We start from the raw sequence: 115343 nt of genomic DNA on the forward strand, positions 1-115343 counted from the left end.
GAAGCCCTGTAAGGGGTGGAGCTGACCGGTACTAATAGGCCGAGGGCTTGTCCTCAGTTGCTCGCGTCCACTGTGTTAGTTCTGAAGCAACGAACTCCCTTGCCGGTTGAGTTCGTGAACTTCATAGAGTTTCGGTGGTCATAGCGTTAGGGAAACGCCCGGTTACATTCCGAACCCGGAAGCTAAGCCTTTCAGCGCCGATGGTACTGCAGGGGGGACCCTGTGGGAGAGTAGGACACCGCCGAACACCTGCCCTTTTAGCTCAGTCGGTAGAGCGTCTCCATGGTAAGGAGAAGGTCAACGGTTCGATTCCGTTAAAGGGCTCCAAAGAAAAGGCCCCCGCCTCGTGGCGGGGGCCTTTTTGCGTTCCTGGAACAGGGGCGTGCGGAAGGCGCCTCCCCCGGAGGGAAGGCGCCGTGCCATCAGCGGTCGTCCGGCTCGCGCAGGCGCATCGCCAGGATGGCCATGTCGTCGGAGGCCGGGGCCTGGGCGAAGCGTTCCACCGCGCGCAGCACCCGGGCCGCGACCGCGCCGGCCGTCAGGCCCGTACACGTCTTGAGGACGTCGGCCAGGCCGTCGTCGCCCAGCATGCGGGAGCCCTCGCGGCGCTCCGTCACGCCGTCCGTGACGCACAGGAGGACGTCGCCCGGGTCGAGCGTCACCGTCTCCTCGTACAGCTCCAGGTCGTCCATGACGCCCAGGAGCGGCTGCGGTTCGGCCGCGGGGCGGACCGTGCCGTCCGGGCTGAGGCGCAGGGGCAGCGGGTGGCCGGCGCAGACGACCTTGAGGATCGCGGAGCCGTCCTCCTGCGGGCGCATCTCGCCGTAGAGGAGGGTCAGGAAGCGGCTGCGGGCGCCCTCGTCGAGGATCGCCGCGTTCAGGCGCTCCAGGACGGCCGGGCCGCCCAGGCCCTCGCGGGCCAGGAGGCGCAGGGCGTGACGGGCCAGGCCGGTGACGGCGGCCGCCTCCGGCCCCGTACCGCAGACGTCGCCGATGGCGAACCCGTACGCGCCGTCGCTGATCGGGAAGAGGTCGTAGAAGTCGCCGCCGACCTCGTTGCCCTCGCCGGCCGCGCGGTAGATGACGTCGACCTCGACGCCCGGGATCTCGGGGAGGCCGGGCGGCAGGAGGCTGCGCTGGAGGGACTGGCTGATCGCCACGCGCTCCGAGTAGAGCCGGGCGTTGTCCAGGGCCAGGGCGGCCCGGCGGGACAGGTCCTCGGCGAGCTCCAGGATCTCCTGGCGGAAGTGGTCCTCGGACGGCCTGCCGAGCGTCAACATGCCGATGACCCGGTTGCGGGCCACCAGGGGCAGGACGACCGTCTCGCCGGCGACCGTGCTCGCCGTGGCCAGCGTGGTGTCGATGCCCGGCGAGAGCGGGCTCGACGGGTGGTCGAGGGCGTGGACCGAGGCGTTGAGCGCGGCCCGGCGGGCGGCGTCGCCCGGCGCGGTCCAGACCCGGGCGCCGGGCGTCGGCACCGGGTCGGGCGGCGTGATCGAGGAGAGCAGTTCCTTGAGGCCGTCGATGCGGTCCTCGTCCTCGTGGAGCACGTACGAGAGGTACGGGTCGGAGGACTGGTCGGCGATCGTGTAGACCGCGCACCAGGTCGCGAGGGTGGGGACCGTCATCTGGGCCATCAGGGCCAGGGTCTGGTCGCGGTCGAGGGTGCCGGCCAGGAGGTCGGAGGCCTCGACGAGGAAGCTGAGGGAGCCGCGGCGCAGGCGCTCCAGCTCGCCGAGGCGGGCGGACTCCACGGCCAGGGCGATGCGGTCGGCGGCGAACTGGAGGCGGAGGGCCTCCTCGTTCGAGTAGCGGTTCGCGGCCTCGGCGGCCACGCCCAGGGAGCCGGTGAGGCGGCCCTCGACCTTGAGGGGGACGGTGACCACCGAGCGCATGCCGGTGTCCTCCAGGAGCGGCACGGCTCCGGGGACGGCGGCCAGGTCCTCGTGGACGGCGGGCATCCGGGCGGAGCCGTACCGGCTGGCGCCGGTTTCGACGGGCACGCGCGCGAAGCGCTGGCGGGCGGCCGGGAGCCCGGTGGTGGCCCGCACCTCGAGCTCCGTCTCGTCGTCCGTGGCGAGGAGGAGGAAGGCGGCGTCGCCCTCGAGCATGTCGCGGGCGCGCTCGACCGTGCGCTGGAGCAGGCCGTCGAGGTCGTCGGGGGCCGGGGAGCCGATGAAGACCTCGAACGGGTCGGTGGCGCGGTTCTCGGCGCCCGGCTCGGCCGCGGGACGCTGCGGGGTCTGGAGGACCGCCCGCTCGTGCTCGCGGACCAGGAGGCAGACCGTGGAGGGCTCGCCCTGGGAGTCGCGGACCCGGAGGTGCGCGGCGTAGACGGGGACGACCCGGCCGTCGGCGCAGCGGATGCCGTAGCTGCCCTCCCAGCGGGAGAGGCGCAGGGCCTCGGCGAGACCGGTGCCGATGCCGGGGGTGTGGGGCCAGGCGGCGAGGTCCCCCAGGGGCTTGCCGGTGACCTGCTCGGAGCCGTACCCGAAGAGTTCCCCGGCGTCCTCGTTCCAGGCGGTGATCGCGCCGTTCCGGTCGATCTGGACGACGGCGACGCGGACGCGGCTGTCGGCGACCGGGAGGAGGGCGTCGGGCAGGACCGGACCGGCCGAGCGGGTGCCGACGGGGCGCTGGGGGAGGTCGAGGTGGAACCAGACGTGCTTGCGCGTGGGGGAGTAGTCGACGCCCCAGCGGTGGGCGAGGGCGGCGCAGAGCAGCAGGCCGCGGCCGTTCTCGCGGTCGGGGGAGACGAGGGTGCGGCCGCTCTGGACCGGGATCTCGCGCTCGGGGTAGCGGTCGGAGACCTCGACGCGGATGCTGTCGTCGGAGCGCAGGCAGAGCACGTCGGCGGCGGTGCCGGCGTGCACGACGGCGTTCGTGACGAGCTCGCTGGTGAGGACGACGGCGTCGTCCACCAGTTCGGGGTGTCCCCAGCCCTGGAGGGTGTCCCGTACGAAGGCCCGTGCGGCCGCGACGGACCGCCCGACGGGCTCGAAGCTGGCAGTCGCCCGCGCGGTGATCACAGCACTCCTCGTACGCGTCTCGACGCCCGGCTCTGCCATGCTCGGTCTGTCCTTCCCACTGCCCGGTGGTCGTGCGCGCACCACACCGTCCCCGCCGGGCGGACCGGGGCGGCTGGACAGCCGGATGCCAGGTTACTTACCTTCGCTGTCCGAGCGGATGCCGGTCACCGCTGATTCCGTCCCTCGGGGGTAGGGACGCCGTCGAAGCTGCCGAACTGTTATCGCCTGGTTCGGTCACGGTGAAACACTGGGCAGGCTACCGGCAGAGCCGGAGCGGTACGGTCGACCCCTTTCGGGAGGGACACGGTGGAGTCTGGCACGGCGGCGCGACGCGGCGGAGGCAGCGGTACGCGCACGAGGGGCGGGCGTTCCCGTGGGGGGACGGTCCAGGTGGACGCGGCGGCGCTGGAGCGGTTGCTCTCCGCGCTCGTGTCCATGCGGGACGGGAACTTCCGCAGGCGGCTCACGGTGTCCGGCGACGGGGTCATGGCGGAGATCTCCGCCGTGTTCAACGAGGTCGCGGACCGGCAGCTGCACGTGACCGGGGAGCTGTCGCGGGTCCGGCGGGTCGTCGGGCGCGAGGGCAAGCTGTCCGAGCGCCTGGAGTCCGGGGCCAGCGAGGGGGCCTGGGCGGCGGCGATCGAGGCCGCGAACGCGCTCGTCGACGACCTGGCCCGGCCGGTGTCCGAGGTGGGACGGGTGCTCTCGGCGGTGGCCGAGGGCGACCTGGAGCAGCGGATGGACCTGCGGTCGGAGGGCGCCGACGGAGCGGTCCGGCCGCTGCGGGGCGAGTTCCTGAAGGTCGCGCGCACCGCCAACAACCTCGTCGACCAGCTGTCGGTGTTCGCCTCCGAGGTGACCAGGGTCGCCGTCGAGGTGGGGACCGAGGGCAAGCTGGGCGGTCAGGCGCAGGTGCGCGGGGTGTCCGGTTCGTGGAAGGACCTCACGGACTCGGTCAACACCATGGCCAACCGGCTGACGGCCCAGGTGCGTGACATCGCTCTCGTCACGACGGCGGTCGCCGACGGCGACCTGTCGCAGAAGGTCACGGCGAACGTGGCCGGCGAGATGCTGGAGCTGAAGAACACCGTCAACCGGATGGTGGACCAGCTGTCGTCGTTCTCGTCCGAGGTGACCCGGGTCGCGCGCGAGGTGGGCACCGAGGGCGAGCTGGGCGGCCAGGCCGAGGTGGCCGGGGTCGCCGGCGTGTGGAAGGACCTCACCGACTCCGTCAACACGATGGCGGGCAACCTCACCAATCAGGTGAGGGGCATCGCCGAGGTGACGACCGCCGTCGCCAACGGCGACCTGTCGCAGAAGGTCCGGGTCTCGGCGCGCGGCGAGATCGCGCAGCTCGCGGACACGATCAACCAGATGACCGAGACGCTGCGGACCTTCGCCGACGAGGTGACCCGCGTCTCGGGCGAGGTCGGCGCGCAGGGCCTGCTCGGCGGACAGGCACAGGTGCCGGGGGCGGCGGGCACCTGGAAGGACCTCACGGACTCCGTCAACACGGTCTTCCGGAACATCACCACGCAGGTCCGCGACATCGCGCAGGTGACGACGGCGGTGGCCAACGGCGACCTGTCGCAGAAGGTCACGGTGGACGTGGCCGGGGAGATGCTGGAGCTGAAGAACACCGTCAACACGATGGTCGACCAGCTCTCCGCCTTCGGCTCCGAGGTGACCCGGGTGGCCCGGGAGGTCGGCGTCGAGGGCCTGCTCGGCGGCCAGGCCGAGGTGCCGGGCGCGGCGGGCACCTGGAAGGACCTCACCGACTCGGTGAACACGGCCTTCCGCAACCTGACCGGTCAGGTGCGCGACATCGCGCAGGTGACGACGGCGGTGGCCAACGGCGACCTGTCGCAGAAGGTCACGGTGGACGTGGCCGGGGAGATGCTGGAGCTGAAGAACACCGTCAACACGATGGTGTCGCAGCTGTCGTCCTTCGCGGACCAGGTGACCCGGATGGCCCGGGACGTGGGCACCGAGGGCCGGCTCGGCGGCCAGGCGCGCGTGGACGGCGTCTCGGGACGCTGGCGGGAGCTCACCGACTCGGTGAACTTCATGGCCGGCAACCTGACCTCCCAGGTGCGGCAGATCGCGCAGGTGACGACGGCCGTGGCGCGCGGCGACCTGTCGCAGAAGATCGACGTGGACGCGCGCGGCGAGATCCTGGAGCTGAAGAACACCATCAACACGATGGTCGACCAGCTCTCCGCGTTCGCGGACCAGGTGACCCGGGTGGCCCGCGAGGTGGGCACCGACGGGCGCCTGGGCGGTCAGGCGCAGGTGCCCGGCGTGGCCGGCGTGTGGCGCGACCTGACCGACTCGGTGAACGGCATGGCCGGCAACCTCACCACCCAGGTCCGCAACATCGCCCAGGTCGCCACGGCGGTCGCGCGCGGCGACCTGTCGCAGAAGATCGACGTCGACGCGCGCGGCGAGATCCTGGAGCTGAAGAACACCCTCAACACGATGGTGGACCAGCTGTCGAACTTCGCCGAGCAGGTGACCCGGGTGGCCCGTGAGGTGGGCACCGAGGGCATCCTCGGCGGCCAGGCCGAGGTGCAGGGCGTCTCGGGCACCTGGAAGGACCTCACCCAGTCGGTGAACGGCATGGCGAACAACCTCACCATCCAGGTGCGGAACATCGCCGAGGTCACCACCGCGGTCGCCATGGGCGACCTGTCGAAGAAGATCACGGTCGACGCCCGGGGCGAGATCCTGGAGCTGGTGACGACCGTCAACACGATGGTCGACCAGCTGTCGAACTTCGCGGACGAGGTCACGCGCGTGGCCCGCGAGGTGGGCACGGAGGGCATCCTCGGCGGCCAGGCACGCGTGCGCGGGGTCACCGGCACCTGGAAGGACCTCAGCGACAACGTCAACCTGATGGCCAACAACCTGACCAGTCAGGTGCGGAACATCTCCCGGGTCTCGGCGGCCGTCGCCAACGGCGACCTGACCAAGAAGGTGACGGTCGAGGCGCGCGGCGAGGTCGCCGAACTCGCCGAGACCGTCAACACGATGGTGACGACCCTGTCGTCGTTCGCGGACGAGGTCACGCGCGTGGCGCGCGAGGTGGGCACGGAGGGCGAGCTGGGCGGTCAGGCCCGGGTGCCGGGCGTCTCCGGCACCTGGAAGGACCTGACCGAGTCGGTGAACTCGATGGCCGACAACCTGACCGGTCAGGTGCGGCAGATCGCCGCCGTCACCACCGCCATCGCCAAGGGCGACCTCACCAAGAAGATCGACATCGACGCGCGCGGCGAGATCCAGGAGCTGAAGAACACCATCAACACGATGGTCGACCAGCTGTCGAACTTCGCCGAGGAGGTCACCCGGGTCGCGCGCGAGGTGGGCACCGACGGGCAGCTCGGCGGTCAGGCCCGGGTCCGGGACGTGGAGGGCACCTGGAGCGACCTCACCGACTCGGTGAACGAGATGGCCGGGAACCTCACCCGGCAGGTGCGGGCCATCGCCGCCGTCGCCACCGCGGTGACCCGCGGCGACCTGAACGTCAAGATCGACGGCGTGGACGCGGCCGGCGAGATCCAGGCGCTCCAGGACAACATCAACACGATGATCGCCAACCTGCGCGACACCACCCTCGCCAACGACGAGCAGGACTGGCTCAAGAGCAACCTGGCCCGCATCTCCGGCCTCATGCAGGGCCGCCGGGACCTCGACGACGTCGCCTCGCTCATCATGAGCGAGCTGACCCCGGTCGTCTCGGCCCAGCACGGCGCCTTCTTCGTGGCGATGCCGACCGGCTCCGCCCACGGCGACGCCGAGCTGGTCGGCGAGGGCGACGGCGCGTACGAGCTGCGGATGCGCGGCAGTTACGGATACTCGCCCGGCTCCATGCCGACCTCGTTCCGTCCCGGCGAGACCCTCATCGGGACGGCGGCCGAGGAGAAGCGGACCATCCAGCTCAACGCGCCGCCCGGCTACCTGAAGATCTCCTCCGGGCTCGGCGAGGCCTCGCCCGCGCACGTGATCGTCCTCCCGGTCCTCTTCGAGGGGAAGGTCCTCGGCGTGATCGAGCTGGCCTCCTTCCAGCCGTTCACCCAGATCCAGCGGGACTTCCTCAACCAGATCGCCGAGCTGATCGCCACCACCGTCAACACGATCAGCGTCAACACCAAGACCGAGGTGCTCCTCCAGCAGTCGCAGGAACTCACCGAGCAGCTCAAGGAGCGCTCGGCCGAGCTGGAGCACCGGCAGAAGGAACTCCAGGGCTCCAACCTGGAGCTGGAGGAGAAGGCCGAGCTGCTCGCCCGGCAGAACCGCGACATCGAGGTGAAGAACACCGAGATCGAGGAGGCCCGGCAGGTCCTGGAGGAGCGGGCCGAACAGCTCGCGGTCTCCATGCGGTACAAGTCCGAGTTCCTGGCGAACATGTCGCACGAGCTGCGCACCCCGCTCAACTCGCTGCTGATCCTGGCCAAGTTGCTCGCGGACAACGCCGAGACGAACCTGACGCCGAAGCAGGTCGAGTTCGCCGAGACCATCCACGGCGCCGGTTCGGACCTGCTCCAGCTGATCAACGACATCCTGGACCTGTCGAAGGTCGAGGCGGGCAAGATGGACGTCTCGCCGACCCGGATCGCGCTCGTGCAGCTCGTCGACTACGTGGAGGCGACCTTCCGGCCCCTCACGGCGGAGAAAGGGCTCGACTTCTCGGTGCGGGTCTCGCCGGAGCTGCCGGCCACGCTCCACACCGACGAGCAGCGCCTGCTCCAGGTGCTGCGCAACCTCCTGTCCAACGCGGTGAAGTTCACCGACACGGGCGCGGTGGAGCTGGTGATCCGGCCGGCCGGCACGGACGTGCCGCAGTCGATCCGCGAACAGCTCCTGGAGGCCGGTTCGCTGCGCGACCCGGAGGCCGACCTGATCGCCTTCTCGGTCACCGACACCGGGATCGGGATCGCGGCGAGCAAGATGCGGGTCATCTTCGAGGCCTTCAAGCAGGCCGACGGCACGACCAGCCGGAAGTACGGCGGCACGGGCCTGGGGCTCTCGATCAGCCGGGAGATCGCGCGGCTGCTCGGCGGCGAGATCTTCGCCGCGAGCGAGCCGGGCCGCGGCTCGACGTTCACCCTGTACCTGCCGCTGAACCCGACCGAACTGCCCGCGCCGGGCTACGGCCAGGGCGCGCAGGACGGCGAGGACCCGCAGCAGGGCGCGGAGGAGGGGGCGGCCGGGGCCGTCCACCCGTTCCCGCACTTCCCGCCGGTGCCCGTGCGGACGGAGGCGCGCTCCGGGGCCGGGGCGCTGTTCCGGCACCGCCGGAAGGCGGCGGCGGAGGCGACCGGGGCGCGGAGCGCGGTGCCGGAGCAGACCGGTCAGCAGCCCGTTCCGGAGCGGGAGGAGCAGGAGCCGGCGCCGCGGCGCACCTTCGGCTTCTCCGGCGAGAAGGTCCTCATCGTCGACGACGACATCCGCAACGTCTTCGCGCTCACCAGCGTCCTGGAGCAGCACGGGCTCGCGGTGCTGTACGCGGAGAACGGGCGGGAGGGCATCGAGGTCCTGGAGCAGCACGACGACGCCGCGGTCGTCCTGATGGACATCATGATGCCGGAGATGGACGGGTACGCGACGACGACCGCGATCCGCCGGATGCCGCAGTTCGCCGGCCTTCCGATCATCGCCCTGACGGCGAAGGCGATGAAGGGCGACCGGGAGAAGGCGATCGAGTCGGGCGCCTCGGACTACGTGACCAAGCCGGTCGACCCCGACCACCTGCTGTCCGTCATGGAGCAGTGGATGCGGGGCGAGTGACCCGGGCCGGGGCCGCGCGGCCCCGGCCCCGCGCCGGCGGGTCCCGGAAAGATCTCCGGCGGACTGTCGCCAGGGGCGTGTGAGAGGTCGGGATACGGGGAACCTTCTGGTCTCCCACCGCGTTTTTCCTACGTGCACAGTGACATCGCGGTGACAGGGTGTGGCGACGGGCGGGGTGCGGCTACGATGACCGGCACAAGGACGGACGGCGTTAGGGAGTCGTCTTCTGGGGCGGCGCCCGGCGCCTCCCCCGGTTCGGGGGACCGGGCGGAGCCGTTGCCGGGACGAGGAGGACGGGGCATGGTGCAGAAGGCCAAGATCCTCCTGGTCGATGACCGGCCGGAGAATCTGCTGGCGCTGGAGGCCATTCTCTCCGCGCTCGATCAGACGCTGGTGCGGGCATCGTCCGGGGAGGAAGCGCTCAAGGCGCTGTTGACGGACGACTTCGCGGTCATCCTGCTCGACGTCCAGATGCCGGGCATGGACGGTTTCGAGACCGCCGCCCACATCAAGCGGCGCGAGCGGACCCGGGACATCCCGATCATCTTCCTCACCGCCATCAACCACGGCCCCCACCACACCTTCCGGGGGTACGCGGCGGGGGCGGTCGACTACATCTCCAAGCCCTTCGACCCGTGGGTGCTGCGCGCCAAGGTCTCCGTCTTCGTCGAGCTCTACATGAAGAACTGCAAGCTGCGCGAGCAGGCCGCCCTGCTCCGGCTCCAGTTGGAGGGCGGCGGCGAGAGCGGTCACGGCAAGGAGTCCGCCGGTCTGCTCGCCGAACTCTCCGCCCGCCTCGCGGCCGTCGAGGAGCAGGCGGAGGCGCTGTCGAAGCAGCTCGACGACGACTCGGCCGACGCGGCGGCCGTCGCCACCGCCGCGCATCTGGAGCGCAAGCTCACCGGTCTCCGGCGGGCCCTGGACGCCCTGGAGCCGGGCGCCGGCGCCGCGCCGAGCCTGCCCGGCCAGAGCTGACGCGACGTCAGGAAGCGCCCCGGACCGCCTCGGTCCGGGGCGCTTCGCCGTGATGCGGCGTCAGCATCGTGCCTCCGCGCGGACGACACGAACGGGTGAGGCGGACAGCCGGTTCCCACACGGGTAACCTCGGCATCATGGCTTCACGTACGTCCGGCAAGACCCAGGGCACGGCGGGCACCGCAAAGCCGCGCGCCGGCCGTACGGCGGGCGCCGCGAAGAAGGCGGCCCCCGCGAAGTCCCCCGCCAAACCGGCCGCGAAGAACGCCCCGGCGAAGAGGGCCCCGGGCAAGAAGGCCGTGCCCGCCAAGCGCGCGCCCGCGCGGAGGCCCGCAGCGAAGAAGGCCCCGCCCCGCCCCGCGCCGTCCCCGACCGGAGGCGTCTACCGGCTGGTGCGCGGCGCCTGGCTCGGACTCGCCCACGCGGTCGGGGCGGTCTTCCGGGGCATAGGACGCGGCGCCAAGGGACTCGACCCCGTCCACCGCAAGGACGGCCTCGCGCTGCTCCTCCTCGGCCTCGCGCTGATCGTCGCCGTGGGCACCTGGTCCAATCTGCGCGGCCCGGTCGGCGACCTCGTCGAGCTCCTGGTCACCGGGGCCTTCGGACGGCTCGACCTCCTGGTGCCGCTCCTCGTCGGCGGGATGGGCGTGCGCCTGATCCTCTATCCGGAGCGGCCCGAGGCCAACGGCCGGATCGTCATCGGCCTCTCCGCCCTCGCCCTCGGCGTCCTGGGACAGGTGCACATCGCGTGCGGCTCGCCCGGCCGCGGCGACGGCGCCGACGCGGTGCAGGACGCGGGCGGCCTCATCGGCTGGGCCGCCTCCCAGCCCCTCGTCTTCATGATGGGCGAGGTCCTCGCCGTACCGATGCTGGTGCTGCTCACCGTCTTCGGCCTGCTCGTCGTCACCGCCACCCCGGTCAACGCGATCCCGCAGCGCCTGCGCGCCCTCGGCGTCAGGCTCGGCGTCGTGGAACCGCCGTACGACCCGGCGGAGGCCGCGGAGTACGCGCGCGAGGAGTACGACGAGGAGTGGCGGGACGCGGAGCCGAGGCCCGCGCGGCCCGTCCGCCGGCGCGCCCCCGGCCCGGTGGAGCCGTACGACGTGGACCGGGCCGGGGCGGAGGCGTCGGAGCGGCGCGGCCGCCCGGCGCGCCGCCCCTCCCGGCGGACCGGCTCCGAGGCCGGCCTCGACCCGGTGGACGTCGCCGCGGCGGCGGCCGCGGCGCTGGACGGCGCGGTCCTGAACGGCATGCCCCCGTCCCCGATCGTCGCCGACCTGACCAAGGACGTCACCGCCGAGCGGAACGCCGCCGTGGCCGCCTCCGCCGCCGGGGCCCCGGAGAGGGCGACCGCGCCCGTGCCGCCCGCCCGGGGCGAGGACGCGCGCGGCGGAGGCGTACCCGATCTGACCAAGCCCGCGCCCGAGCCGACGGATCTGCCGTCGCGGGCCGAGCAGCTCCAGCTGTCCGGTGACATCACGTACGCGCTGCCGTCGATGGACCTGCTCGAGCGCGGCGGGCCGGGCAAGACGCGCAGCGCGGCGAACGACGCCGTGGTGGCGGCGCTGTCGAACGTGTTCGACGAGTTCAAGGTCGACGCGGCGGTCACCGGCTTCACGCGGGGGCCGACGGTCACGCGGTACGAGGTCGAGCTCGGGCCCGCGGTGAAGGTGGAGAAGATCACGGCCCTGGCGAAGAACATCGCCTACGCGGTGGCCTCCCCGGACGTGCGGATCATCTCGCCGATCCCCGGCAAGTCCGCGGTCGGCATCGAGATCCCCAACAGCGACCGCGAGATGGTCAACCTCGGGGACGTGCTGCGGCTGGCGGACGCGGCCGGGGACGACCATCCGATGCTGGTCGCGCTCGGCAAGGACGTCGAGGGCGGCTACGTGATGGCCAACCTGGCGAAGATGCCGCACATCCTGGTCGCCGGCGCCACCGGCTCCGGCAAGTCCTCGTGCATCAACTGCCTGATCACCTCGGTGATGATAAGGGCGACCCCCGAGGACGTGCGGATGGTGTTGGTCGACCCCAAGCGGGTCGAGCTGACCGCGTACGAGGGCATCCCGCACCTGATCACCCCGATCATCACCAACCCCAAGAAGGCCGCCGAGGCCCTGCAGTGGGTGGTGCGCGAGATGGACCTGCGCTACGACGACCTGGCGGCCTTCGGCTTCCGGCACATCGACGACTTCAACGAGGCCATCCGGGCCGGCAAGGTCAAGCTGCCCGAGGGCAGCGAGCGCGAGCTCAACCCCTACCCGTACCTGCTGGTGATCGTCGACGAGCTGGCCGACCTGATGATGGTCGCGCCCCGGGACGTCGAGGACGCGATCGTGCGCATCACCCAGTTGGCCCGCGCCGCCGGTATCCATCTGGTCCTGGCCACCCAGCGCCCGTCGGTGGACGTGGTGACCGGTCTGATCAAGGCGAACGTGCCCTCCCGGCTCGCCTTCGCCACCTCCTCGCTCGCCGACAGCCGGGTCATCCTCGACCAGCCCGGCGCCGAGAAGCTGATCGGCAAGGGCGACGGGCTGTTCCTGCCGATGGGCGCCAACAAGCCCGTCCGCATGCAGGGCGCCTTCGTCACCGAGCACGAGGTCGCCACCGTCGTGCAGCACTGCAAGGACCAGATGACGCCCGTCTTCCGGGACGACGTCACCGTGGGCACCAAGCAGAAGAAGGAGATCGACGAGGAGATCGGCGACGACCTCGACCTGCTGTGCCAGGCCGCCGAGCTGGTCGTCTCCACCCAGTTCGGCTCCACCTCCATGCTCCAGCGCAAGCTGCGCGTCGGCTTCGCCAAGGCCGGCCGGCTGATGGACCTGATGGAGTCGCGCAACATCGTCGGACCCAGCGAGGGCTCCAAGGCCCGCGACGTCCTCGTCAAACCCGACGAACTCGACGGCGTCCTCGCCGTCATCCGCGGTGAGTCGGAGGAGTAGGGCCCGTCCGGTGGACCGGGGCCGGACAGGCCCCGGGCGGGGGCCGGGTCCGCGATCCGCGCGGGCTCCGGCGCGGGGCCGGGTGTGGGCGCCGGAAGGCGGGGTACCCGTTCGAGATCCGGCCGAGACTCACTCGTAAGAAATGGGTGAGCAACCGTTTCCCCTGGCCGTACGTCAAGTTGGACGGAGGGACAGAAGGATGTCCCAGCCTCATGGCGTACAAACAGCACCCGCCCGGTTGCCCCACCCTTTCGTACCACCCATAGACTGAACGTCCAGCAGGTGGCTACACGCTCGAAAGGCGCTCTCGTGTCCATCGGCAACTCCCCCGAAGACGACCGGACCTTCCCGGCAGACGACCGGGAACCGATCGGTCGTGTCCTCCAGCAGGCCCGTATCGCCGCCGGTCTCACCGTCGAAGAGGTCAGTGCCTCCACCCGTGTCCGGACCCCGATCGTGCACGCGATCGAGGAGGACGACTTCTCGCGCTGTGGCGGCGACGTCTACGCCCGCGGCCACATCCGCACCCTCGCGCGCGCCGTCGGTCTCGACCCGGCTCCGCTGATCGAGCAGTTCGACGCCGACCACGGCGGCCGCCCCGCACCCACCCCCGCCGCCCCGCTGTTCGAGGCGGAACGCATCCGCCCCGAGCCGCGCCGGCCCAACTGGACCGCCGCGATGGTCGCGGCCATCGTCGCCGTCGTCGGGTTCGTCGGCTTCACGATGTTCGACGAGAACGACGCCCCGAAGGGGACCACCGCGGCCGACGGCGGCCCGGCGCCCGCCCCGGAGCAGGCGACCTCCGCCGCCAAGCCGAAGCCGGTCAAGCCCGTCGCGCCCAAGCCCACCGAGAGCGCGATCGCCGCGGTCCCGCAGGACAAGGTCACGGTCAAGCTCTCCGCCACCGACGGCAAGAGCTGGATCTCGGCCAAGGCCCACGACGGCAAGATCCTCTTCGACGGGCTGCTCATGGAGGGCGAGTCCAAGACCTTCCAGGACGACGAGCGCGTCGACCTGGTACTCGGCAACGCCGGCGCCATCGAGCTCTACGTCAACGGCAAGAAGGTCGCCGACACGTTCGAATCCGGCCAGGTCGAGCGGCTCACGTACACCAAGGGTGACCCCCAGGCCGGCTGAGCCGGTCCGGTCGCCGCCGTGATGTGACCTCCGTCGCGCGGGTGAACCCTGCGCGACGGGGGAACGGCCGGGACGAAGTAGTCTTGAGTCCATGCCCGAACGCCGTACCGTCGCCCTTGTCACTCTTGGCTGCGCCCGTAACGAGGTGGACTCGGAGGAGCTCGCAGGCCGCTTGGCAGCGGACGGCTGGGAGCTCGTCGAGAACGCCGAGCAAGCGGACGTCGCCGTCGTCAACACCTGCGGATTCGTCGAGGCCGCCAAGAAGGACTCCGTCGACGCCCTGCTCGAAGCCAATGACCTGAAGGACCACGGCCGGACCCAGGCCGTCGTCGCCGTCGGCTGCATGGCCGAGCGGTACGGCAAGGAGCTCGCCGAAGCCCTCCCGGAGGCCGACGGCGTCCTCGGCTTCGACGACTACGCCGACATCTCCAACCGCCTCCAGACCATCCTCAGCGGTGGCAGCGTCGAGGCCCACACCCCCCGCGACCGGCGCAAGCTGCTGCCGCTCTCGCCCGTGGAGCGCCAGGAGGCCGCGGCCGCCGTGGCCCTGCCGGGACACGGCGACGGCGCCGAGGTCCCCGCCGACGTCCCGGCCGACCTGCCCGAGGGCCTCGCGCCCGCCTCCGGTCCGCGCGCGCCGCTCCGCCGCCGCCTGGACGCCAGCCCCGTGGCCTCCGTGAAGCTCGCCTCCGGCTGCGACCGCCGCTGCACCTTCTGCGCCATCCCCTCCTTCCGCGGCTCCTTCGTCTCGCGCCGCCCCTCGGACGTGCTGAACGAGACCCGCTGGCTCGCTGAGCAGGGCGTGAAGGAGATCATGCTGGTCTCCGAGAACAACACCTCCTACGGCAAGGACCTCGGCGACATCCGCCTCCTGGAGGGCCTGCTGCCCGAGCTGGCGGCCGTGGACGGCATCGAGCGCGTCCGTGTCAGCTACCTCCAGCCCGCCGAGATGCGCCCTGGCCTGATCGACGTCCTCACCTCCACCGAGAAGGTCGCCCCGTACTTCGACCTGTCCTTCCAGCACAGCGCCCCCGACGTGCTGCGGTCCATGCGCCGCTTCGGCGACACCGACCGCTTCCTGGAGCTCCTGGAGACCATCCGCTCCAAGGCCCCCACCGCCGGCGCCCGCTCCAACTTCATCGTCGGCTTCCCCGGCGAGACCGAGGCGGACTTCGCCGAGCTGGAACGCTTCGTCACCCACGCGCGCCTCGACGCCATCGGCGTCTTCGGCTACTCCGACGAGGACGGCACCGAGGCCGCCACGTACGAGCACAAGCTCGACCAGGAGGTCGTCGACAAGCGGCTCGCCCACCTCTCCCGGCTCGCCGAGGAGCTCACCGCGCAGCGCGCGGAGGAGCGGATCGGCGAGACCCTGGAGGTACTGGTCGAGACCCTGGACGAGGAGGACGGCTGGATCGGCCGCGCCGCCCACCAGGCCCCCGAGACCGACGGGCAGGTGGTCCTCGTCACGGCCGACGGCACGGACCCCGACCTGGCCCCGGGCCGTATGGTCAGGGCGAAGGTCGTCGGGACGGAGGGCGTCGACCTGGTGGCCGAGTGTCTTTTCGAGGAGGCGGGCAGATGACCGGAGTCCCGGCATCCGCGACGGGCGGGACCGGTAGGCCGACGCCCCGCGGCAAGCTGGGGGCGGTGGCCGTCGACCAGGCCAGCCTGTGGAACATCGCGAACATCCTCACCATGATCCGGCTGGCGCTCGTGCCCGCCTTCGTGGTGCTGCTGCTCCAGGACGGCGGGCACGATCCCGCGTGGCGGGCCTGGGCCTGGGCGGCGTTCGCGGTGGCCATGATCACGGACGTCTTCGACGGGCACCTCGCCCGTACGTACAACCTGGTCACCGACTTCGGGAAGATCGCCGACCCGATCGCGGACAAGGCGATCATGGCGGCCGGCCTGGTCTCCCTGTCCGCGCTCGGGGACCTCCCCTGGTGGGTGACCGCGGTCATCCTGGCCCGGGAGCTGGGGATCACCCTGATGCGGTTCTGGGTCATCCGGCACGGGGTCATCCCCGCCAGCCGCGGCGGCAAGATGAAGACCCTGGCCCAGGGCACGGCCGTGGGCATGTACGTGCTGATGCTCACCGGGCCGCTGGCCACCTTCCGCTTCTGGGTGATGACGGTGGCCGTCGTGCTGACGGTCGTCACCGGCCTCGACTACGTGCGCCAGGCCGCCGTGCTGCGGCGCCGGGGCATCGCCGCCGAGCGGGCCGCCGCCGAGCGCTCGGCGGCGGCGGCACGATGACCGAGGCCGCCCGGGTGCTCGCGCTGCTCGCCGAGCGGGGCCAGACACTGGCCGTCGCGGAGTCGCTCACGGGCGGCCTGGTGGCCGCCGAGCTCACCGGGGTCCCCGGCGCGTCCGCCTCCTTCCGGGGCTCCGTCACCGCCTACGCCACCGCCCTCAAGCACGAGCTCCTCGGTGTCGACGCGGCCCTGCTCGCGGAGCGCGGCGCGGTCGATCCCGAGGTCGCGTCGCAGATGGCGGCCGGTGTGCGGGTCCGGCTCGGCGCCGACTGGGGCATCGCGACGACCGGGGTCGCGGGCCCGGAACCGCAGGACGGGCAGCCGGTCGGAACGGTCTACGTGGCGGTCGCGGGCCCGGCCCGGGAGGCGGCCCGGACGGGCGCTCCAGGATTTCCGGAGGGGGCTCCGGCAGGATCCTCGGAGGGGTCTCCGACGAGGACCGCGGGGGAGTCTCCTGAAGCGCCTCCCACGAGGTCCCCGGAAGGGTCCCCGGCGGGTTCTCCCACGGGGTTCCCTGAGGGGGCTCGGGCAGGTTCTCCCACGAGGTCCCCGGGGGAGTCTCCGGCAGGGTCTCCCGTGGGGAAAGTGGTCCCGTTGAGGTTGAACGGCGGTCGTGGGGAAATCCGTAGGGAGAGCGTACGGATCGTGCTCGAACTGCTCTGCGGGGAACTCTCGGGAAATGTGCGGGCACAGGATACGGAACAGAACGGGGGGAATGGATGTTTGCAGCCCTGAGTGAACACGACATCGCTCCCCGCACGGCCGCGGCGCGAGGCGGTACGGTGGGGCGTGAAGGATGCGGCTACGCGGTCCGAGGAGGGAGCCACCGATGATTCTGCTCCGTCGCCTGCTGGGTGACGTGCTGCGTCGGCAGCGCCAGCGCCAGGGCCGTACTCTGCGCGAAGTCTCCTCGTCCGCCCGAGTCTCGCTCGGCTATCTCTCCGAGGTGGAGCGGGGGCAGAAGGAGGCTTCCTCCGAGCTGCTCTCCGCGATCTGCGACGCGTTGGACGTACGGATGTCCGAGCTCATGCGCGAAGTGAGCGACGAGCTGTCGCTGGCCGAACTGGCCGAGTCGGCAGCAGCGAGCGAACAGGTGCCGGCACCGGTTCGTCCGATGCTCAATTCGGTGTCGGTGACGTCGGTGGCGGGTGTGTCCACCGAGCGGGTGACCATCAAGGCGCCCGCGGAAGCGGTCGACGTCGTCGCCGCCTGAACCGAAACGAGGGCGAAGCCCCGGTCCGTGTCCCGCGAGGGACGCCGACCGGGGCTTCGCCCTTTCCGGGATTTCTTTGGGCCGGTTTGTTTGAGATGCCGGGTTCCGGTGAGGCGTGCCATGGTGGGGAAACGTTCGACTGGTTGGAGATTCCGCATGTCTGTCGTGAAGAGCACGCTGTCCGAGACCGACCTCAAGACCGTCGGCAACGCGCTCCAGGGAGCCCTGGTCGACCTGGTGGACCTCTCCCTGGTGGCCAAGCAGGTGCACTGGAACGTCGTCGGACCGCGCTTCCGCTCCGTCCACCTCCAGCTCGACGAAGTGGTCACCACGGCCCGGACGCACTCCGACACCGTGGCCGAGCGGGCCTCCGCCCTGGGCGTCAACCCGGACGGGCGAGCGGCGACCGTCGCGTCTTCGAGCGCGATCGCGACCGTGCCGGAGGGCTGGATCAAGGACGAGGAGGCGGTACGGATCCTCGTCGCCGCCCTCGGCGCCGTCACCACCCGGATGCGGGAGCGGATCGACGCGACCGGTGACCCCGACCCGGTCACCCAGGACATCCTGATCGCCCTGACGGGCGAGCTCGAGAAGCACGCGTGGATGTTCCAGGCGGAGAGCGTCTGAGGCGGCGGGGCGTGCTGATACGCACGGCGCGCGCCGGGGCGGGCCCCGGTGCGCCCTCCCGCAGAGTGATCCTGTCGGTCTAGCGTCGACCGCAGGAGGCGGCCATGGTACGGCGACGGTTTCCGCCGGCAACGTTCGCGCTGGTCGCGGTCGGGCTGGTGGCCGGGGGGCTCTGGTGGTGGGCCGTGCTGCGCCTGCTGCTCGTCCCGGGCGAGACCGGGCCGGTCGAGGGAGTGATCGCGGCGGGCGGCTGGGGCCTGAGCCTGCTGCCCGTGCACGTGGCCGCCTCGTCGGGACCGCCGGGCGCGCTCGCCCGGCGGATCGGCAGGACGCCGTGGCGCCGGCGGTGGGGCGCCGGCTCCGGTCCGACGTGACGGAGCGGGAAACGACGTGGGCCGTGGCCGCCGGGCGTATCGGCGGGCCGCGGCCGACGGGGGTATCAGCGGTGATCAGATCGACGGGCTCGTGCCGGTTTCCTCCCGGCGCGGGCCCTTCTGGCATTCCGGGCACCAGTACGTGACCCGGTCCCCGAGCTCCGCCTTGCGGATCCGGGCACCGCAGCGCAGGCAGGGGCGACCAGCGCGACCGTAGACGTGGAGCGGGGTGCCGGGGCGGCGCACGGTGGTGACCCGTTGGTCCGGGTGGTCCTTGTTGAGGTCGAGCAGGCGGTGGGCGGTCGCCACCAGACGGGCGGGGACGCCCGGCTCCAGCTCCCCCACGGGGAGCCAGGGGGTGACGGCGGCGAGGAACGCCAGCTCCGACTTGTAGACGTTGCCGATGCCGGCCAGGTTCCGCTGGTCGAGGAGGGCCTCCCCGAGCGTCCTCGCCGGATCGGCCGTCAGCCTGCGCACGGCCTCCTCCGGGTCCCAGCCGGGGCCGAGCAGGTCCGGCCCGAGATGGCCCACCACCCGCGACTCCTCGTCGGTCCTGAGGAGCTCCACGATCGGGAGCCGGTAGCCGTACGCGGTGGACTCCGCGTTCCCCAGGACGGCCCGGATCTGGTGCTCGGGGCCGCCGCGGGGCCGCTCCCCGGTGGCGTACACCCGCCAGGCGCCGTCCATCCGCAGATGGGAGTGGAGGGTGAGCCCGCCCTCGATCCGGGCGAGCAGGTGCTTGCCGCGCGGAGTGACGTCGAGGAGCGCGCGGCCGGTGAGGTCGGCGGTGGCGAACCGGGGCACCCGCAGGTCCGAACGGGTCAGCACCCGCCCGGCGAGCGCGGCGTGCAGACGGCGGGCCACCTGCCAGACGGTGTCTCCTTCGGGCACGGTCCTCCTCGGGTCACGGTCTTTCGGAACGGCGCTGGGACGGGGGGCGCCGGGCGGCCGGGTCCTTTCCGGCCTCCTTCCGGGCTTCTTCCCGGACGCGCGGCGGCCAAGGCCTGTCCGTCGCGGCTCGGGACCGGGCCGCGACGCCCGGCACGGCCAGCCCCGGCCCCGATCCGCCGGACACGCCCCGGGGAGGGCCTCGCCGATCATGCCGGGCTCGCGGTGTCCGGCGCCTGATCCGGCCCGATCGACAAGACGCCCCCTAGGGCGTGTGTCGAAAGTCCCGCCTGCCCGGCGGTGTCCGGCACGCACTCCCCCGTAGCCCTGCGGGCACGGGGGCACCCCCGGCCGCGTTGTCGGGATCGCCCGGTACCACCAGTGTCGGGGCGACCCTCCGCCTTGCGATCGCACGCACCGGACACCGCCGGGCCTGCCCTCCGGGCAGACGGCGCTACTTTCGACACACCCCCTAGGCGCGCAGCCGCAGGCCTCTGGGAGTGGCCAGGAAACCCGCCGCCTCCAGGGGGCGGGCCAGCGGGGAGGTCAGGGCCGGGACGCCGTTGAGCCGCTCCACCGTGACCGTGCCCAGGACGCCCGCGCGGGCGGACGCGGCCAGGGCCTCGGCCGCCGCCGTCAGGGCCGGGTCGTCCGGGTCGGTGGGCCAGGACAGGAGCGTCTTGCCGCCGCGCTCCACGTAGAGCGTCAGCTCGCCGTCGACCAGGACCACCATCGCGCCCGCCTTGCGTCCCGGCTTGTGCCCGGCGCCGGCCGGCGGCTCGGGCCAGGACAGGGCGGCCCCGTACGCGTTCGCCGGATCGGCCGCCGCCAGGACGAGGGCGCGCGGCCCGGACGCCGCCTCGACGCCCCGGTCGCGTGCGGTCGCCGCGGCCCGCAGCCGGTCCACCGCGCCGTCCATCGCGAACTGGGCCGCGCCGAGCCCCTCCACGACGTAGCCCCGGCGGGCCTGGCCGCTGTCCTCGAAGGCGGCCAGGATCCGGTACACGGCGGAGAAGCCGCCCTCCACGCCCTCGGCGGCCACCGCGCCCCGGGTGACCACGCCGTGCCGGTCGAGCAGGGTGCGGGCCAGGGCGTGCGCCCGGTGCGTCGGCTCCGGTTCCGGCGGCGGCAGCAGCGACCAGCGGCCGGATACCGTGGGCGGGCCCGTGCGGGACACCGGCCGGGCGGACGCGGTCAGGGTGCCGTACCGGCCGCGGGGGACCGTGCGGCGCGCGCGGTGCGCGGTGGAACCGGCCGTGCGGCCCGAGCCGAGCAGCGCCCGCAGCGGGGCGAGGGTGTCGTTGGTGAGCCGACCCGACCAGGCCAGGTCCCAGAGCGCGTCGGCGAGCTGCGGATCGGTGGCGTCCGGATGGGTGGTCGCCCGCACCTGGTCGGCGATCTGGCGGAAGAACAGGCCGTACCCGCCGGAGAGGACGGCGAGCACCGACTCGTGCAGCGCGGACAGCTCCAGCGGATGCGGCGGGGGCAGGAGCAGCGGGGCCGTGTCCGCGAGGTGGAGCGAGACCCAGCCGTCCTTGCCGGGCAGCGAACCCGCGCCCGCCCACACCACCTCGCCGGTGGTCGTCAGCTCGTCCAGCATCGCCGGGGAGTAGTCCCTGACCCGGGACGGCAGGACCAGCTTCTCCAGGGCCGAGGCCGGGACGGGCGCGCCCTGGAGCTGCTCGACCGCCCGCGCCAGGCCGTCGATGCCGCGCAGGCTGTTGCTCCCCAGGTGCTGCCACTGCGGCAGGAAGGTGGCCAGGGCCGCCGGGGGCACCGGCTCCAGCTCGTGGCGCAGGGCCGCGAGGGAGCGTCGGCGGAGCCGGCGCAGGACGGTGGCGTCGCACCACTCCTGGCCGATGCCGGAGGGGTGGAACTCGCCCTGGACGACCCGGCCGGACGCCGCGAGCCGCTGGAGGGCGCCGTCGGTGACGGCCGTGCCCAGGCCGAAGCGCTCGCCGGCCCGGGAGGAGGTGAACGGGCCGTGCGTGCGCGCGTACCGGGCGAGGAGGTCGCCCAGCGGGTCCTTGACCGGCTCGGTGAAGGCCTCGGGGACGCCGACCGGCAGGGCCGTGCCCAGCGCGTCCCTGAGCCGGCCCGCGTCCTCGATCGCCGCCCAGTGCTCCCGGCCCCCGATCCGCACCCGGATCGCGCGCCGCGCCGCCTCCAGCTCGCCCGCCCAGCCCGCCTCGGCGCCGCGCTCGGCCAGCTCGGCACCGGTGAGCGGACCCAGGACCCGCAGCAGGTCGGCGACGCCCTCCACGTCCTTGATCCGCCGGTCCTCCGTCAGCCACTGGAGCTCCCGCTCCAGCTCCGCCAGGACGTCCGCGTCGAGCAGCTCGCGCAGTTCCGCCCGGCCGAGCAGCTCCGCGAGCAGCCGGGAGTCCAGGGAGAGCGCGGCGGCCCGCCGCTCCGCGAGCGGTGAGTCGCCCTCGTACAGGAACTGCGCCACGTAGCCGAAGAGCAGCGAGCGGGCGAAGGGGGACGGCTCGGGGGTGGTGACCTCGACGAGGCGGACCCGGCGGGCCTCGATGTCGCCCATCAGCTCCGTCAGGCCGGGCAGGTCGAAGACGTCCTGGAGGCACTCGCGGACGGCCTCCAGGACGATGGGGAACGAGCCGAACTCGCTCGCCACCTGGAGGAGCTGGGACGCGCGCTGCCGCTGCTGCCACAGCGGGGTGCGCTTGCCCGGGTTCCGCTTCGGCAGCAGCAGGGCGCGGGCGGCGCACTCGCGGAAGCGGGAGGCGAACAGCGCGGAACCGCCCACCTGGTCGGTGACGATCTGCCCGATCTCGCCCTTGTCGAAGAGGGCGTCGGCCGCGCCGACGGGCGCCTTGTCCGCGTCGTACGCGGTGTCCGCGTGGCGGCCCGGGTCGACCGGCTCGTGGTCGAGCAGGTCCAGGCCCATGTCCAGGCCCATCAGGTCGGCGTCCGGCAGGCGCAGCACGATGCCGTCGTCCGCGTGCATCACCTGCGCGTCCATGCCGTACCGCTCGGCGAGCCGGGCACCGAGGGCCAGCGCCCACGGGGCGTGCACCTGCGCCCCGAACGGGGAGTGGATGACGACCCGCCAGTCCCCGAGCTCGTCCCGGAACCGCTCGACCAGGATCGTCCGGTCGTCCGGCACGTGGCCGCAGGCCTCGCGCTGCTCACCGAGGTACGCGAGGACGTTCCCGGCGGCCCACGCGTCGAGCCCGGCGGCGAGCAGCCGCAGCCGCGCGTCCTCGTCGGTGAGGGCGCCGATCTCGCGGAGGAACGCGCCCACCGCCCGGCCCAGTTCGAGCGGGCGGCCCAGCTGGTCGCCCTTCCAGAACGGCAGCCGGCCCGGCGCGCCGGGCGCGGGGGTGACGAGGACCCGGTCCCGGGTGATGTCCTCGATCCGCCACGAGGTGGTGCCGAGCGTGAACACGTCGCCCACCCGCGACTCGTACACCATCTCCTCGTCGAGCTCCCCGACCCGGCCCCCGCCCTTCTTGGGGTCCGAGCCCGCCAGGAAGACGCCGAACAGGCCCCGGTCGGGGATCGTGCCGCCCGAGGTGACGGCGAGCCGCTGCGCGCCCGGCCGGCCCGTGACCGTCCCGGCCACCCGGTCCCAGACCACGCGCGGGCGCAGCTCGGCGAAGGCGTCCGAAGGGTACCGGCCCGCCAGCATGTCGAGGACGCCCGTGAAGGCCGACTCGGGCAGCGAGGCGAACGGCGCCGCCCGGCGCACCACCGCGAGCAGGTCGTCCACCTGCCAGGTGTCGAGCGCGACCATCGCGACCAGCTGCTGCGCGAGCACGTCCAGCGGGTTGGCGGGGATCCGCAGGGACTCGATCGCGCCCGAGCGCATCCGCTCGGTGACCACGGCCGCCTGCACCAGGTCGCCCCGGTACTTGGGGAAGACCACGCCCGTCGACACCGCGCCGACCTGGTGGCCCGCGCGGCCCACCCGCTGGAGCCCGGAGGCCACAGAGGGCGGCGACTCGACCTGCACGACCAGGTCCACCGCACCCATGTCGATGCCCAGCTCCAGGCTGGAGGTGGCCACCACGGCGGGCAGCCGGCCCGCCTTCAGGTCCTCCTCGACCTGGGCGCGCTGCTCCTTCGACACCGAGCCGTGGTGGGCCCGGGCGAGCAGCGGCGGGGCGCCCTGCGCCGCCCCCGACTGGGCCATGACCTCGGCCGGGGGAGCCCCCTCGGGCAGGGGCTCGCCGGTCGCCCGCTCGTACGCGATCTCGTTGAGCCGGTTGCACAGGCGCTCGGCCAGGCGCCGGGAGTTGGCGAAGACGATCGTGGAGCGGTGGGACTGCACGAGGTCGGCGATCCGCTCCTCGACGTGCGGCCAGATCGACGGCCTGTCGCCGCCCTCCTCGCCCTCGGAGGCCGGGGAGCCGCCCAGCTCGCCCATGTCCTCGACGGGCACGACGACGGAGAGGTCGAACTCCTTGCCCGACGGCGGCTGCACGATCTCCACCGCGCGCCCCGGCGACAGGTACCGCGCCACCTCGTCGACCGGCCGGACCGTGGCGGAGAGGCCGATCCGGCGCGCGGGCCTCGGCAGCAGCTCGTCGAGCCGCTCCAGGGAGAGCGCCAGGTGCGCGCCCCGCTTCGTGCCCGCGACCGCGTGGACCTCGTCCAGGATGACCGTCTCCACGCCGGTGAGGGCCTCGCGGGCGGCGGAGGTCAGCATCAGGAACAGCGACTCGGGGGTGGTGATCAGGATGTCCGGCGGCTTGGTCGCGAGCGTCCGGCGCTCGGCGGCCGGGGTGTCGCCGGAGCGGATCCCGACCCGGACGTCGGGCTCGGGCAGCCCGAGCCGCACCGACTCCTGGCGGATGCCGGTCAGCGGGGAGCGCAGGTTCCGCTCGACGTCCACCGCGAGCGCCTTCAGCGGGGACACGTACAGCACGCGGCAGCGCTTCCCCGGCTCGGCGGGCGGGGGAGAGGACGCCAGGCGGTCCAGGGAGGCGAGGAAGGCCGCCAGCGTCTTGCCCGAACCGGTCGGGGCGACGACCAGCACGTCGGAGCCCGCCCCGATGGCGCTCCAGGCGCCCTCCTGGGCCGCCGTGGGCGCGTCGAAGGCCCCGGTGAACCAACCACGGGTCGCGGGGGAGAACGAGTCGAGCGCGGACCTGACCATGCCCCCCATCGTGCACCCGGGCACTGACAACCGCCGGGACCTGTGGAAAACCGCCCGGACGGCGCGGCGGCCCGTCACCCTCCGGTGTGCCCGGACCGCGGCGGCGGGCCCGGACGCCCCTGGCGCAGAATGGAGGCATGGCGAGCGGGGAACGGGCACGGTACTGGCAGTACCCCGAGCTGCCCGGGGTCGACCTGCTGCACGCCCACTACGTCCGCAAGGCCTTCGCCCGCCACACCCACGAGACCTTCGTCTTCGCCGCGATCACCGAAGGCGTCGAGGCCTTCCACCACCACGACGAACTGGTCCGCGCCGGGCCCGGGCAGATCGCCCTGGTCAACCCCGACACCCCGCACACCGGGCACGCGGGCGTACCCGAGGGCTGGACCTACCGCACGATCTACCCCGACGCGGAGATCGTCCGGTCGATCGCCGCCGACACCCTCGCCCTGCGCGGCTCGGTCGGCTTCACCTCGCCCGTCATCGACGACCCGTACGCCGCACGGCTCGTCGTCGGCGTCCACCGGGCCGCGGAGGAGGGCAACGCGCTCGCCGCCGACAGCCTGCTCCGGCTCGTCACGGCCCGGATGCTGCGCAGCCACGGCGGCCCGGTCGCCCCGCTCCCACCCCGCTCGGCGGGCGCCCGGAACGCGGCACGCGCGCGTGAGGTCCTGGAGGGCCGGATGACCGAGCCGCCGACCCTGGAGCGCCTCGCCGCCGAGCTGGACACCAGCCCCTTCGCCCTGCTCCGGGCCTTCCGCGACGCGTACGGGATGCCGCCGCACACCTGGCTCACCGACGCGCGCGTACGCCGGGCCCGGCGGCTGCTCGACACCGGCGTCCCTCCGGCGGAGGCGGCCGCCGTCGTCGGCTTCACCGACCAGTCGCACCTCAACCGGCACTTCACCCGCAGCGTGGGGGTGCCGCCGGGCGCTTACCAACGCGCGCGTGGAGGAGGGAAAGGGGTGGGGGCGGGCGGGGTCCCGGGGCTTCGCGGGGCCGGTTGATCAAGCTGGCCTGGTTGATTCGGTCGGTCCGGCTCGACCGGCTGATCCGGTCGACCCGGTCAACTTGGTCGGCCCGGTCAGCTCGGCCGATCCGGGCGATCCGGCCGACCCGGTCGGCCCGGTCAGCTCGGGCGATCCGGTCGATCCGGTCGAGCAGGTCGGCTCGGTCAGCTTGGGCGGCCTGGCCAGCCCGGTCGGCCCGGGCGGCCCGGTGCAAGAACGTACAAGACCCGAGGGGCCCGGCGGCCGTAGCGTCCTCGACGTGGCAGAACAGACAGCACCCCCCGTGACACCCGACGACGCCCCGGCCAAGCCCGACGCCGCCGTCGTCCGCGACGCCCTCGGCGTCGGCGTCGCCGTCGGGCTCTCCGGCTTCGCCTTCGGCGTGACCTCGGCGGGCTCCGGACTCGGCCTCCTCCAGACCTGCGTCCTCAGCCTGCTCGTCTTCACCGGCGCCTCGCAGTTCGCCCTCGTCGGCGCGCTCGCCGCGGGCGGCAACCCCTTCACGGCCGCCGCCGGAGCGTTCTTCCTGGGCACCCGCAACGCCTTCTACGGGCTGCGGCTCTCCCAGCTCCTCGCCCTGCCGAAGGCCGTCAGGCCCCTCGCGGCGCACTGGGTGATCGACGAGACCACGGCGGTCGCCCTCGCCCAGCCGTCCCGCCGGGCCGCCCGCATCGGCTTCACCGTCACCGGGATCACGCTGTACGTCCTGTGGAACGTCACCACGCTGCTCGGCGCGCTCGGCGCCGACGCGATCGGTGACACCGCGGCCTGGGGGCTCGACGCGGCCGGACCCGCCGTCTTCCTGGCCCTGCTCGCGCCCATGCTCACGTCCGCGACCGAGCGGGCCACCGCCGGTCTCGCCGTCCTGCTCGGCCTCGGCCTGCTGCCCGTGCTCCCCGCCGGGGTGCCCGTCCTCGCGGCGGCCCTCGCCGCGCCCGTGGTGCTCTGGGCGCGGGGCCGGCGCGCCGCGTCCACGGCCGGCCCCGCGACCGGCTCCACGACCCGACGAGAGAAGGACTCCCGATGAACGTCTGGATCGCGATCGCCCTCACCGTCGCCGGGTGCTACCTGGTCAAGCTCGTCGGCCTGCTCGTCCCCGCCGGAGCGCTGGAACGCCCGCTCGTCCAGCGGCTCGCGGCGCTGCTCCCGGTCGCCCTGCTGGCCGCGCTCACCGCGCAGCAGACGTTCAGCACGGGCGGCGCCCTCGTCCTGGACGCCCGCGCCGCCGGACTCGCCGCGGCCGCCGTCGCGCTCGTCCTGCGGGCGCCGTTCCTGGTCGTCGTGGGCGCGGCCGTCGCCGTCACGGCGGGGGTGCGGGCCCTGGGCTGGTGAGACCGGCCCGGAGGCCGTACGACCCATTCCGTCCCGTCAGCCGACGGGGCGGCCGTGGGCGCGGAGGGTGCGCAGGGCCTCGACGGTGACGATCGGGCGCCACTCCAGGGCCGAGCCGGGGGCCCAGGCGGGCCGGCGGATCGGCCAGCCGCCGTCCTCCTCCTGGTCGGCCGCGAGCCGGTCGAGCGACCGCGCCATCTCCTCTCCCGTGAACCAGCGCGCGGCCAGCGAGTCCGGCACGCGCGCGTAGTCGTGCGGGAAGTGGTGCTCCCCGGGCGCGTACCCGTCCGCCACCGGCCGGTCCTCCGGGCGGTCCGGGTCGAGGACGGCGAGCCCCTGTTCCCGGACGAGCCGGCCGAGGCGGTCGGCGGCCGCCTCCGCGCGCGGGCGGTCCGGTGCCCCGTCGAGGAAGGCGACGGCGGCCTGCACCTCGTACGGGTGGGACTTCTCCAGGGACTCCACGGCCGACCAGCAGAACTCGGTGGCCCGGAACAGCCACGCGTGCCACACCTGGTTGCGGTGGAGCAGCCCGACCACCGGACCGGTCGGGAGCAGCGCGCTCGGCGGGGAGTCGGCGACGGGGACGAACGGCGCCGAGGGGTAGCCGCGCTGGGAGGGGTGGATCGCCGGGAGGGCCCCGTCGTGCGTGGACACCGCCGTGAGGTAGCGGCAGATCCGTTCCACCCGCGGTCCGCCGCAGCGGCCGACGGAGTCCAGGACCCGCAGCGCGTGCGCGGTGTGCAGCGGCTGGCTGACGGGTCCGCGCAGGTCCGGTTCGAGCGCGTGACCGTAACCGCCGTCCTCGTTGAGGTACGCCGTGAGCGCCGTCTCGACCTGGTCCGCGCCGCCGCGCTGGAAGTGGTAGGCGAATCGGCGCTGTTCGAGGACGCGGGCCGTCAGCCAGACGAAGCGCTCGGCGCGGGCCAGAGGGGTCGGGGACGCGGAGGGGAGGGGGTTTTCGGCCATGCTCCGACCGTAGGGCGGAAAGCGGCGCTGACAAGACCCGCGGGGCGGGCTGCACTCTTCGGAGCGGGATACTGGAGTCATGCGGTTGACGATTTTCTGGGAACGGATGGCCGACCACTTCGGCGCGTCGTACGCCGAGTCCTTCGCGAGCGACCATGTGATGGCGGAACTCGGGGGCCGGACCGTGCGGGAGGCGCTGGACGCCGGCTGGGACGCGAAGGACGTGTGGCGGGCCGTCTGCGCCGTCGCCGACGTGCCCGCCGACAAGCGCTGACCGATCGCCGGACGATCATCGGACGCCCCGGCGGCCGGGCCGCCCGCGGACCCGGCGGACGGGGCCGTCGAGGGGGAAGCGCGGGGGTCCGGGAGGAATGTCCGCGCGGTGCGCGAGACTGGCGGGGTGGCCCCGACTGACGACAGCGACGACACCGACAAGACCCGTGACGACGAGACCGGCGACACCGACAGGACGCCTGGCGACGACACCGGCAGCACCCGCGACACCGGCAGGAATGCCGGCGCCGACGAGACCCGCGGCCCCGGCGGGATCACCGGCGAGCCCGGCGGTACAGGCCGCACCGGCAGGACCGGGTCGACCGACCTGACGGCCCCCGCCCCTTCCGCCCCGGCGGCTCCGGCTCCGACCGCCGGGGCGGGAGGGGGCGTCGCCGTGGACGTGCCTCCCGCCCCGGCGGCCGCGCCCCCGGACCCCACCGCGCGGATGCCGCGCTGGCTGCCCCGCGCGCTCGTCCTGGCCTTCGCCCTCTACTCCTGCTTCCTGCTGGGCAACTGGGCCTTCCACCAGCTCGTCGGCCTCCTCGTCAACATCCTCCTGGCCTTCTTCCTCGCCCTCGCCATCGAACCGGCGGTCGGGCGGATGGCCGCGCGCGGGATGCGCCGGGGCCTCGCCACCTTCCTGGTCTTCCTCGCCGTCCTCGTCTTCGGCGTCGGCTTCGTCGTCCTCCTGGGGTCGATGCTGGCCGGGCAGATCGTCGACATGGTCGAGAACTTCCCCAAGTACCTCGACTCGCTGATCAAATGGATCAACGACAGCTTCCACACGGACCTGTCGAGGGTCGAGGTCCAGGACAGCCTGCTCAAGTCCGACTGGTTGCAGCGGTACGTGCAGAACAGCGCCTCCGGCGTCCTCGACGTCTCCGCCACCGTCCTCGGCGGCCTGTTCCGGCTCCTCACGATCTTCCTGTTCTCGTTCTACTTCGCGGCCGACGGGCCCCGGCTGCGGCGCGCGCTCTGCTCCGTCCTGCCGCCCGCCCGGCAGGCCGAGGTGCTGCGGGCGTGGGAGATCGCGGTCGACAAGACCGGCGGCTATCTGTATTCGCGCGGTCTGATGGCCCTCGTCTCGGGCGTCGCGCACTTCGTTCTCTTCGAGATCCTGGACGTGCCGTACGCCCCGGCGCTCGCCGTGTGGGTCGGTCTGGTCTCGCAGTTCATCCCGACCATCGGCACCTATCTGGCCGGTGCCCTGCCGATGCTGATCGCCTTCACCGTCAACCCCTGGTACGCGGTGTGGGTGCTCGGCTTCGTGGTCGTCTACCAGCAGTTCGAGAACTACGTCCTCCAGCCGAAGCTCACCTCGAAGACCGTGGACATCCACCCGGCGGTGGCCTTCGGTTCCGTCATCGCGGGCACGGCGCTGCTCGGGGCCGTCGGCGCGCTGATCGCGATTCCGGCCGTCGCCACCCTGCAGGCCTTCCTCGGCGCGTACGTGAAGCGGTACGACGTGACGGACGACCCGCGCGTCCACGGCCACCGCAGGTACGGGGAGGCGGTGGTCGCCCGGTTGCAGAAGGCCCTGCACCACAAGAAGGAGTCCGCGCCGGAGGACTGATCCGCACCGGAGGACCGATTCGTGCCGGAGGGCCGATCCGCTTCGGGAGCACGGGGGTTCGGCCGGGAGGGCGGGGGCCCAGAGGTACGAGGGGTGGGTGACCCGGTGCCGGTAGGCGTACCGGGTCCAGGCCTGGGCGGTCACGAGCAGGGGGGTGACGGCGAGGAGGACGGGCACGAGCAGGGCGAGCGTGGCGGGGTCGGCCGCCCGCCCGGCCAGCGGCAGCGCGGCCCCCGCCCGGAGCGGCAGCCCGGCGAGCAGGACGCCGGTGAGCGCGAAGGACCGCCACGGGTGCCCGGCCCGTCCGACGAGGTCGCCGAGGAGCGCGAGGCCGGAAGGGGCCGGGGTCGTCGGGGTGGCCTCGCCGGCCCGGCGCAGCCCCCCGAGGGTCGCCCGCAGCTCGCGCAGCGCGTCCTTGCTGGTGGCCTTCACCGCCTCCAGGGCCTCGGTCGCGGTGGCGAGCCCGGCCTCGGGGGCGGGCTTCTTGCCGAGCCGGTGCAGCGCGGCCCCGGACTGCACGGTGATCAGCGAGATGCTGTGGCCGAGGACGTCGTGGACCTCGCGGGCGATCCGCAGCCGCTCCTCGGTGGCGCTCTGCCGGGCCCGGGCCTCCTGCTCGCGCTCGGCGGCCAGCGCCCGCTCCTCCACCTCGTGGAGGTAGGCGGCCCGGGTCCGCTGGGCGCGGCCCACGGCGACCAGCCTGATCAGCCAGCCGGCCAGCATGGCGAGCGAGGTGTCGTCGATCTGCCGGTGCCCGGGCTGCTGCCGGACCTCGCCGGCGCCGACCGCGAGCAGGGTGACGGCGGCGGGCGCGACGGCGGCGGCGAAGCGCCCCTCGGCGGCGGTCGTGTAGAGCGCGAGCGCGAAGGTGATCATGAGCGGGCCGTCCTGGGCGGACAGCGGGTAGTAGACGGCGCAGGCGAGCAGCGTGACGACGGCGACCGCGACCTGCAGCCGACGCCGGAAGCACAGGACCCCGCAGCCCGCCGCGACGAGCGCCCGGCCGAGCACCGCGCGGAGCGCGGGCTCGTCCGCGCGGCGCCCCGCGACGAGCGCCCAGACCACCACGACCAGCAGGACGGCGCCCGCCACGAGGGCGTCGACGGCGCGCGGGGACGGACGGCCGTCGCCGGGGGCGCGGTGGGGGAGGGACATGCGTCGAAGGACAGGCCGGAGGCCGGGACCAGAGATTACTCGTATCGTTGTGTAGTAAAGAAAGTGAGTAGGGTGGAGGCGGGCGGGCACGCGCGCGGGTGCGCCCGCCGGTTCGGCCGTGAGGAAAGGCGGAGGTCCGATGACGGACGGCACGTTTCTGCGGTACGTCGCGCTGGGCGACAGTCAGACGGAGGGGGTCGGCGACGGCGACGACACCGGCGGCCTGCGCGGCTGGGCGGACCGGCTCGCCGAGCTGCTCGCCCGCGAGAGCCCCGGCATGCTCTACGCCAACCTGGCCGTGCGGGGCCGCCTCGCGGGGCAGGTGCGCGCCGAACAGCTCGCCCCCGCCCTCGCGCTCGAACCGGACTTCGCCACGGTCGTCGCGGGCTTCAACGACCTGCTGCGGCCCGGTTTCGACGCGGAGGCGACGGCCGGGCACCTGGAGGAGATGTTCGCCGCGCTGACCGGGCGGGGCGCGCGCGTGGCGACCCTGACCTTCCCCGACGTCGGCCGCATCACCCCGCTGGCCCGGCCGCTCGTCCCGCGCGTGCGGGCCCTCAACGCGCGCATCCGGGCGGTCTCGGGCCGGTACGGCGTCGTCGTGGTGGAGACCGGCCACCACCCGGTCGTCACCGATCCCCGGCTGTGGAGCCCCGACCGGCTGCACGCCGGTCCGCTGGGCCACGCGCGCATCGCGGCCGCCGTCGCCCAGTCCCTCGGCCTGCCCGGCACCGACGACTCCTGGACCCGCCCGCTGCCGCCGCCGGACGTCCCCCTCCCCTCGGGGCTCGGCGCCGAGCTGCGCTGGGCCGGTGCCTTCCTGGGGCCCTGGCTGGGCCGACGGCTGCGCGGCCGGTCGTCCGGCGACGGCCGCGCGGCCAAGCGGCCGGAGCTGATGCCGGTGGTACGGGGCTGACGCGGCCCCCCGGCGCCGTCCGTGTCCGTTCCCGGGGCGGCCCTCCGGGCACGTCCTGGAGGCGTCTACCGCGCGCGTGGCGGCCGCCGGGGCGACCGCGTCGGCGCCGAGCAGTGAGGGCACGAGGTGTCGCCGCGCTCGTGGGCCGCGTCGGAGCGGTCGGCAGGGGCCGAGCGGCCGGCGAGGATCCGGAGGGCCGCCAAGCCGGCCGGCACCTCGTCCCGGCGGGCGGCGGACTTCATCCAGACCGGCGACCGGGCGAACATCGCCGCCGTCGGGGAGGCGCGGCGCTCGCGGAGCCGGCCCCGACGTAGGCGGCGGGGGCGTCGGCGTGCTGCTCGTCGTACGCCCACGGCACCCGGCCCGCGCAGCGGGTCCGGAGCCACAGCGGGCGGCGGAAGAAGGGGTCCTCGGCCCCGTCGGGCCCACCGCCGACCCGGCCGGGGCGCCCCCGCTCGCGCGTCCGGTCGGCGATCGCGCCGCAGCCGCCGCAGGTGAGGCGGTGGGGCTGGGAGAGCATCTCGGTGAAGTGCTTCGGCGCGGCGAGGCCGGGCCGGGGAGCGACGAGCGCGCGGCCCCCGCACCCCGGGCACACCACGAGCGCCCGGGCGGCGAACCGGAGGAGCGAGGTGCCGTGGTCGTGGTGGCGGAGCGGTTCGGCGCGCGCGGACTCGGGACCCACGGCGGTCACCCTGCCGGGCCGTCCCGGCCCGGGCGACGGAGATTCCGGCGGCCGGGCCGGGCGGGCCGCGTCCTCAGTGCCCGATCGGGCCGCCGACCGGGACCGGGGCGACGTGGCCGGTCGGCGGCAGGGAGCGGGCCAGGGCCAGGCCGACGTCGACCAGGGACGACCGGCGCAGGGCGGCGACGGCGGGAAGCGGGGTCCAGGCCGACTCCGCGATCCCGCCGTTCGGTTCGGGGCGCAGCCGGCCGGGGGCGAGGCGGACCCGGTAGAAGACGCCCACGTTCTGGTGCTCGACGCCGGCGCGGGCCTCGGCCGCGGGGATCGTCCGCGAGTCCACGCCCAGCAGGCGCTCGACCACCGCGTCGCGGCCGGTCTCCTCGGCGACCTCCCGGACCACCGCGTCGAACGGATCCTCCCCGTGCTCCACCCCGCCGCCCGGGAGCGTCCAGGTGGAGTCGCCCTCCGGCGACACGTGACGGGCGAGCAGCACCCGCCCGTCCTCGACGCACACGGCGTACGCCGCCAGGCGGAAACTCATCCTGCTGCCTCCTGGGGGAGTCGGGTCCGGCCGTCGAGGGACCTCTCGACGGGGCGGTCCCGGGCCGCGCGGCGCGCTTGACACTAAAATCGAACATCCATTCTCATGGAGGTCCGGCCCTTGGAATCGCGGGGTTGCCGCAGGGTTTTCCACAGGGCGGGCGGGACGCCGGGGCCCATTGTCAGTGGCAGGGGTTAGCGTCTTTCACATGAAGCGATCGACTCAAGCAAACCGGGTGGAACCCATGGCAGGAACCGACCGCGAGAAGGCGCTCGACGCCGCGCTCGCACAGATTGAACGCCAATTCGGCAAGGGCGCCGTGATGCGCATGGGCGACCGCACCCAGGAGCCGATCGAGGTGATCTCCACCGGCTCGACCGCCCTGGACGTCGCCCTCGGCGTCGGCGGACTGCCGCGCGGCCGCGTCGTCGAGATCTACGGGCCGGAGTCCTCCGGCAAGACGACCCTGACCCTGCACGCCGTCGCCAACGCGCAGAAGGCCGGCGGCCAGGTCGCCTTCGTCGACGCCGAGCACGCCCTCGACCCCGAGTACGCCAAGAAGCTCGGCGTCGACATCGACAACCTCATCCTGTCCCAGCCGGACAACGGCGAGCAGGCCCTCGAGATCGTCGACATGCTGGTCCGCTCCGGCGCCCTCGACTTGATCGTCATCGACTCCGTCGCCGCGCTCGTCCCGCGCGCGGAGATCGAGGGCGAGATGGGCGACTCGCACGTGGGTCTCCAGGCCCGCCTGATGAGCCAGGCCCTCCGGAAGATCACCAGCGCGCTCAACCAGTCCAAGACCACCGCGATCTTCATCAACCAGCTCCGCGAGAAGATCGGCGTGATGTTCGGCTCGCCGGAGACCACGACCGGTGGCCGCGCCCTCAAGTTCTACGCCTCGGTGCGCCTCGACATCCGCCGCATCGAGACCCTCAAGGACGGCACGGACGCGGTCGGCAACCGCACCCGCGTCAAGGTCGTCAAGAACAAGGTCGCCCCGCCCTTCAAGCAGGCGGAGTTCGACATCCTCTACGGCCAGGGCATCAGCCGCGAGGGCGGCCTGATCGACATGGGCGTCGAGCACGGCTTCGTCCGCAAGGCCGGTGCCTGGTACACCTACGAGGGCGACCAGCTCGGTCAGGGCAAGGAGAACGCCCGCAACTTCCTGAAGGACAACCCCGACCTCGCCAACGAGATCGAGAAGAAGATCAAGGAGAAGCTGGGCGTCGGCGTCCGTCCCGAGGCCCTGTCGGCCGAGCCGGGCGCGGACGCGGCGGCCGCGGACGCGACCGGTGCGGACGACGCCAAGAGCGTCCCGGCGCCCGCCGCGGCCAAGACCGCCAAGACGACCAAGGCCACCGCGGTCAAGAGCTGAACCGGTGACCGGTCGTACCGAATGGCCGGGTGACAGCCCCGACTCGTCGAGGGCCGAGAAGGAGCTGTCACCCCAGGATCCGGCCGAGCGGGCGCGGGCGATCTGCCTGCGCCTGCTTACCGGGACCCCCCGCACGCGCAAGCAGTTGGCCGACGCGCTGCGCAAGCGGGAGATCCCCGACGAGGTGGCGGAAGAGGTCCTCTCCCGCTTCGAGGACGTCGGGCTCATCGACGACGCCGCCTTCGCGGGGGCCTGGGTGGAGTCCCGCCACCACGGCCGGGGCCTCGCCCGCCGCGCCCTCGCCCGGGAGCTGCGCACCAAGGGCGTCGAGCCCACCCTCATCCAGGAGGCGGTGGACCAGCTCGACTCCGAGCGGGAGGAGGCCACGGCGCGCGAACTCGTGGCCCGCAAGCTGCGCGCCACCCGAGGCCTGGAGCGCGACCGCCGGCTGCGGCGGCTCGCCGGCATGCTCGCCCGCAAGGGCTATCCCGAGGGCATGGCCCTCCGCGTCGTCCGCCAGGCGCTGGAGGCGGAGGGCGAGGACACGGACGGGCTGGACGAACCCTTCTGATCCGGGACCCTTTCGACCAGGGCAGGCTTCTGCCCAAGGGGCGCCCTTCTGACCACGGGGGACAGAAGGGCACCGGGGAGAAGGGCACGGGACAGAAGGAACAGAAGGGCCCGTCCGGTTCCGGGCGTTCACCGGGTCAGCCCCGGGCCGCCGGGAGGAGGACCGGGAGCCCGGCGGCCTTCCAGGCCTGGAACCCTCCGATGAGGTCGGTCGCCCGGTGCAGGCCCAGGCGACGCAGGGACTCGGCCGCGAGGGAGGAGGCGTAGCCCTCGTTGCAGAGCACCACCACCCGCAGGTCGTGGCTGTCGGCCTCCGCCGCGCGATGACTGCCCAGCGGGTCGAGCCGCCACTCCAGCTCGTTGCGCTCCACGATCAGCGCGCCCGGGATCAGCCCGTCCCGTTCCCGCAGGGCCGCGTAGCGCGTGTCCACCAGGAGCGCGTCACCCGCTTCGTACGCCTCGTGGGCGGCCCGGGGCTCGATCCGGTCGAGGCCCGACCTGACCTGCTCCAGGAGTTCGTCGATGCCCACGCGTCCCGTCACCCGTCCTTCCCGTCCCGCCACCCGCTCCACCCCTTCCCCCGGCTTCTCCCGCTCCTCGCTCACTGCCAGTCCTCCGGGCGCTCGACCTGTTCGAGGCGGAGCACCGCGCCCGTCCGGCTGAAGCGCCGGATCAGCGGGAGCGGCGGATAGTAGGCGTGCACCGACACCGCGTGGGTGTCCTCGGACTCGTTGAGCACCTCGTGCACGTGGTGGCGGCCGAAGGCCCGGCCCGCGCCCTCTCCCAGCCGGCGGGACCGGTCGACCCCGTCGGCCAGTTCCAGGGTCTTCCAGCCGCTCGCCGGCAGCCGGACCGCGAGCGCGTTCTCGGTCAGCGTCCCGCGCGCGGTCGCGAAGGCGCCCTGCGACTCGGCGTGGTCGTGCCAGCCGGTGCCGGTGCCGGGCGGCCAGCCGATGAGCCAGGCCTCGCTGCCGCCGGGGCCGTCGAGCCGTACCCAGGTGCGGCCCTCGGGGTCGAGCGGCAGGGAGGCGATCAGTTCCCGGTCGGCGGCCGTGCGGCGGACGAAGTCGAGCAGTTCGGTGGCCGTCGGGGCGGCCGCGGGAGGCGCGGCGGCCGGGGCGGCGGCAGTGGGTGTGGGTGGAAGGGGGATGGCGTGCTGGGACACGGGTGACCGTCCTGGGGTTCGCGAAGGGCGCGCGACGGCACACGGCACACACCGGAACCGCGTCGGCGGACGCGGACGGGAGGCGGGGCGGCGGGGCGCGCGGGAGAGGGGCGAGATCAGCAGGACGGGCGACACACGCAGCCCGCATAGCGGAGGAGGTCCATATGGACCCTCCGCCACAGGCGCACATCGGTGTCGGTCACGCTCCGGAGTACACCACGCGTCCCCGGCCGAATCAATGCATGTCCGCCGTGCGGTCACCCTCCACGGACACCTCGGAGGACGTTCCGGCAGGCTTTCCGGAGGACGTTCCGGAGGAGATCTCGGCGGGTTCCCGGTCGGTGAGGGGGCCGCCGCGGACCGCGTCCGCCGCCGCGTGCAGCTCGTCGGGCCGCACCCCGGAGAACGCGGCGACGAGGTGCCCGTCGGGCCGCACGAGCAGGACGGCGTGGGCCGGAGCGCCCGGGTAGGACTCCGACACCAGCACCTCGGCCCGCATCGGGAGGGTGCGCACGGCCTCCTCCAGGCGGGGCATCACGCCGGCGGTCCGCCAGTGGCGCCGGTCCCACACCCCCGTGCCGGGCGCGATCAGGAGGACCAGGAGGCGGCCCCGGCCGAGCCGGTCCCGGAGCCGTACGGTCGTGCCGTCGGGAGCGGTCACGCGGACGTCCTCGACGGGGGCGCCCGGCGGGGTCCCGACGGGGATCCGCCCGTCGGCGTACGGAGGGGCGAGCGGGGAGTGCGGGTACGCGGGGGGCGCGCCCAGCGGGCCGCGCCCCACGTGGCCGTCGGTCAGCAGGGCGTCGTGACCGCGCGCGGCCCCGGGCAGGTACGTCCTCAGGCCCCCGCCGCCGCGCAGCACCGGCAGCGACTGGTCCGCCGCGCGCAGCCGGGTGGCCACGGCCGCCCGGCGCTCGCTCTGGTAGCTGTCGAGCAGCCGGTCCGAGCCGCCGTGGTGCCAGGTGAGGGCGAGCTTCCAGGCGAGGTTGTCCACGTCCCGCAGGCCCTCGTCGAGCCCCTGGGTGCCGACCGCGCCGAGCAGGTGCGCCGCGTCCCCGGCGAGGAGGACGCGGTCGACCCGCCAACGGCGGGCGAGCCGGTGGTGCAGCGTGTGCACCCCGGTGTCGATGAGCTCGTACGGGGGCGTCGTCCCGTCGCACCAGCCGGCCAGCGTCTCGCGGACGCGGGCGATCAGCGCGTCCGGGGTGACCAGGTCGCCGCGCGGCGGGAGCAGCCAGTCGATCCGCCACACCCCGTCCGGCAGCGGCCGGGCGCCGATCTCCTCGGCGGCGCCGCGCCACGGCGGCTGACGGTGCAGCAGGGCCTCGCCGGGCCAGGGGAGTTCGGTGCGCAGCGCGGCGACGGCGTGCCGCTCCACCGCCGTGCGGCCGGGGAAGCGGATCCCGAGCAGCTTGCGCACCGTCGAGCGGGCGCCGTCGCAGCCCACGAGGTGGCTGCCGCGCCACCAGGTGCCCGCCGGGCCCCGGGTGTGGGCGACGACCCCGTCCCGGTCCTGCTCGATGGTGTCGAGCCGCGCCTCGGGGACGAGCTCGACCAGCTTCTGCCCGGCGATGGCGTCGCGCAGGCCGCGGGCCAGGGCGTGCTGGGGGATGTGCAGCGGGGCGGCCGGGGCGGCGGGCGCGGCGGGGTCCTCGGACCACTCCTCCGTACCGCCGAGGCCCAGGTCGAGCTCCAGCCGGCGCACCACCTGGCGGCGGCGCATGCCGCGCCAGCCGACCCAGCGGACGCCCTCGTCACGGAGGGTCGTGCAACCGAGGCGCTCGACCATCGCGGCCATGTCGGCGCGCAGGACGACGCTCCTCGCCGGGCGGGGCTCCTCCTTGCCGGGGCCCTCGTCGAGGACGACGCTGGGCACGCCCTGCGCGGCGAGCGCGAGGGAGAGCGCGAGACCGACCGGTCCCGCGCCCACGATGATCACCGGGTCCACGGCGCGGCTCCTGAAGGCCGGACGGTCATGAGGGCAGCACGGTCGAGTGTGGCACGGGCCCGGTGGTTGATCACAGACCGTATGCAACCTATTGAGGGTGCTTGCGTCAAGCGACGGGGTGGGCGCGGTGCGGCCGACCTGGAGCCGGTGCTGCGAACGGCGGCGGGGGCGCGCCGCCGGGCCCTCGCCGCCGGACCCGGAAGGCCATGATCCGGAAGGCCGTGATCGGGGAGGCCGTGATCCGGGACGTCGTGATCCGGGGCGCCGCGACCCGGGGCGCCGTGACCCGGGCGGTACCGCGTACGAAAAGGCGGGCGGTGCGGCCGACCTCGTGTCGGTGCCGCTCCGCCCGCCCCTCGTCGTTCCGGGACCCCCGCAGACCCGTCGTGCCGGGCCCGCCGAGGGGTCACGCGCCGCTGACGGCCTCCGCCGGGGCCTCACCGGTCTTCGTGACCGCGCTCTCGGTCACGCCGGCCGTCTTCCGGCCCTGCCGCAGCCGCCGCTCCAGCCAGCCGGCCAGGGTGGTCAGGGCGAAGTTGAGGGCGATGAAGATCAGCGCGATGACCGTGAAGGTGGCGATCGTGTTGGCGCCGTAGTTGGCCGTGATCTGCCGGTTCTGGCTGAGCAGTTCGGGGAAGCCGAGCAGGGCGCCGCCGAGCGCGGTGTCCTTGACGATCACGACGAGCTGGCTGACCAGGGCCGGGAGCATGACGGTCACGGCCTGCGGCAGCAGCACGTACAGCATGGTCTGGCCCTTGCGCATGCCGAGCGCCACGGCCGCGTCGCCCTGCCCCCGGGGCAGCGAGAGGACGCCGGCCCGGACGACCTCGGCGATGACCGAGGCGTTGTAGAGGACCAGGCCGGTGACGACCGCGTACAGCGGGCGGAAGTCGGAGCTGACGGGCGTGAACTCCCGGTAGATCGCGCTCGCGAACATCATCAGGAGCAGGACCGGAATGGCGCGGAAGAACTCCACGACCGTGCCGACGGGCACCCGCACCCAGCGGTGGTCCGAGAGCCGGCCGATGCCGAGGAGGGCGCCGAGCGGCAGCGCGATCAGGATGGAGAGCGCGGCGGCCTTGAGGGTCTCGACCAGCCCGGGCAGCAGGTACGTCGTCCAGACCCGGACGTCGGTGACGAACGGGCTCCACTTGTCGGCCGAGAGCTGGCCCTTGTCGTTCAGGGCGGAGAGGACCCACCAGGCCAGCACGGCGAGGACCGCGAGGAAGCCGACCGTGTAGAGGACGTTGCGCCGCTTGGCGCGCGGGCCGGGGTTGTCGTACAGGACGGAGCTCATCGCTTCACCGCCAGTCGCTTGGCCGCCCAGCCCAGGACGAGGCCGGTGGGGAGGGTCAGGACGATGAAGCCGAAGGCGAAGACCGCGAAGACCGCGAAGAGCGCGTCCGCCTCGTTCTCGATCATCTCCTTCATCAGGAACGCCGCCTCGGCGGCGCTGATGGCCGCCGCCACGGTGGTGTTCTTGGTGAGGGCGATCAGGACGTTGGCGAGCGGGGTCACCGCGGCGCGGAAGGCCTGCGGGAGCACCACCAGGGTGAGGACCTGGAAGAAGCTCAGGCCGAGCGCGCGGGCGGCCTCGGCCTGGCCCGGCGGCACCGTGTTGATGCCGGAGCGCAGCGCCTCGCAGACGAACGTGCCGGTGTACGCGACCAGTCCGAGGATCGCGAGGCGGAAGCCGATCGTCTCGGAGTCGTCGGCGCCGAGCGTGATCCCGAGGGTCTGGTCGAGGCCCAGCGAGCAGGCCACGATGACCACGGTCAGCGGGGTGTTCCGGACGAGGTTGACGTACGCGGTGCCGAAGGACCGCATGAGCGGGACCGGGCTGACCCGCATGGCGGCCAGGGCGGTGCCCCAGACCAGCGAGCCGATCGCCGAGTAGAAGGCGAGTTGCGCCGTCACCCAGAAGGCGCCGAGCAGGTCGTACTGCCCGGAATCAAGAAAGTCGAACACGATGCCCCGCGCTCTCCCCTGGTGGTCGGTCGGTGTGGAGGCCGCCGTGCGGACGGCGGCCGGTGCCGGTGTGACGGCCGCCCTCGTGCGGGGCGGCCGTCACACCGGCGGCGGGGTCGATCAGCCCTCGACCTTGGGCGCGACCTCGGCCTTGTAGCCGGAGGGGCCGAAGTGCTGGTCGACGAGCTTCTTCCAGGTGCCGTCGGAGACCATCTTCTCCAGGGCCTTGTTGATCTTGCCGCGCAGCTCGTCGTCGCCCTTCTTGAGGCCGATGCCGTAGTTCTCGTCGCTCATCCGCAGACCGGCCAGCTTGAACTTGCCCTGGTTCTCCTTCTGCGCGGCGTAGCCCGCGAGGATGGAGTCGTCGGTGGTGAGGGCGTCGACGCGCTTGTTCTCCAGGCCGGTCAGGCACTCGGAGTAACCGCCGAGCTGGCGCAGGTCGGCCTTCGGGGCGAGCTTGTCGCGGACGTTCTGCGCGGAGGTCGAGCCGGTGACCGAGCAGAGCTTCTTGGAGTTGAGGTCCTCGACCTTGGTGATCGAGGTGTCGTCGGCGCGCACGAGCAGGTCCTGGTGGGCCAGGAAGTACGGACCGGCGAAGTCGACCTCCTTCTTGCGCTTGTCGTTGATCGAGTAGCTGGCGACGATGAACTTCACGTCGCCGTTCTTGATCAGGTTCTCGCGCTCGGCGCTCGGCGCCTGCTTGAAGTTGATCTTGTCCTCGGCGTAGCCGAGCTCCTTGGCCACGTAACGGGCGACGTCGACGTCGAAGCCGGCGTACTTGCCGTCCGGGGTCTTCAGGCCCAGGCCGGGCTGGTCGAACTTGATGCCGATGGTGATCTTGTCGCCGTTGCTCCCGGAGTCGGACCCGCCACCACAGGCCGTCGCGGTCAGCGCGAGCAGGACGACGGCCGCGGCGGCGGCGGAGGTGTTGCGAAGCTTCATCGAGGAAAGTCCCTTGCGTAGGCGTGAGTTGGGAAGAGTAGATCCGAACGCGCTCAGTGGTGAAGGATCTTGGAGAGGAAGTCCTTGGCGCGGTCGCTGCGCGGGTTGCTGAAGAACTCCTCGGGTGAGGCCTGTTCGACGATCTTCCCGTCCGCCATGAAGACGACCCGGTTGGCGGCGGAGCGCGCGAAGCCCATCTCGTGGGTCACGACCACCATCGTCATGCCGTCCCGGGCCAACTGCTGCATGACCTCCAGGACCTCGTTGATCATCTCGGGGTCGAGGGCCGAGGTCGGCTCGTCGAAGAGCATGACCTTCGGGTCCATCGCGAGCGCGCGGGCGATCGCCACGCGCTGCTGCTGACCGCCGGAGAGCTGAGCCGGGTACTTGTCCGCCTGCGTGCCCACGCCCACCCGGTCGAGCAGCGCGCGCGCCTTCTCCTCGGCGGCCTTCTTCTCCGTCCTGCGGACCTTGATCTGCCCCAGCATCACGTTCTCGAGCACCGTCTTGTGCGAGAACAGGTTGAACGACTGGAAGACCATGCCGACGTCGGACCGCAGCCGGGCGAGCTCCTTGCCCTCCTGCGGCAGCGGCTTGCCGTCGATGGCGATGGTGCCGGAGTCGATGCTCTCCAGCCGGTTGATCGTGCGGCACAGCGTCGACTTGCCGGACCCCGAGGGCCCGATGACGACCACGACCTCGCCGCGGGTGATCGTCAGGTCGATGTCCTGGAGGACATGCAGTGCGCCGAAGTGCTTGTTCACGTCGGACAGTACGACCAGGTCGTCCGCGGCACGCGGGGTGTCCTGCGAACCCTTGGACAGGGCGTCCTTCGGTTCCTTGGACACTGACTCTCCGCTCATCGGCCTCTTGCTCCGTCCTCCTCGGTTGGGGAGGACACTAGAGACCCGATGTGATGAGCGTCATCACATCTGAGCGGAAATTGAGGATAACGATCCGGCCGCAACCGGACACACCGCGTGAAGGCGACACCGGGTGCCGTACCAGGTGCATCACGGAAACGCCCGCGTAACGGGAGGACACTTGACTGTGACGCCCGCGTGCGGTGTTCATGCTCTGGTACCACCTGGTACACAGAGACCCGGCACGGGCGCCCGGCGCCCGGCGCGAGCGCCGCGGAAACGGCGTGAACAGCGCGAACAGCGCGAACGACACGGAAGATCACGGAGGAGGTACGCGTGCGACTGCTGCTCGTGGAGGACGACGACCACGTCGCCGCCGCCCTCTCCGCGATCCTCGCGAAGCACGGCTTCGCCGTCACCCACGCCCGCAACGGCGAGGAGGCGCTCCAGGCCGTCCTGCCCACCGCGCACGGCGAGCGCCCCTCCTACGGGGTGATCCTGCTCGACCTCGGCCTGCCCGACCAGGACGGCTACCAGGTCTGCGGCCGGATCCGGAAGCTCACCACCACCCCGGTGATCATGGTGACCGCACGCGGCGACGTGCGCTCCCGCATCCACGGCCTCAACCTCGGCGCCGACGACTACGTCGTCAAGCCCTACGACCCCGGCGAGCTCCTCGCCCGCATCCACGCCGTCAGCCGGCGCAGCACCGGCCCCGAGGAGACCGGCGGGAGCGCCGGGACCGCCGACGGGACCCGGCTGCGGCTCGGCTCCGTCACCATCGAGCTGCCCACCCGCCGGGTCAGCGTCGAGGGCGAGAGCGTCCAGCTCACCCGCAAGGAGTTCGACCTCCTCGCCCTCCTCGCCCAGCGGCCCGGCGTCGTCTTCCGCCGCGAGCAGATCATCAGCGAGGTCTGGCACACCAGTTGGGAGGGGACCGGCCGCACCCTGGAGGTGCACGTGGCCTCCCTGCGCTCCAAGCTGCGGATGCCCGCCCTGATCGAGACCGTGCGGGGCGTCGGCTACCGCCTGGTCGCCCCCGCCGCGTAACCGCCCGGCGGTCCCTCCGTGCGCACCCGACTCCTCCCGCTGCTCATCGTCCTCATGGCCGGCGTGCTGCTCGCCCTCGGCTTCCCGCTCGCCGCCAGCCTCGCCGCCTCCGAGCAGCAGCGGGTCGTCGTCGACCGGCTCGACGACGCCGCGCGCTTCGCCGCCCTCGCCCAGTTCGTCGACGAGCGCCGCTTCGGCACCGACGAGCGGCGCGCCGTGCTCGGCGGCGAACTCGCCAGCTACCACGACGTGTACGGCATCCGGGCCGGGATCTTCTACCGCGACAACCGCGCCATGGCCGCCGCCCCCGAGGACTGGGTCGTCCCGTACGACGGGGAGGGCCGGCGCGCCTTCGGCGAGGCGCTGCTCGGGCGCCGCAGCCACGACCCGCCCCAGGTGTGGCCCTGGCAGCCCGACGCGCGGCTCACCATCGCCTCCCCGGTCGTCCGGGACGGCGACGTCGTCGCCGTCGTCGTCACCGACTCGCCCACCGGCCAGCTCCGCTCCCGCATCCTGCGCGGCTGGCTGCTGATCTTCGCGGGCGAGGCCGCCGCGATGCTGCTCGCCGTCGGCGCGGCCTTCCGGCTCACCGGCTGGGTGCTGCGACCGGTCCGCGTCCTCGACGCCGTCACCCACGACATCGCCACCGGCCGGATGAACTCCCGGGTCGCCGCCACCGGGGGCCCGCCCGAGCTGCGGCGCCTCGCGCACTCCTTCAACGAGATGGCCGACAACGTCGAGGAGGCGCTCGAACAGCAGCGGGCCTTCGTCGCCGACGCCTCCCACCAGCTCCGCAACCCGCTCGCCGCACTGCTCCTGCGGATCGAGCTGCTCGCCCTGGAGCTGCCCGAGGGGAACGAGGAGATCGCCTCCGTACGGACCGAGGGCAAGCGCCTCGCCCAGGTCCTCGACGACCTCCTCGACCTGGCCCTCGCCGAGCACGCGGCGGCCGAGCTCAGGCTCACCGACGTCGGCGCGCTGACCGCCGAGCGGGTCGCCTCCTGGCGTCCGGTCGCCGAGGACAAGGGCGTCGCCCTGGAGGGGGAGTGCGGGGCGGTCACGGCCTGGGCGGACCCGGTGGCCCTCTCCAGCGCCCTCGACGCGGTGATCGACAACGCGCTGAAGTTCACCCCGGCCGGCGAGGAGGTCACGGTCACGGTCGTCCCGGACCGGACGGACGTCGCCGTCGTCGTCGCCGACCACGGGCCCGGCCTCACGGACGAGGAGCTGGGCCGGATCGGGGACCGCTTCTGGCGCTCCGGCCGCCACCAGAACGTCAAGGGCTCGGGCCTCGGCCTCTCCATCGCCCGCGTCCTGCTGATGGCGGGCGGCGGCGGGGTCGCCTTCACCCCGAACGCACCGCACGGCCTGCGGGTCACCGTCACCGTCCCCCGGCACGCGCCCGCGGAGGCGCAGGATCAGGGCTTCACCGAGCGGTAGTAGCGGCGGGCGCCCTCGTGGAGTTCCAGGGGGTCCGTGTAGACGGCGGTGCGCAGGTCCACCAGCTGGGCCGGATGGACCTGGCGGCCGATCCCGTCCCTGCTCCTGATCACCGTACGGGTGAAGCCCTCCACCAGGTCCGCGTCGGCCTCCTCCGTGGTGACCAGGAGGTTCGCCACGGCCAGCGTGTCCACCCGCTGCCCGTCCTGCGCCTTCGCGTACGCGTCGGCCGGGATCACCGCCGCACGGTAGTGGCGGGTCGACTCGCCGACGTCGTGCAGCTGGTCGACCAGCTCCTCGTCCAGCGGGATCAGCCGGACCGAGGCCCGCTCGGACAGCTTCTGCACCGCCTCGGTGGGCAGTCCGCCCGACCAGAAGAAGGCGTCCAGCTCGCCGCGTTCCAAACGCCCCGGCATCGTGTCGATGCCCGCCGGGACCGCCTTCACGTCCCGCACGGGGGCCAGGCCCGCCGCCGCGAGGACCCGGTCCGCGATCAGCCGCACGCCCGACCCGTCCTGGCCCACGCCGACCCGCAGGCCCTTCAGGTCCTGCACCTTCTGCAGCGACGACCCCTTGCGGACCACGAGCTGCACGTAGTCGTCGTACAGCCGGGCGCAACCGCGCAGCCGCTCGAAACCGGGCCGGCGCTCGCGCTGGTACTGGGCCACCGCGTCGGCGGTGGCGATGGTGAAGTCCGCCTCGCCCGACGCCACCCGCGCCAGGTTCTGCTGGGAGCCCTCGCTGTCCGTGAGCCGTATCGACACCTCGGGCAGGTCCTGGGCCAGGGCGTGCTTGAGGAGGTTCCCGTACCGCTGGTACACGCCGGTGGGGACGCCCGTGCTGAAGGTGACCGAACCGCTGGGCACGGGGGAGCCGAAGGGGACCAGCCACCACACCAGCATCCCGCACACCGCGAGCAGCGCGGCCCCGACCACCAGGGCACGGCGGCGGGCGGCGCGGGAGAGGGAGGCGAACATGGGGTCGATCCTGCCAGTCCGCCGCCGCTCCTGGCCAGGGACGACGGGGGGCGACCGGGGGGCGACCGGTGACGGCCACGTACGGCCGAGCACGACCACGTACGACCACGTACGGCCACGTACGGCCACGTACGGCCGAGCACGACCGGGGACGCCCGGAGCCGCCCGCGCCCCCGGGTGCGGAGTGCGCTCCGCCGAAGCGGTGAGCGCTCCCGGCGGCGCGGGCCGCGCCGTGTGTCCTGCCGGGGCGGTGGTGCCCCGGCGGTTAGCGTCGGGAGGCGTTCGGTGATCTTGAGGACAGTCCCCTGTCCGCCCCTGGCGTCCCCCTCCGAACGCACCGCTCCCGCCCGCCCCCGTCCCGCCTCACCCCGCCGCGGTGGGGCGGCGCACTTCCCCGGCCCCGGCGGCGGCGCACTTCCCGGGTCCCGGCGGCGGCGCACTTCCCCGCTCCCGGCCGGGACGCGCACGACGGTGAACGGGCCCGGCCAGGGAGACGGGAATCCCGGGCCCCCGTCCCCTTCCGCGCTGCGGGCCGCAGGCGGTCGGCGGTCGGCGACCCCGTGCTCCCGCGATCCCGCACCGGCGACGGCTTCGTACGATGGGCGAGGGGCGGTCGGCCGTCGGGGCGCCCCCTCGGAGGCGGGAGGGGGAGCGGGACGTGGCCGATCCGGACCTGCGGAAGCTCCGCGTACTGAGGGAACTCGGCGAACGCGGCACCGTCAGCGCCGCCGCCCGGGCGCTCCACCTCACCCCGCAGGCCGTCTCCCAGCAGATCAGCGCCCTGGCACGGGAGTTGGGCGTTCCGCTCACCGAGCCCTCCGGGCGCCGGCTGCGGCTCACGGGGGCCGCGCGGATCGTGCTCCGGCACGCCGACGCCGTCTTCGCCCAGATCGAGCAGATGCGCGCGGACCTCGCCGCGCACCGGAGCGGCGAGCACGGCGAGGTGGCCGTGGCCGGCTTCTCCACCACCCTCTCGGCGCTCGTCCTGCCCGCCGTGGCCCGGCTGCGGGAGACCCGGCCGCTGCTGCGCACCTCGCTGGCCGAGGTCGACCCGCCGGAGAGCTTCTCCCTGCTGCACCGCGGCGAGACCGACGTCGTCGTCTCCGCCGACACCGCCCGGAACCCGGGCCCGGTGGACGGCGACGGCCGCCCCGACGGGCGCTTCCACCGGATCCCGCTCTGCGAGGACCCCTTCGACGTCGCCCTCCCCGAGGGCCACCGGCTCCTCGGAAGCCCCCGGCTGCTCCTCGCCGACCTCGCCGAGGAGACCTGGATCTTCGCCACCACCGGCATGTGCCACGACATCGGCGTGGCCGCGTGCACGGCCGCCGGGTTCACCCCGCGGGCCTCCCACGCCATCGGCGACTGGGACGCCACGCTCGCGGCGGTCCGGCTCGGCCTCGGGGTCGCGCTCGTCCCGCGCCTGGCCGGGCCGGCCCCGGGGCCCGGGGTGACGATCCGCGCGTTCAGCGAGCGCGCCCCCGCCCGGACGGTCTTCGCGGCCGTACGGGAGGGCAGCCAGACCTCTCCGGAGATCGCCGCCGTCCTGGACGCGCTGCGCACCGTCGCCAGGGCGGCCGTGTCGGCCTGACCGGCCACCGGACCGGTGACCCTGCGGCGTCGGCCTGACCGGCCGCCGGACCGGTGACCCTGCCGTTTCGGACCGGCTCCCGCCCCGGCGGCCCGGTGACCCTGCCGTTTCGGACCGGCTCCCGCCCCGGCGGCCTGGTGACCCCGCCGTCGGACCGGCCCCCGCCCCGGCGACCCCGTCCTCCGCCCGGCCTCCGTCCCCTCCGGCGCGCGACCCTCCACGGATCGTGGAAGGTACCGTCCAGCAGACGTTGCTGGATCCCGCCCGGGCGCCGGTGCGAGGCTCGTCGCCGTACCGCGGACCCTTCCGCGCGTCACCCTCCTCCTTCCTTCCTCCTCTTTCCCTTGTCCGCCGGCGAGCCCCTCCGGAGAGCGGGAACACCCATGTCCCAAGCCACCTGCGCGCGACTGGCCGCGCTGAGCCTCGTCTGGGGCTCCGTCTTCCTGTGGATCAAGATCGCCGGGTACGGCTTCTCGCCCGTGCAGACGGTCCTCGCCCGGCTCGCGCTCGGCGCCGCCGTCCTCCTCGCCATCGGACGCGCGAGGGGCCTGCGGCTGCCGAAGGAGAAGGCCGTCTGGGGCCATCTGACCGTGGCCGCGCTCCTCGGCAACGCGATCCCCTGGACCCTGTACGCGGAGGGGGAGGTCGAGGGCTCCAGCGGCGTCGCCGCCGTCGTCAACGGCAGCGCCCCGATCTGGACCCTGGCCACCGCGCTGCTGCTCGGCCGGGAGAAGCGGATCTCCGGCTTCGAGGCGGGCGGCGTCCTGATCGGGCTCGGCGGCACCGCGCTCATCGCCTCCCCGTGGAACTCCGCCCCGACCGGCAGCGGTTGGAGCGTCCTCTGCTTCGTCCTCGGCTCGGTCAGCTTCGGCGCCGGCTTCGCGTACGCGGGCAGGTTCCTGGTGGGGAGGGGCATTCCGCCCCTGACGCTCGCGGGCGGCCAGCTCGGCGCGGCCACCGTGCTGCTCCTGGCCGTCTTTCCGTTCCTGGGCCTCCAGGACGTCACCTGGCGCGCCGACTCGGTGGTCTCGGTCCTCGTCCTCGGCGTGGTCTGCACCGGCTTCGCCGCGCTGCTCAACTTCGAGCTGATCGTCAAGGACGGTGCCGCGGTCGCCTCCACCGTCGCCTATCTGATGACCGCCGTGGCCGTGGTGCTCGGCGCCGCGGTGCTGCGCGAACCGCTCGGCCCGACCGTGTGGCTGGGCGCGGCGGCGGTCCTCGCGGCCACCGTCCTGCTCCGGCGCGGGCCGCGCCCGGCGGCGGAGGGGAAGGCGCCCGAACCGGCCGCACGGCCGGCTCCGGAGGCCCGCACGCAGACCGCCGGACCCGCCGATTGATCCCCGGCGCCGGAGCCGGGGGACGCGCACGGCCTTCGCGGCCGACCGGTTCGAGGGGTACGGGGGGCTGCCGGCCCCCGGCGGGGCGGGGCGCCGTTCGGTGCGTACCGCACGTGTGCCGGGGACGCCCGCGACCCGATTGCGGTGCCGTCGGGCAGGACGGGACACGACCGAGCGCGAGGCCCTCGTCGCCCTGGTCCGCCGCCCGACCGCCCGACCGCCCGGCGGGGGACGCGGACGGTCCGGCCGCCGGGACGGCGGCCGCCCCGGACCGCCTACCCTTGACGCATGACGAGCAGCAGCGACCGGAGCACCGCAGTGAGCGTTGACGGCACCAAGACCTATGAGATCCGCACCTACGGGTGCCAGATGAACGTCCACGACTCCGAGCGGCTCTCCGGTCTGCTGGAGGAGGCGGGTTACGTACGGGCCCCCAAGGGCGCCGACGGCGACGCCGACGTCGTCGTCTTCAACACGTGCGCGGTCCGCGAGAACGCCGACAACAAGCTGTACGGCAACCTCGGCCGGCTCGCCCCGATGAAGACCACCCGCCCGGGCATGCAGATCGCCGTCGGCGGCTGCCTCGCCCAGAAGGACCGCGACACCATCGTCAAGAAGGCCCCGTGGGTCGACGTGGTCTTCGGCACGCACAACATCGGCAAGCTGCCGGTCCTCCTGGAGCGCGCCCGCGTCCAGGAGGAGGCGCAGATCGAGATCGCCGAGTCCCTGGAGGCCTTCCCCTCCACGCTGCCGACCCGCCGCGAGTCCGCGTACGCCGCCTGGGTCTCGATCTCCGTCGGCTGCAACAACACCTGCACCTTCTGCATCGTCCCGGCCCTGCGCGGCAAGGAGGAGGACCGCCGCCCCGGCGACATCCTCGCCGAGATCGAGGCGCTGGTCGCCGAGGGCGTCTCCGAGATCACCCTGCTCGGCCAGAACGTCAACGCGTACGGCTCCGACCTCGGCGACCGCGAGGCCTTCTCCAAGCTGCTGCGCGCCTGCGGGCAGATCGAGGGCCTGGAGCGGGTCCGCTTCACCTCCCCGCACCCCCGCGACTTCACCGACGACGTGATCGCGGCGATGGCCGAGACCCCGAACGTCATGCCGCAACTCCACATGCCGCTCCAGTCCGGCTCGGACACGGTCCTCCGGGCGATGCGCCGCTCGTACCGCCAGGAGCGCTTCCTCGGCATCATCGAGAAGGTCCGCGCTGCCATCCCGCACGCGGCCATCTCCACCGACATCATCGTGGGCTTCCCCGGCGAGACCGAGGAGGACTTCCAGCAGACGATGCACACCGTCCGCGAGGCCCGCTTCGCGAACGCCTTCACCTTCCAGTACTCCAAGCGTCCCGGGACCCCGGCGGCCGAGATGGAGGGGCAGATCCCCAAGGAGGTCGTGCAGGACCGCTACATGCGGCTCGTCGCGCTCCAGGAGGAGATCTCCTGGGAGGAGAACAAGAAGCAGGTCGGCCGCGTCCTGGAGGTCATGGTCGCCGAGGGCGAGGGCCGCAAGGACGGCGCCACCGACCGCCTCTCGGGCCGCGCCCCCGACAACCGGCTCGTCCACTTCACCAAGCCGGACGGGGACGTGCGCCCCGGCGACGTCGTGACCGTCGAGATCACCTACGCCGCCCCGCACCACCTCCTCGCCGAGGGACCGGTCGCGTCGGTGCGCCGCACCCGCGCGGGCGACGCCTGGGAGAAGCGCACCGCCGAGAGGCCGAAGGGCGTCCTGCTCGGCCTCCCCAAGATCGGCGTCCCGGCCCCCCTCCCGGCGGCCGACGCCCCGGCCTGCGGGGCGAGCCACTGACCTGAGGCCCGGCGACCCCGGCCCCGGCGGTTCGGATCCGCCGGGGCCGGGGCCGTGCCGGTCCCGGCCCCGGAGCTGTGCCGGTCGCAAGGGCCGTGTCGGCCGGGGCCCGTCGAGCCCGGCGGTCGTGCCTGTCCGGGGGCGTGCCGTTCCGGGTCCGTCGCTCCTGGGGCCGTTTCGGTCCGGGGACCGAGGGCCCGGGGGCTCGCCGTCCCCGGGCCCGCCCGGTCCCGGGCGCACCAGGGGCCTTCCCCGGACCGCACCGGCCCGGCGCAGTAAGGTGCGGATCATGCTTGTCGCCGCAGCCGTCTGCCCCTGCCCGCCGCTCCTCGTGCCCGAGGTCTCGACCGGCGCCGCCCCCGAGCTGGACGCCGTGCGGGCCGCCTGCGCGGACGCCGTCGGACTGCTCGCCGCCGCCCGCCCGGACCGGCTGTACGTCGTCGGGCCCGTGGCCGACGGCGCCGACGGGGTCTTCCCGGCCGGCGCCACGGGCTCCTTCGCCGGATTCGGCGTCGACCTCTCCGTACGCCTCGGCGACGGCCCGGCCGGCGAACGTCCCCTCCCCGCCCCCCTCGCCGTCGGGGCCTGGCTCCTCGACCGGGCCCGCTGGGCCGGCGCGCCCGTCGAAGGACGGGGGGTGGGGGAGCGGACCCCGGCCGAAACCTGCGCGGGAACCGGCCGCGAGCTCGCCGGCTCCGCCGACCGCGTCGCTCTCCTCGTGATGGGCGACGGCAGCGCCTGCCGGACGGTGAAGGCCCCCGGATACCTCGACGAACGGGCCGCCGGCTTCGACGCGGAGGCCGTCCGCGCGCTCGCCGGGGCCGACGTGCCCGCGCTGCTCGCCCTCGACGCAGGGCTCGCGCACGAGCTGAAGGCGTCCGGCCGCGCCCCCTGGCAGGTCCTCGCGGGCGCCGCCGAGGGCGCCGGACTCGACGGCCGGCTGCTCCACGAGGACGACCCCTACGGGGTGGAGTACGTCGTCGCGGCCTGGTCCTGAACGACCCCGGAAACGGCCCGGACACGACGGCGGACGGCCGCGCAGCCACATGGCTCCGCGGCCGTCCGCCGTCTCGCCGGGGAACCGGCGCAGGGGAAACCGTCAGGCGGCCGGCGGCGGCGTCACGCCACCGGTCCCGGGAGCCCCACCGGTCCCGGGCGCACCACCGCTGCCCGGCGTGCCGCCGGTCCCGGGCGTGCCGCCGGCACCCGGCGCGCCGTCGCTCCCCGGAGCGCCGCCGTCCTTGTGGCCCATCCGGTCGATCGCTTCCTTCGCCTTGCCCGTACCGGAGTGGATCTTGTCGCTGTACTTGCCCTTGGTCCTCTCGTCGACCACCTTCGCGGCCTTGTCCAGGCCCTGGTCGATCTTGTCCCCGTGCTGGTGCGCCAGATCGGCGACCTTCTCCTTGGCCGGGGCGAGCTTGGCCTTCAGCGAATCCATGAGACCCATGGGGGCACCTTCCCTCCGCGGACCCTCACGGGCCCGTCCTTCGTGTCCTGCCCCCAGCACCCGGGGGCCTGCCTGCGCGCCTTCGGCCGCCTCGGCGCCCTCCGCACGGTCCGCTTTCCCGTTCTCCCCCGAAGAACTCACGCTTCTCCGGCGGAACGCGCGACCGCGTCCGTCTTCCTGCGCCGTCGGACAGGTCCTGGGGCGGGAACCTATGGCAAAAACTTGCCAAAACACCCATATCCACTCCTCACCCTACTCGGAGGGAAGGGGCCCCGCGACGACCGGCGCCCGGGCGCCGCGTACGGGGCAACGAGGCCGGAGGGGGCCCGTCACGTAGCTCGTTCGGGGACGGGGTGCGAGGTTTGCGAGACTGGGGCGGTGAGAAGCGCAGCTCCCGCCCCGCGGGTCATCGCCGTCGTCGGCCCCACGGCAGCCGGAAAGTCCGATCTGGGTGTGTTCCTGGCCCAGCAGCTCGGCGGCGAGGTCGTCAACGCCGACTCGATGCAGCTCTACCGGGGGATGGACATCGGGACCGCCAAACTGGCGCCCGAGGAGCGCGGCGACGTCCCGCACCACCTCCTCGACATCTGGGACGTCACCGAGGCCGCCAGCGTCGCCGAGTACCAGCGCCTCGCCCGCGCCGAGATCGACCGGCTGCTCGCCGCCGGCCGCACCCCGGTCCTCGTCGGCGGCTCCGGCCTCTACGTGCGGGGGGCCGTCGACGCCCTGGAGTTCCCCGGCACCGACCCCGCCGTCCGGGCCCGCCTGGAGGCCGAGCTCGACGAGCGCGGCTCCGGCGTCCTGCACGCCCGGCTCGCCGAGGCCGACCCCGGGGCGGCCCGCGCCATCCTGCCCAGCAACGGACGCCGCATCGTCCGGGCCCTCGAAGTGATCGAGATCACCGGCAAGCCCTTCACCGCCAACCTCCCCGGCCCCGACTCCGTCTACGACACCGTCCAGATCGGCGTCGACGTGGCCCGCCCCGAGCTCGACGAACGGATCACCACGCGCGTGGACCGGATGTGGGAGGCCGGACTCGTCGACGAGGTGCGCGCCCTGGAGGCGCGGGGCCTGCGCGAGGGCCGCACCGCCGCCCGCGCCCTCGGCTACCAGCAGGTCCTCGCGGCGCTCGCGGGGGAGTGCACCGAGGACGAGGCGCGCGCCGAGACCGTGCGGGCCACCAAGCGTTTCGCCCGACGTCAGGACTCCTGGTTCCGCCGCGACCCGCGCGTGCACTGGCTCAGCGGCGCCGCCGAGCACCGGAGAGAACTCCCGCGAGAGGCGCTCTCGTTGGTCGAACGAGCGGTTACAGCCTGATCACGTGATGGCATCGGGACGCCCTGCCCGTCATTCCGGCGGTCGGGAGCGTGCCATCATCGAGCATCGATCGACCAAGTGGAGTCCGAGTGGGGAGGGCGCGTGGCGATGGAGGCCGGCCCTCGCGACAGAGAACAGCACGAGGCGGTCCTGGGCGACCCGGCGGCGGACCCGTCGGGTGACGCCCCCGGACGCCCCGGGCATCCGGCGGACGACGCTCCGGTCGGGACCCCGGGGCTGACCCCGGACGGCCCCGACGACGCGGTCGGCACCGCCGTCGAGGTGGACGCCGACGAGGTCGAGGTCGAGCTGCGCCCCCAGCGGCGGCTGCGGATCTGGCAGCTCGCCCCGATCGTGGGCCTCGCCGCCGTCGGCTCGCTGATGTTCGCCTTCCCGCTCGCCTTCGGCTCCGGGGACGGCGGCGCCGTCGTCGCCATGCTCGGCCTGCTCATCAGCTCCTGCGCGGCGGGCTGGGGCGTGATGGCCGCCCGCAAGGTCGGCCACACCTGGCCCGGCCTCCCGGCGCGCGGCTCCGGCGAGCGCCCCGACTGGCGCGTCCTCGCCCTGTACGTGGCGACCATCGGGGCCCTGGTGGCCCTCGCCGTCTGGCGCGTGGCCCGCCTCCGCTGAACCCGCGCCGGGGGATCCGTACGCCCCGGATTCCGTATGCCTCGGGACCGGTAGGCCCCGGCCCCGTGTCCACCGCACCCGCGCCGGGGGGTTCCGTACGCCCCGGGGTCCGTAGGCCCCGGCCCCGCATCCGCGCCGGGGGGTTCCGTACGCCCCGGCCCCGCATCCACCGCACCCGTGCCGAGCGGCACCCGCGTGTCCCGTCCCGCCCCCGCCGCCCCCGCCCCGCGGCACCCGCGCGCCCCCGCCCCGTACAGTTGATCTCGTGACCAGCGCGCAGACCTCCCCGCTCCGTTTCCTCAAGGGCCACGGCACCGAGAACGACTTCGTGATCGTCCCCGACGCGGAGAACGCCCTCGACCTGCCCCCCGCCGCCGTCGCCCGGCTCTGCGACCGGCGGGCCGGCATCGGGGGCGACGGGCTGCTGCACGTCGTGCGCAGTGCCGCCCACCCCGAGGCCCGGCACCTGGCCGACGAGGCCGAGTGGTTCATGGACTACCGCAACGCCGACGGCTCGGTCGCCGAGATGTGCGGCAACGGGGTCCGGGTCTTCGCCCGCTACCTGGAGCACGCCGGACACGTCACCGCCGGCGAGGTGGCCGTCGCCACCCGCGGCGGGACCAAGCGCGTCCACCTCGACAAGGACGGCTCCGTCACCGTGGCCATGGGCCGCGCGGTCCTCCCCGGGGCCGCCGCCACGATCACCGTCGACGGCCGCAGCTGGCCCTCCCGCAACGTGAACATGGGCAACCCCCACGCGGTCGCCTTCGTCGAGGACCTCGACCACGCCGGAACCCTGTTCACCGAGCCGGCCTACGCGCCCGCTGCGGTCTACCCGGACGGGGTCAACATCGAGTTCGTCGTCGACCGGGGCCCCCGCCACGTCGCCATGCGGGTCCACGAGCGCGGCGCCGCCGAGACCCGCTCCTGCGGCACGGGCGCGTGCGCCGTCGCCGTCGCCGCCGCCCGCCGGGACGGCGCCGACCCCGCGGAGACCGGCACCCCCGTCACGTACACCGTCGACGTCCTCGGCGGGACCCTGGTCATCACCGAGCACCCCGACGGGCGGATCGACATGACCGGTCCGGCCGTCATCGTCGCCGAGGGCACCGTCGACCCCGCCTGGCTGGCCGAGGGCCCCGCGAACGCCGCAGCCCCCGGAATCGAAACTGTCAACGGCTGAATTATCGCTCGAATGGGTGATCCGATTCACGCTGAGCGAGAGCGTGACTGCGCCGCGTGGTGGGGTCGGTAGCATCAAGCACCGGCCCCCGGGCACGCCTGGCCCGCCCACCGCCGGTCTGTCGCCGGAGGTGCCCCATGAGCGCAGAGGCCACCAACCCTGTGAGCGCGGCGGAGGACGCCGCCACCGACACGACCGTCCGCAGACGCGGACGCGCCCGCATCGACCTGCGCCGGCTCGGCCGCGCCGCCCTGCTCGGCGCCACCGCCGGACCGGCCCCCCGTGACCGGCTGCCCGACGCCATCGGCCACGTCGCCGAGGCCCACCGCGCCCACCACCCCGAGGCCGACCTGACGGTGCTCCGCCGGGCGTACGTGCTCGCCGAGTCCTCGCACCGCGGCCAGTTCCGCAAGAGCGGCGAGCCGTACATCACCCACCCGCTCGCGGTCACCCTCATCCTGGCCGAGCTCGGCGCCGAGACCACCACCCTGACCGCCTCCCTCCTCCACGACACCGTCGAGGACACCGAGGTGACGCTCGATCAGGTCCGCCGGGAGTTCGGCGACGAGGTCGCCTACCTCGTCGACGGCGTCACCAAGGTCGAGAAGATCGACTACGGCGCCGCCGCCGAACCCGAGACCTTCCGCAAGATGCTCGTCGCCACCGGCAACGACGTCCGGGTCATGTCGATCAAACTCGCCGACCGCCTCCACAACATGCGCACCCTCGGCGTCATGCGCCCCGAGAAACAGGCCCGGATCGCCCGGGTCACCCGGGACGTCCTCATCCCGCTCGCGGAACGCCTCGGCGTCCAGGCCCTCAAGACCGAGCTGGAGGACCTCGTCTTCGCCATCCTCCACCCCGAGGAGTACGAGACCACGCGCGCGCTCATCGCCGGCAACCCGCACGCCCCCGACGCGCTCGGCGCCGTCGCCGAACAGGTCGACACCGTCCTGCGCGAGGCGGGCATCGGCGCCGAAGTCCTCGTCAGGCCACGGCACTTCGTCTCCGTCCACCGCGTCCGCCTCAAGCGCGGCGAGCTGCGCGGCTGCGACTTCGGCCGGCTCCTCGTGCTCGTCGCCGAGGACGCCGACTGCTACGCGGTCCTCGGCGAGCTGCACACCTGCTTCACCCCGGTGATCTCCGAGTTCAAGGACTTCATCGCGGCGCCCAAGTTCAACCTGTACCAGTCCCTGCACACCGCCGTCGCCGCCCCCGACGGGGCCGTGGCCGAGGTCCTCATCCGGACCCACCGGATGCACAAGGTCGCGGAGGCCGGGGTCGTCGCCCTCGGCAACCCCCACGTGGGACAGGAGCAGCCGGAGGGCGCGGCGCCCCCGGCGCCCGAGGACGGTGAGCGCGTCGACCCCACCCACCCGGGCTGGCTCTCCCGACTCCTCGACTGGCAGCAGTCCGCCCCCGACCCCGACACCTTCTGGACGTCCCTGCGCGCCGACCTCGCCGAGGACGACGAGATCACCGTCTTCCGCGCCGACGGCGGCGCTCCCGGCACGATCAGCCTGCCCGCCGGCGCCAGCTGCGTCGACGCCGCCTACGCCCAGCACGGCGAGGCCGCCCACTCCTGTCTCGGCGCCCGCGTCAACGGGCGCCTCGCACCCCTGAGCACCGTCCTGGGCGACGGGGACACCGTCCAGCTCCTGCTCGCCCAGGACCCCGTCTCCGGCCCGTCCCCGGAGTGGCTGGACCACGCCCGGACCCCCGCCGCCCGGATCGCCATCACCGAGTGGCTGCGGGCCCACCCCGAGAGTGCCGAGCCCCAGCTCCCGGCCCGCCCCGACGCCCAGGCCGGGACACGGCCCGATCCCCGCCCGGCCACCGCCCGCCGCTCCGGCGCCGAACTCCACGCCGAGCCGGACGGCGAGCAGCCGCCCCCCGCCGTCCGGCCCGCCGGGTGCTGCACCCCCGTGCCCCCCGACGAGATCACCGGCTTCCGGGTGCGCGGCGGATCGGTCACCGTCCACCGCTCCGGCTGCGCCTCCGCCGACGCCATGCGCCGGGTCGGCCGCGCGCCCGTCGCCGTCCGCTGGGGCGACGCCGCCCAGGGCCGGGTCACCCTCGTCGCCGAGTCCTTCGGCAGGCCCGGGCTCCTCGCCGACCTCACCGAGGCCATCGCCACCGCCGGGGCCGCGGTCGTCTCCGCGACCGTCGAGCCGCCCAGCGAACAGCGGGTCCGCCACACGTACACCCTCCACCTCCCCGACGCGGCGGAGCTGCCCGCCCTCATGCGCGCCATGCGGGACGTGCCCGGGGTCTACGACGTGAGCCGCGCCCGCCACCGCGCCTCCCCCCGCCCGCGCCCGCGCCGGACCTGACGGGACGGGCCGTGACCGGACGGGGCGGGCACGCGGGCGCGGGGAGCGGCCGTGCGACCGGACGGGACGGACACGCGGACGCGGGGGAGCGTCGTACGACCGGGCACGCGGGCGCGGGGAGCGACCGCGCGACCGGACGGGGCGGGCACGTGACCCCCGGGCGTGACCCCCTTCGGGTGGCGGGCGGGCGAGCCGCCCCGGCGCACGGCGAGAGCCCTGGTAGCCGTAGGTCCAGTCCTCCGGAAAGGCCCTGGCCCATGCCGTTCGCCCGATCCCCCGTGCCGTTCGACCGCGCTCCCCTGCCCCGCGCCCGGTGGCTCCGCTCCGCCGCCCTGATCGCCTCCTCGGCCGGGCTCGTCGCCGCCTCCCTGCCCGCCCCCGCGCCGCTCGGCATCGGCGACCCGCTCTTCCCGCACCTCGGCAACCCGGGCTACGACGTCCTCGCGTACGCCCTCGACGTCGCGTACCCCGGCGTGAACACGAAGCCGCTCTCCGCCGTCACCCGGATCGACGCGCTCGCCACCGACGACCTGGAGCGGATCAACCTCGACTTCACCCACGGCGAGGTCTCCGCGGTCACCGTCAACGGCCGCCCCGCCGCGTACGCGAGCAGCGGCGAGGACCTGGTCGTCACCCCCGCCGCGCCCGTCGGCGCGGGCGAGCCGGTCCGGATCACCGTCACCCACACCAGCGACCCCTCCGGCCCCGCCGACACCGGCGGCTGGGTCCGCACCGGCGACGGCCTCGCCATGGCCAACCAGGCCGACGCCGCCCACCGGGTCTTCCCGTCCAACGACCACCCGGCGGACAAGGCGTACTTCACCTTCCGGATCACCGTCCCCGACGGGCTCACCGCCGTCGCCAACGGCCTGCCCGCCGGCCGGGTCCGCCACGGCTCCCGGACCACCTGGACCTACCGCACCCGCCACCCCATGGCCACCGAGCTCGCCCAGATCTCCATCGGCCGCTCCGCCGTCGTCCACCGCGAGGGCCCGCACGGGCTGCCCCTGCGGGACGTGGTGCCCACCGCCGACCGGGAGCTCCTGGAACCCTGGCTCCGCAGGACGCCGGGGCACGTGGAGTGGATGGAGCGGCAGGTCGGCCCGTACCCCTTCGAGACGTACGGCGTGCTCGTCGCCGACGCGACCACGGGCTTCGAGCTGGAGACCCAGACCCTCTCGCTCTTCGAGCGCCGCCTCTTCGCGGACACGACCCTCCCCGAGTGGTACGTCGACTCGATCATGGTCCACGAGCTGGCCCACCAGTGGTTCGGCAACAGCGTCTCGCCCCGCAGCTGGTCCGACCTGTGGCTCAACGAGGGGCACGCGAGCTGGTACGAGGCCCTGTACGCCGAGGAGACCGCCGGCCGGTCCCTGGAGCGGCGCATGAAGGCCGCCTACGCCGCCTCCGACGGGTGGAGGGCGGCCGGCGGGCCCCCGGCCGCCCCCGAGCCCCCCTCGCCGGACCACAAGATCAGCCTCTTCCGGCCGGTCGTCTACGACGGCAGCTCCCTCGTCCTCTACGCGCTCCGCCAGGAGATCGGCGCCGACGCCTTCCGGCGCCTGGAGCGCGCCTGGGTCACCCGGTACCGGAACGGGAACGCCGCCACCGCCGACTTCGTCGCCCTGGCCGGCCGGACCGCCGGCCGCGACCTCACCGGCTTCTTCCGGGGCTGGCTGTACGGGGAGAAGACCCCGCCCATGCCCGGACACCCGGACTGGCGCAGCAACCCGGCCCCGGGCGGCGCCCCGAAGACCGGGTGACGGGCCCGGGGGACACCGGGAAACCCCGGACGACGGCCCGGGGAAGCCGGCCGGCGGACCGCCACGGGCGCCGGAACCCCGGGCGGCGGGCCCGGCGCACGCCGGGAAACCCGGACGACGGGCCTCGGCGGACACCGGGAAACCCGGATGACGGGCCTCGGCGGGCCGTGTCACCATCGTCCGGTCGGCGAGGCGGCCGGGGTCCGGGAATCTTCCGGCACCCGCGCGCGTTGTCACCGTCACACACCTGTTTCTCCCCGGACGTAAGGATCCAATGACCTCCTCTTCATCCCCTTCCCAGGACAACCAGAGCTTCGCGGAGACGAGCCGTACCGAGAGCCTTCGGGCCGATGCCCTGATGGAAGAGGACGTCGCCTGGAGCCACGAGATCGACGGAGAGCGGGACGGCGACCAGTTCGACCGCTCCGAGCGCGCGGCCCTGCGCCGCGTCGCCGGCCTCTCCACCGAGCTCGAGGACGTCACCGAGGTCGAGTACCGCCAGCTGCGCCTGGAGCGCGTCGTGCTGGTCGGCGTCTGGACCTCGGGGACCGTGCAGGACGCCGAGAACTCCCTCGCGGAGCTCGCGGCCCTCGCCGAGACGGCGGGCGCCCTCGTGCTCGACGGCGTGATCCAGCGCCGCGACAAGCCGGACCCGGCCACCTTCATCGGCTCGGGCAAGGCGCGCGAGCTGCGGGACATCGTGGTCGAGAGCGGTGCCGACACCGTCGTCTGCGACGGCGAGCTCAGCCCCGGCCAGCTCATCGCCCTCGAAGACGTCGTCAAGGTGAAGGTGGTCGACCGGACCGCCCTCATTCTCGACATCTTCGCCCAGCACGCCAAGTCCCGAGAGGGCAAGGCGCAGGTCGCGCTCGCGCAGATGCAGTACATGCTGCCGAGGCTGCGCGGCTGGGGCCAGTCGCTCTCCCGGCAGATGGGCGGCGGCGGCGGTGGCGGCATGGCCACCCGCGGTCCCGGTGAGACCAAGATCGAGACCGACCGGCGCCGCATCCGCGAGAAGATGGCGAAGATGCGCCGGGAGATCGCCGAGATGAAGACCGGCCGCGACATCAAGCGGCAGGAACGGCGCCGCAACAACGTGCCGTCGGTCGCCATCGCGGGATACACCAACGCCGGCAAGTCATCCCTGCTCAACCGGCTCACGGGCGCGGGCGTCCTCGTGGAGAACGCGCTGTTCGCCACGCTCGACCCGACCGTCCGCCGGGCCGAGACGCCCACCGGCCGGGTCTACACCCTGGCCGACACGGTCGGCTTCGTCCGGCACCTTCCGCACCACCTGGTCGAGGCGTTCCGCTCCACCATGGAGGAGGTCGGCGACTCCGACCTCATCCTGCACGTGGTGGACGGCTCGCACCCCGCCCCGGAGGAGCAGCTGGCCGCCGTGCGCGAGGTCTTCCGGGACGTCGGCGCGGTGAACGTGCCGGAGATCGTCGTCGTCAACAAGGCCGACGCGGCGGACCCGCTGGTCCTCCAGCGGCTGCTGCGGACGGAGAAGCACTCCATCGCGGTCTCGGCCCGCTCGGGCCGGGGCATCGAGGAACTGCTCGCGCTCATCGACGCCGAACTGCCGCGCCCCAGGGTCGAGATCGAGGCCCTGGTGCCGTACACGCAGGGCGGTCTGGTCTCGCGGGTGCACGCCGAGGGCGAGCTGGAGTCCGAGGAGCACACCCCCGAGGGCACCCTGCTCAAGGCCAGGGTGCACGAGGAACTGGCGGCGCTCCTGGCGCCGTTCGTGCCCGCCGCGCACTGACACCGCCGTACGCCGGAGGCGCCGGTCCCCTCCCTTCCGGGAGGGGACCGGCGCCTCCGGCCGTTCTCCGTGCGGTGCGGGTCAGCGGGCGTATTTCTTGCTGACCGTCTCGTGGGCCGCCCTGGCGCCGCTGCCGAGCTGCGGCCCGGCGAGCCAGCCGCTGCTGCCGGCCGGGCCGATCGAGGTGTTCGACACGAGCGCCGTCTTCCCGTTCGGCAGCACCCGGAACCAGCCGCCGCCGGACGAACCCGCCGTCATCGTGCAGCCGATCCGGTACATCACCGGGGTCGCGGGCGCCGTGGTGAGCCGCGTCGCCCGGTCCAGGCACTTGTGCATGATCACGCCGTTGTACGGCGCGGCCTGCGGGTACCCCCAGGCGCCGATCGTCCCGGCCCGCGCGGGCGCCGGGGCGGAGAAGTCGACCGGCAGGGCGGCGCCCACGGTCTCCTCCAGGGACTTGGTGCCCCGCTGCGGCTTCACGTGCAGCACGGCGTAGTCGTACGGCCAGGCCTGGCCGGTGCCGCCGGACCTGATCCACTCGCCCGAGGTCACGGCCCAGTCGGCCCAGTACTGGCCGTACGGATACACCTCGTGCGGCTTCGCGTCGCGCAGCGCGGCGGGGGACTTGCCCAGGTCGTTGTACGAGGGCACGAAGGTGATGTTGCGGTACCAGCCGCCCTTCTTGCCCGCGTGGACGCAGTGCCCGGCCGTCCAGACCAGGTTCGACTTCCCGGGCCGGCGGGGGTCCTTCACGACGGTGCCGGAGCAGACCATGTGGCCCTGCGGCGCGTCGAAGAAGATCTTGCCGACCGGGGCCGCGTTGCGGTGGTACGGCGTCCTCTCGGGCTGCGCCCGCACGGGCCGGGGCGTCGGATCGGTGCCACTGGCGCCCGCCTGGGTGGTGATCGTCCGGTCCGGGCTCTGCGCGGACTGCATGCGCGCCGGGTCCCAGAGGCCTTCGATCACCGGGTTGACGAAGTCCTCGGCCTCACGCAGCCACTTGTCGCGGTCCCAGTTCTTCCACTCGCCCTCCTTCCACCGGTCCGGATCGACGCCGTGCTTCCTGAGCTTGTCGGCGAGGTCCCCGGTGAGGCCGGAGCCGCCGTCACCGGCGCCGTCCCCGCCGTCGGACGCGGGCGCGGAGCTGCTCGCCCCCGCGGCCGGCCCGTCGGCGGCGGCCGGGGTCCCGGTGGGGCCGCAGGCCGTGGCGGTCAGCGCGAGCGCCGTGGCCAGGCCGAGGGCGGCGGGTACGAGTCGTGCGGAGCGCATGTGGTGATTTCCCCCTGAGGTGTGTCCCGCTGCGATGCGCCCGGTCGGGGCCCTCTGCCGGGGCGCCTCGCCGGGACGTGTTCCACTGCCCGGGGCCGGCCGTGGTCCGGCGCGGCCCACGGGGCGGACGCGACATGCGTGGAGGCGGGACCCGGGGGCCCCGCCTCCGTGCCGGGCCCTACTGCCCGGCGTACTTCTTGCTGACCGCGTCGAAGACGCCCTTGGCCTCCGGGCCGAGGCGCGGACCGGCGAGCCAGCCCGCCGTCGACGGGCCGATCGAGGTGTTCGACACCAGCGCGGGCTTGCCGTCGCCGCCCTCGGCGACCCAGCCGCCGCCGGACGAACCGCCGGTCATCGTGCAGCCGATCCGGTACATCGTCGGCTGGTTCGCCTTCAGGGACAGTCGGCCCGGCTTGTCCTGGCACTGGAACATCTTCTGGCCGTCGAACGGCGCCGCCGCCGGGTAACCGGTCGCCGTCAGGCTCGCGACCTTCGGCACGGCGGGCGCGTTGAACTCCACCGGGAGCGCCGAACCGACCGTCTCCTCCAGCGACTTGGCCGAGGAGCCCTTCTCCGGGGTCACCTTGATGACCGCGAAGTCGTAGGGAGCGCCCGCGCCGCCCGTGCTCGCGCCCTCGGCGATCCACTGGTCGGAGGTCTTGACCCACTCCGCCCACCACACGCCGTACGGGGCGATCTGCTCCCGCGTCGCCTTCTCCAGGTCGGAGGTCGCCAGCGCCGAGTCGTTGTACGAGGGCACGAAGGCGATGTTGCGGTACCAGCCGCCCTTCTTCCCCTTGTGCACGCAGTGACCGGCCGTCCAGACCATGTTGGACCTGCCCGGCTGCGCCGGGTCCTTCACGACGGTGGCCGAGCAGACCATGGAGCCCTCGGGGCCGTCGAAGAAGACCTTGCCGGACTCGGGGGCGTTGTCGTGGTACTTCGCGCCCACGGCCTTCGCCCGCACCGGGTCCGGAGTCGGGTCGGTGACGCCCTCGTCGCCCGAGATGTCCTCCTCCTCGACCGGCTTGTCGGGGCGCTCGGCCTCCCGCATCCGGTCCGGGTTCCAGAGGTCCTCGATGATCGGGTTGACGAAGTCCTTGGCCTCACGCAGCCACTTGTCGCGGTCCCAGTTCTTCCACTCGCCGTCGCGCCACTTGTCGAGGTCGATCCCGTGTTCCTTCAGGCGGCCCTTCAGGTCCTCCGGAATCTTGATCTTCCCGGCCGGGTTCGAGGTCGCGGGCGCGCTGGGCTTGTCCCCCGCGTTCTCCTCGGTCGGCCCGCAGGACGTGACGGTGAGCGTCAGCGCCGCGACGGCGGCGGCCGCCGTCAGCAGCGGACGAATCGATCGCATCTCGTGTTCCCCCTGGGACTACGTCAACTTGTACGGCTCGTGCAATGGCTCGTTCACGGGCTTGCTCGTGGGCCTGCTTCGCGGGCCTGCCCGTGGGCGAACCGTGGCCGAATCCGGGCGGACCGCGGCCGACGGCCCCCACTATGCCGGTGCCGGAGGGGACGGTACGCGCCCGGTCGGTGGTTCCGGGCACCGTTCGGTCGTTGCCGTGCCGTGATCCGGGACACGCCAAGATCTTGCTTCCGGCCCGTGATCCCGGGGAGTTCCCGTCGTTGGTACGTACGGGGGACACAACGGAGGCGCTCGGGACGGCCCTTGCGGCCACTTCGTGACGTCCCGATGTGCAACGCAACTGTTACAGCGGGAGGACACCGAGCCGTGGCCGTGACCGAATCAGCTCCGTCCGCCCCGGCGGAGCCGCACGCCCCGCCGACCTCGGCGGACGCGCCGGACGAAGCGGATGAAGCGGGCGAAAACCCCGAAGGCTCCCCGTCCCGCGAAGGCGTCGAGAAGGCCGGAGGGGACGGAGGGGGCGCGAGCTTCGGAGGGGGTGCGGGGAGCGGGGGAGCCGGGGAGGGCCGCGGCGCCGGAGGGGCGCACGCGTCCCCGGCGGGGCGGACGGTGCGGGGGACCGGGTACGAGGGGATCCTGCGCCGCCAGTCCCTGCGCGAGTCCGCCGCCCGCACCTACGCCCGCTCCCTGCCGATCGTGCCCGTGCGGGCCCGGGGGCTGACCATCGAGGGCGCCGACGGCCGCCGCTACCTGGACTGCCTCTCCGGCGCCGGGACGCTCGCGCTCGGCCACAACCACCCCGTGGTCCTCGAAGCCGTCAAGAAGGTCCTCGCCTCGGGCGCCCCGCTCCACGTCCTCGACCTCGCCACCCCCGTCAAGGACGCCTTCACCTCCGAGCTGTTCGCCACCCTCCCCGCCGCACTGGCCGACGACGCCCGCATCCAGTTCTGCGGACCGGCGGGCACCGACGCCGTCGAAGCCGCCCTCACGCTCGTCCGCACCGCCACCGGCCGCGACGGCCTCCTCGCCTTCACCGGCGCCTACCACGGCATGACCGCCGGAGCCCTCGCCGCCTCCGGCGGGGCCCACGACGTCCGCGTGACCCGGCTGCCCTACCCGCACCCGTACCGCTGCCCCTTCGGCACCGGCGGCGAACGCGGCGCGGAACTCTCCGCCCGCTGGACCGAGAGCCTCCTCGACGACCCCAAGAGCGGCGTCACCACCCCCGCCGGAATGATCGTCGAGGCCGTCCAGGGCGAGGGCGGCGTCATCCCCGCCCCCGACGACTGGATGCGCCGGATGCGCCGGATCACCGCCGACCGCTCCATTCCCCTCGTCGTCGACGAGATCCAGACCGGGGTCGGCCGCACCGGCGCCTTCTGGGCCGTCGAGCACAGCGGCGTCGTACCCGACGTGATGGTCCTCTCCAAGGCCATCGGCGGCTCCCTCCCCCTCGCCGTCGTCGTCTACCGCTCCGCGCTCGACGCCTGGGAACCCGGCGCCCACGCCGGCACCTTCCGGGGCAACCAGCTCGCCATGGCCGCCGGCACGGCCACCCTCGCGTACGTCCGCGAGAACGGTCTCGCCGAACGGGCCGGCACCCTCGGCGCCCGCATCCTCGGACAGCTCCAGGGCCTCGCCGCAGCCCACCCGTGCGTCGGCGACGTCCGCGGCCGGGGCCTGATGATCGGGGTCGAACTCGTCGACCCCGACGCGGCCGGACCGGACGACACCGCCCCGCCCGCCGCCCCCGCCCTGGCCCTCGCCGTCCAGCAGGAGTGCCTGGCCCGCGGGCTCATCGTCGAACTCGGCGGCCGCCACTCCGCGGTGGTCCGGCTCCTGCCGCCGCTCACCCTCACCGACGAGCAGGCCACCGCCGTACTGGACCGCTTCGCCGACGCCCTCGCCGCCGCCGAACGGGCCCGCGGCCCCCACCCGCCCCCTTCCCGACGGGCTACGGCCCCCGTGCCCGCCCCCGGGCCGTCCCACTGACCCCGGACCGCCCCCGGCCCCACCCCCAAGGAAGCCCGTGAACGCCACGCCCACCTCCCCGGCGCCCGCCACCACCCCCCTCCTCACCACCGACCCCCTCACGGCCGGAACCTTCACCTCCGGGACGCTCGCCTCCGAGAGTTCCGGCCCGGGGACGCTCGCCTCCGGGGCGCCCGGCCCGGGGGAGCCCACGGCCGAGAGGCCCGGCCCGGGCCAGTCCATGGCCGAGAAGCCCGGCCCGGGGGAGTCCCGCTCCGAGGGGTCCGACTCCGCGGAGCCCACCGTCCCCCGCCAGCACGCCGGGCCGCACGGCCCCCGGTCCTCCCGGTCCGTCACCGACCCCCTGGACGACCCCGACCCGCGGCGCGCCGCCGACACCGCCGCGGTCGAGAGCCTCCTGCGCTGCTGGGTCCGGGAGAAGAACCTCCCCGCCCCCGACTCCACCACCCTCCGCGTCCCCCTCGACGCCAGCGGCACCGCCCTCCTCGTCCCCGTCCACTACTGGTCGCCCACCGGCTGGCACCGCTTCGGCGCCCCCGCCCTCGAAGGGCTCCCCGCCTCGGCGCCGACGGTCGACGCCGTCACCGTCGCCGCCCTCCTCAGCCGGGAGACCGGCCGTCCCGAGGGGACCGAACTCGTCGGCCGCGTCGCCGACTCCGCCCGCCGCACCGCCGACTTCATCGCCGAGCGCCGCCACCGGCCCCAGCCCCACCCGGACGCCGACCTGTTCCTGGCCGCCGAGCAGTCCCTCCTGCTCGGCCACCCCCTCCACCCCACGCCCAAGAGCCGCGAAGGCCTCACCGAGGCCGAGTGCCACCTCTACTCACCCGAGCTGCACGGCGCCTTCCCCCTCCACTGGTTCGCCGTCGACGCCTCCCTCCTGGCCTCCGACTCCGCCTGGACCGAACAGGGCCGGCCCGTCACCGCCGAACAGATCGCCCTCGGCCTCGCCGAGGGACTCGCGGTCCCCACCGGCACCGTGCCCCTGCCCCTCCACCCCTGGCAGGCCCGGGAACTCCGCCACCGCCCCGACGTCCGCGCCCTCCTCGACGACGGCCTCCTCCACGACCTCGGGCCCCACGGCGCCCCCTGGCACCCGACCTCCTCCATCCGCACCGTGCACCGCCCCGGCGCCCCGGCCATGCTCAAGCTCTCCCTCGGCCTGCGCATCACCAACTCCCGCCGCGAGAACCTCCGCAAGGAGCTGCACCGCGGCGTCGAGGTCCACCGACTGCTCCGGACCGGCCTCGTCGACGAGTGGCAGGCCGCCCACCCGGGCTTCGACATCGTCCGCGACCCCGCCTGGCTGGCCGTCGACGCCCCGGACGGCACCCCCGTTCCCGGCCTCGACGTCATGATCCGCCACAACCCCTTCGGCCCCGGCGACGACGCCGTCTGCATCGCCGCCCTCACCGCCCCCCGCCCCTGGCCCGGGTCCACCGCCATGCGCTCCCGGCTCGCCGACGTCATCGGCCGGCTCTCCGCCCGCACCGGCCGCCCCACCGCCGCCGTGGCCGCCGAGTGGTTCCTCCGCTACCTCGACCACGTCGTCCGCCCCGTCCTCTGGCTCGACGGGCACGCCGGCATCGCCCTGGAGGCCCACCAGCAGAACACCCTGGTGCTCCTGGACCCGGAGGGCTGGCCGGCCGGCGGCCGCTACCGCGACAACCAGGGCTACTACTTCCGCGAGTCCCACCGCGCCGAACTGGAGAGCCGCCTCCCCGGCATCGGCGCCCACAGCGACACCTTCGTCTCCGACCCGGTCACCGACGAGCGCTTCGCCTACTACCTCGGCATCAACAACGTCCTCGGCCTGATCGGCGCCTTCGGGGCCCAGCACCTCGCCGACGAACGCGTCCTGCTCGCCGCCCTCCGCAGCTTCCTCACCTCCGCCACCAGCCTGGGATCGCCCCTCCCGCACCGGCTCCTGGAAGCCGCGACCCTGCGCAGCAAGGCCAACCTCCTCACCCGCCTCCACGGCCTGGACGAACTCGTCGGCCCGGTCGACACCCAGTCCGTCTACGTCACCGTCACCAACCCCCTCCGCGCCTGACCCGCACCCGCACCCTCACCTCCGACCGTCCCGGCGCCGTCCCCGCCGACGACCCCGCCCCCGCCGACGACCCACGTCCCGACCGCACCGCCGAGAGAGAGCGACACCGTGTCACCCACCCGCCCCCCGGTCGACCCACCGGGGGACGACACCCTCGACCTGAGGGTCGACGACCTCGTCGCCCTCCTCACCCGCGGAGCGCCACCGCAGCCCCCGGCCGCCGGCGCCCCCACCGACGTCTCCTCCGTCGACGTTCCTCCCCCTCCCTCTCTCGCCCCCGCCGTCGGCGCTTCTGCCGTCGATGCCTCCGCCGACGGCGCCTCTGCCGGCGACACCTCTGCCGTCGGCGCCCCCGGCTCCGACGCCCCCGCCGCCGTCCTCTTCCGCGGCGGCCACCCGCACCACGAACTCCTCGACGGCGACCTGCTCGACTCCGTCGCCTCCTGGAGCCCCGCCGCCACCCCGGTCGGCTCCTTCCGGCTCGTCCCCGTCCGGCTCGAACGGGACCTGCCGCTCCTCGTCCGGTGGATGAACGACCCCTCCGTCGCCGCCTTCTGGGAGCTCGCCGGACCCGAGACCGTGACCGCCGAACACCTCCGCGCCCAACTGGAGGGCGACGGCCGGAGCGTCCCCTGCCTCGGCCTGCTCGACGGCACCCCCATGAGCTACTTCGAGATCTACCGCGCCGACCTCGACCCGCTCGCCCGGCACTATCCGGCGCGCCCCCACGACACGGGCGTCCACCTGCTGATCGGAGGCACCACCGACCGGGGCCGGGGCGTCGGCACCACCCTCCTGCGGGCCGTCGCCGACCTGGTCCTCGACCACCGCCCCCGATGCGCCCGTGTCCTCGCCGAACCGGACCTCCGCAACACCCCCTCCGTCTCGGCCTTCCTCGGCGGCGGCTTCCGCTACGCGGCGGAAGTCGACCTCCCCGACAAAAGAGCCGCCCTCATGATTCGTGACCGCGCCCTGCGGCACGTCCTCTGAACAACCCCCTCCCTTGCGTACACCGCTCGTCCCACAGCGGTCCCACCCCGAGGAGTCCTCGTGTCGACGTCCCCTGCACCCCACGGCTCCGCACAACCCGCCCCTCCCACTCAGATCCCTCCCACTCAGACCCCTCCTACTCCGACCCCTTCCACTCAGACCCCTTCCATCCCGCCCCCTTCCATCCCGGCCCCGGCCTCTCCCGCCACCGCCCCCCTCCCGGCACCAGCCCCCTCGTCCGCATCCGATGTCCCGCCCCCGGGACCCGAAGCCCTCCCCTCCGCGTCCCACGCCCCGGCCTTCGGCGTCGACGCGTCGACCTCCCGGCCCCACGCCTCCTCCTCCGACACCCCGCCCCCCGCGCCCGAACTGCTCGTGCCCCCCGAGCTGAACGCCACCGCCTGGGCCCGGGCCTCCTCCCGCCTCCTCGCCAAGCTCCTCGCCGAGTTCGCGTACGAGGAGGTCCTCGAACCCGTCCCGGTCGAAGACCGGGGCGGTGACCCCGACCGTCACGCGCTGCGGCTTGACGACGGCACCACGCTCACCTTCCGCGCCCGCCGGGGCGCCTACGGCAGCTGGCGCGTCGCCGCCGACTCGATCGCCCACGAGGGCCGGCCCCTGACCGACCCCTTCGACCTCCTGGTCCGCGCCCGCGGCCTCCTCCGGCTCGACGGCGCCACCCTCGGCCACCTCATCCGCGAACTCTCCGCCACCCTCGCCGCCGACACCCGCCTCGACCACACGGCCCTCACCGCCGACCGGCTGGCCGACCTCTCCTACGCGGAGCTCGAAGGGCACCAGACCGGCCACCCCTGGCTCGTCCTCAACAAGGGACGCATCGGCTTCTCCGCCTCCGACACCGCCCGCTGGGCCCCCGAGGCACGCCGCCCCACCCGGCTGCCGTGGATCGCCGTCAGCCACCGCCTCGCCGCCTACCGCGGCGTCCCCGGCCTGGAAACCCCGGACCTCCTCTACACCCGTGAACTCGACCCCGAGGTCCGCGCAGCCTTCCGTGCCGCCCTCACGGCCCGTGGCCACGCACCCGACGACTACCTCCTGCTGCCCGTCCACCCCTGGCAGTGGGACGAGGTCCTGCTCCCGCTCTACGCGCCGGCCGTCGCCGCGGGCGACATCGTCCCCCTCCCCGCCGACGGCGACCTCCGTCTGCCCCAGCAGTCCGTCCGTACCTTCCTCAACACCAGCCGCCCCGAACGGCACACCGTCAAGCTCCCCCTCTCGGTGCTCAACACCCTCGTCTGGCGCGGACTGCCCACCGAGCGCACCCTCGCCGCCCCCGCCGTGACCGCCTGGGTCCACGGACTGCGCGACGCCGACCCGTTCCTGCGGGACGAGTGCCGCGTGATCCTCCTCGGGGAGGTCGCCTCCGTCACCGTCGAGCACCCGTTGTACGACCGGCTGCCCGAAGTCCCGTACCAGTACAAGGAACTGCTCGGCGCGATCTGGCGGGAGCCCCTGGGACTGCCCCCGGGCGAGCGCGCCCGCACCCTCGCCGCCCTCCTCCACACCGACCCGGCCGGCCGGGCGTTCGTGGCCGAACTCGTCGAGCGCTCGGGGCTCGCCCCCACCGACTGGCTCCAGCACCTCTTCACCGCTCTGCTCCCTCCTCTGCTGCACTTCCTCTACCGCTACGGCACCGTCTTCTCGCCCCACGGCGAGAACGCGATCGTCGTGTACGACGCCGACGACGTCCCCGTACGCCTGGCGATCAAGGACTTCGTCGACGATGTGAACATCAGTGCCCACCCGCTTCCCGAACACGCCACCCTTCCGGACGACGTCCGCGACGTCCTGTTGACGGAGGAGCCCGGCTTTCTGACCCAGTTCATCCACTCGGGGCTCTTCGTCGGCGTCCTCCGCTACCTCGCACCGCTCTGCGAGGAGCAACTCGGCGTTCCCGAGCAGGACTTCTGGGCCCTCGTCCGCGCCGAGATCCTGCGCCACCAGGCGCGCTTCCCCGAGCTGAAGGAGCGCTTCGAACTCTTCGACCTCCTCACCCCCCGCATCGAGCGGCTCTGCCTCAACCGCAACCGTCTGCACCTGGACGGCTACCGGGACCGGTCCGAGCGCCCCCACGCGGCCGTCCACGGGACCGTTCCCAATCCGCTCGCGTGACCGGGCTGTCAGCGCCGCCCCGTAGGGTGGGAGGGCTATGACGAAGCCATCCCTCCCCGACCTCCTCCATGCCGCCGTCTCCGCCGTCGGCGGCACGGAGCGGCCCGGCCAGGTCGCCATGGCCGAGGCCGTGGCCGAGGCCATCGACGACAACTCCCACCTCCTCGTCCAGGCCGGCACCGGCACCGGCAAGTCGCTCGGCTACCTCGTGCCGGCGCTGGCCCAGGGGGAGCGGGTCGTGGTGGCCACGGCCACCCTGGCGCTGCAGCGCCAGCTCGTCGAGCGCGACCTCCCCCGGACGGTCGACGCGCTGCATCCGCAGCTGCGCCGGCGTCCGCAGTTCGCCATGCTCAAGGGCCGGTCGAACTACCTCTGCCTGCACCGGCTCCACGAAGGGGTGCCGCAGGACGAGGAGGAGGGGCTGTTCGACCCCTTCGAGGCGGCCGCGCCCAGCAGCAAGCTGGGCCAGGACCTGATCCGTCTGCGGGACTGGTCGGACGAGACGGAGACCGGCGACCGGGACGACCTGACGCCGGGTGTCTCCGACCGGGCCTGGGCCCAGGTCTCGGTCTCCTCCCGGGAGTGCCTCGGCGCGAGCAAGTGCGCGTACGGGGCGGAGTGCTTCGCCGAGGCGGCCCGCGAGCGCGCCAAGCTCGCGGACGTCGTCGTCACCAACCACGCACTGCTCGCCATCGACGCCATCGAGGGCGCCCCGGTGCTCCCGGAGCACGAGGTCCTCATCGTCGACGAGGCCCACGAGCTGGTCTCCCGCGTGACCGGCGTCGCCACCGGGGAGCTCACGCCGGGCCAGGTCAACCGCGCGGTGCGACGGGCCGCGAAGCTCGTGGACGAGAAGGTCGCCGACCAGCTCCAGACGGCCGCCGAGGGCTTCGAGCGGGTCATGGAGCTGGCGCTGCCGGGCCGCCTGGAGGAGATCCCGGAGGACCTCGCGTACGCCCTGATGGCGCTGCGGGACGCGGCCCGTGCCGTGATCACGGCCCTGGGCTCGACCCGCGACCGCTCCGTGCAGGACGAGGACGCCGTGCGCAAGCAGGCCATGGCCTCCGTGGAGACCGTCCACGGCGTCGCGGAGCGGATCACGCAGGGTTCCGAGTACGACGTCGTCTGGTACGAGCGGCACGAGCCCCGCGGCGGAGCCGCGTATCGACACAGCGGGGCCTCGCTGCGGGTCGCGCCGCTCACCGTCTCCGGCCTGCTCCGGGAGAAGCTGTTCACCGAGCGGTCCGTGGTGCTCGCCTCGGCCACGCTCAAGCTGGGCGGCGACTTCAACGGCGTCGGGGCCTCGCTCGGCCTCGCCCCCGAGGGCACCACCGGCGACGACCTGCCGGTCTGGAAGGGCATCGACGTCGGCTCGCCGTTCGACTACCCCCGGCAGGGCATCCTGTACGTCGCCAAGCACCTCTCCCGTCCCGCGCGCGACGGGGACCGGGGCGACATGCTCGACGAGCTCACCGAACTGATGCAGGCGGCCGGCGGGCGGACCCTGGGCCTCTTCTCCTCCATGCGCGCGGCGCAGCAGGCGGCGGAGGAGCTGCGGACCCGGATCCCGGAGCTGCCGATCCTGCTCCAGGGCGAGGACACGCTGGGCGAGCTGATCAAGAACTTCGCCGCCGACCCGAAGACCTGTCTCTTCGGCACGCTGTCGCTCTGGCAGGGCGTGGACGTCCCGGGCCCCAGCTGCCAGCTGGTCGTCATGGACAAGATCCCGTTCCCGCGCCCGGACGACCCGCTGATGAGCGCGCGCCAGAAGGCCGTCGAGGAGTCCGGGGGCAACGGCTTCATGGCGGTCGCGGCGACCCACGCCGCCCTGCTGATGGCGCAGGGCGCGGGCCGTCTCGTGCGGGCCACCGGCGACCGGGGCGTCGTGGCGGTCCTCGATCCCCGGCTTGCTACGGCCCGCTACGGCAGCTACCTCAAGGCCTCGCTGCCCGACTTCTGGTACACCACCGACCGGAACCAGGTGCGGAAGTCGCTCGCGGCCATCGATGCCGCCTCGACGGCGGCGAGCGTCTGAGGAAGAAGGCGGCAGGCGCCCGAGAAAGAAGGAAGGCGGCGAGCGTCCGACAAGCGGGCCGTGCAGAAACGGGCGTCCGGGAGCCGGACCCGTGGAGAAACGGACCCGGACACGGCGGGGCCCCGGAACCGGCGCAGAGGGTTCCGGGGCCCGGTCAGAGCCGACGGGACGCGGTCACACCCGTCGCAGCACCGCCACGACCTTGCCGAGGATGGTGGCCTCGTCGCCGGGGATGGGCTGGTACGCGGCGTTGTGCGGCAGCAGCCAGACGTGGCCGTCCTCGCGCTTGAAGCGCTTGACCGTGGCCTCGCCGTCCAGCATCGCGGCGACGATGTCGCCGTTCTCCGCGACGGGCTGGCGGCGCACGGTGACCCAGTCGCCGTCACAGATGGCGGCCTCGATCATCGAGTCGCCGACGACCTTCAGGACGAACAGCTCGCCGTCGCCGACCAGCTGCCGGGGGAGGGGGAAGACGTCCTCGACGGACTCCTCGGCCAGGATCGGACCGCCGGCGGCGATCCGGCCGACCAGCGGGACGTACGACGCGGCGGGCTTGCCGGTGGTGTCCGTGGGCTGGGTGCTGGGCTGGTCGGAGCCGCGGACCTCGTACGCCCGGGGGCGGTGCGGGTCGCGGCGCAGGAAGCCCTTGCGCTCCAGGGCCATGAGCTGGTGCGCCACGGAGGAGGTGCTGGAGAGGCCCACCGCCTGCCCGATCTCGCGCATCGACGGCGGGTAGCCGCGCCGCTGCACCGAGTCGCGGATGACCTCGATCACCCGGCGCTGCCGGTCGGTGAGGCCGGAGCTGTCGGCCCGGATGCCGGGAGGTCGCCCGGGGAGGGCGCGGGCGGGGCGCCCGGGCTCCTCGCCGTTCATGTTCACGTCACTCATGGCGTGCACCGCCTCGAGTCGGCCCTGGGCGGTGATGGTGGCACTGTCTGCGGTGGTGGTCACGTCGTCGGCCCCTCTCGAATGGTCTCCCTGGCTGGCACAACGGTAGTAGCTTTCGAAAGGTTGCGCCAAACACACGTTCGAGTGAAAATTCGCGGATTGCCCCCCGCCTGCATGGGGAGAGGTGTATGCGCGCCACCGTCGAGAGGGCACCTCGCCGCCGCCCCGAACCGGGCCTTCCGGTAGCCTTCGCAGCCGGGGCGTGATCATCCGCGAACGCCCGCGACCGGTCTGCGGTCCCCCCAGTGTCCTACCCGACGGGGCGGAATCCCGGGAGCGGACGCGCCGCGACACGCGGAAGACCCGAAAACGCCTCCAACCCAAGATCTAGTGGTTGGATGTCATCGGCCGCCCAGGGGTAGTGGTCCCGGTCTGCCGGGGGTGCTCGCATCACCTATGCTGGTGGTCGCTTCGCAGGGCCTTGACGGGCCGCGCGAGGCTTGTCAGTCGTGCCGTGAGGGAGGCTTTGGAACCAATGCACTGCCCCTTCTGCAGGCACCCCGACAGCCGTGTCGTCGACAGTCGCACCACCGACGACGGGACGTCCATCCGACGCCGTCGCCAGTGCCCCGACTGCTCCCGTCGTTTCACGACGGTGGAGACCTGCTCGCTCATGGTGGTGAAGCGTTCCGGCGTCACCGAGGCCTTCAGCCGCACCAAGGTCATCTCCGGCGTGCGCAAGGCGTGTCAGGGCCGACCGGTCACCGAGGACGCGCTCGCCAAGCTCGGCCAGCGGGTCGAGGAGGCGGTGCGCGCCACCGGCAGCGCCGAGCTGACGACCCACGACGTGGGCCTGGCGATCCTCGGCCCCCTGCGGGAACTCGACCTCGTCGCGTACCTGCGCTTCGCGTCCGTCTACAAGGCCTTCGACAGCCTGGAGGACTTCGAGGCCGCCATCGCGGAGCTCCGCGTGCGGCCCCCCGTCGAGAACCCCGGGAACGGCGCGACCCCGGAGGTCCCCGTTCCCGCCACCGCCGCCGACTGACCGGCGGTCCGGGCCGCGCGACGGCCCGGCGAGACCGGCCGCCGTCGCGCGGCCCGGCAGACGTGCCCCGAACGGCCCCCCGGCCCTCGTGGCAGCAGTACTGAACGACGTACCAGAAGACGGTGCCCTGGGACTATCTGGGCGCCAAAGTGTGTTTTGCCCGTATATGGGAGGCGGCATGACAGAGACGGCGAGCGGCCCGGCACGTGGTTCCCGCACCAAGGGAACCAAGTCGGCGAGCAAGGGCCTGCGCATCGAGCGCATCCACACCACCCCCGGCGTGCATCCGTACGACGAGGTGACGTGGGAGCGCCGGGACGTCGTCATGACCAACTGGCGCGACGGCTCGGTCAATTTCGAGCAGCGCGGCGTCGAGTTCCCCGACTTCTGGTCGGTGAACGCGGTCAACATCGTCACCAGCAAGTACTTCCGCGGCGCGGTCGGCACCCCGCAGCGCGAGACCGGTCTCAAGCAGCTCATCGACCGGATCGTGAAGACGTACACGAAGGCCGGCGAGGAGCACGACTACTTCGCCTCGCCCGCCGACGCCGAGATCTTCGAGCATGAGCTGGCCTACGCCCTCCTGCACCAGATCTTCAGCTTCAACTCGCCGGTCTGGTTCAACGTCGGCACCCCGCAGCCCCAGCAGGTCTCCGCCTGCTTCATCCTGTCCGTCGACGACTCCATGGAGTCCATCCTCGACTGGTACAAGGAAGAGGGCATGATCTTCAAGGGCGGCTCCGGCGCCGGCCTGAACCTCTCCCGCATCCGCTCCTCCAAGGAGCTGCTCTCCTCCGGCGGCAACGCCTCCGGCCCGGTCTCCTTCATGCGCGGCGCCGACGCCTCCGCCGGCACGATCAAGTCGGGCGGCGCCACCCGCCGCGCGGCCAAGATGGTCATCCTCGACGTCGACCACCCCGACATCGAGGACTTCATCCAGACCAAGGTCAAGGAGGAGGAGAAGATCCGCGCCCTCCGTGACGCGGGCTTCGACATGGACCTGGGCGGCGACGACATCACGTCCGTCCAGTACCAGAACGCCAACAACTCCGTCCGCGTGAACGACACGTTCATGCAGGCCGTCGAGACCGGCGGGAAGTTCGGCCTGCGCGCCCGCATGACCGGCGAGGTCATCGAGGAGGTCGACGCCAAGGCGCTCTTCCGCAAGATGGCCGAGGCCGCGTGGGCCTGCGCCGACCCGGGCATCCAGTACGACGACACGATCAACCGCTGGCACACCTGCCCCGAGTCCGGCCGCATCAACGGCTCGAACCCGTGCAGCGAGTACATGCACCTGGACAACACGTCCTGCAACCTCGCCTCGCTGAACCTGATGAAGTTCCTCAAGGACGACGGCAAGGGTGACCAGTCCTTCGACGTCGAGCGCTTCGCCAAGGTCGTCGAGCTCGTCATCACCGCGATGGACATCTCCATCTGCTTCGCCGACTTCCCCACCCGGAAGATCGGCGAGAACACCCGGGCCTTCCGCCAGCTCGGCATCGGCTACGCCAACCTCGGCGCCCTCCTGATGGCGACCGGCCACGCGTACGACTCCGACGGCGGCCGTGCCCTCGCCGGCGCCATCACCTCCCTGATGACCGGCACCTCGTACAAGCGCTCCGCCGAACTCGCCGCGGTCGTCGGCGCGTACGACGGCTACGCCCGCAACGCCGAGCCGCACCAGCGCGTCATGAAGCAGCACGCCGACGCCAACACCGCGGCCGTCCGCGTGGACGACCTGGACTCCCCGATCTGGGCCGCCGCCACGGAGGCCTGGCAGGACGTGATCCGCCTCGGCGCCAAGAACGGCTTCCGCAACGCCCAGGCCTCGGTCATCGCCCCTACCGGCACCATCGGCCTCGCGATGTCCTGCGACACCACCGGCCTCGAGCCCGACCTCGCCCTGGTCAAGTTCAAGAAGCTCGTCGGCGGCGGCTCGATGCAGATCGTCAACGGCACCGTCCCGCAGGCCCTGCGCCGCCTGGGCTACCAGGAGGAGCAGATTGAGGCGATCGTCGCCCACATCGCCGAGCACGGCAACGTGATCGACGCCCCCAGCCTCAAGACCGAGCACTACGAGGTCTTCGACTGCGCCATGGGCGAGCGCTCCATCTCCGCGATGGGCCACGTCCGCATGATGGCCGCCATCCAGCCGTGGATCTCGGGCGCCCTCTCCAAGACCGTGAACCTGCCGGAGACGGCCACGGTCGAGGACGTCGAGGAGGTCTACTTCGAGGCCTGGAAGATGGGCGTCAAGGCGCTCGCGATCTACCGCGACAACTGCAAGGTCGGCCAGCCGCTCTCCGCCAAGAAGAAGGAGGACGAGAAGGCCGAGGTGACCGAGAAGGCCGAGGCGACGATCCGCGAGGCCGTCGAGAAGGTCGTCGAGTACCGCCCGGTCCGCAAGCGCCTGCCCAAGGGCCGCCCGGGGATCACCACCTCCTTCACCGTCGGCGGCGCCGAGGGCTACATGACCGCCAACTCCTACCCGGACGACGGCCTCGGCGAGGTCTTCCTGAAGATGTCGAAGCAGGGCTCGACCCTCGCCGGCATGATGGACGCCTTCTCCATCGCCGTCTCCGTCGGCCTCCAGTACGGCGTCCCGCTGGAGACGTACGTCTCGAAGTTCACCAACATGCGCTTCGAGCCGGCCGGCATGACGGACGACCCGGACGTGCGGATGGCGCAGTCGATCGTCGACTACATCTTCCGCCGCCTGGCGCTCGACTTCCTGCCCTTCGAGACCCGGTCCGCCCTCGGCATCCACTCGGCCGAGGAGCGCCAGCGCCACCTGGACACCGGCTCGTACGAGCAGTCCGAGGAGGACGAGGTCGACGTCGAGGGCCTGGCCCAGTCGGCTCCCCGCACCCCGGAACTGAAGGCCGTCGCCGCGGCTCCGGCCCCGAAGGCCGAGGTCCCCGCCCCGAAGCAGGCCCACACCTCGGCGGAGCTCGTCGAGATGCAGCTCGGCATCAGCGCCGACGCCCCGCTCTGCTTCTCCTGCGGCACGAAGATGCAGCGGGCCGGCTCCTGCTACATCTGCGAGGGCTGCGGCTCCACCAGCGGCTGCAGCTGATCCGTCCGTGAGAGGGGCGTCGACCGACCGGTCGGCGCCCCTTTCGCGTGCCCCGCTCCCGTGGCCGGAGGGCTCAGGAGACCGGGGAGCCCAGCAGGGTGCCGAAGGCCTGGGGGTCGGCGTCGAAACCGCGCGGGATCGGGCGGTACGACCAGCTGTCCGGCCCGGTGCGGGTGAACTCCACGACCGTCGCCGCCAGGGCGTCCGGGACGTCCGCGAAGTCGTGGGTCAGGAGGTCCGTGTAGCCCTCGCGGACCCGCACGCCCGTGCCCGCTATGTCACCGAAGGACAGCCGCCCGCCGCTCTGCTGTATGGCCACGCCCACCACCACGCGCGCGTACCTCGGCGCCAGCCGGTCCAGCTCCACGGTCATGGCCTCGTCGTAGCCGAATCCCTGGCCCGTGCGGCTGTCGCGGTGGAGCGTGATCGTGCCGTCCGGGGAGCGGCTGCCGAAGTGGACCAGCTGGGCCGGTGCGCCGTGCGGGTCGTCGGCGGTGAAGACGCCGGCGACGAGGTCCAGGTCGTGGGCCGGGGCGCCGGCCCGGGCGGGGTCCCACTTGAGCGTCACCTCGACGCGTCCCACCCCTTTGTTGAGCCCGCTCATGGTGCTTCCCCTCTCCGCGCGCCCCCGCGCGTTTCGCCTCGTACCGTCGACCCGTTCGAAGGGCCCTTGGTCGCGTGCCGATCACTCATGGTGTCATGCGTCTACGACAGAGGGCCCGGCGCTTGAGGGGGAGAGCGGCGCGGGAGGCGGTGACGAGCCGGATCTCGACGCCTCTCTGGCTCGAATCGAGCGGGTCGCCGGGAGAACGGTGAACTCGTCGGTGGAAAGCGGGCCCTGACGGCCCTTCACGCGCGCGTGCCCGGGCCGTTCCGTTCGCGAGCGGGGGAGCGCGCGGCCCGGAGCGCGTGCGCCCGCCGGGGACTGCCGGGGTGCTCTCCGGCCCCGTACGATGGCGCGGTGCTGGTCAAGTGGATTCGCTGCACCGTGGTGGACCGTCGAGGGTTCGAGCGAGGGCAGCGGAAATGGGCGGGGCTGCTCGGTGAGCCGGGGTTCCGGGGGCAGGGCGGCGGATGGAGCCGGGGGCGGCCGGACGTCGCCCACGTCTTCGCGTTCTGGGAGAGCCGGGCCTTCTACGACTCCTTCATGGCGCGCTCGCACGACCGGCTCGCGGCGTCGCAGGTCGGCACGTTCCGCGACGGCCAGGTCAGGCTGTTCGACCACCGCTTCGACGTGAAGACGGGGTTCGAGCCGCGCTTCGCCGACGCCGACGTGGCCCGGGTGGCGCACTGCCGCGTCCACGAGGACCGCGCCGAGCACTTCGCGCTCATGCAGGAGAAGGTGTGGAACCCCGCGATGGCCGGATCCCCCGGCATGCTGCGCGGCATGTTCGGAGAGGCGCCCGGCAGCGAGTTCCTGGTCCTCTCGATGTGGCAGTCCACCGCCGAGCACGGCAAGTACCGGGAGGAGCGGGTGGAGCGGCTCGGCCTGCGGGCCCGGACCGCGGCCGACCTGGCGGCGCTGAACGGTGACGTGGTGCGGCTCGAACCGTCCTGGACGGTCTGAGGACATCCGGCGCCCGCACCCGCGGAGACCCCTCTCGCACCCCCTCGGTCGAGCCCTTCGGAGAGCGGCGATCTAGGGTCGGGGTATGGCACGACCGCGGCGCATCGTCCTCGTACGACACGGAGAGTCCGAGGGCAATGCCGATGACACGGTGTACGAACGGGAGCCCGACCACGCCCTGCGGCTCACCGGGACCGGGTGGCGGCAGGCGGAGGAGACGGGGGAGCGGCTGAGGGAGCTCTTCGGCGAGGAGGCGGTCAGCGTCTACGTCTCGCCGTACCGGCGCACCCACGAGACCCTCAGCGCCTTCCGGCTCCCCCCGGAGCAGGTCAGGGTCCGGGAGGAGCCGCGCCTGCGGGAGCAGGACTGGGGCAACTGGCAGGACAGGGAGGACGTACGCCTCCAGAAGGCCTACCGCGACGCCTACGGGCACTTCTTCTACCGCTTCGCCCAGGGGGAGTCGGGCGCGGACGTCTACGACCGCGTCGGGGCCTTCCTGGAGAGCCTGTACCGCAGCTTCGAGGCGCCCGACCACCCGCCCAACGTCCTCCTCGTCACCCACGGACTGACCATGCGCCTCTTCTGCATGCGCTGGTTCCACTGGACGGTCGCGGACTTCGAGTCGCTGTCGAACCCCGGCAACGCCGAGACGCGCGTCCTCCTGCTCGACGAGGACGGCAGGTACCGTCTGGACAGGCCGTTCGAACGCTGGCGTACCCCGGAACCGTACGGACGCACCGGATAGAGTGGCAGACCGATGACCGCTGACTCCTCACCCGACCGGCGCTTCGACCGCGCCCTGGCCAGCCTGCGCGGGCTGTCCGTGGGAGACGCCCTGGGCTCCCAGTTCTTCGTACCCGTCCATTACCCCCTCCTGAAGCGGCGTGAGCTGCCCCCCGGACCCTGGCAGTGGACCGACGACACCGAGATGGCCTGTTCCGTCCTGGCCGTCCTCGCGCGACACGACCGGATCGACCAGGACGCCCTTGCCCTGTCCTTCGCGCACCACCACGACTTCGACCGGGGCTACGGCCCGGCGGTCAACCGGATGCTCCGGCTCGTCCGCGAGGGCGGTGACTGGCGGGAGCTGGCCGCCGCGCTCTTCAAGGGGCAGGGCTCCTGGGGGAACGGCGCCGCGATGCGGATCGCCCCGCTCGGAGCCTGGTACGCGGACGACCCGGAGCAGGCGACCCACCAGGCCGAGATCTCCGCGTACACGACGCACCAGCACCGCGAGGCCGTGGTGGGCGCCATGGCCGTCGCCGCCGCGGCCGCCCTCGCCGCCGATCCCGCCGGACCGCCCACGCCCGAGGCGCTGCTCGACGGGGTGATCGCCCTGGTGCCGCGCAGCGCGGTCGGAGCGGGCCTGCGCAGGGCCCGCGACATGCTCGACTACGGCGACCCGGGCACGGTCGCCGCCGTGCTCGGCAGCGGACGGCGCACGAGCGCGCACGACACGGTCCCCTTCGCCCTCTGGTCGGCGGCGCGGGCGCTCGGCGACTTCGAGCGGATGTTCTGGACGACCGCGCAGGTCGGCGGCGACGTCGACACGACCTGTGCCATCGCGGGGGGCGTGGTGGCCGCCACGACGGCCGGCGCGCCACCGGCGGACTGGCTGGCGCAGACCGAGGAACTTCCGGAGTGGGTCCCTGCCGCGGTCTCCTGAGGCCGTGATCCGTTCTCACCGGGCCCGGCGGGCGATGCCCGCCGGGCCCGGCCTCTCCTTGCGGATTCGCACATGCGATTCTTCGGCTGTGGCCGGGAGTCGGTGATCGGCGTTTCGCTGTGGTTTCTCCGTGAAGCATTTCCTTCCCGGCAGGGGGAACAGGTGGATGATCGGCCTGTCTCTCCCGATCGTTTTCCTTGTGGTGATGTGCCGGTGCGAGGTGTGCGGAAGCGAATCCAGTGGGGTTCCGGGTGCGGTGGCGGCGGTGGCGGGGAGCGGGGTGACGGGGCTCCTCGGGAGCTTGGCGGGAATCCGGGTATCGCAGGCGGTACCGGGCGGCGTAACCTGTCTGGCGCCATGCCGTACGAACCCCCCACCCACACCGTCGAGCGATCGCTCCGAGCCACCACCGGCGCCAGGATCGTCGCCGGAGTCGACGAAGTCGGGCGCGGGGCGTGGGCCGGTCCCGTCACGGTCTGCGCGGCCGTCACCGGACTGCGCCGACCCCCGGAAGGGCTCACCGACTCCAAGCTGATCGCCCCCGGGCGCCGCGCCACCCTCGCGGTGGAACTGGAACGGTGGGTCACGGCGTACGCGCTCGGCGACGCCTCCCCGCAGGAGATCGACGACCTCGGAATGACCGCGGCGCTGCGGCTCGCGGCGGTCCGGGCCCTCGAAGGCCTCCCCGTGCGGCCCGACGCGGTGATCCTCGACGGCAAGCACGACTACCTCGGCAGCCCCTGGCAGGTCCGTACGGTGATCAAGGGCGACCAGTCCTGCATCGCCGTGGCCGCCGCCTCCGTCCTCGCGAAGGTCCGCCGGGACACCCTCATGGCGGAGCTGGGGGCCGGGACCGGGGCGGGGGAGTACGCGCCGTACGCCTTCGGGGCCAACGCGGGCTACCCCTCGCCGGTCCACCGGGCCGCCCTCGAAGAGCTGGGCCCCACACCGCACCACCGGCTCTCCTGGTCCTACCTGGACGCGCTGCCCCGGTGGCGCCACCTCAAGAAGGTCCGCCTCTCCGTCGAGGCGGCCGCGCTGGAAAGCGGGGGCCAACTCGGCTTCGACTTCTGAACTTCCGGTCGCGGGGCCGCCGCAGGGCTGCCCACGCGCCCGGGGTGCACCTGTGTGCCCACCCGCCGATGCCCCGCGCAGCGGCGTTTGATAGACATCCACCCATGCCTCTCATCCCCGAGGAGCCTCAGATTCACGAGAGCGCCCAGGGTCCCCGCGCCACCGCGGCCGCCGGCCGCCCCGCGTCGACCCCCCGTCCCGTACCCGGCCCGCGTTCCGCGGCCTCCCCGCGCCCCGGACACCCCGTTCCCGGACCCGCCCGGCCCGCGCCCCCGAAGCCGCGCCCCGCAACCGGGAAGATCCCGGCCGGTCGCACGGAGAATCGTTCCGACCAGCGGCCCGCCCCGCAGCTCCAGCTGATCCCGGCCCCCGTCGACGGCGCGCTCGACGCCGCCGAGGAGGCTCTGGACCTGCTCCTGGAGAGCGGCCGGGCCCCCGGTGAGGTCCTGGTTCTCACCACCGGCGAGCAGCACCCGTGGGCGGCGCACGAGCTGTCCTTCGGCGAAGCCGCCTACTGGGCCCAGCAGGAGACCGGCGACGACGTGTTCTTCGCCGACGCCTCCGCCGTGGAGCGGGCCGCCTCCCGGCCCGTGGTGATCGTCGCCGTCAACGGCGGGGACGACGCGGCGACCGCCCGCGCCCTGCCGGCGGCGATGGCCCGCGCGGGCACGCTGCTCGTCGTCTGCGGCGACTCGCAGCGCGTCACGGAGCTCCTCGGAGTGGGCGCCGGCGTCTGACCGGCGTCCTGCGCCGCCGACCGGCTCGGCCGGCCGGCGACCTGCTGATCGTCGGCCGACCGGCCGGTGGACCGACCTGGCGCCAGTGGTCGATCGGCGGCCGGCCGGTCGACCGGCCGTTCCTCCACCGGGCCGTACCGGACCCGGCGGAGGCCGGTGGTGTTCCGGGGCCGTTCCGTCTTCGTCCGCGGCGCCCGTGCGATCAGCGCGCGGCGGCCCGGCGCAGCGGTTCGGCCGCGCCGCTCGCGGTCCTCGGCGTGATCAGGCCGAACTCGGCCGGCCCCTCGCCGAGCGGCACGGGGAGCGAGTCGGAACTCGGCCGACGGCCTCCCCGTCCCTCGCCGAGCACCTGCCAGCCCCCTCGGGTCAGCGTGATGTAAGCGCCGCAGCGCAGCCCGTGCAGCGTGCAGGCGTCCCGGAGCCCCCACATCCAGGCCCCGTCCTCCTCCGTCCAGCGCTCGTCGCCGTCGCGGCAGTACAGCAGCACCGCGGTCCGCACGGGCGTGCGCCTCCGGAGGTCGTGCGGAATGACGCGCCGCAGGTGCGCCAGGAGCGCGTTGCGGAACTCCCAGCCGTCCGCCGGCGCGGAGCGGCGGACGAACGAGGCGCTCGCGGCGATCCGCTCCTCGTGGTCCAGGACCGCGAGGACCGCCGTCGCGGGCGCGGGCGCGTGGCGGGAGTGCAGGCCGCCGACGACCTCGCGCGGATTGCGCAGCAGGGGGATCCCCGCCGCCGCCCACTCGGAGGGTTCGAGTATCCGGGCGAGGCGGCTGGCGGACCCGGACGACGATCTGAGCGAGGCGGCTGTGGGCGGAGCGAATCCGAGGGTCACGGTCCTCCCTTCGGATACGCGCCCGCTGGGCGGGCAAGGTCGGGTGAGGGCGCACCACGGCACAGTCCTTCCGGACCGCTGACGGGCCTTGTGGGGCGGTGGTCCAATTCTTGCGGGCCCGTGCGCGAGCGGCAATGAGCAATTGAGGCCGCTGACGGGAATGCGTTGGTATGCCACTCATATCCCTGCCCAGTTGCCCATTGTTCACTCCCCGTTCGTCCGACGGTTTCCTCTCCACGCGGCGGACACCCCGCGAGCACCAGCGGAAACACCCCTTCCGCTCGTGGACGGGCCGTCACGCTGGGTGAGTTCGCCGATTGTCAGTGGCATCGGGTTGCATGGAGGCATGGACAACCTGGAGCTCCGCGCCGAAGCCGATGCCGTTCTCGCCGAGCTGGTCGGCGCTCCCGAGGGGACGGCGCGGCTGCGGGAGGACCAGTGGCTGGCGGTGGCCGCCCTGGTGGAGGAGCGGCGGCGGGCCCTGGTGGTGCAGCGCACCGGCTGGGGCAAGTCGGCGGTCTACTTCGTCGCCACCGCCCTGCTGCGCCGCCGCGGTTCGGGACCCACCGTGATCATCTCGCCGCTGCTCGCGCTCATGCGGAACCAGGTCGAGGCGGCGGAGCGGGCCGGCATCCGGGCGCGCACCATCAACTCGGCCAATCCCGAGGAGTGGGACACGATCTACGACGAGGTCGAGCGCGGCGGGACCGACGTCCTCCTCGTCAGTCCGGAGCGCCTCAACTCCGTGGACTTCCGCGAGCAGGTGCTTCCCAAGCTCGCGGCCACCACGGGCCTCCTGGTGGTCGACGAGGCGCACTGCATCTCCGACTGGGGCCACGACTTCCGCCCCGACTACCGCCGGCTGCGCACCATGCTCACCGAACTCGCCCCCGGGGTGCCGGTCCTCGCCACCACCGCGACCGCCAACGCCCGGGTGACCGCGGACGTGGCCGAGCAGCTCGGCACCGGAGCCGGCGAGGCGCTGGTGCTGCGCGGCTCCCTGGAGCGGGAGAGCCTGCGCCTCGGCGTGGTCCCGCTGCCGGACGCCGCGCACCGGCTGGCCTGGCTCGCCGAGCACCTGGACGAACTGCCGGGCTCCGGGATCGTCTACACGCTGACGGTCGCCGCCGCCGAGGAGGCCACGGCCTTCCTGCGCCAGCGCGGCTTCCCCGTCGCCTCCTACACGGGCCGCACGGAGAACGCCGACCGGCTCCAGGCCGAGGCCGACCTCCAGGAGAACCGGGTCAAGGCGCTCGTGGCGACCTCGGCCCTCGGCATGGGCTTCGACAAGCCCGACCTCGGCTTCGTGATCCACCTCGGCTCGCCGTCCTCCCCGATCGCCTACTACCAGCAGGTGGGCCGGGCCGGCCGCGGCGTGGAGCACGCGGAGGTGCTGATGCTGCCGGGCAAGGAGGACGAGGCGATCTGGCGCTACTTCGCCGACACCGCTTTCCCGCCCGAGGCGCAGGTCCGTCAGACCCTGGCGGCCCTCGCCGACGCGGGGCGGCCGCTGTCCGTGCCCGCCCTGGAGGCGGCGGTCGACCTGCGGCGCACCCGCCTGGAGACGATGCTCAAGGTCCTCGACGTGGACGGCGCCGTACGACGGGTCAAGGGCGGCTGGGAGAGCACCGGGCGACCCTGGGCGTACGACACCGAGCGGTACGCGTGGGTGGCGCGCCAGCGGGCCGCCGAGCAGCAGGCCATGCGCGACTACGTGAGCGCCTCCGGGTGCCGGATGGAGTTCCTGCGCCGACAGCTGGACGACGAGGGCGCGGCCCCGTGCGGCCGCTGCGACAACTGTGCGGGCGCCTGGGCCGACACCTCCGTCTCGCCGGAGACGCTGACGGGTGCGACCAGGGAGCTGGACCGCCCGGGCGTGGAGGTCGAGCCGCGCCGGATGTGGCCGACCGGCATGCCCGCCCTGGGGATCGAGCTCAAGGGCCGCATCCCCGCCGGCGAGCAGTGCTCCACCGGAAGGGCCCTGGGCCGACTCTCGGACATCGGCTGGGGCAACCGTCTGCGCCCCCTCCTCGCGGAGAACGCGCCGGACGGGCCGGTCCCGGACGACGTCCTCAAGGCCGCGGTGGCGGTCCTCGCCGACTGGGCGCGCTCCCCGGGCGGCTGGGCGCCGGACGTCCAGGACGCCTCCGCCCGGCCGGTGGGGGTCATCGCCGTCCCGTCCCTGGCCCGCCCGCAACTGGTCGGCTCCCTCGCCCGGGGCATCGCGGACATCGGCCGCCTCCCCTGCCTGGGCACCCTGACGTACACCGGGCCGGACGGCGCGCACGCGGTGCGCCGCAGCAACTCCGCACAGCGCCTCAGGGCGCTCTCCGGGGCCTTCGCCGTCTCCGAGGAGCTTTCCGGTGCCCTGGCGGCCGCTCCCGGCCCCGTGCTGCTCGTGGACGACTTCACCGACTCCGGCTGGACCCTCGCGGTCGCCGCCCGGCTGCTCCGCCGAGCGGGCGCCGCCCAGGTGCTCCCCCTGGTCCTCGCCGCGGCCGGCTGACCCTCCGGCCCCGGCGTGCGCTTCGAACCGGGCCGGAGGCCCCGGCCCGGCCGGCGCCTCCGGTCACGGCAGGAGCGCCGTCACCGACTCCACCGTGTCCGCGTCCTCCGGGAGCTTGTCCTCGCGGTAGCGGACCACACGGGCGAAGCGAAGGGTGACGCCCGCGGGGTAGCGGGTGGAGCGCTGGACGCCGTCGAAGGCGATCTCGACGACCAGTTCGGGGCGCACGGTGACGCCCCACGGCTCCTCCGTGACCGCCAGCTTCCTCAGGTGCTCGGTCTGCCAGGCGAGCAGGGCGTCGGTCAGTCCCTTGAACGTCTTGCCCAGCATGACGAAGGAGCCGTCGGCCGCCCGCGCGCCCAGATGCAGGTTGGACAGCGTCCCGGTGCGCCGGCCGTGGCCCCACTCGGCACCGAGGACCACCAGGTCCAGGCTGTGCACCGGCTTCACCTTCAGCCAGGAGGCTCCCCGGCGCCCCGCGCTGTAGACCGCGTCGAGGGACTTCACGACCACACCCTCGTGGCCCCGTTCGAGCGCCGCCGCGGCGAACGCCGCCGCGGACGCGCGCTCCTCCGGATCGGCGGGGTCCGCCACCACGAGACGGCGCACGCGCTGCGCCTCGGGGACCAACCGGTCGAGCAGCGCCCGCCGTTCGGCGGCCGGGGTGGCGAGCAGGTCCTCGCCGTCGGCGTACAGCACCTCGAAGAAGACCGGGGAAAGCGGCACCGTCGTCTGCGCCCCCGCCACGTCGAGGGTGGAGCCGGTCCGTCCGGACGTCTCCTGGAAGGGCCGCGGCCGCCCCCGTTCGTCGAAGGCCAGCAGCTCGCCGTCCAGCACCACCCGCTCCACCGGGAGCGCACGGACCAGTGACACCACCTCGGGGGTCCGGTCGGTGATGTCGGCGAGCGTACGGGTGAAGACGCGCACGTCGTCACCGTCGCGGTGCACCTGGATGCGGATGCCGTCGAGCTTCTCCTCCAAGGCGCAGGGCCCCGTCCTCGCGATCGCCTCGTCGACGTCCTTCGCGGTGTGGGCCAGCATCGGCAGCACCGGACGCCCCACCGTGAGCCGGAACCCGGCGAGGGCGGAAGGGCCTCGGGAGAGCAGCACCTCGGCGACGGCGGCCGGCGAACCGCTCAGCATGACCGCCTGCCGGACGTCGGCGACCGGCGCCCCGGCCGCCGAGGCGAGGCCTTCCACGGCCACCGCGTCGAGGGCACCCTGCCGCAACTCCCCGCCGATCAACCGGAAGAGGAACTGCTGCTCCTCCTCGGTGGCCGCGCCCATCAGCTCGTCGAGGAGCCTCTTCCGCTCGCCCCGCGCCCCTTTGCCGGACACGGCGGCGATCCGGGTGAGGAGCGCGTCGACCTCCCGCACCCCGAGCCGGGGCTCGACGGCGGGTTCCCGCCGCTCCTTCAGGGCGCTCCAGCCGACGCCGATCCTGCGCTGGGGCAGCCGCCCGGCCATATACATGATCACCACGGGGGCGTCCGCCGGGTCTGCCGCCCGGAACAGCTCGGCCAGCAGCGCGACCTTCTCCGTACGGGCGGAGGCGGCACCGATGTCCCGGGACGCCCGTGCGATGTCGGCGAGTCTCATGCGGAAAGCCCTCTCGGTCGGATGCGGCCCTCGGTACGGCCCTGCCCGCGCAGTCTGCTCACCCGCACCCACGTGGCACGGCGCGGCACACCGAACGACTTGCCGCCCCTTCGCCGTCCGGATCCCGCGCGCCGGCGGCGGGAGGCGCCCGCCGCCGGGAACCCATGGCGCGAGCGGGCCCGCGGGTCTCAGATCGTCCGCACCGACATGCCGTACGACCGGCCGTTGCACACCTCCAGGTGCCCGACCTCGGCCTCCAGAGCCTCTTTCGGCACCTCGGGGCCCTCGGAGAACAACTGCACGTCCACGGCCCCGTCGGTGATCTCCCACACCCCGGCGACCCGTCCCCGGTACACCACCACAGGCGTGATCCAGCCGGAGGTACGACTCACCGCCTTGCGTCGCTCCGCCCTCAGGATGCGCGTGTCGGACGTGCCCGGCCCCAGCACGTACTGGTCGAACCCGGCCAGCAGCCGCACCTCCTCCGACGGTCCGGCCGCCGCCAGCGCGTCCACGTCCTCGGCGCGCATGTAGCACGCCGCCCCCTCCACCTCCACCTTCGCCAGTTCCTCGCCGAGCGAGGCGAACCAGCCCCGCACCACCGTCTTGCGGTGCGCGTTCCGCGTGAGCCAGGCGTCGAAGGCCTCCGGGGACGCCGGGCCGTGCGCCCCGAGGTAGGCGGGGATCACGGTGCGGGCCGCCTCCTCCGGTTCGATCGTCCCGGCCCAGCCGGGCACCCGGTCGCGGGGCGAGGCGAAGGTGATGCGGTTCCCCCGATTCGGGCCGTGGCACAGTTTTCCCGTCCAGGCCAGCGGCTTGAGAACCGTCCCCCAGCCGGACGTCAGTTGCGCCTCCAGGGCGGCGAACCGGTCGTGGGCGACCAGCGCCTCGGTGAGCTCCTGACGGGTCAGAGCCCTGTCGGCGAGGATCTCGTCGACGGCCTCGCCCAGAGCCGTCATCTGCGCCGGCGTGACCCCGAACGTCCGCTGCCAGGCCGGCTTCTCCCAGGTCCGTGCCGCCGCCATCAGCGAGAGGTAGGCCGCCACCTGCTCGGTCGCCACGAGATGCAGTGTGCCCCGCATGACCCAGGTCCTGACCACTTCGCGGGCCTCCAACGCCTTCTCCACGGCGCCGGCCTTCGGTTTCCGCTGTCGGGTGGCGAGGGCGAGCTCTGCGGACGAGGCCACCTGCGCCTGCACTCCCGCGAGCTCCCGCACCAGCTCCGCGACGGAGGCCGTCCGCCGGGGAGCGAGGCTTTGCCGCCGCAGCCGCCAGGCGAGTACCTGATCCTGAGTCACCTGCATGAGCACTCCTCGGCGTAGGTCGTGGATCGCCCGCCATCCTGCCCGAACAGGGCATCGGGAAGTGCCCGTTCCACCCGCGAGTGGTGGAGCCCCCGCCCCCCTGGCGGAACCGTACGAACACGGCCCACGCCGTTTCGCAGCGCGATCGGATCTTCGAGAACAACGTCGTGTGGGTCATGCCTCCATGCAACCCGGTCCCTCGGACATCGTGGGCACTGGCGACGAATGTGTGGATAACCCGAAAGACCGGCAGATGCCTCGATCCGTGAGTTATCCACAGGGGTTTCGGATTTCGGAAGAACGCGAGAACGTCCTCGACATGAACGCGAATCACCACGAAACCAGCGGACCCACCCGTACCCAGCAGATCACCCTGCGCGGCCCGGCCGAACTGGCCGACGCCCTGCCGTTCATGCTGGGCTTCCACCCGACCGACTCCGTCGTCCTGGTCGCCCTCCACGGCGAACGCGGCCGCTTCGGCGGCCGGGTCAGGCTCGGCATCCCGAGTTCGCCGCGCGAATGGGCGTCCACCGCCGACCACCTCGCCGAGTGCCTCGTCGAAGGAGGCGCCCGGGCCGGCGCCCGCCCGGACGGCATCGTCGTCTTCCTCTGCCAGGATCCGGCCCCCGGCGAGACGGCCCGCCGCGTCATGGAGCGGCTGCGCCCCTTCTCCCAGCGACTGCGCACCGCCTGCGGAGCCCTCGACATCCCCGTCTACGAAGCCCTCTGCATCTCCGACGGCCTCTACTTCTCGTACTGCTGCCCCGACCCGCGCTGCTGCCCGCCCGACGGCACCCCGCTCGCGCTCAGCGGCACGACGGTGATGGCGGCGACCGCCGCGTACGCCGGAATGCGGCTGCGGGGCTCCCTGCGGGACATGGAGGCCCGGCTGAAGCCGGCCGGCGGGGCCGGGGAGGAGGAGCAGCGGGCCGCGCTCGACGCGGCGGCCGCCTCGATCGTCCCCCGGATCCTCGAAGGCGCCGAGGACCGGGGGCGGGTGGAGGTGCGCGAGGAGACCCTGCGCGTCGCCCGCGAGATCCTCCGCCGCTTCGCCAACCCGAACACCCCGAAGTCCCCGAAGGTGCGGGCGAACCCTCCGGGCGTGTCCCTCCCCGGGAAGACCGTCGCCGACACGGCCGAGGGCGACGCGGCCGACGACGCCCTGATCACGCCCGGCGAGGCCGCCGGGCTGATCGTCGGCCTCCAGGACCGGGTCACCCGGGACCGCGCCGCCGAGTGGATGGAGGGCTGGGAGGGCACAGCGGCCCTGCGGCTCTGGCGCGTACTGGCCCGGCGTTGCGTCACGCCCTACCAGGAGCACGCCGCCGCGCCCCTCACCCTCGCGGGCTGGACGGCCTGGTCCACCGGCGACGAGCCGACGGCCCGGGTCGCCCTCGGGCTCGCGCTCGAGGCCGACTCCGAGTACGTCTTCGCCCAGCTGCTCCACCAGGCCTGCAACGAGGGCCTCGACCCCGAATCGCTCCGCTCCTGCCTCAGGGGCGAGCGGGACTCCCGGACCGGTTCGGGGCAGGCCGTCCCGGCGTCCTCCCGACGGGTCCGGATGCGCGCCTCCCACCGGCCGGGCACCCGTCCGGCCCTCGGCAGGTCCGGGCGGCAGACCGGAACGCGGGACCGGCGGGCGGCGGCCGGAGTCCGGCCCGGCGGGCCCGCCGCCGACCGGCCGGGAGGCGGCTCCCCGCGCCACGGCGGACCGCGCGGCACCAGGAGCGACCGATGACGACCGTGACCCGCCTGCCCTCGGACGCGTTCAGTTCTCCGGCGGAGAAGTACGCCCCGCGCCGCCGCCGACATGCCGCCGGCCACCCGGCCCGCACAGAGAGCATCCCGCACCCGCCATGGCCCCCAGCCCCGTCCCGGCCCCCGGCCGCCCCGTCGGCCGCGCCTCCGGCACCGCGCTCCCGCGCGCGGCAAGACCGGTGGAACTCCCCCCGGTGCACGGAGCGCTCGTCTGCGTCGCCCTGCCCGCCCTCGCCGTCTGCGCCGAGCACGGCCAGCTCACCGGCGGGGGACCGGAAGGCGTGTACGCGGCGGGACGGCGACTCCTCTCCCGCAGCGTCCTGCGGGTGGCGGGCCGGGAGCCCGTCGCCCTCCAGGGCCGCATGGCCTCCGCCGACCGGGCGGTGTTCCTCGGCGTTCTGGGTGTCCCCGGGGAGGCGGGGCCCGACCCCGGTCTCACCGTCGAACGCACACGGAGTGCCGACGGCACCGAAGGGATCGTCCTGCGGAGCGCCGCCGCCCGCCCCCTCCGGCTCCCCGTGGAAATCGCTCTGGGCACGGATCTCGCGGACCTGGGCGCGGTGGCGACCGGCAGATCCGGACCCGAGCTCACGGCGAGCGTCCACGGAACCGGACTGCGCTGGACCGGAAGCGACGGGTGGTCCGCCGCCGTCACCGCGGATCCGGCGCCCACGGATTCCCTGGCGGCGGCGGGAGTCCTGCGCTGGGAGGCCGAGTTGGCCCCCGGAGCCGCGTTCACGATCCGGCTCCGCGTACGAGGAGGAGCAGGGGCCCGTCCGGCGGGCTCACCGGGCGCGGGGCCCGGTCGACCGGGCGGCCACCTCCTCGCCGAGGCCCGGGCCGAGGCCGACGACCCACGTGTCGGAGAGCTGCTGCGCGCCTCCGTCGAGGACCTGCGGGCCCTGCTCCAGCGCACCCCGGAGCACCCCGCCGACGTGTACCTCGCCGCCGGCGTCCCCTGGCGCTGCGGACCGGTCACCGCCGAGGCGCTCTGGGCGGCCCGTATGGCCCTCCCCCTCGGTACCCGGCTCGCCGCCACCACCCTGCGCGCTGCCGGGCGCACCCAACTTCCGGTCGGAGGAGCGGAGTCAGGGCGCCTCTCCGGGCCCCTCAGGGACGCGGGGCCCGGCCTTCCGCCCCGCTGCACGGGCATCGAGGCCACGCTGGCCTTCCCGGTCGTGCTCGCCGAGGCCCGTCGCTGGGGACTGCCGTCGACGGACCTGGAGGAACTCCTCCCCGTCGCAGAGCGCTGCCTGGGCTGGCTGCGCCGTGTCGTGGGAGCGGACGGCCTCGTGCCGGACCCGGGGCCCGCCGGACCTCGGCGGGCCGAGACGCAGGCGCACGCCCACCGGGCGGCCCTGCTCGGCGCGGACCTCCTCGACGCCTGCGGAAGGCCCGGTGGCGACGCCCTGCGCGACACGGCGAGGACGCTGCGCGAGGGGTTCCGGCGCGCGTTCTGGGCCGGCGACGGTGTGGGCGGTGGTCCCGTCCTCGCCCGTGCGGCGGACGGCCGGACCTGGCGGCGTCCGGGCGGCTGGGCGGCGCATCTGCTCGACACCGGACTCCTGGGCGAAGGCCGGTACGCGCAGGGCCTGCTGGACGGGGCGGAGACCGATCGGGTGGCCCGGCTGCTCGCCGGCCCGGCCCTCGACTCCGGCTGGGGGCTGCGCGGCCTGGGCGCCAAGGAACCGGACCACAACCCCTTCGGCCACCGGACGGGAGCGGTCCGGACGCACGAGACGGCGATCGCCGTGGCCGGTCTCACCGTCGCGGGACACGGGAAGGAGGCCGCCTCCCTGCTGCGGGGACTGCTCGGTGCGGCGGAGGTCTTCGGCCACCGGCTCCCCGAGATGTACGCGGGTGAGCAGCGGACGGCGGGCGGACGCCCGGTGCCCCACCCGGCCGCGTGCCGGCCGGCGGCCGTCGCGGCCGCCGGGGCGGTACACGCCCTCCTCGCCCCCGCCGGGATCCGGCCCGACGTGCCCGGCGGGTCCGTCTCGGTGCATCCGCCGGCCTCCGTGCCCCTCGGAGCGCTCCGCCTGTCGGGGCTCGTGGTCGCGGGCGAGCCGTTCGCCGTGCGGGTGAGCGGGCTCGGTCTCGGTATGGTCGAGGAGGCCGCGGGCGGTCTTCAACTGGGGGTGTGACGGAATGGCGGGTACGGACACGAGGGAAGCTTCGCCGCACGCCGGAGAGCATGCCGGGGAAGTCGTCGTCGAAGATCCCACGGGACGTGTTTATCGTCAGGAAGACGACTATGATCGCGGCATGCCTCCCTACGACCCGTCGGCCTTTCCGCCCTTCGCCGTCACCGTCGACCTGGTCGTGCTCACCGTGCGGCGCCACGCGCTCTGCACCCTGGTCGTACGGCGCGGAGAGACGCCGTTCCAGGGGCGCTGGGCCCTGCCCGGCGGTTTCGTGCGGGCGGAGGAGGACCTCGGTGCCGCGGCGGCGCGCGAGCTGGTCGAGGAGACGGGGCTCTGCGCGTACGATCCGACCGCCCCGGCCCCCGTGCCGAGCAACGGCGCGCACCTGGAGCAGCTGGCGACGTACGGGGCGCCCGACCGCGATCCCCGGATGCGGGTGGTGAGCGTCGCACACCTGGCCCTCGCTCCGGACCTGCCGGCGCCCAGGGCGGGCGGCGACGCCAACAGCGCCCGCTGGGCCCCCGTCGAGGAACTGCTCGGGGAGGACGTGGCCGCCGGCGCCGAGGGCGGGGGAGCGGGAACGCTCGCCTTCGACCACTCCCGGATCCTCGCCGACGGGGTGGAGCGCGCCCGTTCCAAGATCGAGTACTCCTCGCTGGCCACGGCCTTCTGTCCGCCGGAGTTCACGGTCGGAGAGCTGCGGCGCGTCTACGAGGCGGTCTGGGGCGTGGCCCTGGACCCGCGCAACTTCCACCGCAAGGTGACCGGCACGCCCGGTTTCCTGGTTCCGGCCGGTGGCACCACGACCCGTCAGGGAGGACGTCCCGCCCAGCTCTTCAGGGCAGGTGGGGCCACCCTCCTCAACCCGCCCATGCTGCGCCCCGAGGTCTGAGAGAGGGGACATCCGGCACCCCAGGGTGCCAATCCTGCGCGGAAAGTCCGAAATATAGCGTTATCTTGCTGCGACGGCGCCGCCCTGCCGCGGAGCGGTGTCACCTACCGCGAGAGAAACGATGCTCCAGGCAATCGGACTGACCAGTACTCCCCGGGGCGATCGCCCGCCCGCCGTGGACGACCTGTCCTTCGAAGCCCGGCCGGGCGCCGTGACCGCCCTCCTCGGTGCCTCGGGCGCCGGCAAGACCACCGCCCTCCGGCTCATGCTCGAACTCGAGCCGGGACGCGGGATCACCCACTTCCGCGGTCGGCCGCTGCACCGCGTCGCCCATCCCCACCGCGAGGTCGGCGTGCTCCTGGGCGACGTCCCCGGCCACCCCTCCCGCACGGTCCGGAGCCAGCTCCGGATGCTCTGCGCCGCCACGGGGGCTCCCGCCTCGCGCGCCGAGGAACTGCTGCGGAGCGTGGGCCTCGCCGGCCTGGAGCGCCGACCGATCGGCAGCCTGCCGATCGGTGCGGACCGCCGACTCGGTCTCGCCTCGGCCCTGTTGGGCGCACCCCACGCGCTCCTGCTCGACGAGCCGGGCGCCGGTCTCTCCGCCTCCGAGAGCGCGTGGCTGTACGGCTTCCTGCGCGTCCACGCCTCCGAGGGGGGCACGGTGCTCTACACCACGGCGGACCCCAAGGACGCCGCCCGCAACGCCGACCGGGTCGTCACCCTCGACGCCGGTCGGCTCGTCGCCGCCCAGGAGGTCGCCGAGTTCGCCCGCACCCGGCTGCGCCCCCGGGTCACCGTCCGCACTCCGCACGCCGCCCGTCTGGCCGCGGCCGTGACACGGGAGGCCAGGGCCGCCCGCCGGCCGGTCGAGGTGGTCGCGGAGGACGGCAACCGGCTGTCCGTCTACGGGAGCGACTGCGCGTCCATCGGCGACACGGCCTTCCGGCACGGCGTGCCGGTCCACCGCCTCGCGGACGAGACGGGCGACACCGGTGTGGCCGGCATGGCCGGTGCACCCGGCAGCGGTGTCGGCGTGGGGGGCGAGCACGGCACCGAGGGGGAGGACGGCACCGGCGGAGGAAACGCCGCCGGAGCAAACGCCGCCACCGCCGCCACCATCGCGTCCGCCTCGCAGGGCGTCGGTTCGCCCTCCGCGACCGGCGCCCACGACGCCCCGGTGGAGCGGCCGGTCATCGCTCGGCGACCGATGCGCTCGCCCCTGCGCCCGCTCCGTTACGAGGTCCGCCGGCTCCTGGGCGTGCCGTCCACGCCGCTCGTCGTGGCGGGCGTCCTCCTCGTCTCCGTGACGCTCGCCCTGCTCCTCGGGCGGAGCGGCCGCACCGCGCTGCCCGCCGTCCTCGCCGGCTGGCCCGCGATCTCCCCGCTGCCGCCCGCCGCCCTGGGCGCCGGGCTGCTCGGCGCCTTCTCCTTCGCGGAGGAGTACCGCTACCCCGCGCTCACCACGGGCCGCGGAGCCGTGCCCCGGAGGCCGGGCCTGCTGCTCGCGAAGCTCGCCGTGGCCGCAGCCGTCGCCCTCGTGCTCGGGGTGTTCGTCGTGGCGGTCGATCTGGGAGCCCTGCGGCTCTTCTACGGAGCCGAGTTGATCCCCGTGTCGAGTAAATGGCCGGTCCTCTGCGCGAATTGGCTGGGGCTGCTCGTCGGCTGCGCCTGGGCCGGGGTGCTCGGTGCCGGAGTGTTCCGGGCCGCCGCGGCCGGTGTGGCGGCCGTCCTCGCCGTGCCGGTCGCCTTCGTGCCGCTGTTGCAGAAGGTGCTGACGGGGCCGTCGGTGCGGTCGGCCGCCGGACTCCCTTCGCGGCTGCGCGAGTTCGCGGGCCCGCACTGGACCCCGGTCGCGGAACGCTGGCTGACCGGAGGGCTGCGCGTGCTCGGGCAGCCCGCAGGAGTGGCACTCTCCCTGACGTTGACGGGACTGTTCTGCGCTTATCTGTTCACCGGCCTTCGCCGCAGGGCCCGTTGGTGACCACGTACGGATCGAAAGGTTCCGGGTCGCCGCCAACTGTCGCGTTATATGGGTGTTATGTCCGATTGATCGTCAATTGTGTAAGGAGTGCCGATCACCCTTTCGTGTGCTTTTCACCAAAGACCTCAAGGGGTGCGGAGGCAGCGCCGACAAAGGATGCGTGAGTACCCTTGCGCACGCCATGATGAACGCCGCCCGCTCCGTCGACTCCGGTCTCGGCACCCCGGGCGATCTCGACCGCTACCCCTACGCGGAGACCCCCGCCGCCGGGCGTGTGGGCCCGTCCTCCTGGGAGGGGGTGGAGACCGACCTGGGCCGCGTCGGCCGGAGAAGCGCGGGCAACCGGGGCCGCGGGCTGCACGGCCAGCTCGTCCAGCAGCTCGGCCAGATGATCGTCTCCGGCGACCTCGGAGCCGACCGCCCGCTCGTTCCCGAGGAGATCGGCCAGCGGTTCGAGGTCTCGCGCACCGTCGTGCGCGAGTCGCTCCGCGTCCTGGAGGCCAAGGGGCTCGTCAGCGCCCGCCCCAACGTCGGCACCCGGGTCAGGCCCGTCAGCGACTGGAACCTCCTCGACCCCGACATCATCGAGTGGCGCGCCTTCGGCCCGCAGCGGGAGGACCAGCGCCGCGAGCTGAACGAGCTCCGCTGGACGATCGAGCCCCTGGCTGCCCGCCTCGCCGCCGGGCACGGCCGGGAGGACGTGCAGCAGCGCCTCGCCGACATGGTCGAGATCATGGGCCACGCGTTCGCCCAGGGCGACGCGGTCACCTTCTCCCGGGCCGACACCGAGTTCCACTCCCTCCTCATCCAGCTCGCCGGGAACCGTATGCTGGAGCACCTCTCCGGCATCGTCGCCGCCGCGCTCCAGGTCTCCGGCGGTCCCGTCACCGGCTGCGACCGGCCGAGCGAGGCCTGCCTCACCCACCACTCCCGGATCGCGGACGCGCTCGCCGCCGGCGACGCGCAGGGCGCTGAGGCGGCCATGCGGCAGCTGCTCACGGTCCACCCCGAGGTGGAGCGCGTCGTTCCGGCTCCCCGCGAACACTGACCCGCGGGCCGTGGCCGGGAGCGGCGGACGCCGCGTGCCACCGGACCCGGGCGCCGCTCGGGCCCGGCGGGCCCGCTCGCGGCGGCCCCCCCCGGGAAGCGGCGGCGTGAATGTACGCTGATCGGTAGATAGGGGAGTTTCGCCCCGCATGAGGTGTGACTCGGGCCACGAAGATTGGGCGTAACACTCCTCCGACCCGTGCGATGACCTAAGAGGTGACAGCCGAGGAAGGAATACAGCAGCCGACGGAGGCGCTGTGCAGTTCCCCGGTCCAGCCCGCGCCGTCGGCACATCCCCGTCGACGGTCGTCGGCTCCAGCCCGATCCAGGGCGGGGCCGGAAGCCGTTTCCATCGTTCCGAGAGGTTGTTCGTGTCGGCCAGCACATCCCGTACGCTCCCGCCGGAGATCGCCGAGTCCGAGTCTGTGATGGCGCTCATCGAGCGGGGAAAGGCTGATGGGCAGATCGCCGGCGATGACGTGCGTCGGGCCTTCGAGGCTGACCAGATTCCGCCAACCCAGTGGAAGAACGTTCTGCGCAGCCTCAATCAGATCCTCGAGGAAGAGGGTGTGACGCTGATGGTCAGTGCAGCGGAGTCGCCGAAGCGCGCCCGCAAGAGCGTCGCAGCGAAGAGCCCGGCCAAGCGCACCGCCACCAAGACCGTCACTGCCAGGGCGACCGTGACGAAGTCCGCCGTCCCGGCCGCGGCCCCCGCCGCCGAGGGCGCCGACCCGGCCGACGAGGCCGGTTCGACCGCCAAGAAGGCGGCCGCGAAGAAGACCGTCGCCAAGAAGACGACGGCCAAGAAGACCGTCGCCAAGAAGACGGCGGCCAAGAAGACCGCGTCCAAGAAGGACTCCGAGGAGCTCGTCGAGGGCGAGGAGCTGCTCGAGGACGTCGCTCCCGGCAAGGGCGAGGACGAGGAGACCGAGGGCGAGACCAAGGGCTTCGTCCTGTCCGACGAGGACGAGGACGACGCTCCGGCGCAGCAGGTCGCGGTCGCCGGCGCCACCGCCGACCCGGTCAAGGACTACCTCAAGCAGATCGGCAAGGTCCCGCTGCTCAACGCCGAGCAGGAGGTCGAGCTCGCGAAGCGCATCGAGGCCGGCCTGTTCGCCGAGGACAAGCTCGCCAACTCGGACAAGCTCGCGCCGAAGCTCAAGCGCGAGCTGGAGATCATCGCCGAGGACGGCCGCCGGGCCAAGAACCACCTCCTGGAGGCCAACCTCCGTCTGGTGGTCTCCCTGGCCAAGCGCTACACCGGCCGCGGCATGCTCTTCCTGGACCTGATCCAGGAGGGCAACCTGGGTCTGATCCGCGCCGTCGAGAAGTTCGACTACACCAAGGGCTACAAGTTCTCCACGTACGCCACCTGGTGGATCCGTCAGGCGATCACCCGCGCCATGGCCGACCAGGCCCGCACCATCCGCATCCCGGTGCACATGGTCGAGGTCATCAACAAGCTCGCGCGCGTGCAGCGCCAGATGCTCCAGGACCTGGGCCGCGAGCCCACCCCGGAGGAGCTGGCCAAGGAACTCGACATGACCCCGGAGAAGGTCATCGAGGTCCAGAAGTACGGCCGCGAGCCGATCTCCCTCCACACCCCGCTGGGCGAGGACGGCGACAGCGAGTTCGGCGACCTCATCGAGGACTCCGAGGCGGTCGTCCCGGCCGACGCGGTGAGCTTCACGCTCCTCCAGGAGCAGTTGCACTCCGTCCTCGACACGCTCTCCGAGCGCGAGGCGGGCGTCGTCTCGATGCGCTTCGGCCTCACCGACGGCCAGCCGAAGACGCTGGACGAGATCGGCAAGGTCTACGGCGTGACGCGAGAGCGGATCCGTCAGATCGAGTCGAAGACGATGTCGAAGCTCCGTCACCCGTCGCGCTCGCAGGTGCTGCGCGACTACCTCGACTGACGCGACCGGCACGCACGCCTTCGTACGCATCCGAAGATCCGTACGAGGCACACAGCGGTACGTCGAAGGGCCCGGCTCCCCGAAAGGGGGAGCCGGGCCCTTCGGGTGTGCGCCGGGGCTCCGGGTGCTGGACGCTGGGTGAACCGACATCACCGGAGAGTCAGGAGGCTCCATGCGTGGTTCCCTCACCCGAGCATTGACGGGTGCTCTGGGACTGATCACCGCGGCGGCGGGACACCTCGCCCTCGCCGCCCCCGTGGCCGCCGACAGCGTCGTGGTGGGCGGTCGGCAGGTCGGGATCGCGGACGCGCCGTGGGTCGTGGCGCTGTCCAGCCGTGACCGGTTCGGGGGTACGCGGGCGGGGCAGTTCTGCGGAGGCGTGGTCGTCGCGCCCACCAAGGTCCTCACCGCGGCCCACTGCCTGGGTCGGGAGGTGCTCGGCGGCGAACCGTGGGAGGTGCGCGACTTCGCGGTCATCGCGGGCCGCGCCTCGCTGCGCGGTCAGGGCGGCCAGGAGGTACGGGTCTCCGACACCTGGATCAATCCCGACTACGACCCGACGACCAACTCGGGCGATCTGGCGGTCCTGACGCTGGTGAGCGCGCTGCCGGAGTCGTACGTGATCGGCGTCGCCCGCCAGGGGGACACGGCGTACGCGCCGGGGACGGCCGCGGACGTCTACGGCTGGGGGGACACGAGCGGCAGGGGGAACTACGCCTCCGCGCTGCGGACGGCGCGCGTCCAGGTGCTGCCGGACACGGCGTGCGAGCGGGCGTACCCGGGCGGTACCGGAGTCCGGTACCGGGGCGACACGATGGTGTGCGCGGGCGACCCGCAGGGCGGCAAGGACGCCTGCCAGGGGGACAGCGGAGGCCCGCTGGTGGCCGAGGGGCTCCTCATCGGCCTGGTGTCCTGGGGCAGCGGCTGCGGCGAGGCGGAGAACCCGGGCGTCTACACGCGCGTCTCGACGGTGCTGCCGGAGCGCTTCTGAGCCCTCCCGAAGGCTCTCCGGCGGTCGGCTCCGGGACGTCCCCGGGACGGGGTCCGGGAGCGCCGCCGGGGGCGCTCCGGATACGAGAACGGGCGGTCACTCCCCGCAGTGCGGAGGTGACCGCCCGCCGTCCGGTCAGCGACCGGCCCTGGGCTCGTCGGGGATGCGGGGCGTCAGTGCTCGTCGCCCACCGTGCGGGCCGGCACATCGGTCAGCCGGTCCGTCTCATCCTGTATCTCAACGGCGATCTTCTTGAGTTCCGGCTCGAACTTACGTCCGTGGTGGGCGCAGAAGAGCAAGTCACCTCCGCTGGTCAGGACGACACGCAGGTAAGCCTGGGCGCCGCAGCGGTCGCAGCGGTCAGCGGCCGTCAGGGGGCTCGCGGGGGTCAGAACAGTAGTCACGTCGCCTCTTCTCTAGCTCGACGAGCTGTCGTACCAGGGTCAACATCCAACCAGGCCGAAAACGTTCCCGCTCGTGGCTTTTCCTTGAAACTTCTTCCCAAGGTGGCTGTCTGCTGCCGGTTGGCGGCGAATGAGCCGTATTGCGTCGCTCTACGGATTTCGCGTTGCTTGTCTCGGTCAGGCCCTCCCGGCGTGGTTGCCGGTTTGTTGATGAGGACGTGCCCGGAGCCTAAATGGTTCATGCCTGGAAGGGAACGTGATGTTCACGTCACCCGATCGAGGGATCGAACACGCATGCGACTCTGGACTAGCATGAGGAAACGGGGAGGGTGGCGTGACAACGGCTCTACCAGGCATCGGTACCCTCTGAAGCCGGTGACCGACGCCGGGCCTTACCCACCGGGCCAGATTTCAAATTCAGCGAGGAGCGAACCGCGTGACCGCCGAGACGTCCGTGCCGTCCAGTGCGCTGCTGACCGCAGACCGTGACGGTTCCAACTACACCGCGCGGCACCTGCTCGTACTGGAAGGGCTCGAAGCGGTCCGCAAGCGCCCCGGCATGTACATCGGGTCCACCGACAGCCGCGGCCTGATGCACTGCATCTGGGAGATCATCGACAACTCGGTCGACGAGGCCCTCGGCGGCTACTGCGACCACATCGAGGTCGTCCTCCACGAGGACGGCTCCGTCGAGGTCCGGGACAACGGCCGGGGCATCCCGGTCGACGTCGAACCGAAGACCGGCCTCTCGGGCGTCGAGGTCGTCATGACCAAGCTGCACGCCGGCGGAAAGTTCGGCGGCGGGTCGTACGCGGCCTCCGGCGGTCTGCACGGCGTCGGCGCCTCCGTGGTCAACGCCCTCTCGGCCCGCCTCGACGTCGAGGTCGACCGGAACAGCGCGACCCACTCGATCAGCTTCCGCCGCGGCGTCCCCGGCGTCTTCACCGAGCAGGGCCCCGACAGCCCCTTCGACCCGGCCAACGGCCTCCGCAAGGGCAAGCGGGTCCCCAAGACCCGCACCGGGACCCGCGTCCGCTACTGGGCGGACCGGCAGATCTTCCTCAAGGACGCCAAGCTCTCCCTGGAGACGCTCCACCAGCGCGCCCGGCAGACCGCCTTCCTCGTGCCCGGACTCACCATCGTCGTCCGCGACGAGCGGGACCTGGAGGGGGTCGGCAAGAGCGAGGAGACCTTCCGCTTCGACGGGGGCATCAGCGAGTTCTGCGAGTACCTCGCGCAGGACAGGGCCGTCTGCGACATCCAGCGCCTCACGGGGCAGGGCACCTTCAAGGAGACCGTCCCGGTCCTCGACGACCGCGGCCACATGACCCCGACCGAGGTCACCCGCGAGCTCGCCGTCGACGTCGCCCTGCGCTGGGGCACCGGCTACGACACCACGGTCAAGTCCTTCGTCAACATCATCGCCACCCCCAAGGGCGGCACCCACGTCTCCGGCTTCGAGCAGGCCGTCACCAGGACGGTGAACGAGGTGCTGCGCTCGGCCAAGATGCTGCGCGTCGCCGAGGACGACGTCGTGAAGGACGACGCCCTGGAGGGGCTCACGGCCGTCGTGACCGTGCGCCTCGCCGAGCCGCAGTTCGAGGGCCAGACCAAGGAGGTCCTCGGGACCTCCGCCGCCCGCCGGATCGTGGCGAACGTGGTGGCCAAGGAGCTCAAGGCCTTCCTCACCTCCACCAAGCGGGACGCCAAGGCGCAGGCCCGCGCCGTTCTGGAGAAGGCCGTCGCCGCCGCCCGGACCCGGATCGCCGCCCGCCAGCACAAGGAGGCGCAGCGCAGGAAGACCGCGCTCGAGTCCTCCTCCCTGCCGGCCAAGCTGGCCGACTGCCGCAGCGACGACGTGGAGCGCAGCGAGCTCTTCATCGTCGAGGGCGACTCGGCCCTCGGCACGGCGAAGCTCGCCCGCAACAGCGAGTTCCAGGCCCTGCTGCCGATCCGCGGCAAGATCCTCAACGTCCAGAAGTCGTCCGTCGCGGACATGCTCAAGAACGCCGAGTGCGGCGCGATCATCCAGGTCATAGGAGCGGGCTCGGGCCGCACCTTCGACATCGACGCGGCCCGCTACGGCAAGGTCATCATGATGACCGACGCCGACGTCGACGGGTCCCACATCCGCACGCTGCTCCTCACGCTCTTCCAGCGGTACATGCGGCCCATGGTCGAGGCGGGGCGGGTCTTCGCGGCCGTTCCCCCGCTGCACCGCATCGAGCTCGTCCAGCCGAAGCGGGGCCAGGACAAGTACGTCTACACGTACTCGGACAACGAGCTGCGGCAGACCCTGCTGGAGTTCCAGCGCAAGGGGGTCCGCTACAAGGACTCCATCCAGCGCTACAAGGGCCTGGGCGAGATGGACGCCGACCAGCTGGCGGAGACCACGATGGACCCGCGCCACCGCACCCTGCGCCGGATCAACATCGGCGACCTGGAGGCCTCGGAGCAGGTCTTCGACCTCCTCATGGGCAATGACGTCGCGCCCCGCAAGGAGTTCATCACCAGCTCGGCGGCGACCCTCGACCGCTCGCGCATCGACGCCTGAGGAACCCGGCCCCCGGGCGGAGCCGAACGCTCCGCCCGGGGGCCGTGCGGTACGCATATCAGCACGGTTTTGTCAGGCCACCTGGGAAAAGAGTCACCTGATGAGGTGAAGTGAGGGAGGAGAAGAGTCCGGGAAGTTCCCGCTCTGTCCATCCTTGTGCACGCGGCCGAAACGGTTCGCTGACAAGGAGAGTTGGACCGGTGGAGCAGGTGGACAAGCAGGAGGGGCGCGGCGCTTCGGCGGTGCCGGTCGACGACCCCTGGGACGACGCGCCGACCGCCGCCCCGGACGGGCGCGCGGAGGCCGGGGCGACCGGCGACGAACGCCTGGGCGCGGTGCCGCGCCAGCGGGTCGCCGGCGCGGCGGAGATCTATCTGGAGGTCCAGCGGAGCCCCGCCTTCCAGGAAGTGCGCCGCCGCTACCGCCGGTTCGTCTTCCCCGCCACCCTCGCCTTCCTGGCCTGGTACCTCGCCTACGTCGTGGCGGCGACCGCCGCGCCGGGGTTCATGGCCCGGCCGGTCGCCGGAGCGGTGAACGTGGCGATGGTCGCGGGCCTCGGCCAGTTCCTCACCACCTTCCTGCTGACCTGGGCGTACGCGCGCCACGCCCGGCTGCGCAGGGACCGGGCGGCCCTTGAACTCCGCTGGGACACGCAGGAGATGACCCGAGGGGCGGCGCGGCGATGACCGGAGACCACCAGACCCTGGCCCTCGTGCTGTTCAGCGTCTTCGTCGCCGTGACCCTGGGCATCACCACCTGGGTGAGCCGCAGCCGGCGCGGCTCGGCGGAGGAGTTCTACGCCGGGGGACGCCTCTTCTCGCCCCTGGAGAACGGCTTCGCCATCGCCGGCGACTACATGTCGGCGGCGTCGTTCCTCGGCATCTCCGGCCTGATCGCGCTCTACGGCTACGACGGCATGCTGTACTCCGTCGGATTCCTCGTCGCCTGGCTCGTCGTCCTCCTGCTCGTCGCCGAACTGGTCCGCAACTGCGGGCGGTTCACCCTGGCCGACGTCGTCGCCGCGCGGATGGCCGAGCGCCCCGTGCGGATCGCCGCCGGAACGTCCTCCGTGGCCGTCTCCGTGCTCTACCTGGTGGCGCAGATGGTCGGCGCCGGAAGCCTGGTCGCCCTGCTCCTCGGCGGCACCGGCGAGGCGGCCCGCTCCTGGACGGTGATCGGGGTGGGCGCCCTGATGGTGATCTACGTGTCGCTCGGCGGCATGCGGGCCACCACCTGGATCCAGATCGTCAAGGCGGTCCTGCTCATGGCGGGCACGGTCGCGCTCAGCGTCCTCGTCCTGTTCCGCTTCCACGGCGACGTGAACAGCCTGCTCTCCAGCGCGGCCGAACGCAGCGGCCACGGACTCGACTTCCTCGCCCCCGGGCTCCGCTACGGCGGCGACTGGACGGCCCGCCTGGACTTCATCAGCCTCGGCCTCGCCCTGGTCCTGGGCACCGCCGGCCTGCCGCACATCCTGTCGCGCTTCTACACCGTGCCGACCGCCCGCGCCGCCCGCCGCTCCGTCGTCTGGTCCATCGGACTCATCGGCAGCTTCTACCTGATGACGATCGTGCTCGGCTTCGGCGCGGCCGCCCTGATCGGCCCCGACGAGGTCCGGGCGTCCAACGCGGCCGGGAACACCGCCGTACCGCTGCTCGCGCTCGACCTCGGGGGCGGCGCGGGCTCCACCGGGGGCACGGTGCTCTTCGCGGTCGTCGCCGCCGTCGCCTTCGCGACCATCCTCGCCGTCGTCGCGGGGATCACCCTCGCCTCCTCGGCCTCCGTCGCCCACGACCTGTACGCCTCGCTGCGGCGCAAGCACGCCAAGCAGTACAGCGAGGTGGCCGTGGCCCGGGTCGCCGCGGTGGTGATCGGAGCCGCCGCGATCGGCCTCGGACTGCTCGCCAGCGACCTCAACGTGGCCTTCCTCGTCGGCCTGGCCTTCGCCGTCGCCGCCTCCGCCAACCTGCCGGTGCTGCTCTACTCGCTGTTCTGGCGGAGGTTCACCACCAGGGGCGCGGTCTGGTCGGTGTACGGCGGGCTGGTCCCGGCCGTCCTGCTCGTCCTGGTCTCGCCGGTCGTCTCCGGCAGCCCCGAGTCGCTGTTCCCCGGCGTCGACTTCCACCTCTTCCCGCTGCAGAACCCGGGCGTGGTCTCCATCCCGCTCGGCTTCCTCGCCGGATGGATCGGCACGGTCACCTCGACCGAGCCGCCCGACGAGGCGCGGCACGCGGAGACCGAGGTCCGGGCGCTGACCGGCGCGGGAGCGGTCTGATCCGCGCGGAGAGGACCCGGCCGGGTCAGGCGGTGGGCGGGGAGCCCGCCCAGGCGTACCGGTGCTCGGGGCGGCCCGTCTCCCCGTACCGGAGCGAGAGGCGCACCCGGCCGGTCCGTTCCAGGAGTTTGAGGTAGCGCTGCGCGGTCTGGCGGCTGACGCCCGACCGCTCGGCGATCTCCTGCGCGGACAGCGGCCCGTCGGCGGCGAGCAGCACCTGCCGGATCAGCTCGGCCGTGGTGGGGGAGTGCCCCTTCGGCAGGTCGGGGGCGACGGAGCCCGCCGCCAGGACCCCGAAGATCCGGTCCACCTCCGCCTGTTCGGCCTCGCCCCCGCCCTCCAGCGCGCGGCGGAGCGTCGCGTACGCCTCCAGCTTGCCGCGCAGACCGGCGAAGTTGAACGGCTTGACCAGGTACTGGAGGGCGCCGTGCCGCATCGCCGCCTGCACGGTGGCCACGTCCCGGGCCGCCGTCACCATGATCACGTCGCACTGGTGGCCGCGCGCGCGGAGCTTCCGCACCGCCGCGAGGCCGTTCTCGTCCGGCAGGTAGTGGTCCAGGAGCACCAGGTCCACCGGCCGCTCGTCCAGGGCGGCGAGCGCCCCGGCGGTCGAGTGGGCGGTGGCGACGACCCGGAAGCCGGGCACCTTGGCGACGTAGGCGGCGTTGATCCGCGCCACCCGCACGTCGTCGTCCACCACGAGCACGTTGATGGGCACGTCGGTCATCGCACCTCCCCGGCCGGCTCCGGGGAGGCCGGGACGTCGCTCAGGGCGTCGGGGAGGACGACGGTGAACTCGGCCCCGCCGGGGCCCCCGGCCACGGTCGCGGTGCCGCCCCGGCGCTCGGCGAGCCGGCGCACCAGGGCGAGGCCGAGCCCCCGCCTCCCGTGGGACGGCGGGGCCTTCGTCGTCCAGCCCTCGGCGAAGATCAGTTCGCGCCGCTCCTCCGGCACCCCCGGGCCGCTGTCCGAGACCCGCAGCACGACCGCACGGCCCTCGGAGCGGAAGGAGACGCCGACGCGGGCGTCCGGGGTGCCGCCGGCGGCGTCCAGGGCGTTGTCGACCAGGTTGCCGACGACGGTGACCAGTTCGCGCGGGTCGACCAGCCGGTCCGGAAGGAGCGAGTCCGGCGCGAGCCGCAGCGAGACGCCGCGCTCGGCGGCGACGGTGGTCTTGCCGACGAGCAGCGCGGCCAGGAGCGGGTCGTGGACCTTCTCGGTGACCTGCTCGGCGGTCACCCGGTGCACCCCGACCACCTCGGTGACGAACTCCACCGCCTCCTCGTGCATCTCCAGCTCCAGGAGGCCGAGGAGGGTGTGCATCCGGTTGGCGTGCTCGTGGTCCTGGGCGCGCAGGGCGTCGATGAGGCCCCGGGTGGCGTCCAGCTCGCGGCCGAGGTGCTCCAGCTCGGTGCGGTCGCGGAGGGTCGCCACCGCGCCGCCGTCGTCCGTGGGCATCCGGTTCGCGATCAGCACCCGGTGCCCCCGGACCGTGACCAGGTCCTCGCCGGTGACCCGGCCCGCCAGGACGTCGGCGGTGCGGCCCCGGCCGAGGACCTCGTCGAGCGGCCGTCCCGCCGCCTCCGGGCCGAGGCCGAGGAGCCGCTGCGCCTCGTCGTTCACGAGCCGCACGGAGCCGTTGCGGTCCAGGGCCACCACGCCCTCCCGGATGCCGTGCAGCATGGCCTCGCGTTCGGCCAGGAGCGCCGAGATGTCGGAGAACGCCAGGTCGTGCGTCTGCCGCTGGAGCCGCCGGGAGATCAGGTACGCGGCCAGGGCGCCGGCCGCGAGCGCGCCGCCCGCGTGGGCGAGGAGGCCGGGGATCGCGCCGAGGAGCCGGTCGCGGACGCTGTCGTACTCGATGCCGACGGAGACCGCCCCGACGGTCCGCCCGTCCGCGTCGCGCAGCGGCACCTTGCCGCGCGCCGACCGGCCGAGCGTGCCGCTGTCGATCTCCATGACCTCCCGCCCGGACAGGGCCGCGCTCGGATCGGTGGAGACGACCCTGCCGATCTGCGCGGGGTCGGGGTGCGACCAGCGCACCCCGCGCACGTCCATGACGACGACGTACTCGGCGCCCGTGGAGGTCCTGACCCGCTCGGCCTCCGTCTGCACCCGGCCCCGCGCGGACGGCGGGCCGCCGATGAGGTCGGCGGCGAGCCGGGGCGAGGCGGTCGTCCCGGCGATGGCCAGGGCCCGCCGCATGGCCTGGTCGTCGAGCTGGGCGCTCAGCGGGGCCAGGAAGAGGCCGGTGGCGAGGACGGTCACCCCGGTCGCGACGGCCAGCTGCATCAGCAGGACCTGCGAGAACACCCTCCGGGGCCACCCGAACCGCCGACGGCGCGTGAGGGGGCGCGGGGATCGGGTCCGTACGGGGTCCATGCCCGAAAAGGTACGGGGACACGACCCGGCACCGGAAATGAGCGGCGGCCGGGAGCGGGGGAGGGGAGGCGTGCGGCGCCGGAGCGGGGGTAGGTCCCGGGGGACCGGAGCCCGCCCCGAGCGACCCGAAGCCCTGCCCCCCGGCACCCGCCCGGGGGACCCGAACCCGCTCCGGGGCGCCCGCCCCGCGGCACCCGACCCGCCCGCACGCACCCGCTCCGTCCCGGAAGCCCGTCACGGGCCCGCGGCCCGCCTATCCTGGGCCTTTCCCGCGGAGCGGCACGTCGCGGGCACCACGACCGAGCACGACCGGAGGCACGTCCCTTGACCACGCAGCAGATCCCCGTCGTCGTCCTGGCAGGGTTCCTCGGGGCCGGGAAGACCACGCTCCTCAACCATCTGCTGCGCAGCGCCCGGGGCACCCGCATCGGGGTCATGGTCAACGACTTCGGCGACATCGGCATCGACGCGATGACCGTCGCCGGCCAGGTCGGCTCCACCGTCTCCCTCGGCAACGGCTGTCTGTGCTGCGCCGTCGACGCCGGTGAGCTCGACGAGTACCTGGAGGTCCTGACCCGGCCCGAGTCCCGGCTCGACGTGATCGTGATCGAGGCGAGCGGACTCGCGGAGCCGCAGGAGCTGGTCCGCATGGTCCTCGCCAGCGAGAACGAGCGGATCGTGTACGGGGGGCTCGTCGAGGTCGTCGACGCGGCCGAGTTCGGGGCCACCCGGCAGCGGCACCCCGGGACCGACCGGCACCTGGCCGTCGCCGACCTCGTGGTCGTCAACAAGGCCGACCGGGTCTCCGCCGACGAGCTGCGGAGCGTACGGGAGACGGTGGCGGAACTCGCCGGCCGCGCCGCCGTGATCGAGGCCTCCCACGGGCGCGTCGACCCGGAACTGCTCTTCGACCGGGTCGTGCCGGACGACGAGATCGAGGGCCAGATGTCGATCGAGGACGTCCTGTACGGCTCCGACGAGGCCGACCACGCGCACGCGTCCTACGAGACCCTCTCCCTGACGGCCTCGACGCCGCTCCACCCGCGCCGCCTGATGGCGTTCCTCGACTCCCGGCCCGAAGGGCTCTACCGGATCAAGGGGTTCATCGACCTCGGCGCCGCCGACCCGGCGAACCGCTACGCCGTGCACGCCGTCGGACGCTTCCTGCGCTTCTACCCGGAGCCCTGGCCGGCCGGCGAGGAGCGCCTCACCCAGCTCGTCCTGATCGGCTCCGGCATCGACGCGGCCGGTCTGCGCAAGGAGCTCGCCGCCTGCGAGCTGGACGGCACGCAGGACGTGCTCGACGAGTCCAGCATGTGGGGCCTCCTGCGGTACGTGCCGCAGACGGAGGAGGAGCCGGAGGAGACCCTGTTCTAGGTCTCCTCCGGCTCCCGTTCCCTACAGGCCCCGTCTGCCCTTCGGGCAGACGGCGCTGCTTTCGGCACACGCCCTAGCTGGCGGGGCCCGCCAGCACCTCCACCGGCTTCGGCAGCGGGGTGCCCGAGCCGTCGCGGCGGGGGTCGATCTCCGGGAGGTCGACCGGGGTGCCGTTCTTCTGGGCGGCGCGGACCGGGGTGGCGCCCGCCCAGGCCAGGGTCAGGACGTCCTCGCCCTTCAGGAAGCGCTGGCAGCGGACGCCGCCGGTCGCGCGGCCCTTGCGCGGGTACTGGTCGAAGGGCGTCAGCTTCGCCGACGTACCGGCGGAGGCGTCCAGGGCGCCCGTGGAGCCCGCGACCGTGAAGACCACCGCTTCCGCCGCCGGGTCGACCGCCGTGAACGAGATGACCTCGGCGCCCGCGGTGAGCTTGACGCCCGCCATGCCGCCCGCGGGTCGGCCCTGGGGCCGCACCTGGGACGCCGGGTAGCGCAGCAGCTGGGCGTCGGAGGTGATGAAGACCAGGTCCTCCTCGCCCGTCCGCAGCTCGGTTGCGCCCACGATCCGGTCACCGTCCTTGAGGGTGATGACCTCCAGCTCGTCCTTGTTCGCCGGGTAGTCCGGCACCACACGCTTCACCACGCCCTGGAGCGTGCCGAGGGCGAGCCCCTGCGAGGCCTCCTCCAGGGTCGTCAGGCAGACCACCGTCTCGTCCGCCTCCAGGGAGAGGAACTCCGACAGCGGCGCGCCGCCCGCCAGGTTCGGCGTGGACGCGGTGTCCGGCAGCCGGGGCAGGTCGATCACCGAGATCCGCAGCAGCCGGCCGGCCGAGGTCACCGCGCCGACCTCGCCGCGCTGGGTGGCGGCCACCACGGACACGATCACGTCGTGCTTGACCCGCTTCGCGTCCGGCTCGGTGGGGGGCAGCGCCTCCGTCGCCGTACGGGCCAGCAGACCGGTCGAGGAGAGCAGCACCCGGCACGGGTCGTCCGCGACCTGGAGGGACGTGGCCGCGACGGCCGTGCCGGCCGACTCCAGCAGGACGGTGCGGCGGTCCGTGCCGAACTTCTTGGAGACCGCGGCCAGCTCCGCCGAGACCAGCTTCCGCAGCTCCGCGTCGGACTCCAGGATCCCGGTCAGCTCGTCGATCTCGCCGTTGAGGCGGTCGCGCTCGCCCTCCAGCTCGATCCGGTCGAACCTGGTGAGGCGGCGCAGCGGGGTGTCCAGGATGTACTGCGTCTGGATCTCGCTCAGGGAGAAGCGCTCCATCAGGCGCTCCTTGGCCTGCGCGGAGTTGTCGCTCTCCCGGATGAGGCGGATGACCTCGTCGATGTCGAGCAGCGCCACGAGCAGGCCCTCGACCAGGTGGAGCCGGTCGCGCTTCTTGGTGCGGCGGAACTCGGAGCGGCGGCGGACCACCTCGAAGCGGTGGTCGAGGTAGACCTCCAGGAGCTCCTTGAGGCCGAGGGTGAGCGGCTGCCCGTCGACGAGCGCCACGTTGTTGATGCCGAAGGACTCCTCCATCGGCGTCAGCTTGTAGAGCTGCTCCAGGACGGCCTCGGGAACGAAGCCGTTCTTGACCTCGATGACCAGGCGCAGGCCGTGGCTGCGGTCGGTGAGGTCCTTGACGTCCGCGATGCCCTGGAGCTTCTTGGAGCCGACCAGGTCCTTGATCTTGGAGATGACCTTCTCGGGGCCGACCGTGAAGGGCAGCTCGGTCACGACGATGCCCTTGCGGCGCGCCGTGACGGTCTCCACGGTCGCGGTGGCGCGGATCTTGAAGGAGCCGCGCCCCGAGGCGTACGCGTCCTTGATGCCGGAGAGGCCGACGATCCGGCCGCCGGTCGGCAGGTCCGGGCCGGGCACGAAGCGCATCAGCGTCTCGAGGTCGGCGTTCGGGTGCCGGATCAGGTGGCGGGCGGCCGCGACGACCTCGCCGAGGTTGTGCGGGGGCATGTTGGTCGCCATGCCGACCGCGATGCCGGACGCGCCGTTGACCAGCAGGTTCGGGTAGGCGGCGGGCAGCGCCGCCGGCTCCTGCTCCTGGCCGTCGTAGTTCGGCGCGAAGTCGACCGTGTCCTCTTCGATGGACTCGGTCATGAGCAGCGCGGCCGGGGCCATCCGCGACTCGGTGTACCGCATGGCGGCCGGCGGGTCGTCGTTCCCGAGGGAGCCGAAGTTGCCGTGGCCGTCGACGAGGGGGAGGCGCATGGAGAAGGGCTGTGCCATGCGGACCATCGCGTCGTAGATCGACGCGTCGCCGTGCGGGTGCAGCTTGCCCATCACCTCGCCGACGACCCGGGCGCACTTCACGAAGCCGCGGTCGGGACGCAGCCCCATCTCGTTCATCTGGTAGACGATGCGGCGCTGGACGGGCTTCATGCCGTCGCGGGCGTCCGGGAGCGCGCGCGAGTAGATCACCGAGTACGCGTACTCGAGGAAGGAGCCCTGCATCTCGTCGACGACGTCGATGTCGAGGATCCTCTCCTCGTACGCGTCGTCCGGCGGCGGTGTCTTCGTGCTGCGGCGGGCCATCGCGGCTGCGGCTCCTTCACCAACAAGGTTGATCTGACGCGGACCATTGTGGACCGTGCCACCGACAACGCCGACCGCGACCCGGAAGAGGGACATCTGGAGGGGACGGGAACTTCGCCAGGTGTCGGCGCGCTTGCATACAGTGGCAGGACTTTTTCACATCGCGATCGAAGGGACGTACATGCCCATGGGTCACACGGCCACGGCCGAGGCCGGCTCCGGCGGCCTGACAGCGACCGAGCACCGGTTGGCGAACGGCCTGCGCGTGGTGCTCTCGGAGGACCACCTGACCCCGGTCGCCGCGGTCTGCCTCTGGTACGACGTCGGCTCGCGCCACGAGGTCCGGGGCCGCACGGGGCTCGCCCACCTCTTCGAGCACCTGATGTTCCAGGGCTCGAAGCAGGTCCACGGCAACGGCCACTTCGAGCTGGTGCAGGGCGCGGGCGGCTCGCTCAACGGCACGACGAGCTTCGAGCGCACCAACTACTTCGAGACCATGCCCACGCACCAGCTGGAGCTCGCGCTCTGGCTGGAGGCCGACCGCATGGGCTCGCTGCTCGCCGCCCTGGACGACGAGTCCATGGAGAACCAGCGGGACGTCGTCAAGAACGAGCGCCGCCAGCGCTACGACAACGTGCCGTACGGCACGGCCTTCGAGCGGCTGACCGCGCTCGCCTACCCGGAGGGCCACCCGTACCACCACACGCCGATCGGCTCCATGGCCGACCTGGACGCGGCCACCCTGGAGGACGCGCGGGAGTTCTTCCGCACGTACTACGCCCCGAACAACGCGGTGCTCTCCGTCGTCGGCGACATCGACCCGGAGCGGACCCTCGCCTGGATCGAGAAGTACTTCGGTTCCATCCCCGGCCACGACGGCAAGCCCGCGCCGCGCTCCGGCGAGCTGCCCGACGTCATCGGCGAGCAGCTCCGCGAGGTCGTCGAGGAGGAGGTCCCGGCGCGCGCCCTGATGGCCGCCTACCGGCTGCCGCACGACGGCACGCGCGCGTGCGACGCCGCCGACCTGGCCCTGACGGTCCTGGGCGGCGGGGAGTCCTCCCGGCTGCACAACCGCCTGGTCCGCCGGGACCGCACGGCCGTCGCCGCCGGCTTCGGCCTGCTCCGGCTCGCCGGGGCGCCCTCGCTCGGCTGGCTGGACGTCAAGACGTCCGGCGGCGTCGAGGTCCCCGAGATCGAGGCGGCCGTCGACGAGGAGCTCGCCCGGTTCGCCGCCGAGGGCCCCACGCCCGAGGAGATGGAGCGCGCGCAGGCCCAGCTGGAGCGCGAGTGGCTGGACCGGCTCGGCACCGTCGCGGGCCGCGCCGACGAACTGTGCCGGTTCGCCGTCCTGTTCGGCGACCCGCAGCTCGCCCTCACCGCAGTCGACCGCGTCCTCGACATCACCGCCGAGGAGGTCCGGGAGGCCGCCGCGGCCCGGCTGCGCCCGGACAACCGCGCGGTCCTGGTCTACGAGCCGCTGAGCACCGAACAGAGCGAGAGCGACGAGGAAGAGGGGGCGGAGCAGTGACCGAGGCTGCCGCGTCTTTGACGAGCATGGAGTTCCACCCGCAGCCGACGCCGGGCACCGCCCGCCCCTGGGCCTTCCCGGCCCCGGACCGCGGCACCCTGGAGAACGGCCTGACCGTCCTCACCGGCCACCGCCCCGGCCAGCAGGTCGTGGCCGTGGAGCTCTTCCTGCCGGCCCCGCTGGACGCCGAGCCCGCCGGTCTCGACGGCGTGGCCACCATCATGGCCCGCGCGCTCTCCGAGGGCACCGACCAGCACAGCGCCGAGGAGTTCGCGGCCGAGCTGGAGCGCTGCGGCGCCACCCTCGACGCGCACGCCGACCACCCGGGCGTACGGGTCTCCCTGGAGGTCCCGGTCTCCCGGCTGCCCAAGGCGCTCGGGCTGCTCTCCGAGGCCCTGATCGCCCCGGCGTTCCTGGACACCGAGGTCGAGCGCCTGGTGCGCAACCGCCTCGACGAGATCCCCCACGAGACGGCCAACCCGGCCCGGCGCGCCGCCAAGCAGCTCTCCAGGGAGCTGTTCCCGGCCGACTCCCGGATGTCCCGGCCGCGCCAGGGCACCGAGGAGACCGTCGGGGCGATCGACGCCGCCGCGGTCCGCGCCTTCTACGAGGCGCACGTGCGGCCCGCCACGGCCACCGTCGTGGTCGTCGGCGACCTGACCGGGATCGACCTGGAGAAGGTCCTCGCGGAGACGCTGGGCGCCTGGACCGGCGAGCCCGGCGAGCCGCTGCCGATGCCGCCGATCACCGCCGACGACACCGGCCGGGTCGTGATCGTGGACCGCCCCGGCGCCGTCCAGACCCAGCTCCTCATCGGCCGGATCGGCCCCGACCGGCACGCCCGCGTCTGGCCGGCCCAGGTCCTCGGTACGTACTGCCTCGGCGGGACCCTGACCTCGCGTCTGGACCGGGTCCTGCGCGAGGAGAAGGGCTACACGTACGGCGTGCGGGCCTTCGGGCAGGTGCTCCGCTCGGACGCCGAGGGGAACGGCGCCGCGATGCTCGCCATCAGCGGCTCCGTCGACACGCCCACCACCGGCCCCGCCCTGGACGACCTGTGGAAGGTGCTGCGCACCCTGGCCGCCGAGGGGCTCACGGACGCCGAGCGGGAGACCGCCGTGCAGAACCTGGTGGGGGTGGCGCCGCTCAAGTACGAGACGGCCGCCTCCGTCGCCGGGACGCTCGCCGACCAGGTGGAGCAGCACCTCCCGGACGACTTCCAGGCCCAGCTGTACGCGCGCCTGGCCGAGACCGGCACCGTCGAGGCGACCGCGGCCGTGGTCAGCGCCTTCCCGGTGGACCGGCTCGTCACGGTCCTGGTGGGCGACGCGGCGCAGATCGCGGAGCCGGTGCGGGCGCTCGGCATCGGCGAGGTGACCGTCGTCACCGGCTGACCCACCCCTGCCCGGCCGGCGGTCCACCGCCGGCCGGGCGGCCGGAAGGACCCCGACGTGACGAACCGTCAGGTACCTTCCGGCCGTCGGCGCGGGAACCGCACGGGGGACACCCCCGTGAATTGTCCGTATTGGCGCCAAAGTGATCATCTGGTCTGTGGCATGTCTTACAAAAGGGCATGTTCGGTTGGTGATCGACTGGGGCTCCGCATAGCGTCGGTGCGACTGTTCGCCAGTTGCACCCGCCGCGCCCGCGGCACCGGACAGTCATCGCCGAGTCCCCGTCAGGCGCGAGCCTGGGGAGCCGGGGACCCACGCAGTCCCTGGGGTGAATCGGACGCCTTCGCCTCGCGCGGAGGGGCCCGTAGGAGACCTTCCTGCTCCGAACCCGTCAGCTAACCCGGTAGGCGAGAAGGAAGGAAAGGAACAACGTCTTCATGGCGTTCACCCGTGCCACCGGGAAGCATCGTGGTCCGAGCCGGATGGCGCGCCGCGGCGCGGGCATCGCCGGAGTGGCGACCCTCGCCACCACCGGAGTCATCGGAACCCTGGCATCCCCGGCGCTCGCCGCCGACACGGACAACCGCTCCCCCGAGGACACCGGCCTCACCAAGGTGATCGCCGAGGACTCCCTCGTCGACCGGCTCAACGCCCAGGCCGACGCCCAGGACCGCGAGGCCTTCGAGGCCGTCGCCGAGCAGAAGGCCCAGGCCGAGGCGAAGCGCAAGGCCGAGGCCCGCGCCAAGGAGATCCGCGAGGAGCGGGCCCGCGCCGCCCGCGAGGCCGAGCGCCACCGCCTGAACTCCTTCCAGCTCCCCATCGCCGGCTCGTACGTCTCCACCGGCTACCGGACCGGCGGCTCGCTCTGGTCCTCCGGCAGCCACTCCGGCGTCGACTTCCACGCGGCCTACGGCAGCCGGGTCGTCTCCGTCGGCTCCGGCACCGTCGTCGAGGCCGGCTGGGGCGGCGCGTACGGCAACAACATCGTCATCCGGATGCACGACGGCACGTACACCCAGTACGGTCACCTCTCCTCCATCGGGGTGTACGTCGGCCAGACCGTCGAGCCGGGCCAGCAGATCGGCATCTCGGGCTCGACCGGCAACTCGACCGGGCCGCACCTCCACTTCGAGGCGCGCACGGGCGCCGACTACGGCTCCGACATCAACCCGATCTCCTACCTCCGCGCCCGCGGCGTCGCCGTCTGACCCGGCGTCCCGCGCGCCCCCGGCCCCCGGGCCCCCCGCGTGGCAAAAGCCCCGGCTCGTACTGAGCCGGGGCTTTTCGCCGTCCTGCCGTCGGCCAAAAGGCCGTCATGGATTCCGATGGGGCATCGGAAATTCCGGCGGGCTGCAATAGAGTCGCGGACCAGGCGCAGAACAGGCGCCGCTCGAATTGTCTCGCGCGGACCAAGGCGGAGGTCGGACATGCGCATTCCCGCGCATTCGGTGTGCACGGCGATCCGGGACGACATCGTCTCCGGCGTCTTCGAGCGGGGCGGCCGGCTGACCGAGGAGCAGCTCGCCCGCCGGTACGGGGTCTCCCGCGTCCCGGTCCGCGAGGCGCTGCGCACCCTGGAGTCCGAGGGCTTCGTCCTCACCCGCCGCCACGCGGGCGCGCACGTCGCCGAGCCCACCGAGCAGGAGGCGGCCGACCTGCTCGACATGCGGTCGCTGCTCGAACCGCTGGGGGCCGCGCGGGCCGCGCAGCGGCGCACCGAAGCCCACCTCAAGGTGCTGCGCGG

The 115343-nt window shown here is 73.4% G+C and carries 85 protein-coding genes, 1 tRNA gene, 1 rRNA gene, 1 pseudogene and 1 riboswitch (1 of these 89 running past the window's edge); of the genes and pseudogenes, 60 read left to right on the plus strand and 28 right to left on the minus strand.

Annotated features, from left to right (window positions below; genetic code table 11):
- Positions 1–130: 130 nt before the first annotated feature.
- Together rrf and ACIQKA_RS18040 are read left to right on the plus strand one after the other, a co-directional pair.
- Positions 131–247: ribosomal RNA gene (gene rrf / locus ACIQKA_RS18035) — 5S ribosomal RNA — on the plus strand.
- Between the two features lie 4 nt (positions 248–251).
- Positions 252–327: transfer RNA gene (locus tag ACIQKA_RS18040), tRNA-Thr, on the plus strand.
- A 95-nt stretch (positions 328–422) separates the two neighbouring features.
- Here the strand turns inward: ACIQKA_RS18040 and ACIQKA_RS18045 are convergent.
- Complete coding sequence (locus tag ACIQKA_RS18045; protein WP_402541495.1) at positions 423–3068, minus strand: SpoIIE family protein phosphatase; 2646 nt, start codon at positions 3066–3068, stop codon at positions 423–425.
- Between the two features lie 267 nt (positions 3069–3335).
- On the opposite strand from ACIQKA_RS18045, the gene ACIQKA_RS18050 reads away from it, so the two are divergent.
- The 10 genes from ACIQKA_RS18050 to ACIQKA_RS18095 all read left to right on the plus strand — a co-directional run bounded on the left by ACIQKA_RS18050 (position 3336) and on the right by ACIQKA_RS18095 (position 18348).
- Positions 3336–8816 carry a HAMP domain-containing protein gene (locus ACIQKA_RS18050; protein WP_383154667.1) on the plus strand — a complete coding sequence of 1827 codons (5481 nt, stop codon included), beginning with the start codon at positions 3336–3338 and terminating at the stop codon, positions 8814–8816.
- Between the two features lie 300 nt (positions 8817–9116).
- Positions 9117–9791 carry a two-component system response regulator gene (locus ACIQKA_RS18055; RefSeq protein WP_030221433.1) on the plus strand — a complete coding sequence of 225 codons (675 nt, stop codon included), beginning with the start codon at positions 9117–9119 and terminating at the stop codon, positions 9789–9791.
- 137 nt (positions 9792–9928) lie between these two features.
- Positions 9929–12739, plus strand: coding sequence for a DNA translocase FtsK (locus ACIQKA_RS18060; protein WP_402541496.1), 2811 nt, complete (start codon positions 9929–9931; stop codon positions 12737–12739).
- Between the two features lie 309 nt (positions 12740–13048).
- Positions 13049–13876 (plus strand): helix-turn-helix domain-containing protein, encoded by an 828-nt coding sequence (locus ACIQKA_RS18065; protein WP_383154662.1) that lies wholly within the window; start codon positions 13049–13051, stop codon positions 13874–13876.
- 91 nt (positions 13877–13967) lie between these two features.
- Complete coding sequence (gene rimO, locus ACIQKA_RS18070; RefSeq protein WP_402541497.1) at positions 13968–15461, plus strand: 30S ribosomal protein S12 methylthiotransferase RimO; 1494 nt, start codon at positions 13968–13970, stop codon at positions 15459–15461.
- Positions 15458–16135 carry a CDP-diacylglycerol--glycerol-3-phosphate 3-phosphatidyltransferase gene (pgsA, locus tag ACIQKA_RS18075; protein WP_402541498.1) on the plus strand — a complete coding sequence of 226 codons (678 nt, stop codon included), beginning with the start codon at positions 15458–15460 and terminating at the stop codon, positions 16133–16135. Before rimO ends, pgsA begins: the two co-directional genes overlap by 4 nt.
- Positions 16132–16869, plus strand: a complete 738-nt coding sequence (locus tag ACIQKA_RS18080; protein ID WP_383154654.1) for a nicotinamide-nucleotide amidohydrolase family protein — start codon at positions 16132–16134, stop codon at positions 16867–16869. Before pgsA ends, ACIQKA_RS18080 begins: the two co-directional genes overlap by 4 nt.
- A gap of 94 nt (positions 16870–16963) precedes the next feature.
- Positions 16964–17347 carry a helix-turn-helix transcriptional regulator gene (locus ACIQKA_RS18085; protein WP_356547254.1) on the plus strand — a complete coding sequence of 128 codons (384 nt, stop codon included), beginning with the start codon at positions 16964–16966 and terminating at the stop codon, positions 17345–17347.
- Between the two features lie 156 nt (positions 17348–17503).
- The gene (locus tag ACIQKA_RS18090; protein ID WP_383154652.1) at positions 17504–17974 is read left to right on the plus strand and encodes a Dps family protein; all 471 of its coding nucleotides are present in this window, start codon (positions 17504–17506) and stop codon (positions 17972–17974) included.
- Positions 17975–18078: 104 nt separating this feature from the next.
- The gene (locus ACIQKA_RS18095; RefSeq protein ID WP_402541500.1) at positions 18079–18348 is read left to right on the plus strand and encodes a hypothetical protein; all 270 of its coding nucleotides are present in this window, start codon (positions 18079–18081) and stop codon (positions 18346–18348) included.
- A 75-nt stretch (positions 18349–18423) separates the two neighbouring features.
- Here the strand turns inward: ACIQKA_RS18095 and ACIQKA_RS18100 are convergent, their stop codons facing one another.
- Together ACIQKA_RS18100 and ACIQKA_RS18105 are read right to left on the minus strand one after the other, a co-directional pair.
- On the minus strand, positions 18424–19239 hold the full coding sequence (locus ACIQKA_RS18100) for an Fpg/Nei family DNA glycosylase (protein ID WP_383154647.1): 816 nt from the start codon (positions 19237–19239) through the stop codon (positions 18424–18426).
- Between the two features lie 469 nt (positions 19240–19708).
- Complete coding sequence (locus ACIQKA_RS18105; protein WP_402541501.1) at positions 19709–24358, minus strand: DEAD/DEAH box helicase; 4650 nt, start codon at positions 24356–24358, stop codon at positions 19709–19711.
- Positions 24359–24495: 137 nt separating this feature from the next.
- Between ACIQKA_RS18105 and ACIQKA_RS18110 the strand changes: the two genes are divergently transcribed.
- From ACIQKA_RS18110 to ACIQKA_RS18120, 3 genes are all read left to right on the plus strand, one after another.
- Positions 24496–25365 (plus strand): AraC family ligand binding domain-containing protein, encoded by an 870-nt coding sequence (locus tag ACIQKA_RS18110; RefSeq protein WP_391096275.1) that lies wholly within the window; start codon positions 24496–24498, stop codon positions 25363–25365.
- A gap of 262 nt (positions 25366–25627) precedes the next feature.
- A complete protein-coding gene (locus ACIQKA_RS18115) occupies positions 25628–26395 on the plus strand; it encodes an AzlC family ABC transporter permease (protein WP_390111760.1) in 768 nt (255 codons plus the stop codon).
- Positions 26392–26700 carry an AzlD domain-containing protein gene (locus ACIQKA_RS18120; protein ID WP_383154637.1) on the plus strand — a complete coding sequence of 103 codons (309 nt, stop codon included), beginning with the start codon at positions 26392–26394 and terminating at the stop codon, positions 26698–26700. The genes ACIQKA_RS18115 and ACIQKA_RS18120 overlap by 4 nt, the downstream gene beginning before the upstream one ends.
- A 36-nt stretch (positions 26701–26736) precedes the next feature.
- Here ACIQKA_RS18120 and ACIQKA_RS18125 read toward each other — a convergent pair whose 3' ends face one another.
- The gene (locus ACIQKA_RS18125) at positions 26737–27666 is read right to left on the minus strand and encodes a hypothetical protein (RefSeq protein WP_383435602.1); all 930 of its coding nucleotides are present in this window, start codon (positions 27664–27666) and stop codon (positions 26737–26739) included.
- 79 nt (positions 27667–27745) lie between these two features.
- On the opposite strand from ACIQKA_RS18125, the gene ACIQKA_RS18130 reads away from it, so the two are divergent.
- Together ACIQKA_RS18130 and ACIQKA_RS18135 are read left to right on the plus strand one after the other, a co-directional pair.
- The gene (locus ACIQKA_RS18130) at positions 27746–27940 is read left to right on the plus strand and encodes a DUF3046 domain-containing protein (RefSeq protein ID WP_383154633.1); all 195 of its coding nucleotides are present in this window, start codon (positions 27746–27748) and stop codon (positions 27938–27940) included.
- A gap of 447 nt (positions 27941–28387) precedes the next feature.
- Positions 28388–29515 (plus strand): AI-2E family transporter, encoded by a 1128-nt coding sequence (locus tag ACIQKA_RS18135; RefSeq protein ID WP_383154679.1) that lies wholly within the window; start codon positions 28388–28390, stop codon positions 29513–29515.
- A gap of 378 nt (positions 29516–29893) precedes the next feature.
- Here the strand turns inward: ACIQKA_RS18135 and ACIQKA_RS18140 are convergent.
- A pseudogene (locus ACIQKA_RS18140) lies at positions 29894–30670 on the minus strand (sensor histidine kinase); the annotation flags it as partial.
- A 139-nt stretch (positions 30671–30809) separates the two neighbouring features.
- On the opposite strand from ACIQKA_RS18140, the gene ACIQKA_RS18145 reads away from it, so the two are divergent.
- On the plus strand, positions 30810–31586 hold the full coding sequence (locus ACIQKA_RS18145) for an SGNH/GDSL hydrolase family protein (protein ID WP_383435597.1): 777 nt from the start codon (positions 30810–30812) through the stop codon (positions 31584–31586).
- Between the two features lie 238 nt (positions 31587–31824).
- Here the strand turns inward: ACIQKA_RS18145 and ACIQKA_RS18150 are convergent, their stop codons facing one another.
- Both ACIQKA_RS18150 and ACIQKA_RS18155 read right to left on the minus strand, forming a co-directional pair.
- On the minus strand, positions 31825–32268 hold the full coding sequence (locus ACIQKA_RS18150) for a hypothetical protein (RefSeq protein WP_402541504.1): 444 nt from the start codon (positions 32266–32268) through the stop codon (positions 31825–31827).
- A 73-nt stretch (positions 32269–32341) separates the two neighbouring features.
- Entirely contained in the window at positions 32342–32809 is a 468-nt protein-coding gene (locus tag ACIQKA_RS18155) for an NUDIX hydrolase (protein ID WP_383435591.1), read from the minus strand.
- Positions 32810–33053: 244 nt separating this feature from the next.
- Here ACIQKA_RS18155 and recA point away from each other — a divergent pair, with 244 nt between their 5' ends.
- A complete protein-coding gene (gene recA, locus ACIQKA_RS18160; protein WP_376240816.1) occupies positions 33054–34187 on the plus strand; it encodes a recombinase RecA in 1134 nt (377 codons plus the stop codon).
- A gap of 4 nt (positions 34188–34191) precedes the next feature.
- On the plus strand, positions 34192–34758 hold the full coding sequence (gene recX / locus ACIQKA_RS18165) for a recombination regulator RecX (RefSeq protein WP_383154622.1): 567 nt from the start codon (positions 34192–34194) through the stop codon (positions 34756–34758).
- A 136-nt stretch (positions 34759–34894) separates the two neighbouring features.
- On the opposite strand, the gene ACIQKA_RS18170 is transcribed toward recX, so the two are convergent.
- The 8 genes from ACIQKA_RS18170 to ACIQKA_RS18205 all read right to left on the minus strand — a co-directional run bounded on the left by ACIQKA_RS18170 (position 34895) and on the right by ACIQKA_RS18205 (position 41643).
- Positions 34895–35320 carry a rhodanese-like domain-containing protein gene (locus ACIQKA_RS18170; protein ID WP_383154676.1) on the minus strand — a complete coding sequence of 142 codons (426 nt, stop codon included), beginning with the start codon at positions 35318–35320 and terminating at the stop codon, positions 34895–34897.
- Between the two features lie 38 nt (positions 35321–35358).
- Positions 35359–35907 carry a cysteine dioxygenase gene (locus ACIQKA_RS18175; protein WP_383447045.1) on the minus strand — a complete coding sequence of 183 codons (549 nt, stop codon included), beginning with the start codon at positions 35905–35907 and terminating at the stop codon, positions 35359–35361.
- 131 nt (positions 35908–36038) lie between these two features.
- Positions 36039–36086, minus strand: a complete 48-nt coding sequence (locus ACIQKA_RS18180) for a hypothetical protein (RefSeq protein WP_311314449.1) — start codon at positions 36084–36086, stop codon at positions 36039–36041.
- Positions 36087–36157: 71 nt separating this feature from the next.
- Positions 36158–37870: an FAD-dependent monooxygenase gene (locus ACIQKA_RS18185; protein ID WP_383154620.1), complete on the minus strand. Its 1713-nt coding sequence runs from the start codon at positions 37868–37870 to the stop codon at positions 36158–36160.
- 406 nt (positions 37871–38276) lie between these two features.
- Positions 38277–39167 (minus strand): amino acid ABC transporter permease, encoded by an 891-nt coding sequence (locus ACIQKA_RS18190; protein ID WP_383435582.1) that lies wholly within the window; start codon positions 39165–39167, stop codon positions 38277–38279.
- Positions 39164–39838 carry an amino acid ABC transporter permease gene (locus tag ACIQKA_RS18195; RefSeq protein ID WP_383154617.1) on the minus strand — a complete coding sequence of 225 codons (675 nt, stop codon included), beginning with the start codon at positions 39836–39838 and terminating at the stop codon, positions 39164–39166. Before ACIQKA_RS18195 ends, ACIQKA_RS18190 begins: the two co-directional genes overlap by 4 nt.
- Before the next feature lie 120 nt (positions 39839–39958).
- The gene (locus ACIQKA_RS18200; protein WP_383154615.1) at positions 39959–40780 is read right to left on the minus strand and encodes a glutamate ABC transporter substrate-binding protein; all 822 of its coding nucleotides are present in this window, start codon (positions 40778–40780) and stop codon (positions 39959–39961) included.
- A 53-nt stretch (positions 40781–40833) separates the two neighbouring features.
- Entirely contained in the window at positions 40834–41643 is an 810-nt protein-coding gene (locus ACIQKA_RS18205) for an amino acid ABC transporter ATP-binding protein (protein ID WP_383154612.1), read from the minus strand.
- A gap of 336 nt (positions 41644–41979) precedes the next feature.
- Here ACIQKA_RS18205 and ACIQKA_RS18210 point away from each other — a divergent pair, with 336 nt between their 5' ends.
- Both ACIQKA_RS18210 and ACIQKA_RS18215 read left to right on the plus strand, forming a co-directional pair.
- Positions 41980–42693: a response regulator transcription factor gene (locus ACIQKA_RS18210; protein ID WP_383364988.1), complete on the plus strand. Its 714-nt coding sequence runs from the start codon at positions 41980–41982 to the stop codon at positions 42691–42693.
- 18 nt (positions 42694–42711) lie between these two features.
- Positions 42712–44133, plus strand: coding sequence for an ATP-binding protein (locus tag ACIQKA_RS18215; protein ID WP_402541506.1), 1422 nt, complete (start codon positions 42712–42714; stop codon positions 44131–44133).
- Here the strand turns inward: ACIQKA_RS18215 and ACIQKA_RS18220 are convergent.
- The gene (locus ACIQKA_RS18220; RefSeq protein ID WP_383154603.1) at positions 44112–45110 is read right to left on the minus strand and encodes a TAXI family TRAP transporter solute-binding subunit; all 999 of its coding nucleotides are present in this window, start codon (positions 45108–45110) and stop codon (positions 44112–44114) included. The genes ACIQKA_RS18215 and ACIQKA_RS18220 overlap by 22 nt on opposite strands.
- A gap of 658 nt (positions 45111–45768) precedes the next feature.
- On the opposite strand from ACIQKA_RS18220, the gene ACIQKA_RS18225 reads away from it, so the two are divergent.
- From ACIQKA_RS18225 to ACIQKA_RS18240, 4 genes are all read left to right on the plus strand, one after another.
- Complete coding sequence (locus tag ACIQKA_RS18225) at positions 45769–46701, plus strand: LysR family transcriptional regulator (RefSeq protein ID WP_383447002.1); 933 nt, start codon at positions 45769–45771, stop codon at positions 46699–46701.
- A 383-nt stretch (positions 46702–47084) separates the two neighbouring features.
- Positions 47085–48038, plus strand: a complete 954-nt coding sequence (locus ACIQKA_RS18230) for a DMT family transporter (protein WP_402541508.1) — start codon at positions 47085–47087, stop codon at positions 48036–48038.
- 288 nt (positions 48039–48326) lie between these two features.
- On the plus strand, positions 48327–49850 hold the full coding sequence (gene miaB / locus ACIQKA_RS18235; RefSeq protein ID WP_402541510.1) for a tRNA (N6-isopentenyl adenosine(37)-C2)-methylthiotransferase MiaB: 1524 nt from the start codon (positions 48327–48329) through the stop codon (positions 49848–49850).
- Between the two features lie 289 nt (positions 49851–50139).
- The gene (locus tag ACIQKA_RS18240) at positions 50140–50847 is read left to right on the plus strand and encodes a class III extradiol dioxygenase subunit B-like domain-containing protein (protein WP_383154592.1); all 708 of its coding nucleotides are present in this window, start codon (positions 50140–50142) and stop codon (positions 50845–50847) included.
- A 102-nt stretch (positions 50848–50949) separates the two neighbouring features.
- Here ACIQKA_RS18240 and ACIQKA_RS18245 read toward each other — a convergent pair whose 3' ends face one another.
- Complete coding sequence (locus ACIQKA_RS18245; protein WP_383433776.1) at positions 50950–51297, minus strand: antitoxin; 348 nt, start codon at positions 51295–51297, stop codon at positions 50950–50952.
- Positions 51298–51675: 378 nt separating this feature from the next.
- Here ACIQKA_RS18245 and miaA point away from each other — a divergent pair, with 378 nt between their 5' ends.
- The 6 genes from miaA (at position 51676) to hflX (ending at position 60291) form a co-directional block, all read left to right on the plus strand.
- Positions 51676–52614: a tRNA (adenosine(37)-N6)-dimethylallyltransferase MiaA gene (gene miaA / locus ACIQKA_RS18250; RefSeq protein ID WP_383433773.1), complete on the plus strand. Its 939-nt coding sequence runs from the start codon at positions 51676–51678 to the stop codon at positions 52612–52614.
- 108 nt (positions 52615–52722) lie between these two features.
- Positions 52723–53244 (plus strand): hypothetical protein, encoded by a 522-nt coding sequence (locus tag ACIQKA_RS18255; RefSeq protein WP_383153684.1) that lies wholly within the window; start codon positions 52723–52725, stop codon positions 53242–53244.
- A gap of 265 nt (positions 53245–53509) precedes the next feature.
- On the plus strand, positions 53510–54427 hold the full coding sequence (gene dapF / locus ACIQKA_RS18260) for a diaminopimelate epimerase (RefSeq protein WP_383153599.1): 918 nt from the start codon (positions 53510–53512) through the stop codon (positions 54425–54427).
- A gap of 137 nt (positions 54428–54564) precedes the next feature.
- Entirely contained in the window at positions 54565–56760 is a 2196-nt protein-coding gene (locus ACIQKA_RS18265) for a RelA/SpoT family protein (protein ID WP_402541513.1), read from the plus strand.
- Positions 56761–57017: 257 nt separating this feature from the next.
- The gene (locus ACIQKA_RS18270) at positions 57018–58523 is read left to right on the plus strand and encodes a M1 family metallopeptidase (RefSeq protein ID WP_402541514.1); all 1506 of its coding nucleotides are present in this window, start codon (positions 57018–57020) and stop codon (positions 58521–58523) included.
- Between the two features lie 274 nt (positions 58524–58797).
- The gene (hflX, locus tag ACIQKA_RS18275; RefSeq protein WP_383153607.1) at positions 58798–60291 is read left to right on the plus strand and encodes a GTPase HflX; all 1494 of its coding nucleotides are present in this window, start codon (positions 58798–58800) and stop codon (positions 60289–60291) included.
- Positions 60292–60372: 81 nt separating this feature from the next.
- Here hflX and ACIQKA_RS18280 read toward each other — a convergent pair whose 3' ends face one another.
- Positions 60373–61560 carry a trypsin-like serine peptidase gene (locus tag ACIQKA_RS18280; protein WP_390111735.1) on the minus strand — a complete coding sequence of 396 codons (1188 nt, stop codon included), beginning with the start codon at positions 61558–61560 and terminating at the stop codon, positions 60373–60375.
- A 178-nt stretch (positions 61561–61738) separates the two neighbouring features.
- Positions 61739–62914 carry a trypsin-like serine peptidase gene (locus ACIQKA_RS18285; protein ID WP_383153613.1) on the minus strand — a complete coding sequence of 392 codons (1176 nt, stop codon included), beginning with the start codon at positions 62912–62914 and terminating at the stop codon, positions 61739–61741.
- A 339-nt stretch (positions 62915–63253) separates the two neighbouring features.
- On the opposite strand from ACIQKA_RS18285, the gene ACIQKA_RS18290 reads away from it, so the two are divergent.
- The 5 genes from ACIQKA_RS18290 (at position 63254) to ACIQKA_RS18310 (ending at position 72129) form a co-directional block, all read left to right on the plus strand.
- Positions 63254–64918: a diaminobutyrate--2-oxoglutarate transaminase family protein gene (locus ACIQKA_RS18290; RefSeq protein ID WP_402541515.1), complete on the plus strand. Its 1665-nt coding sequence runs from the start codon at positions 63254–63256 to the stop codon at positions 64916–64918.
- Positions 64919–65138: 220 nt separating this feature from the next.
- Positions 65139–66971 (plus strand): IucA/IucC family protein, encoded by a 1833-nt coding sequence (locus ACIQKA_RS18295; protein WP_383441963.1) that lies wholly within the window; start codon positions 65139–65141, stop codon positions 66969–66971.
- Positions 66972–67079: 108 nt separating this feature from the next.
- Positions 67080–67961 carry a GNAT family N-acetyltransferase gene (locus tag ACIQKA_RS18300; RefSeq protein ID WP_391096284.1) on the plus strand — a complete coding sequence of 294 codons (882 nt, stop codon included), beginning with the start codon at positions 67080–67082 and terminating at the stop codon, positions 67959–67961.
- 375 nt (positions 67962–68336) lie between these two features.
- Complete coding sequence (locus ACIQKA_RS18305; RefSeq protein WP_402541517.1) at positions 68337–70094, plus strand: IucA/IucC family protein; 1758 nt, start codon at positions 68337–68339, stop codon at positions 70092–70094.
- A 37-nt stretch (positions 70095–70131) separates the two neighbouring features.
- Entirely contained in the window at positions 70132–72129 is a 1998-nt protein-coding gene (locus ACIQKA_RS18310) for an ATP-dependent DNA helicase (protein WP_383153621.1), read from the plus strand.
- Between the two features lie 174 nt (positions 72130–72303).
- Here ACIQKA_RS18310 and lexA read toward each other — a convergent pair whose 3' ends face one another.
- Positions 72304–73080, minus strand: a complete 777-nt coding sequence (gene lexA / locus ACIQKA_RS18315) for a transcriptional repressor LexA (protein WP_402541518.1) — start codon at positions 73078–73080, stop codon at positions 72304–72306.
- Between the two features lie 472 nt (positions 73081–73552).
- Here lexA and nrdR point away from each other — a divergent pair, with 472 nt between their 5' ends.
- On the plus strand, positions 73553–74062 hold the full coding sequence (gene nrdR, locus ACIQKA_RS18320) for a transcriptional regulator NrdR (RefSeq protein ID WP_383153625.1): 510 nt from the start codon (positions 73553–73555) through the stop codon (positions 74060–74062).
- Positions 74063–74240: 178 nt separating this feature from the next.
- Complete coding sequence (locus tag ACIQKA_RS18325) at positions 74241–77138, plus strand: vitamin B12-dependent ribonucleotide reductase (RefSeq protein ID WP_383441954.1); 2898 nt, start codon at positions 74241–74243, stop codon at positions 77136–77138.
- A gap of 73 nt (positions 77139–77211) precedes the next feature.
- On the opposite strand, the gene ACIQKA_RS18330 is transcribed toward ACIQKA_RS18325, so the two are convergent.
- The gene (locus ACIQKA_RS18330) at positions 77212–77742 is read right to left on the minus strand and encodes a TerD family protein (RefSeq protein WP_383433751.1); all 531 of its coding nucleotides are present in this window, start codon (positions 77740–77742) and stop codon (positions 77212–77214) included.
- A 357-nt stretch (positions 77743–78099) separates the two neighbouring features.
- Here ACIQKA_RS18330 and ACIQKA_RS18335 point away from each other — a divergent pair, with 357 nt between their 5' ends.
- From ACIQKA_RS18335 to ACIQKA_RS18355, 5 genes are all read left to right on the plus strand, one after another.
- Positions 78100–78705: a DUF4937 domain-containing protein gene (locus tag ACIQKA_RS18335; RefSeq protein WP_391096286.1), complete on the plus strand. Its 606-nt coding sequence runs from the start codon at positions 78100–78102 to the stop codon at positions 78703–78705.
- Positions 78706–78790: 85 nt separating this feature from the next.
- Entirely contained in the window at positions 78791–79450 is a 660-nt protein-coding gene (locus tag ACIQKA_RS18340) for a histidine phosphatase family protein (protein WP_383153637.1), read from the plus strand.
- 12 nt (positions 79451–79462) lie between these two features.
- Positions 79463–80371 carry an ADP-ribosylglycohydrolase family protein gene (locus ACIQKA_RS18345; protein ID WP_383153639.1) on the plus strand — a complete coding sequence of 303 codons (909 nt, stop codon included), beginning with the start codon at positions 79463–79465 and terminating at the stop codon, positions 80369–80371.
- A 357-nt stretch (positions 80372–80728) separates the two neighbouring features.
- Entirely contained in the window at positions 80729–81445 is a 717-nt protein-coding gene (locus ACIQKA_RS18350) for a ribonuclease HII (protein WP_383433746.1), read from the plus strand.
- A 104-nt stretch (positions 81446–81549) separates the two neighbouring features.
- Entirely contained in the window at positions 81550–82182 is a 633-nt protein-coding gene (locus tag ACIQKA_RS18355; protein ID WP_391096287.1) for a hypothetical protein, read from the plus strand.
- A gap of 202 nt (positions 82183–82384) precedes the next feature.
- Here ACIQKA_RS18355 and ACIQKA_RS18360 read toward each other — a convergent pair whose 3' ends face one another.
- Positions 82385–83014 carry a hypothetical protein gene (locus tag ACIQKA_RS18360; RefSeq protein WP_383153645.1) on the minus strand — a complete coding sequence of 210 codons (630 nt, stop codon included), beginning with the start codon at positions 83012–83014 and terminating at the stop codon, positions 82385–82387.
- Between the two features lie 346 nt (positions 83015–83360).
- Between ACIQKA_RS18360 and ACIQKA_RS18365 the strand changes: the two genes are divergently transcribed.
- Positions 83361–85520: a RecQ family ATP-dependent DNA helicase gene (locus ACIQKA_RS18365; RefSeq protein ID WP_402541520.1), complete on the plus strand. Its 2160-nt coding sequence runs from the start codon at positions 83361–83363 to the stop codon at positions 85518–85520.
- A gap of 63 nt (positions 85521–85583) precedes the next feature.
- Here ACIQKA_RS18365 and ACIQKA_RS18370 read toward each other — a convergent pair whose 3' ends face one another.
- Positions 85584–87119 (minus strand): ATP-dependent DNA ligase, encoded by a 1536-nt coding sequence (locus ACIQKA_RS18370; RefSeq protein WP_402541521.1) that lies wholly within the window; start codon positions 87117–87119, stop codon positions 85584–85586.
- A 188-nt stretch (positions 87120–87307) separates the two neighbouring features.
- A complete protein-coding gene (locus ACIQKA_RS18375; protein ID WP_391096290.1) occupies positions 87308–88423 on the minus strand; it encodes a DNA glycosylase AlkZ-like family protein in 1116 nt (371 codons plus the stop codon).
- Between the two features lie 319 nt (positions 88424–88742).
- On the opposite strand from ACIQKA_RS18375, the gene ACIQKA_RS18380 reads away from it, so the two are divergent.
- The 7 genes from ACIQKA_RS18380 (at position 88743) to ACIQKA_RS18410 (ending at position 99152) form a co-directional block, all read left to right on the plus strand.
- The gene (locus ACIQKA_RS18380; protein ID WP_402541524.1) at positions 88743–90161 is read left to right on the plus strand and encodes a DUF4192 domain-containing protein; all 1419 of its coding nucleotides are present in this window, start codon (positions 88743–88745) and stop codon (positions 90159–90161) included.
- Positions 90162–90279: 118 nt separating this feature from the next.
- Positions 90280–92325, plus strand: a complete 2046-nt coding sequence (locus ACIQKA_RS18385) for a glycogen debranching N-terminal domain-containing protein (protein WP_402541525.1) — start codon at positions 90280–90282, stop codon at positions 92323–92325.
- Positions 92326–92446: 121 nt separating this feature from the next.
- A complete protein-coding gene (locus tag ACIQKA_RS18390; RefSeq protein ID WP_402541526.1) occupies positions 92447–93217 on the plus strand; it encodes an NUDIX domain-containing protein in 771 nt (256 codons plus the stop codon).
- Positions 93218–93338: 121 nt separating this feature from the next.
- A complete protein-coding gene (locus tag ACIQKA_RS18395; RefSeq protein WP_402541528.1) occupies positions 93339–95198 on the plus strand; it encodes an ATP-binding cassette domain-containing protein in 1860 nt (619 codons plus the stop codon).
- 160 nt (positions 95199–95358) lie between these two features.
- The gene (locus tag ACIQKA_RS18400) at positions 95359–96246 is read left to right on the plus strand and encodes a FadR/GntR family transcriptional regulator (protein WP_402541530.1); all 888 of its coding nucleotides are present in this window, start codon (positions 95359–95361) and stop codon (positions 96244–96246) included.
- Between the two features lie 370 nt (positions 96247–96616).
- Entirely contained in the window at positions 96617–98161 is a 1545-nt protein-coding gene (locus ACIQKA_RS18405) for an RNA polymerase sigma factor (RefSeq protein ID WP_386366399.1), read from the plus strand.
- Between the two features lie 172 nt (positions 98162–98333).
- Entirely contained in the window at positions 98334–99152 is an 819-nt protein-coding gene (locus ACIQKA_RS18410; protein ID WP_402541532.1) for a S1 family serine peptidase, read from the plus strand.
- A gap of 173 nt (positions 99153–99325) precedes the next feature.
- On the opposite strand, the gene ACIQKA_RS18415 is transcribed toward ACIQKA_RS18410, so the two are convergent.
- A complete protein-coding gene (locus ACIQKA_RS18415) occupies positions 99326–99556 on the minus strand; it encodes a hypothetical protein (RefSeq protein WP_030211728.1) in 231 nt (76 codons plus the stop codon).
- A 436-nt stretch (positions 99557–99992) separates the two neighbouring features.
- Here ACIQKA_RS18415 and ACIQKA_RS18420 point away from each other — a divergent pair, with 436 nt between their 5' ends.
- The 3 genes from ACIQKA_RS18420 (at position 99993) to ACIQKA_RS18430 (ending at position 104385) form a co-directional block, all read left to right on the plus strand.
- Positions 99993–102110, plus strand: a complete 2118-nt coding sequence (locus ACIQKA_RS18420; protein ID WP_383153668.1) for a type IIA DNA topoisomerase subunit B — start codon at positions 99993–99995, stop codon at positions 102108–102110.
- Positions 102111–102310: 200 nt separating this feature from the next.
- The gene (locus ACIQKA_RS18425) at positions 102311–102796 is read left to right on the plus strand and encodes a DUF485 domain-containing protein (protein WP_383153670.1); all 486 of its coding nucleotides are present in this window, start codon (positions 102311–102313) and stop codon (positions 102794–102796) included.
- Positions 102793–104385, plus strand: a complete 1593-nt coding sequence (locus ACIQKA_RS18430) for a cation acetate symporter (RefSeq protein WP_383153671.1) — start codon at positions 102793–102795, stop codon at positions 104383–104385. Before ACIQKA_RS18425 ends, ACIQKA_RS18430 begins: the two co-directional genes overlap by 4 nt.
- A 25-nt stretch (positions 104386–104410) precedes the next feature.
- On the opposite strand, the gene ACIQKA_RS18435 is transcribed toward ACIQKA_RS18430, so the two are convergent.
- Complete coding sequence (locus ACIQKA_RS18435) at positions 104411–105112, minus strand: response regulator (protein WP_402541535.1); 702 nt, start codon at positions 105110–105112, stop codon at positions 104411–104413.
- Positions 105109–106767 (minus strand): ATP-binding protein, encoded by a 1659-nt coding sequence (locus tag ACIQKA_RS18440; RefSeq protein ID WP_402541537.1) that lies wholly within the window; start codon positions 106765–106767, stop codon positions 105109–105111. The genes ACIQKA_RS18435 and ACIQKA_RS18440 overlap by 4 nt, the downstream gene beginning before the upstream one ends.
- Before the next feature lie 324 nt (positions 106768–107091).
- Between ACIQKA_RS18440 and ACIQKA_RS18445 the strand changes: the two genes are divergently transcribed.
- Positions 107092–108144 carry a CobW family GTP-binding protein gene (locus ACIQKA_RS18445; RefSeq protein ID WP_383153678.1) on the plus strand — a complete coding sequence of 351 codons (1053 nt, stop codon included), beginning with the start codon at positions 107092–107094 and terminating at the stop codon, positions 108142–108144.
- A 73-nt stretch (positions 108145–108217) separates the two neighbouring features.
- Here ACIQKA_RS18445 and ACIQKA_RS18450 read toward each other — a convergent pair whose 3' ends face one another.
- Positions 108218–110677, minus strand: coding sequence for a DNA topoisomerase (ATP-hydrolyzing) subunit A (locus ACIQKA_RS18450; protein ID WP_383153681.1), 2460 nt, complete (start codon positions 110675–110677; stop codon positions 108218–108220).
- A gap of 181 nt (positions 110678–110858) precedes the next feature.
- On the opposite strand from ACIQKA_RS18450, the gene ACIQKA_RS18455 reads away from it, so the two are divergent.
- From ACIQKA_RS18455 to ACIQKA_RS18470, 4 genes are all read left to right on the plus strand, one after another.
- The gene (locus ACIQKA_RS18455) at positions 110859–112205 is read left to right on the plus strand and encodes a pitrilysin family protein (RefSeq protein ID WP_366378139.1); all 1347 of its coding nucleotides are present in this window, start codon (positions 110859–110861) and stop codon (positions 112203–112205) included.
- Positions 112206–112231: 26 nt separating this feature from the next.
- The gene (locus ACIQKA_RS18460; RefSeq protein ID WP_383441962.1) at positions 112232–113599 is read left to right on the plus strand and encodes a M16 family metallopeptidase; all 1368 of its coding nucleotides are present in this window, start codon (positions 112232–112234) and stop codon (positions 113597–113599) included.
- A gap of 261 nt (positions 113600–113860) precedes the next feature.
- Positions 113861–114023: riboswitch (cyclic di-AMP (ydaO/yuaA leader) on the plus strand.
- Positions 114024–114036: 13 nt separating this feature from the next.
- Positions 114037–114807 (plus strand): M23 family metallopeptidase, encoded by a 771-nt coding sequence (locus ACIQKA_RS18465; protein ID WP_402541540.1) that lies wholly within the window; start codon positions 114037–114039, stop codon positions 114805–114807.
- A gap of 219 nt (positions 114808–115026) precedes the next feature.
- On the plus strand, positions 115027–115343 hold the beginning of the coding sequence (locus tag ACIQKA_RS18470) for a GntR family transcriptional regulator (RefSeq protein ID WP_402541542.1). 367 nt of this gene lie beyond the right edge of the window; only the first 317 of its 684 coding nucleotides appear in the window; its start codon is at positions 115027–115029; the stop codon falls past the right edge of the window.

The sequence above is a fragment of the Streptomyces sp. NPDC092045 genome, assembly GCF_044756005.1.
Taxonomy (GTDB): domain Bacteria; phylum Actinomycetota; class Actinomycetes; order Streptomycetales; family Streptomycetaceae; genus Streptomyces.

Bases quoted from the DNA above. Each gene is read 5' to 3' on its own strand.
- ACIQKA_RS18045 (WP_402541495.1), bottom strand. From the start codon at position 3,068: ATGGCAGAGCCGGGCGTCGAGACGCGTACGAGGAGTGCTGTGATCACC.
- ACIQKA_RS18055 (WP_030221433.1), top strand. From the start codon at position 9,117: ATGGTGCAGAAGGCCAAGATCCTCCTGGTCGATGACCGGCCGGAGAAT.
- ACIQKA_RS18060 (WP_402541496.1), top strand. From the start codon at position 9,929: ATGGCTTCACGTACGTCCGGCAAGACCCAGGGCACGGCGGGCACCGCA.
- rimO (WP_402541497.1), top strand. From the start codon at position 13,968: ATGCCCGAACGCCGTACCGTCGCCCTTGTCACTCTTGGCTGCGCCCGT.
- pgsA (WP_402541498.1), top strand. From the start codon at position 15,458: ATGACCGGAGTCCCGGCATCCGCGACGGGCGGGACCGGTAGGCCGACG.
- ACIQKA_RS18080 (WP_383154654.1), top strand. From the start codon at position 16,132: ATGACCGAGGCCGCCCGGGTGCTCGCGCTGCTCGCCGAGCGGGGCCAG.
- ACIQKA_RS18085 (WP_356547254.1), top strand. From the start codon at position 16,964: ATGATTCTGCTCCGTCGCCTGCTGGGTGACGTGCTGCGTCGGCAGCGC.
- ACIQKA_RS18090 (WP_383154652.1), top strand. From the start codon at position 17,504: ATGTCTGTCGTGAAGAGCACGCTGTCCGAGACCGACCTCAAGACCGTC.
- ACIQKA_RS18095 (WP_402541500.1), top strand. From the start codon at position 18,079: ATGGTACGGCGACGGTTTCCGCCGGCAACGTTCGCGCTGGTCGCGGTC.
- ACIQKA_RS18105 (WP_402541501.1), bottom strand. From the start codon at position 24,358: ATGGTCAGGTCCGCGCTCGACTCGTTCTCCCCCGCGACCCGTGGTTGG.
- ACIQKA_RS18110 (WP_391096275.1), top strand. From the start codon at position 24,496: ATGGCGAGCGGGGAACGGGCACGGTACTGGCAGTACCCCGAGCTGCCC.
- ACIQKA_RS18120 (WP_383154637.1), top strand. From the start codon at position 26,392: ATGAACGTCTGGATCGCGATCGCCCTCACCGTCGCCGGGTGCTACCTG.
- ACIQKA_RS18125 (WP_383435602.1), bottom strand. From the start codon at position 27,666: ATGGCCGAAAACCCCCTCCCCTCCGCGTCCCCGACCCCTCTGGCCCGC.
- ACIQKA_RS18130 (WP_383154633.1), top strand. From the start codon at position 27,746: ATGCGGTTGACGATTTTCTGGGAACGGATGGCCGACCACTTCGGCGCG.
- ACIQKA_RS18135 (WP_383154679.1), top strand. From the start codon at position 28,388: ATGCCGCGCTGGCTGCCCCGCGCGCTCGTCCTGGCCTTCGCCCTCTAC.
- ACIQKA_RS18145 (WP_383435597.1), top strand. From the start codon at position 30,810: ATGACGGACGGCACGTTTCTGCGGTACGTCGCGCTGGGCGACAGTCAG.
- ACIQKA_RS18155 (WP_383435591.1), bottom strand. From the start codon at position 32,809: ATGAGTTTCCGCCTGGCGGCGTACGCCGTGTGCGTCGAGGACGGGCGG.
- recA (WP_376240816.1), top strand. From the start codon at position 33,054: ATGGCAGGAACCGACCGCGAGAAGGCGCTCGACGCCGCGCTCGCACAG.
- ACIQKA_RS18190 (WP_383435582.1), bottom strand. From the start codon at position 39,167: ATGAGCTCCGTCCTGTACGACAACCCCGGCCCGCGCGCCAAGCGGCGC.
- ACIQKA_RS18200 (WP_383154615.1), bottom strand. From the start codon at position 40,780: ATGAAGCTTCGCAACACCTCCGCCGCCGCCGCGGCCGTCGTCCTGCTC.
- ACIQKA_RS18205 (WP_383154612.1), bottom strand. From the start codon at position 41,643: ATGAGCGGAGAGTCAGTGTCCAAGGAACCGAAGGACGCCCTGTCCAAG.
- ACIQKA_RS18220 (WP_383154603.1), bottom strand. From the start codon at position 45,110: ATGTTCGCCTCCCTCTCCCGCGCCGCCCGCCGCCGTGCCCTGGTGGTC.
- ACIQKA_RS18230 (WP_402541508.1), top strand. From the start codon at position 47,085: ATGTCCCAAGCCACCTGCGCGCGACTGGCCGCGCTGAGCCTCGTCTGG.
- miaB (WP_402541510.1), top strand. From the start codon at position 48,327: ATGACGAGCAGCAGCGACCGGAGCACCGCAGTGAGCGTTGACGGCACC.
- ACIQKA_RS18240 (WP_383154592.1), top strand. From the start codon at position 50,140: ATGCTTGTCGCCGCAGCCGTCTGCCCCTGCCCGCCGCTCCTCGTGCCC.
- ACIQKA_RS18245 (WP_383433776.1), bottom strand. From the start codon at position 51,297: ATGGGTCTCATGGATTCGCTGAAGGCCAAGCTCGCCCCGGCCAAGGAG.
- ACIQKA_RS18255 (WP_383153684.1), top strand. From the start codon at position 52,723: ATGGAGGCCGGCCCTCGCGACAGAGAACAGCACGAGGCGGTCCTGGGC.
- ACIQKA_RS18265 (WP_402541513.1), top strand. From the start codon at position 54,565: ATGAGCGCAGAGGCCACCAACCCTGTGAGCGCGGCGGAGGACGCCGCC.
- ACIQKA_RS18270 (WP_402541514.1), top strand. From the start codon at position 57,018: ATGCCGTTCGCCCGATCCCCCGTGCCGTTCGACCGCGCTCCCCTGCCC.
- hflX (WP_383153607.1), top strand. From the start codon at position 58,798: ATGACCTCCTCTTCATCCCCTTCCCAGGACAACCAGAGCTTCGCGGAG.
- ACIQKA_RS18280 (WP_390111735.1), bottom strand. From the start codon at position 61,560: ATGCGCTCCGCACGACTCGTACCCGCCGCCCTCGGCCTGGCCACGGCG.
- ACIQKA_RS18285 (WP_383153613.1), bottom strand. From the start codon at position 62,914: ATGCGATCGATTCGTCCGCTGCTGACGGCGGCCGCCGCCGTCGCGGCG.
- ACIQKA_RS18290 (WP_402541515.1), top strand. From the start codon at position 63,254: ATGTGCAACGCAACTGTTACAGCGGGAGGACACCGAGCCGTGGCCGTG.
- ACIQKA_RS18295 (WP_383441963.1), top strand. From the start codon at position 65,139: ATGGCCGAGAAGCCCGGCCCGGGGGAGTCCCGCTCCGAGGGGTCCGAC.
- ACIQKA_RS18310 (WP_383153621.1), top strand. From the start codon at position 70,132: ATGACGAAGCCATCCCTCCCCGACCTCCTCCATGCCGCCGTCTCCGCC.
- nrdR (WP_383153625.1), top strand. From the start codon at position 73,553: ATGCACTGCCCCTTCTGCAGGCACCCCGACAGCCGTGTCGTCGACAGT.
- ACIQKA_RS18325 (WP_383441954.1), top strand. From the start codon at position 74,241: ATGACAGAGACGGCGAGCGGCCCGGCACGTGGTTCCCGCACCAAGGGA.
- ACIQKA_RS18330 (WP_383433751.1), bottom strand. From the start codon at position 77,742: ATGAGCGGGCTCAACAAAGGGGTGGGACGCGTCGAGGTGACGCTCAAG.
- ACIQKA_RS18340 (WP_383153637.1), top strand. From the start codon at position 78,791: ATGGCACGACCGCGGCGCATCGTCCTCGTACGACACGGAGAGTCCGAG.
- ACIQKA_RS18345 (WP_383153639.1), top strand. From the start codon at position 79,463: ATGACCGCTGACTCCTCACCCGACCGGCGCTTCGACCGCGCCCTGGCC.
- ACIQKA_RS18350 (WP_383433746.1), top strand. From the start codon at position 80,729: ATGCCGTACGAACCCCCCACCCACACCGTCGAGCGATCGCTCCGAGCC.
- ACIQKA_RS18355 (WP_391096287.1), top strand. From the start codon at position 81,550: ATGCCTCTCATCCCCGAGGAGCCTCAGATTCACGAGAGCGCCCAGGGT.
- ACIQKA_RS18365 (WP_402541520.1), top strand. From the start codon at position 83,361: ATGGACAACCTGGAGCTCCGCGCCGAAGCCGATGCCGTTCTCGCCGAG.
- ACIQKA_RS18370 (WP_402541521.1), bottom strand. From the start codon at position 87,119: ATGAGACTCGCCGACATCGCACGGGCGTCCCGGGACATCGGTGCCGCC.
- ACIQKA_RS18375 (WP_391096290.1), bottom strand. From the start codon at position 88,423: ATGCAGGTGACTCAGGATCAGGTACTCGCCTGGCGGCTGCGGCGGCAA.
- ACIQKA_RS18380 (WP_402541524.1), top strand. From the start codon at position 88,743: ATGAACGCGAATCACCACGAAACCAGCGGACCCACCCGTACCCAGCAG.
- ACIQKA_RS18385 (WP_402541525.1), top strand. From the start codon at position 90,280: ATGGCCCCCAGCCCCGTCCCGGCCCCCGGCCGCCCCGTCGGCCGCGCC.
- ACIQKA_RS18390 (WP_402541526.1), top strand. From the start codon at position 92,447: ATGCCTCCCTACGACCCGTCGGCCTTTCCGCCCTTCGCCGTCACCGTC.
- ACIQKA_RS18395 (WP_402541528.1), top strand. From the start codon at position 93,339: ATGCTCCAGGCAATCGGACTGACCAGTACTCCCCGGGGCGATCGCCCG.
- ACIQKA_RS18410 (WP_402541532.1), top strand. From the start codon at position 98,334: ATGCGTGGTTCCCTCACCCGAGCATTGACGGGTGCTCTGGGACTGATC.
- ACIQKA_RS18430 (WP_383153671.1), top strand. From the start codon at position 102,793: ATGACCGGAGACCACCAGACCCTGGCCCTCGTGCTGTTCAGCGTCTTC.
- ACIQKA_RS18435 (WP_402541535.1), bottom strand. From the start codon at position 105,112: ATGACCGACGTGCCCATCAACGTGCTCGTGGTGGACGACGACGTGCGG.
- ACIQKA_RS18440 (WP_402541537.1), bottom strand. From the start codon at position 106,767: ATGGACCCCGTACGGACCCGATCCCCGCGCCCCCTCACGCGCCGTCGG.
- ACIQKA_RS18450 (WP_383153681.1), bottom strand. From the start codon at position 110,677: ATGGCCCGCCGCAGCACGAAGACACCGCCGCCGGACGACGCGTACGAG.
- ACIQKA_RS18455 (WP_366378139.1), top strand. From the start codon at position 110,859: ATGCCCATGGGTCACACGGCCACGGCCGAGGCCGGCTCCGGCGGCCTG.
- ACIQKA_RS18460 (WP_383441962.1), top strand. From the start codon at position 112,232: ATGGAGTTCCACCCGCAGCCGACGCCGGGCACCGCCCGCCCCTGGGCC.
- ACIQKA_RS18465 (WP_402541540.1), top strand. From the start codon at position 114,037: ATGGCGTTCACCCGTGCCACCGGGAAGCATCGTGGTCCGAGCCGGATG.